This window comes from Saccharothrix lopnurensis (assembly GCF_042658445.1).
GTDB classification, from domain to species: Bacteria; Actinomycetota; Actinomycetes; order Mycobacteriales; family Pseudonocardiaceae; genus Actinosynnema; species Actinosynnema lopnurensis.
In genome coordinates this window covers 21,552-105,163 of sequence record NZ_JBHSQO010000025.1, presented here as the reverse complement: position 1 = coordinate 105,163, position 83,612 = coordinate 21,552, and the positions used below count along the sequence as shown (strand labels likewise).

At 73.9% G+C, this 83,612-nt stretch carries 79 protein-coding genes and 1 pseudogene; 25 read left to right on the top strand and 55 right to left on the bottom strand.

What is annotated here, in order from left to right; genetic code table 11:
* A partial coding sequence (locus ACFP3R_RS23240) for an ATP-dependent helicase (RefSeq protein ID WP_380638486.1) occupies positions 1–2,825 on the bottom strand: 2,825 nt, incomplete at its 3' end.
* An 87-nt stretch (positions 2,826–2,912) separates the two neighbouring features.
* Positions 2,913–6,077, bottom strand: coding sequence for an ATP-dependent helicase (locus ACFP3R_RS23235; protein WP_380638485.1), 3,165 nt, complete (start codon positions 6,075–6,077; stop codon positions 2,913–2,915).
* A gap of 66 nt (positions 6,078–6,143) precedes the next feature.
* On the opposite strand from ACFP3R_RS23235, the gene ACFP3R_RS23230 reads away from it, so the two are divergent.
* On the top strand, positions 6,144–6,470 hold the full coding sequence (locus ACFP3R_RS23230) for an MGMT family protein (RefSeq protein ID WP_380638484.1): 327 nt from the start codon (positions 6,144–6,146) through the stop codon (positions 6,468–6,470).
* Here the strand turns inward: ACFP3R_RS23230 and ACFP3R_RS23225 are convergent.
* The 13 genes from ACFP3R_RS23225 to ACFP3R_RS23165 form a co-directional block, all read right to left on the bottom strand.
* Positions 6,433–6,861, bottom strand: coding sequence for a tetratricopeptide repeat protein (locus ACFP3R_RS23225; protein WP_380638483.1), 429 nt, complete (start codon positions 6,859–6,861; stop codon positions 6,433–6,435). The genes ACFP3R_RS23230 and ACFP3R_RS23225 overlap by 38 nt on opposite strands.
* Positions 6,858–7,817, bottom strand: coding sequence for a pirin family protein (locus ACFP3R_RS23220; RefSeq protein ID WP_380638482.1), 960 nt, complete (start codon positions 7,815–7,817; stop codon positions 6,858–6,860). Before ACFP3R_RS23220 ends, ACFP3R_RS23225 begins: the two co-directional genes overlap by 4 nt.
* A gap of 280 nt (positions 7,818–8,097) precedes the next feature.
* Entirely contained in the window at positions 8,098–8,763 is a 666-nt protein-coding gene (locus ACFP3R_RS23215; protein WP_380638481.1) for a sirohydrochlorin chelatase, read from the bottom strand.
* Complete coding sequence (locus tag ACFP3R_RS23210) at positions 8,760–9,875, bottom strand: uroporphyrinogen-III synthase (RefSeq protein ID WP_380638480.1); 1,116 nt, start codon at positions 9,873–9,875, stop codon at positions 8,760–8,762. Before ACFP3R_RS23210 ends, ACFP3R_RS23215 begins: the two co-directional genes overlap by 4 nt.
* The gene (nirD, locus tag ACFP3R_RS23205; protein ID WP_380638479.1) at positions 9,872–10,234 is read right to left on the bottom strand and encodes a nitrite reductase small subunit NirD; all 363 of its coding nucleotides are present in this window, start codon (positions 10,232–10,234) and stop codon (positions 9,872–9,874) included. Before nirD ends, ACFP3R_RS23210 begins: the two co-directional genes overlap by 4 nt.
* Positions 10,231–12,756: a nitrite reductase large subunit NirB gene (gene nirB / locus ACFP3R_RS23200; protein WP_380638478.1), complete on the bottom strand. Its 2,526-nt coding sequence runs from the start codon at positions 12,754–12,756 to the stop codon at positions 10,231–10,233. The genes nirD and nirB overlap by 4 nt, the downstream gene beginning before the upstream one ends.
* Before the next feature lie 114 nt (positions 12,757–12,870).
* Positions 12,871–14,232 carry an MFS transporter gene (locus tag ACFP3R_RS23195; RefSeq protein WP_380638477.1) on the bottom strand — a complete coding sequence of 454 codons (1,362 nt, stop codon included), beginning with the start codon at positions 14,230–14,232 and terminating at the stop codon, positions 12,871–12,873.
* A 100-nt stretch (positions 14,233–14,332) separates the two neighbouring features.
* The gene (locus ACFP3R_RS23190; RefSeq protein WP_380638476.1) at positions 14,333–15,787 is read right to left on the bottom strand and encodes an FAD-dependent oxidoreductase; all 1,455 of its coding nucleotides are present in this window, start codon (positions 15,785–15,787) and stop codon (positions 14,333–14,335) included.
* Entirely contained in the window at positions 15,784–17,757 is a 1,974-nt protein-coding gene (locus tag ACFP3R_RS23185) for a molybdopterin oxidoreductase family protein (RefSeq protein ID WP_380638491.1), read from the bottom strand. Before ACFP3R_RS23185 ends, ACFP3R_RS23190 begins: the two co-directional genes overlap by 4 nt.
* A gap of 203 nt (positions 17,758–17,960) precedes the next feature.
* Positions 17,961–18,758, bottom strand: coding sequence for a TIGR02569 family protein (locus ACFP3R_RS23180; RefSeq protein WP_380638475.1), 798 nt, complete (start codon positions 18,756–18,758; stop codon positions 17,961–17,963).
* Positions 18,759–19,012: 254 nt separating this feature from the next.
* Complete coding sequence (gene moeZ, locus ACFP3R_RS23175) at positions 19,013–20,185, bottom strand: adenylyltransferase/sulfurtransferase MoeZ (RefSeq protein ID WP_380638474.1); 1,173 nt, start codon at positions 20,183–20,185, stop codon at positions 19,013–19,015.
* A 188-nt stretch (positions 20,186–20,373) separates the two neighbouring features.
* Complete coding sequence (locus ACFP3R_RS23170; RefSeq protein ID WP_380638473.1) at positions 20,374–21,402, bottom strand: DUF3152 domain-containing protein; 1,029 nt, start codon at positions 21,400–21,402, stop codon at positions 20,374–20,376.
* A gap of 69 nt (positions 21,403–21,471) precedes the next feature.
* Complete coding sequence (locus tag ACFP3R_RS23165; protein ID WP_380638472.1) at positions 21,472–22,515, bottom strand: alpha/beta fold hydrolase; 1,044 nt, start codon at positions 22,513–22,515, stop codon at positions 21,472–21,474.
* Between the two features lie 136 nt (positions 22,516–22,651).
* Here ACFP3R_RS23165 and ACFP3R_RS23160 point away from each other — a divergent pair, with 136 nt between their 5' ends.
* Positions 22,652–23,359, top strand: a complete 708-nt coding sequence (locus ACFP3R_RS23160; RefSeq protein WP_380638471.1) for a TetR/AcrR family transcriptional regulator — start codon at positions 22,652–22,654, stop codon at positions 23,357–23,359.
* A gap of 147 nt (positions 23,360–23,506) precedes the next feature.
* Here ACFP3R_RS23160 and ACFP3R_RS23155 read toward each other — a convergent pair whose 3' ends face one another.
* Both ACFP3R_RS23155 and ACFP3R_RS23150 read right to left on the bottom strand, forming a co-directional pair.
* Positions 23,507–24,415 carry an alpha/beta fold hydrolase gene (locus ACFP3R_RS23155; protein ID WP_380638470.1) on the bottom strand — a complete coding sequence of 303 codons (909 nt, stop codon included), beginning with the start codon at positions 24,413–24,415 and terminating at the stop codon, positions 23,507–23,509.
* Positions 24,412–25,311, bottom strand: coding sequence for an AurF N-oxygenase family protein (locus ACFP3R_RS23150; RefSeq protein ID WP_380638469.1), 900 nt, complete (start codon positions 25,309–25,311; stop codon positions 24,412–24,414). Before ACFP3R_RS23150 ends, ACFP3R_RS23155 begins: the two co-directional genes overlap by 4 nt.
* A 64-nt stretch (positions 25,312–25,375) precedes the next feature.
* On the opposite strand from ACFP3R_RS23150, the gene ACFP3R_RS23145 reads away from it, so the two are divergent.
* Both ACFP3R_RS23145 and ACFP3R_RS23140 read left to right on the top strand, forming a co-directional pair.
* Positions 25,376–26,110 (top strand): TetR/AcrR family transcriptional regulator, encoded by a 735-nt coding sequence (locus ACFP3R_RS23145; protein WP_380638468.1) that lies wholly within the window; start codon positions 25,376–25,378, stop codon positions 26,108–26,110.
* Positions 26,110–26,466, top strand: coding sequence for a DUF4873 domain-containing protein (locus tag ACFP3R_RS23140; RefSeq protein ID WP_380638467.1), 357 nt, complete (start codon positions 26,110–26,112; stop codon positions 26,464–26,466). Before ACFP3R_RS23145 ends, ACFP3R_RS23140 begins: the two co-directional genes overlap by 1 nt.
* 72 nt (positions 26,467–26,538) lie before the next feature.
* On the opposite strand, the gene ACFP3R_RS23135 is transcribed toward ACFP3R_RS23140, so the two are convergent.
* Both ACFP3R_RS23135 and ACFP3R_RS23130 read right to left on the bottom strand, forming a co-directional pair.
* Positions 26,539–26,766, bottom strand: a complete 228-nt coding sequence (locus tag ACFP3R_RS23135; protein ID WP_380638466.1) for a DUF3107 domain-containing protein — start codon at positions 26,764–26,766, stop codon at positions 26,539–26,541.
* 41 nt (positions 26,767–26,807) lie between these two features.
* Entirely contained in the window at positions 26,808–27,485 is a 678-nt protein-coding gene (locus tag ACFP3R_RS23130) for a ferritin-like fold-containing protein (RefSeq protein WP_380638465.1), read from the bottom strand.
* A 300-nt stretch (positions 27,486–27,785) separates the two neighbouring features.
* Between ACFP3R_RS23130 and ACFP3R_RS23125 the strand changes: the two genes are divergently transcribed.
* From ACFP3R_RS23125 to ACFP3R_RS23115, 3 genes are all read left to right on the top strand, one after another.
* Positions 27,786–29,492 carry a DEAD/DEAH box helicase gene (locus ACFP3R_RS23125; RefSeq protein ID WP_380638464.1) on the top strand — a complete coding sequence of 569 codons (1,707 nt, stop codon included), beginning with the start codon at positions 27,786–27,788 and terminating at the stop codon, positions 29,490–29,492.
* Positions 29,493–30,011: 519 nt separating this feature from the next.
* Entirely contained in the window at positions 30,012–31,325 is a 1,314-nt protein-coding gene (locus ACFP3R_RS23120; RefSeq protein ID WP_380638463.1) for an Rv3212 family protein, read from the top strand.
* Positions 31,326–31,534: 209 nt separating this feature from the next.
* A complete protein-coding gene (locus tag ACFP3R_RS23115; protein ID WP_380638462.1) occupies positions 31,535–32,407 on the top strand; it encodes an alpha/beta fold hydrolase in 873 nt (290 codons plus the stop codon).
* A gap of 3 nt (positions 32,408–32,410) precedes the next feature.
* Here ACFP3R_RS23115 and ACFP3R_RS23110 read toward each other — a convergent pair whose 3' ends face one another.
* From ACFP3R_RS23110 to ACFP3R_RS23090, 5 genes are all read right to left on the bottom strand, one after another.
* Positions 32,411–32,713 (bottom strand): hypothetical protein, encoded by a 303-nt coding sequence (locus tag ACFP3R_RS23110; RefSeq protein WP_380638461.1) that lies wholly within the window; start codon positions 32,711–32,713, stop codon positions 32,411–32,413.
* Positions 32,714–32,723: 10 nt separating this feature from the next.
* Positions 32,724–33,563 carry a RecB family exonuclease gene (locus ACFP3R_RS23105; RefSeq protein WP_380638460.1) on the bottom strand — a complete coding sequence of 280 codons (840 nt, stop codon included), beginning with the start codon at positions 33,561–33,563 and terminating at the stop codon, positions 32,724–32,726.
* Positions 33,564–33,846: 283 nt separating this feature from the next.
* Positions 33,847–34,704, bottom strand: a complete 858-nt coding sequence (locus ACFP3R_RS23100) for a PHP domain-containing protein (protein WP_380638459.1) — start codon at positions 34,702–34,704, stop codon at positions 33,847–33,849.
* Between the two features lie 31 nt (positions 34,705–34,735).
* Positions 34,736–35,296: a PH domain-containing protein gene (locus tag ACFP3R_RS23095; protein WP_380638458.1), complete on the bottom strand. Its 561-nt coding sequence runs from the start codon at positions 35,294–35,296 to the stop codon at positions 34,736–34,738.
* A gap of 42 nt (positions 35,297–35,338) precedes the next feature.
* Entirely contained in the window at positions 35,339–35,497 is a 159-nt protein-coding gene (locus ACFP3R_RS23090) for a hypothetical protein (RefSeq protein ID WP_170185132.1), read from the bottom strand.
* Between the two features lie 142 nt (positions 35,498–35,639).
* On the opposite strand from ACFP3R_RS23090, the gene ACFP3R_RS23085 reads away from it, so the two are divergent.
* Entirely contained in the window at positions 35,640–36,053 is a 414-nt protein-coding gene (locus tag ACFP3R_RS23085) for an NUDIX hydrolase (RefSeq protein WP_380638457.1), read from the top strand.
* Between the two features lie 14 nt (positions 36,054–36,067).
* Here the strand turns inward: ACFP3R_RS23085 and ACFP3R_RS23080 are convergent, their stop codons facing one another.
* Entirely contained in the window at positions 36,068–37,153 is a 1,086-nt protein-coding gene (locus ACFP3R_RS23080) for a DUF2332 domain-containing protein (RefSeq protein WP_380638456.1), read from the bottom strand.
* A gap of 66 nt (positions 37,154–37,219) precedes the next feature.
* Entirely contained in the window at positions 37,220–37,726 is a 507-nt protein-coding gene (locus ACFP3R_RS23075) for a MaoC family dehydratase (protein WP_380638455.1), read from the bottom strand.
* 298 nt (positions 37,727–38,024) lie between these two features.
* On the opposite strand from ACFP3R_RS23075, the gene corA reads away from it, so the two are divergent.
* Positions 38,025–39,107, top strand: coding sequence for a magnesium/cobalt transporter CorA (gene corA / locus ACFP3R_RS23070; RefSeq protein WP_380638454.1), 1,083 nt, complete (start codon positions 38,025–38,027; stop codon positions 39,105–39,107).
* A gap of 193 nt (positions 39,108–39,300) precedes the next feature.
* Here corA and ACFP3R_RS23065 read toward each other — a convergent pair whose 3' ends face one another.
* Positions 39,301–40,395, bottom strand: a complete 1,095-nt coding sequence (locus ACFP3R_RS23065) for a DUF2332 domain-containing protein (RefSeq protein WP_380638453.1) — start codon at positions 40,393–40,395, stop codon at positions 39,301–39,303.
* 98 nt (positions 40,396–40,493) lie between these two features.
* Between ACFP3R_RS23065 and ACFP3R_RS23060 the strand changes: the two genes are divergently transcribed.
* Positions 40,494–41,174, top strand: a complete 681-nt coding sequence (locus ACFP3R_RS23060) for a metallophosphoesterase family protein (protein ID WP_380638452.1) — start codon at positions 40,494–40,496, stop codon at positions 41,172–41,174.
* The gene (locus ACFP3R_RS23055; protein ID WP_380638451.1) at positions 41,164–42,003 is read left to right on the top strand and encodes a chromosome partitioning protein ParB; all 840 of its coding nucleotides are present in this window, start codon (positions 41,164–41,166) and stop codon (positions 42,001–42,003) included. Before ACFP3R_RS23060 ends, ACFP3R_RS23055 begins: the two co-directional genes overlap by 11 nt.
* Positions 42,004–42,063: 60 nt before the next feature.
* Here ACFP3R_RS23055 and ACFP3R_RS23050 read toward each other — a convergent pair whose 3' ends face one another.
* The 8 genes from ACFP3R_RS23050 to ACFP3R_RS23015 form a co-directional block, all read right to left on the bottom strand.
* Positions 42,064–43,035 (bottom strand): hypothetical protein, encoded by a 972-nt coding sequence (locus ACFP3R_RS23050; RefSeq protein ID WP_380638450.1) that lies wholly within the window; start codon positions 43,033–43,035, stop codon positions 42,064–42,066.
* A gap of 180 nt (positions 43,036–43,215) precedes the next feature.
* Positions 43,216–44,103 (bottom strand): SDR family NAD(P)-dependent oxidoreductase, encoded by an 888-nt coding sequence (locus ACFP3R_RS23045; protein WP_380638449.1) that lies wholly within the window; start codon positions 44,101–44,103, stop codon positions 43,216–43,218.
* A gap of 251 nt (positions 44,104–44,354) precedes the next feature.
* Positions 44,355–45,536 (bottom strand): ABC transporter ATP-binding protein, encoded by a 1,182-nt coding sequence (locus tag ACFP3R_RS23040; protein WP_380638448.1) that lies wholly within the window; start codon positions 45,534–45,536, stop codon positions 44,355–44,357.
* 4 nt (positions 45,537–45,540) lie between these two features.
* Positions 45,541–46,386: a carbohydrate ABC transporter permease gene (locus ACFP3R_RS23035; protein WP_380638447.1), complete on the bottom strand. Its 846-nt coding sequence runs from the start codon at positions 46,384–46,386 to the stop codon at positions 45,541–45,543.
* Complete coding sequence (locus ACFP3R_RS23030) at positions 46,386–47,291, bottom strand: carbohydrate ABC transporter permease (protein ID WP_380638490.1); 906 nt, start codon at positions 47,289–47,291, stop codon at positions 46,386–46,388. Before ACFP3R_RS23030 ends, ACFP3R_RS23035 begins: the two co-directional genes overlap by 1 nt.
* Before the next feature lie 47 nt (positions 47,292–47,338).
* The gene (locus tag ACFP3R_RS23025; protein ID WP_380638446.1) at positions 47,339–48,592 is read right to left on the bottom strand and encodes an ABC transporter substrate-binding protein; all 1,254 of its coding nucleotides are present in this window, start codon (positions 48,590–48,592) and stop codon (positions 47,339–47,341) included.
* Between the two features lie 192 nt (positions 48,593–48,784).
* The gene (locus ACFP3R_RS23020) at positions 48,785–49,276 is read right to left on the bottom strand and encodes a YflT domain-containing protein (protein ID WP_380638489.1); all 492 of its coding nucleotides are present in this window, start codon (positions 49,274–49,276) and stop codon (positions 48,785–48,787) included.
* Between the two features lie 424 nt (positions 49,277–49,700).
* The gene (locus ACFP3R_RS23015) at positions 49,701–50,897 is read right to left on the bottom strand and encodes an acyl-CoA dehydrogenase family protein (RefSeq protein ID WP_380638445.1); all 1,197 of its coding nucleotides are present in this window, start codon (positions 50,895–50,897) and stop codon (positions 49,701–49,703) included.
* A gap of 142 nt (positions 50,898–51,039) precedes the next feature.
* On the opposite strand from ACFP3R_RS23015, the gene ACFP3R_RS23010 reads away from it, so the two are divergent.
* A complete protein-coding gene (locus ACFP3R_RS23010) occupies positions 51,040–51,471 on the top strand; it encodes a DUF4190 domain-containing protein (RefSeq protein ID WP_380638444.1) in 432 nt (143 codons plus the stop codon).
* On the opposite strand, the gene ACFP3R_RS23005 is transcribed toward ACFP3R_RS23010, so the two are convergent.
* From ACFP3R_RS23005 to ACFP3R_RS22990, 4 genes are read right to left on the bottom strand one after another with little or no spacing between them, the layout of a single operon-like run.
* Positions 51,468–51,668, bottom strand: coding sequence for a hypothetical protein (locus ACFP3R_RS23005; protein ID WP_380638443.1), 201 nt, complete (start codon positions 51,666–51,668; stop codon positions 51,468–51,470). The genes ACFP3R_RS23010 and ACFP3R_RS23005 overlap by 4 nt on opposite strands.
* Positions 51,669–51,727: 59 nt before the next feature.
* Positions 51,728–52,390 carry a DUF4276 family protein gene (locus tag ACFP3R_RS23000; protein WP_380638442.1) on the bottom strand — a complete coding sequence of 221 codons (663 nt, stop codon included), beginning with the start codon at positions 52,388–52,390 and terminating at the stop codon, positions 51,728–51,730.
* Positions 52,387–53,469, bottom strand: a complete 1,083-nt coding sequence (locus tag ACFP3R_RS22995; protein WP_380638441.1) for an AAA family ATPase — start codon at positions 53,467–53,469, stop codon at positions 52,387–52,389. The genes ACFP3R_RS23000 and ACFP3R_RS22995 overlap by 4 nt, the downstream gene beginning before the upstream one ends.
* 43 nt (positions 53,470–53,512) lie before the next feature.
* A complete protein-coding gene (locus tag ACFP3R_RS22990) occupies positions 53,513–54,472 on the bottom strand; it encodes an HpcH/HpaI aldolase/citrate lyase family protein (protein ID WP_380638440.1) in 960 nt (319 codons plus the stop codon).
* Positions 54,473–54,588: 116 nt separating this feature from the next.
* On the opposite strand from ACFP3R_RS22990, the gene ACFP3R_RS22985 reads away from it, so the two are divergent.
* The 4 genes from ACFP3R_RS22985 (at position 54,589) to ACFP3R_RS22970 (ending at position 57,599) form a co-directional block, all read left to right on the top strand.
* Positions 54,589–54,924, top strand: a complete 336-nt coding sequence (locus ACFP3R_RS22985; RefSeq protein WP_380638439.1) for a hypothetical protein — start codon at positions 54,589–54,591, stop codon at positions 54,922–54,924.
* Positions 54,921–55,763: an aminoglycoside phosphotransferase family protein gene (locus tag ACFP3R_RS22980; protein WP_380638438.1), complete on the top strand. Its 843-nt coding sequence runs from the start codon at positions 54,921–54,923 to the stop codon at positions 55,761–55,763. The genes ACFP3R_RS22985 and ACFP3R_RS22980 overlap by 4 nt, the downstream gene beginning before the upstream one ends.
* A gap of 98 nt (positions 55,764–55,861) precedes the next feature.
* Entirely contained in the window at positions 55,862–57,115 is a 1,254-nt protein-coding gene (locus tag ACFP3R_RS22975) for a magnesium transporter MgtE N-terminal domain-containing protein (RefSeq protein ID WP_380638437.1), read from the top strand.
* Positions 57,108–57,599, top strand: coding sequence for a DUF1003 domain-containing protein (locus tag ACFP3R_RS22970; protein ID WP_380638436.1), 492 nt, complete (start codon positions 57,108–57,110; stop codon positions 57,597–57,599). Before ACFP3R_RS22975 ends, ACFP3R_RS22970 begins: the two co-directional genes overlap by 8 nt.
* Before the next feature lie 4 nt (positions 57,600–57,603).
* Here ACFP3R_RS22970 and ACFP3R_RS22965 read toward each other — a convergent pair whose 3' ends face one another.
* Positions 57,604–58,038 carry a MarR family winged helix-turn-helix transcriptional regulator gene (locus ACFP3R_RS22965; protein WP_380638435.1) on the bottom strand — a complete coding sequence of 145 codons (435 nt, stop codon included), beginning with the start codon at positions 58,036–58,038 and terminating at the stop codon, positions 57,604–57,606.
* Between the two features lie 121 nt (positions 58,039–58,159).
* On the opposite strand from ACFP3R_RS22965, the gene ACFP3R_RS22960 reads away from it, so the two are divergent.
* Together ACFP3R_RS22960 and ACFP3R_RS22955 are read left to right on the top strand one after the other, a co-directional pair.
* Entirely contained in the window at positions 58,160–59,329 is a 1,170-nt protein-coding gene (locus tag ACFP3R_RS22960) for an Mrp/NBP35 family ATP-binding protein (protein WP_380638488.1), read from the top strand.
* 409 nt (positions 59,330–59,738) lie between these two features.
* Complete coding sequence (locus ACFP3R_RS22955) at positions 59,739–63,290, top strand: CARDB domain-containing protein (RefSeq protein WP_380638434.1); 3,552 nt, start codon at positions 59,739–59,741, stop codon at positions 63,288–63,290.
* Between the two features lie 314 nt (positions 63,291–63,604).
* Here ACFP3R_RS22955 and ACFP3R_RS22950 read toward each other — a convergent pair whose 3' ends face one another.
* From ACFP3R_RS22950 to sigE, 4 genes are all read right to left on the bottom strand, one after another.
* A complete protein-coding gene (locus tag ACFP3R_RS22950) occupies positions 63,605–63,985 on the bottom strand; it encodes a sec-independent translocase (protein WP_380638433.1) in 381 nt (126 codons plus the stop codon).
* A 47-nt stretch (positions 63,986–64,032) separates the two neighbouring features.
* The gene (locus ACFP3R_RS22945; protein WP_380638432.1) at positions 64,033–65,565 is read right to left on the bottom strand and encodes a S1C family serine protease; all 1,533 of its coding nucleotides are present in this window, start codon (positions 65,563–65,565) and stop codon (positions 64,033–64,035) included.
* A gap of 69 nt (positions 65,566–65,634) precedes the next feature.
* A complete protein-coding gene (locus ACFP3R_RS22940) occupies positions 65,635–66,228 on the bottom strand; it encodes an anti-sigma factor family protein (RefSeq protein ID WP_380638431.1) in 594 nt (197 codons plus the stop codon).
* On the bottom strand, positions 66,225–66,800 hold the full coding sequence (gene sigE / locus ACFP3R_RS22935) for an RNA polymerase sigma factor SigE (protein ID WP_380638430.1): 576 nt from the start codon (positions 66,798–66,800) through the stop codon (positions 66,225–66,227). Before sigE ends, ACFP3R_RS22940 begins: the two co-directional genes overlap by 4 nt.
* Before the next feature lie 207 nt (positions 66,801–67,007).
* On the opposite strand from sigE, the gene ACFP3R_RS22930 reads away from it, so the two are divergent.
* A complete protein-coding gene (locus tag ACFP3R_RS22930) occupies positions 67,008–67,634 on the top strand; it encodes an O-methyltransferase (protein WP_380638429.1) in 627 nt (208 codons plus the stop codon).
* A gap of 324 nt (positions 67,635–67,958) precedes the next feature.
* Here the strand turns inward: ACFP3R_RS22930 and ACFP3R_RS22925 are convergent, their stop codons facing one another.
* Entirely contained in the window at positions 67,959–68,921 is a 963-nt protein-coding gene (locus ACFP3R_RS22925) for a helix-turn-helix domain-containing protein (RefSeq protein WP_380638428.1), read from the bottom strand.
* Positions 68,922–68,973: 52 nt separating this feature from the next.
* Between ACFP3R_RS22925 and ACFP3R_RS22920 the strand changes: the two genes are divergently transcribed.
* Complete coding sequence (locus ACFP3R_RS22920) at positions 68,974–69,357, top strand: cupin domain-containing protein (protein ID WP_380638427.1); 384 nt, start codon at positions 68,974–68,976, stop codon at positions 69,355–69,357.
* Between the two features lie 130 nt (positions 69,358–69,487).
* On the opposite strand, the gene glgC is transcribed toward ACFP3R_RS22920, so the two are convergent.
* Positions 69,488–70,702 carry a glucose-1-phosphate adenylyltransferase gene (glgC, locus tag ACFP3R_RS22915; protein ID WP_380638426.1) on the bottom strand — a complete coding sequence of 405 codons (1,215 nt, stop codon included), beginning with the start codon at positions 70,700–70,702 and terminating at the stop codon, positions 69,488–69,490.
* Positions 70,703–70,803: 101 nt separating this feature from the next.
* On the opposite strand from glgC, the gene glgA reads away from it, so the two are divergent.
* Together glgA and ACFP3R_RS22905 are read left to right on the top strand one after the other, a co-directional pair.
* Positions 70,804–71,967, top strand: a complete 1,164-nt coding sequence (gene glgA, locus ACFP3R_RS22910; RefSeq protein WP_380638425.1) for a glycogen synthase — start codon at positions 70,804–70,806, stop codon at positions 71,965–71,967.
* Between the two features lie 101 nt (positions 71,968–72,068).
* The gene (locus ACFP3R_RS22905; RefSeq protein WP_380638424.1) at positions 72,069–73,427 is read left to right on the top strand and encodes a hypothetical protein; all 1,359 of its coding nucleotides are present in this window, start codon (positions 72,069–72,071) and stop codon (positions 73,425–73,427) included.
* Positions 73,428–73,755: 328 nt separating this feature from the next.
* Here the strand turns inward: ACFP3R_RS22905 and ACFP3R_RS22900 are convergent, their stop codons facing one another.
* Both ACFP3R_RS22900 and ACFP3R_RS22895 read right to left on the bottom strand, forming a co-directional pair.
* Positions 73,756–75,237: a leucyl aminopeptidase family protein gene (locus ACFP3R_RS22900; RefSeq protein ID WP_380638423.1), complete on the bottom strand. Its 1,482-nt coding sequence runs from the start codon at positions 75,235–75,237 to the stop codon at positions 73,756–73,758.
* 127 nt (positions 75,238–75,364) lie between these two features.
* On the bottom strand, positions 75,365–75,532 hold the full coding sequence (locus tag ACFP3R_RS22895; RefSeq protein WP_012783412.1) for a DUF3117 domain-containing protein: 168 nt from the start codon (positions 75,530–75,532) through the stop codon (positions 75,365–75,367).
* 262 nt (positions 75,533–75,794) lie between these two features.
* Here ACFP3R_RS22895 and ACFP3R_RS22890 point away from each other — a divergent pair, with 262 nt between their 5' ends.
* Both ACFP3R_RS22890 and ACFP3R_RS22885 read left to right on the top strand, forming a co-directional pair.
* On the top strand, positions 75,795–76,574 hold the full coding sequence (locus ACFP3R_RS22890) for a PaaX family transcriptional regulator (RefSeq protein ID WP_380638422.1): 780 nt from the start codon (positions 75,795–75,797) through the stop codon (positions 76,572–76,574).
* Positions 76,575–76,594: 20 nt separating this feature from the next.
* A complete protein-coding gene (locus ACFP3R_RS22885; RefSeq protein ID WP_380638421.1) occupies positions 76,595–77,374 on the top strand; it encodes an enoyl-CoA hydratase-related protein in 780 nt (259 codons plus the stop codon).
* Here ACFP3R_RS22885 and ACFP3R_RS22880 read toward each other — a convergent pair.
* The 7 genes and pseudogenes from ACFP3R_RS22880 to folP all read right to left on the bottom strand — a co-directional run bounded on the left by ACFP3R_RS22880 (position 77,371) and on the right by folP (position 81,890).
* Positions 77,371–78,018, bottom strand: a complete 648-nt coding sequence (locus tag ACFP3R_RS22880; RefSeq protein ID WP_380638420.1) for a DNA-3-methyladenine glycosylase I — start codon at positions 78,016–78,018, stop codon at positions 77,371–77,373. The two genes, ACFP3R_RS22885 and ACFP3R_RS22880, sit on opposite strands and share 4 nt — an antisense overlap.
* Complete coding sequence (locus ACFP3R_RS22875) at positions 78,011–78,424, bottom strand: SRPBCC family protein (protein WP_380638419.1); 414 nt, start codon at positions 78,422–78,424, stop codon at positions 78,011–78,013. The genes ACFP3R_RS22880 and ACFP3R_RS22875 overlap by 8 nt, the downstream gene beginning before the upstream one ends.
* A 180-nt stretch (positions 78,425–78,604) precedes the next feature.
* Positions 78,605–78,883: pseudogene (locus tag ACFP3R_RS22870) on the bottom strand (DivIVA domain-containing protein); the annotation flags it as partial.
* Positions 78,884–78,910: 27 nt separating this feature from the next.
* Positions 78,911–79,588 carry a permease prefix domain 1-containing protein gene (locus ACFP3R_RS22865; protein WP_380638418.1) on the bottom strand — a complete coding sequence of 226 codons (678 nt, stop codon included), beginning with the start codon at positions 79,586–79,588 and terminating at the stop codon, positions 78,911–78,913.
* On the bottom strand, positions 79,570–79,908 hold the full coding sequence (locus ACFP3R_RS22860; protein ID WP_380638417.1) for a PadR family transcriptional regulator: 339 nt from the start codon (positions 79,906–79,908) through the stop codon (positions 79,570–79,572). Before ACFP3R_RS22860 ends, ACFP3R_RS22865 begins: the two co-directional genes overlap by 19 nt.
* A 219-nt stretch (positions 79,909–80,127) precedes the next feature.
* Positions 80,128–81,027, bottom strand: coding sequence for a glucosyl-3-phosphoglycerate synthase (locus tag ACFP3R_RS22855; protein ID WP_380638416.1), 900 nt, complete (start codon positions 81,025–81,027; stop codon positions 80,128–80,130).
* Positions 81,027–81,890: a dihydropteroate synthase gene (folP, locus tag ACFP3R_RS22850; RefSeq protein WP_380638415.1), complete on the bottom strand. Its 864-nt coding sequence runs from the start codon at positions 81,888–81,890 to the stop codon at positions 81,027–81,029. Before folP ends, ACFP3R_RS22855 begins: the two co-directional genes overlap by 1 nt.
* A 127-nt stretch (positions 81,891–82,017) precedes the next feature.
* Here folP and ACFP3R_RS22845 point away from each other — a divergent pair, with 127 nt between their 5' ends.
* Entirely contained in the window at positions 82,018–83,508 is a 1,491-nt protein-coding gene (locus ACFP3R_RS22845) for a CocE/NonD family hydrolase (protein WP_380638414.1), read from the top strand.
* Positions 83,509–83,612 lie beyond the last annotated feature (104 nt).

Sequence of the window (83,612 nt, the reverse complement as noted above, 5' to 3'; positions counted from 1 at the left end):
GGTCCGGGGTCGGCCGCCGGTCCGGGGTCGGCCGCCGGTCCGGGGTCGGGCGGCGGCTCGAAGTCGGGCGGCTCGGGGGGCAGTTCGTCGAACGGGACCGGGAGCGGCTCGCCGAAAGAGGCCGGCCCGTCGGGCGCCGGCGGTTCGTCGGGGGAGGACGGCTCGTCGAACGGGGCCGGTTCCTCGGGCAGCACCACGTCCACGGTGTGGCCGGACACGGCCACCGCGCGGGCCTCGGCGGGCACCGGGGCGGGCTCGGGCTCGGCGAGCAGGCGCTCCAGCGCCGACAGCACCAGCTCCGACCCCTCCACCACCGCCGCGCGGCGCCGGCCCAGCGGGTCGGCCGGCCACTGGGCCGACTTCGTCTGCGAGGCCAGCGGGTTGGGTGCGTCCTCCTCCGGCGGCGGCGCCCAGACCGCGATGTCCGCCGGCGGGTGCTCCGCCGCCAGCACCGCCGCGCGGATCTGGGTCAGGAACGTCGAGGGCCCCTTGGGCCGGTCCCCGGTCTCGGCCCACCAGTGCCCGGACACCAGCAGGCTGTGCTCGGCCCTGGTCAGCGCCACGTACAGCAGCCGGCGCTCCTCGACCAGCCGCCGGGTGTCGAAGTCGGCCTCGTGCCCGACGAGCGCGTCCTCCACCTCCTTGCGGTCCTGGTCGGGTGAGAGCCACAGCGTGGGCAGGTCCTCCGCGTCGCCGCGCAGGTCCGCCGGCAGCTCCGGCACCGTGCGCAGCCAGGACGAGGACTTCTTGCGCCCCGGGAACACGTCCTTCACCACGTGCGGCACGGCCACGATGTGCCACTCCAGGCCCTTGGCCGAGTGCATGGTCAGCACCTGCACCCGGTTCTCGGCCACCTCCACCTCGCCCGGTTCCAGGCCGTCCTCGGCCTGCTCGGCGGTGTGCAGGTAGTCGACCAGCGTGGGCAGCGTCGCGGACGGGCTGGCGGCGGCGAAGTCGTTGACCACGTCGGCGAACGCGTCCAGGTGCGCCCGGCCGACGCCGCCGGGGCGGGACAGGGCCTCGATGTCCAGCAGCAGCGTGCGCTCCACGTCCGCGACCAGCTCCGGCAGCGGCTGGTCCAGGCGCCGGCGCAGCGCCGACAGCTCGGCGCCCAGCCGGCGGATACGGCGGTAGCCCTCGGCCGAGTACGCGGTCGGGTCGCCCGGGTCGTCCAGGGCGTCGGCCAGGCCCGCCTGCTCGGCGTGCTCGCCGGGCAGGGCGTCGGCCAGCACGGACAGCGGGTCGTCCACGACGGCCTGCCGCGTGGGCGCGCCCGCCAGCTCGCGGGCCCGCGCCCACAGCGCCGCCAGGTCGCGCGCCGCGACCCGCCACCGGGAGCCGGTGAGCAGGCGGGCGGCCGCGGTGCCGGCCAGGGGGTCCACCAGCACCCGCAGGGCGCTGAGCAGGTCGCGGATCTCGGGCTCGTCGAGCAGCCCGCCCAGGCCGACGACCTCCACCGGCAGGCCGCGGTCCCGCAGCGCCGCCGCGATGGCCGCCATGTCGGAGCGCCGCCGGACCAGCACGGCCGCGGTCGGCGGCTCGTCGCTGGTGTCCAGGTGCGCCTCCCACTGCGCGGCCACGGTCTCGGCCAGCCAGTCCAGCTCGCGGCGCACGTCGTCGAACAGGGCCACGCGCACGTCGCCGGGCCCCGCCCCGTCGCGGGCGCGCAGCTCCTCCACGTCCAGGCCCATCTCGCGCAGCGGCGCGGACACGGCATTGGCCAGGGTCAGCACCTCGGGCGGGTTGCGGAAGCTGGTGAGCAGCCCGTACTTGCGGGCGGGCGGGAAGTCGTGCACGAACCGGGGCAGGTTGGCCGCGGACGCGCCGCGCCAGCCGTAGATGGCCTGCGCCGGGTCGCCCACCGCGGTGACCGGCATGGGCTCGCCCCGGCCGAACAGGGACCGCAGCAGCACGCGCTGGGCGTGGCCGGTGTCCTGGTACTCGTCGAGCAGGACCGCGCCGTACCGCTCGCGCTCGCCGCGCGCCACCTCGGGGTGCTCCTGGGCGAGCCGGGCGGCCAGCGACATCTGGTCGGCGAAGTCCATCGCCGCCTCGCGCCGCTTGCGCGCCTGGTACGCCTCCAGCAGCGGCAGCAGGCCCGCGCGCAGCCGCTGGGCGTCGACCACGGCCTGCAACGACTGCGGCAGCGCGGCGCCCTGCCGCGTGGTCCTGGGCGCCGATTCGATCGCCCGCACCAGCCGCTCCGCGTGCCGGTTCAGCAGGTCCGGCTCGACCAGGTGCTCCCCCAGCTCGCCGGCCAGCGCGATCAGGTAGTTGGTGACGGTGGCCGGGACCTTGTCGGTGTCGATGTCCTCCCCCCACGTCGACACCACGCGGTGCGCGAGCTGCCACGCCGCGGTCTCGGTGAGCAGCCGCACGCCCGGTTCGACGGGCAGCCGCAGGCCGTGCTCGCCGACGAGCCGGCCCGCGTAGGCGTGGTAGGTGAGGATGACGGGTTCGGTGGTCAGCACGGCGGCGCGGCGTTCGCCGCTCGGGTCGAGCCGGTCCAGCAGCGGCGACCCGGCCAGGCGCCGCAGCCGCGACCGCACCCGCTCGGACAGCTGGCGGGCGGCCTTGCGGGTGAAGGTCAGGCCCAGGACGCGCTCGGGCGTGACGAAGCCGTTGGCGACCAGGTAGACGACGCGCGCGGCCATGGTCTCGGTCTTGCCCGCGCCCGCGCCGGCCACGACCAGGCCGGGCGCTCCCGGCGCGGAGACCACGGCGGCCTGCTCGGGCGTCGGGCGGGGCAGCCCGAGGGCTTCGGCGACCTCGAACGGGCCGGCGAGCTCCCCCGGCTCACCCGCTCGTTCGACCCCACCCGGCACGACCACAAGGGGGCATTCTTCGACATCACGCCCCGCTACCTACGGCGACCCGCAGTACGACGGACTATTGCCTGCTCACAGCCGTCCTCATTGGCTGACCTGCCGCCCCGAGGAGTGGATCGGGCACGAGGTGCGGGCCGGGCACCGGTCGCAGTCCGCGTTCTCCGCCGCGCGGTAGGAGGGGCCGACGCTGGACCCGGCGGCCACCTGCACGGCCTCCAGCCACACCCGCACGCCCTGCTCGTCCAGCGGCGCCTGCTCCAGCTCGGCCGCGCCGGTCTTCTTGTTCTCCTTGGCCACGTAGAGCAACCGCGCGCCGCCCGGGTCGGTGCCGAGGCCGAGGTGGGTGAACCCGCCCAGGGCGGTCGCCAGCTGGTACACGGCCAGCTGGGGGTGCTCCTGGGCCTCCTTCCTGGTCACCGGGTTCTTGCCGGTCTTCACGTCGATCACCACCGGCCGCCCCTCCCGGTCGGTCTCCAGCCGGTCGACGCGGCCGCGCACCCGCAGCCGCGGGCCGCCGTCCTCGCGGGGCACCTCGACGGAGATCTCCTCCTCCACCGAGACCTGGGTGAGCTGGGAGCGGCTGGAGGCGAGCCAGTCGAGGAACGTGTCGAGCATCCGCTCCACGCGCATCCGCTCGCGCCGGGAGAACCAGGGCGCGCCCGCGTCCACCGCCGCCCACGCCTCGTCCAGCTTGACCCGCAGCTCCTTCTCGTCCGCGCCGGCCGCGGCGGCCTGCGCCAGGGCGTGCACGAGGGTGCCGGTGACGGACGCCAGCTCGGCCGGGTCCTGGCCGCCGTGCCGCTCGACCACCCACCGCAGCGGGCACCTGGTCAGCACCTCCACCGTGGACGGCGACACGCTGACCGTGTGCTCCTCGGTCCACAGCGGGTCGTCCGTGGTCACGTCCGCCAGGCCGTACCAGGCGTCCGGGTGCGCGCCCGGCACGCCCGCCGCGGCCAGCCGCGCCAGCTGGTCGGCCGCCCGCCGCCGGCGCTCGTCGGGCTCGTCGTCGTCGCACACCACGCGCCGCAGCTCGCCGACCAGCTCGGCCAGCACCAGGCCGCGCTGCGGGGTGAACACCGCCCGCTCGGGCGCGCCGGTGGACAGCTCCTCGATCTCGTCGAGGAACCGCGACGGCTGGAGGTCCTCCCCGCGCACCGCGCTGACCAGCAGCGACCGCCGGGCGCGGCTGGCGGCGACGAGCAGCAGTCGCCGTTCCTCGGCCAGGATGGGGGCGATCGACGAGACGGTGTCGGCCTGCACGCCCGCCACCACGTCGAGCATCCGCTCCACGCCCAGCAGCGACCCGCGCAGCCGCAGGTCCGGCCAGCTCCCCTCCTGCACGCCCGGCACCGCCACGACCGTCCACTCGCGACCGGCGGCGGCGTGCGCGGTGAGCACCGACACCGCCTCGCCGACGGGCGCGGCCGGGGCCAGGGTGTCGCCCACGATCTGCTGCATCGCCAGGTAGTCGACGAACCCGTCGGCGCCGGCGCCGGGCAGCCGGTCCACGTACCTGGCGGCCGCCTCGAACAGGCCCACGACCGCGTCCAGGTCCCGGTCGGCCTGCCTGCCGCCGAGGCCGCCGCGCGCGGACTGCGCCACCCACCGCTGCTCCAGCCCGGTGCCCTGCCACAGCTCCCACAGCACCTGCTCGACGGTCAGGCCGTCCGCGATGGCCTTGCGGACCCGGCGCAGCAGGCCGGCGACGCGCCGCGCGGGCAGCGCCTCGGCGTCCTCCAGCGCGGCCAGCCGGTCGGCCTGCTCGACCACCTCCACCAGCAGCTCGCCGCTGGCCCGGTCGCCGCCCGCGGCCAGTTCCAGCCGTCGCAGGCCGCGCCGCAGCCGGCGCAGCGCCAGCGGGTCCGCGCCGCCGAGGGGCGAGGACAGCAGCATCGCCGCGGTGTCCTCGTCGAGCGACCCGGGCACGGCCGCGCAGCGCAGCAGCGCCAGGAACGGCAGCACGGCGGGCTGCTGGGCCAGCGGCAGCTCGTCGTGCGGCACGGCCACCGGCACGCCCGCGGCCAGCAGGGCGCGTTGCAGCACCGGCAGCACCCGCGTGGCGGACCGCGCCACCACCGCCATCCCGGACCACGGCACGCCATCCACCAGGTGCGCGCGGCGCAGCTGGTCGGCCACCCAGCTCGCCTCCTGCGCGGCGGAGGCGAACAGCCGCACCTGCACGTGACCCCCGCCGTCGACCGGCTCCACCTCGCGGGCGGGCGAGGCGCCCGGCAGCCGGGACGCGAGCCGGCCCACCGCGGCGCGGATCTCCGGTGCCATCCGGTGACCCCGCCGCAGCACCACCGCGGGACCGGGCGCCCGACCGAGCAGGGTCGGGTCCGCGCCGCGGAAGGAGAACACCGCCTGGTCGGGGTCGCCGGCCAGGACGAACTCGTGCGCGGTGTCGCCCAGCACGCGGAGGAACTCCAGCTGGAGCGGGTCGAGGTGCTGCGCGTCGTCGACGAGCAGGTGCCGGACGCGCCGCCGTTCCGCCTCCAGGACCAAGGGCTCGGTCTCGAACGCCAGCAGCGCGCTGCCGACCAGTTCGGCCGCGTCGTAGGACGGCGCGTGCCCCTGCCCGCTGCTGGCCAGCAGGTTGACCTGTTCGTACTGGGTGCCGAACAGGCCGGCGGCGATCCACTCCTCGCGGGCGTGCTTGCGGCCCAGCTCGGTCAGGTCCTCGGGGGCGAGGCCGCGCTCGGCGGCGCGCAGCAGCAGGTCGCGCAGCTCCTGGGCGAAGCCGGGCAGGGTCAGCGCGGGCCGCAGCCGGGCGGGCCACCTCGGCGCGCCCATGTCGACGTCGCCGGCGAGCAGCTCGCGCAGCACCGCGTCGTGCTCGGGGGCGGACAGCAGCCGGGGCGCGGGCTCGCCGTTGAGCACCGCCTGGGCGCGCAGCACCGCGAACGCGTACGAGTGCACGGTGCGCACCAGCGGTTCCTGGGTGGTGGGCAGCACGCCGTCGGTCGCGGGCCCGGCCAGCAGGCGGGTGATGTGGGCGCGCATCGCCTCGGCCGCCCGCCGGTTGGCCACCAGCACCAGCACCTGCTCGGGGTCCGCGCCGCCGCGCCGCACCCGGTCGGCGACGACCTCGGCCAGCAGCGTCGTCTTGCCCGTGCCGGGGCCGCCGAGGACCCGCAGCCGCCCGCCGGGGTGCGCGAACACCTGCCGCGCGGGCGCGTCCCAGTCGCGGCGGGGTTCCTCCCGCCGCTCCGGTCGCACCAGCAACGGCGCCCTGTTGACCACCACGGCAGGAGATGGAACCACGTCGCACCGACAGACCCGCGGGCGGCAGGCCGTGGAATGCTGATCGGCGTGGACGAACAGTTGCACGAGTCGGTGCGGGAGGTCGTGCGCTCCATCCCCGCCGGGCGGGTCGCCACCTACGGTGACGTGGCCGACCTGGCGCGCGCGCCGTCGCCGAGGCTGGTCGGGCAGGTCCTCAACGGCGACGGCCACGACCTGCCGTGGCACCGGGTGCTGCGCGCCAACGGCACCTGCGCGCCCCACATCGCCGAGGAGCAGCTGCAACGGCTGCGCGAGGAGGGCGTGGTCGACCGGGAGGGCAAGGTCGACCTGCGCAGGTACCGGTGGGAGGAGGCCGTCACGGAGCCCGAGGAGGAGCCTCCGGGGCTGTGGTGACGTCCGGGGCGACGTCCGGGGTGGTGGTGGTCGGGGTGACGCGCGCCCGGACGCGCGCCACCTCCCGCTCGACCTCCGGGTCGCCGGTCAGCGCGGCCGCCAGCTTGAGCTGGGGCAGCGCCTCGGCGTGCCGGCCCAGGCGGCTGAGCGTGCGGCCCAGCAGCAGGCGGGCGTAGCCGTCGGCCGGGTCCAGCCCGACCAGCTCGGTGAGCACGCGCTCGGCCCGGCCCAGCGAGGCGGACCGGAAGTGCGCCAGCGCCAGCTCGGTGAGCACGGTGCGGTCGCGCGGGGCCTGCTCGGCGGCCTCGGCGAGGTAGCGGGCGGCGCCGCTGGGGTCGCCCGCGGCCAGGAAACCGCGGCCCCGGCGCAGCAGTTCGACGACGTCGGTCATGACAGCTCCTCGTCCGCCGCGGTGACGTGGGGGACCTGGGTCCGCCCGAGTCGCCCGGCCTGGTGGTCCTCGATGGCCTGGATGATCTCCGCGCGCGTGTTCATCACGAACGGGCCGTAGCGCGCGACGGGCTCGTTCAGGGGCAGGCCGCCCAGCACCAGCACGTCCCACGGGGTGGCGGCGTGCGCGGTCAGGGCGCCACCCCGGCCCAGGACGGCGAGGTGGCCCTCGTCGAGCGGGCGGCGCTCGGGGCCGACCGTGCCGCGGCCGGCGAGGACGTAGACCATCGCGGTGAAGTCCTCGGGCCACGGCAGGTCGAGGCGGGCGCCGGGGCTGAGCGTGGCGTGCAGGTAGGTGATCGGGGTGCGGGTCGCGCCGGGGCCGCGGAAGCCCGCCACGTCACCGGCGACGAGGCGGACCAGCGCGCCGCCGTCGCCGCTGGACAGCAGCGTGGTGTCGCGGGCGGCGATGTCCTGGTAGCGGGGCGGGGTCCACTTCTCGGCGCGCGGCAGGTTGACCCACAGCTGGACGCCGTGGAACAGGCCGCCCCGGGCGACGACGTCCTGCGGCGGCAGCTCGGAGTGCAGGACGCCGCTGCCCGCGGTCATCCACTGGGTGCCGCCGTCGGTGATCAGGCCGCCGCCGCCCGCGGAGTCCCGGTGCTCCAGCGCGCCGTCGATCATGTAGGTGACGGTCTCGAAGCCGCGGTGCGGGTGCCAGGGCGCGCCCTTGGCCTCGCCGGGGCCGTACTCGACCGCGCCCATGTGGTCCAGGAGCAGGAACGGGTCGGCGTTGGCGAGACCGACGCCCGGGAAGGGGCGGCGGACCCGGAAGCCCTCGCCCTCCAGGAACTCCTGAGCCCGGACGACCTCGCGCACCGGCCGCCACGCGGTGGCGGTCTGCGGCAGGTCGGGGAGGCGGGGGAGGGTGAGGGTGTCGGCGGTGACGGCGGGCACGGCTGCCTCCTTCGGCCGGCCGCCCCGGTTCGGGCGGCACACCCGCGTCAACCTGGTTGAAACCTCAACTATTCCGCGCGAATGTTGAACTCGGGGGTCCTGAACGTGGGACACGGTGGTCGCGAACGTACGACTCGCGCGTTCCGGACGTACGACACGCCGGTCGCGAACGTACGACACGCGCGAGTCGTACGTTCAGGGCTCGCGAGTCGTACGTTCAGGACCACCGTGTCCCACGTTCGCGACCACCGAGTTCTGCGTTCGGGACACCGGGAGGGGGTCAGGCCGCGGGGCGGGAGTGGTGGGACTGGTGGTAGCGCAGGAGGACGGCTTCCGTTACGCGGGGGTGGGCGCCCAGGGGGGCCGTGACCACCGGGGCGCCCGAGGTGGTGGCGGTGCGGTGGAAGAGGCCCGGGGCCAGGAGCCAGGAGGCTACGGCCACGCGGCCCGGGGTGCGGGCCACCACGTCGGCGATGCGCGGGGTGGCGGTGGCGGCGTAGCCGATGGCCACCGGGCCCACGTGGTGGGAGAGGGCGGTCGCGGTGGCGCGCACGTCGGCCAGGGCGCGGGGGTCGGAGGAGCCGGCGGCGGCCAGGACGACCGGGTCGCCCGGGTGGTGGCCGGCCTCCGCCAGGCGGGACAGCAGGGCCGGGAGGAGGGCCGGGCCCAGGTGGTCGGTGATGGTGGCGGCGGGGTGGCCGGAGGCCGCCACCTGGGCGGGGATGTCCACCCGGACGTGGTAGCCGGCGGCCAGGAAGGCGGGGACGACCACGGCCGGGCCGGGGGTGGCGGCGAGGACGGTGGTGACGTCGGGTCGGCGGACGTCGGCGTAGGCGACGCGGACCGGCACGCCGCCCAGGCGGGCGCGGACCCCCGCGGCGATCTCCTCGACGACCTCGGCGCCGGCCGGGTCGCGGGTGCCGTGGGCGACCAGGACGAGGGTCATACGGCCACCCCGGCGGGGTCCACGGCCAGGCGGTAGCCGCGCTTGACCACGGTGGTCACCATGCGCGGTTCGCCCAGGGCCGTGCGCAGCCGGCCGATGGCGGTCTCCACGGCGTGCTCCTCGCCGCCGCCGGGCAGGGCGGCCAGCAGGTCGCGGCGCGGGACCACCCGGCCGCGGGCGGCGGCCAGCGCGCGCAGCACGGCCATCGGGGCGGGCGGCACGGGGCGCAGCTCGCCGTCGACCACCACGGCCTGGCCGCGCAGCTCCACGTCGCGGGTGGCGATGCGCAGGCGGGTGGCCCGCGCGGGCAGCTCCAGGGTCAGCTCGCGGGCCAGCGCGCCGATGCGGGCGCGGGCGGGCTGCACGACCGGCACCCCGGCCCGCACCAGCGGGGCGGCGGTGATCGAGCCCACCCCGACCACCAGGACGTCCCGCCGGAGCGCCGCCAGCAGCTCGGGGCGCCGGCCCAGCTGCTCGGCGGTGCGCAGCACGGACGCGGCGGCGGGCGCGCTGGTGAAGGTCAGGGCGTCCACCTGGCGCACCAGCACGGCCTCCAGCAGCCGCTCCAGCGGCGCCGGGTCCTGCGGCCCGGTCCACCGGTAGACGGGCACCGAGACCACGTGCGCGCCCGCGTCCCGCAGGGCCGTGGTGAACTCCGGCAGCGGTTCGCCGTGCAGCTGCACCGCGATGCGCTTGCCCGCCACCCCGGCGCGCAGCAGGTGGTCCAGCAGCTCGGCGTTGCTCTCGCCCTCCGGCGACCACTCCTCGACCAGGCCGGCGGCGCGGACGGCGCCCCGGGCCTTGGGGCCGCGGGCCAGCACCGTCGCGCCGGACAGCCTGGTCAGCAGCCGCGCGGCCAGGCCCCAGCCCTCGGCGGCCTCGACCCAGCCGCGGAAGCCGATGCCGGTGGTCGCCACGGCGACGTCCACCGGCTCCTCCACCACGGTCCGGGTCGCGGCCAGCAGCTCCGCGTCGTCGGGCAGCGGCACGATGCGGATCGCGGGGCCGTGCAGCACGGTGGCGCCCTTGCGCTCCAGCAGCGCGCCCAGCTCGTCGGCCCGCCGGGCGGCGGTCACGCCGATCGTGTACCCGGCCAGCGGGGCGGCGGTCACGCCGAACCGGCCCGGACGACGTCGCCCACCGGGGCCCCGTCGGCCGGCCCGACCAGCACCACGCCGTCGACGACCTCCACCGGGTGCGCGGGCACGACCGCGGCCGGGTCGTCCAGGCACGCGCCGGTGGACAGCTCGAACGCCTGCTTGTAGACCGGCGACACCACCACCGGCACGCCGCCCCGGTCGCCGACGAGGCCGCGCGACAGCACGGCCGCGCCGCTGAACGGGTCGATGTTGCCGAGCGCGTGCACCGTCCCGGCGGAGGTCAGGAACACGGCCACCTGCGTCCCGTCCGGGAGCAGGGCGGCGACGCCGCGGTCGGGCAGCAGGGCGCTCAACGCGCAGACGGGTGTCATCGGGAAACCTCCACCGGGTCGTTCTCCCCGCCCGGGGTCGGAACCCCCAGCAGGACCGGAACCTTCTGGCCGCGCTCCTCGCGGAAGGAGATGGTCGGGTCGGGCGTGCCCGGCGCGTTGACGAACGAGGTGAACCGGGCCAGCTTTTCGGGGTCCTCCAGCACGCCGCGCCACTCGTCGGCGTAGCTGGCCACGTGCCCGGCCATGGCGGCCTCCAGGTCGGCGCAGATGCCGAGGCTGTCGTCCACGACCACCGCGCGCAGGTGGTCCAGGCCGCCCTCCAGGCCCTCGATCCACGCGGAGGTGCGCTGGAGCCGGTCGGCGGTGCGGATGTAGAACACCAGGAACCGGTCGATCAGCCGGACCAGGGTCGCGGTGTCCAGGTCGGGCGCGAGCAGGTCGGCGTGGCGCGGGGTGAAGCCGCCGTTGCCGCCGACGTAGAGGTTCCAGCCGTTCTCGGTGGCGATGACGCCGAAGTCCTTGCCGCGCGCCTCGGCGCACTCGCGCGCGCAGCCGGACACGGCGGACTTGAGCTTGTGCGGCGAGCGCAGGCCGCGGTAGCGCAGCTCCAGCGCGATGGCCAGGCCCACCGAGTCCTGCACGCCGTAGCGGCACCACGTGGTGCCCACGCAGGACTTCACCGTGCGCAGCGCCTTGCCGTAGGCGTGGCCGGACTCGAACCCGGCGTCCACCAGGCGCCGCCAGATCCGCGGCAGCTGGTCCACGGTCGCGCCGAACAGGTCGATGCGCTGCCCGCCGGTGATCTTGGTGTAGAGGCCGAAGTCGCGCGCCACCTCGCCGATGACGATCAGCTTCTCCGGGGTGATCTCGCCGCCGGGGATGCGCGGCACCACCGAGTAGGTGCCGTTGCGCTGGATGTTGGCCAGGAAGTGGTCGTTGGTGTCCTGGAGCGCGGCCTGCTCGCCGCCCAGCACGTGGCCGCAGTCCAGCGACGCCAGGATCGAGGCGACGGTGGGTTTGCACAGGTCGCAGCCCCGGCCGCGGCCGAAGCGGTCGATCAGCTCGGAGAACGTGGTGATCCCGGTGGACCGGACGACCTCGAACAGCTCGGCGCGCGACTGGTCGAAGTGCTCGCACAGCGCCTTGGACTGCTCCACGCCGCACTCGGACAGCAGCTTCCTCAGCATCGGCACGCACGAGCCGCAGCCGGTGCCCGCCCTGGTGCACGCCTTGATGCCGGGCACGTCCACCGCGTCGCCGGAGGTCACCGCGTCCACGACGTGCTGCTTGGTGACCGCGTGGCACGAGCAGACCTGCGCGTCGTTCGGCAGGGTGAGCTCCACGCCGCCCGCCGGGCCGATCAGCGACACCGGGTCGCCGGGCACCGGGCGGCCCACCAGCGGCCGCAGCACCGGGTACCGGGAGGCGTCGCCGACGAGGACGCCGCCGAGCAGCGTCCGCGCGTCGTCGGAGACCACGACCTTGGCGTAGGTGCCCGCGACCGCGTCGTTGACCACGACCTCCAGCGCGCCCTCCTGCCGGGCGTGCGCGTCGCCGAACGAGGCCACGTCCACGCCGAGGAGCTTGAGCTTGGTGGACGTGTCGGCGCCGGGGAACGCGGCACCGCCGCCGAGCAGCCGGTCCGCGACCACCTCCGCCATGGAGTACCCCGGCGCGACCAGGCCGTAGACGACGCCGTCGAGGTTGGCGCACTCGCCGACGGCGTAGACGTCCTCGGCGGAGGTGCGGCACGCCTCGTCGACCAGGACGCCGCCGCGCTCGCCGACGGCCAGGCCCGCCGCGCGGGCCAGCTCGTCGCGGGGCCGGATGCCCGCGGAGAACACCACGACGTCGAGGTCCAGCTCGGTGCCGTTGGACAGCCTGGCGATGAGCCGGCCCCGGTCGCGCTCGATGGCGGAGGCGGAGGTGCCGGTGTGCACGGTCAGGTCGAGCTTCTCCACCAGCCGCTTGAGCAGGCCCGCGCCGCCCTCGTCGACCTGGAGCGGCATCAGGCGGGGGCCCAGCTCCACCACGTGCGGCGAGATGCCCAGGCCGCGCAGCGCGTTGGCCGCCTCCAGGCCGAGCAGCCCGCCGCCGAGCACCATGCCCGCGCGCCGCCCGGCGCGGTGGGACCGCACCGCGCCCTCCACGGTGGCGCGGATGGCGTCGAGGTCCTCGATGGTGCGGTAGACGTGGCAGCCGGGCAGGTCGCGGCCCGGCACCGGCGGCACGAACGGGACCGAGCCGGTGGCCAGCACCAGCGCGTCGTAGCCCAGCACCCGCCCGGAGGCGGTGCGGACCTCCCGGGCGGCCGGGTCGAGGTGCGCGACCGGGTCGCCGAGGTTCAGCTCGACCAGGTCGTCGTCGTGCGGCGCCAGCGCGAGGGAGGACGCGTCCCGGGTGTCGACGTAGGAGGACAGGGCGACCCGGTCGTAGGCGGGGCGGTTCTCCTCGGCGAAGACGACGACCCGCCACTGGTCGGTCGCGTCCTTCTCCCGCAGCGCCTGGACGAGGCGGTGCCCGACCATGCCGTGACCGACCACCACGAGCGTTCGAGTCATGGACCAATCCCTCCTCCTGCCCGGCCATGCTCACCGGGCGCCGTGTCGCGCCGAGGTCGTGAATGTTGCGCAGGCGTTAAAGCAACCTCACGTCGCACGTCAACGCGGTGTGCGTCAGACGCCGGCGTGGGCCAGGCTCGGCACCCGGACGAAGACCCGCCGCCGCAGGTAGAACCACCACGTCGTGGTCACGCACAGCGCGTAGAACGCGAGGAACGCGGTGAGGGCGGGCGCGAGCGTCCCGCCGCCCTCCAGCGAGAACTTGAACACCAGGTTGACCAGCACGCCGCCGAACGCGCCGACCGCGCCCGCGATGCCGACCACCGCGGCGGCCTGCCGCCTGGCCGGGGCGAGGTCCGCGACCTGGGTGGCGAAGATCGCCGGGATCATCCGGTAGGTGGACCCATTGCCCATGCCGGCCAGCACGAACAGCCAGGTGAACGAGCCGAAGAACAGCGGGAAGCTGCCGAGCTCGGTGCTGGCCAGCACGCCGACCGTGCCGATCCCGAGGCCGACGAAGGTCAGCAGGGTGATCCGCGCGCCGCCGAACCTGTCCGCGAGCCAGCCGCCGAAGGGCCTGCTCACCGAGCCGATCAGGGCGCCCAGGAACGCCAGGGCGACGAACTCCCGGTGGTCGGCGAAGCTCAGCCTGATCAGCGACGGGAACGCGAACGAGAAGCCGATGAACGAGCCGAACGTGCCGATGTAGAGGAACGACATCACCCAGGTGTGCTTGTTGGACATCGCCGCGCGGTAGGAGGTGCCGTCCGGTTTGGCCTGCACCAGGCTGTCCATGAGGAACCACGCGCAGGCGGTGGCGACCACGATGAACGGCATCCAGAACGCGGCCGCGTAGGCGAGGTTCACGCCCGCGCCGAGGGTGATGACCATCGGCACCACCAGCTGCACCACGGCCACGCCGAGGTTGCCGCCCGCCGCGTTCAGGCCCAGCGCCAGGCCCTTGCGGCCCTCCGGGTAGAAGAACGAGATGTTCGCCATGGAGGAGGAGAAGTTGCCGCCGCCGAAGCCCATGGCGGCCGCGGTGAGCAGGAAGAACCAGTAGGGCGTGCCCGGGTTGACCACCGCGGTGATCAGCATGGCGCAGGGCACCAGCAGCAGGCCCGCGCTGATCGTGGTCCACGCCCGCCCGCCGAAGCGGGGCACCGCGAACGTGTAGGGCACCCGCAGCACCGCGCCGACCAGGTTGGGCACGATCAGCAGCCAGAACTGCTGGCCGACCGAGAAGTCGAACCCGACCTGCCCGAGGCTCACCACCACGATGCTCATCAGGCTCCACACCGTGAAGCCCAGGTTCTCCGCCAGGATCGACAGCACCAGGTTCTTGCGCGCCACGCGCTTCCCGGTGCGCTCCCAGAACGCCGGGTCCTCCGGCTCCCAGTGCTCGATCCACCGCCCGCCGCGTTCGCCCCGCGGCGCCACCCCGGTCTCCACCACCGTCTCCACCACCGTGCTCAAAGAACCCTCCCGGACACCGGCCTGCACTGGCTGGAACAGTAGGAACGGCCTGTTACCCCCGCGTTGGACGAGGTGTCGCGGCCGACAACTCCCCCGCACATCACGCGGGCTGCGGCTGTGAGGCCGCGAGCCAGTCGACGATGCCGCACACCGCGTCCCTGCAGCCGCCGCAGCCGGTGCCCGCCCGGGTGACCTCGGCCAGCGCCGACACGGTGGTGGCGCCGGCGCGCCAGGCGCCGACCAGCTGGCCCTTGCTGACCGTGTTGCAGCGGCAGACCAGGGCGGAGGCGGGCAGGTCGGCGGGGCTGGCCTCGCCGCCGCCCGCGGTGGGCAGCGCGCGGCCCAGCAGCAGGGCCAGGCGGTCGGTGGGCGCGGCCAGGCCGCGGTCGTAGAGCTGGGTGATGGCCGCCGCCGCGTCGGGCGCGCCGAGCACGATCGCGCCGGCCACCCGGTCGTCGCGCAGCACCAGCTTGGCGTAGCGGCCGCGCGCCGGGTCCTGGAAGCACAGCACCTCGGCGTCCGGGCAGTCCACGTCGACGTGGACGTCGCCCAGCGCGGCCAGGTCGACATCGCGCGCCTTGAGCCTGGTCACCACGGTGGTGCCCGCGTAGCGGGCGGCCGGGGCGGCGCCGGTGAGGCGGTCGGCGAGCACGGCGGCCTGCTCCCACGCGGGCTGGACCAGGCCGGACACCGTGCCGACGTGCTGGGCGCAGTCGCCGATGGCGTGCACGCGCGGGTCGCTGGTGCGCAGCGCGTCGTCGACCAGGACGCCCCGGTCGACCTCCAGGCCCGCCTGCTCGGCCAGCGCCGTCTCGGCCCGCACGCCCGCGGACACCACGACCAGGTCGGCGGGCACCGAGGTGCCGTCGACGAGCTCCAGGCCCTCCCCCGGCACGTACCGGCCGGCCAGCGCGCCGAGGCGGAACTCGATGCCCAGCCCCTCCAGGGTCCGGGCGAGCACGCGGCCCGCGCCGGGGTCGAGCTGGCGCTCCATGAGGTGCCCGACCGGGTGCACCACGGTGACCAGGCAGCCCCGGCCGGCCAGACCGCGGGCGGCCTCCAGGCCGAGCAGCCCGCCGCCGATGACCGCGACCGGCGTGCCCGGCGACGCCTTCTCCACGATCAGCGCGCAGTCGTCCAGCGACCGGAACGCCACCACGCCCGGCGCCATCGCCCCGTCGCCGTCGCCGTCGAGCAGCCCCTCGGTCGGCGGCACCCAGGACCGCGCGCCGGTGGCCAGCACCAGCGCGTCGTAGGGCACCTCCCCGTCGCCCACGTGCACCACCCGCCGGGTGCGGTCGACCTTGCTGACGGGCTCCCCGAGCCGCAGGTCCACGCGCCGGCGGGCGGCCCAGTCGGCGTCGTGCAGCCGCACCGCGTCCGCCGTCAGCGACCCGGCCACCACGCTGGACAGCAGCACCCGGTTGTAGGCGGGGTGGTCCTCGTCGCCCAGCACGGTCACCGCGACCCGGTCGGCGCCGGGGTCGCGACGGCGGATCTCGTCGGCCAGCCGGGCGCCGGCCATGCCGTAGCCCACGACGACAACGTTCCTCATACCGTCTCCAATCGGACCGCGCACACCTTGAACTCGGGCATCCGGCTGGTCGGGTCCAGCACCGGGTTGGTCAGCAGGTTGGCCCGGCCGTCGCCGGCGTAGTGGAAGGGCAGGAAGACCACGTCGATCAGCAGGGACGGCACGCAGCGCACCCGCGCCAGGGTGCGGCCGCGCCGCGACACCACGGCCGCCCGGTCGCCGTCGCGCAGGCCCGCGCGGGCCGCGGTGTCCGGGTGGACCTCCACGTAGGTCTCGGGCTCGGCGGCGTTCAGCTCGGCCACCAGCCGGGTCTGCGCGCCGGACTGGTAGTGCTGGAGCACCCGGCCGGTGGTGGCCTGGAGCGGGTAGTCGGCGTCGGGCGGCTCGGCGGGGCCGCGGTGCTCGACCGCGGTGAACCGGGCCCGGCCGTCGGGGTGGGCGAAGCGGTCCAGGAACACCCGCGGGGTGCCGCGGTCGACCACGGGCCAGTGCAGCGCCTCGCCGGCGCGCAGGCGGTCGTAGGTGACGCCGGAGTAGTCGGCCGCGCCGCCCGCGGAGGCCCGGCGCAGCTCCTCGAACACCACCTCGGGCTCGGTGGGGAACCGCTCGGCGGGCTGCCCGAGCCGGGTGGCCAGGCCCCGCAGCACGTCGAGGTCGCTCCGCACCCCCTCGGGCACGGGCACCGCCTGCTGCCGCAGCAGGACCCGGCCCTCCAGGTTGGTCATGGTGCCGCTCTCCTCGGCCCACTGGGTGACCGGCAGCACGACGTCGGCGACCGCGGCCGTCTCCGACAGCACCAGGTCGCACACGACCAGCAGGTCCAGCGCGGCCAGCCGGTCGGTCACGTGCCCGGCGCGCGGGGCGGAGACGACCACGTTGCTGCCGAACACCAGCAGCGCCTTGGGCCCGCCGGGCTGCCCGAGCGCGTCGAGCAGCTCGTAGGCGGACCGGCCGGGACCGGGCAGCTCGTCCACGCCCCAGACGCCCATGACGTGCTCGCGGGCCGCCGGGTCGTCGATCCTGCGGTAGCCGGGCAGCTGGTCGGCCTTCTGGCCGTGCTCCCGACCGCCCTGGCCGTTGCCCTGGCCGGTCAGGCAGCCGTAGCCGGAGCCGCGCCGGCCGGGCAGGCCCAGCGCCAGCGCCAGGTTGATCCACGCCGACACGGTGTCCGCGCCGGTGGCGTGCTGCTCGGCGCCGCGGCCGGTGAGCACGTAGGCGTTGCCCGCCTCGGCGAGCATCCGCACCGCGGCCCGCTGGTCGGCCACCGGCACGCCGGTGACCCGCTCCACCCGTTCGGGCCACCAGGTGGCGGCGATCCGCCAGGCGTCGTCGAAGCCGGTGGTGCGCTCGGCCAGGTAGTCGCGGTCCAGCCGGCCGTCCGCGACCGCGGTGTGCAGCAGGCCCAGCGCCAGCGCCAGGTCGGTGCCGGGGGCGGGCTGGAGGTGGAGGGTGGCCAGCTCGGCGGTCGCCGTGCGGCGCGGGTCGACCACGATCAGCTCGGCGCCCCGCAGGTGCTGCACGAACGGCGGCATGGTCTCGGCCGGGTTGCCGCCGATCAGCAGCACGGCGTCCGCGCGGTCGAGGTCGGTGACCGGGAACGGCATCCCGCGGTCCAGGCCGAACGCCCGCAGTCCCGCGGCGGCGGCGCTGGACATGCAGAACCGGCCGTTGTAGTCGATCTGGGAGGTGCCCAGGGCGACCCGGGCGAACTTGCCCAGCAGGTAGGACTTCTCGTTGGTGAGCCCGCCGCCGCCGAACACGCCGACCGCGTCGGGCCCGTGGGCCGCCCGCAGCGCGGCCAGCTTGTCCGCGACCAGGTCGAGGGCGTCGTCCCAGGTCGCGGGCTGGAGCACGCCGTCGCGGCGGACCAGCGGCGTGGTGAGCCGGGCGGGCGAGGTCAGCAGCGCGGCGGAGGTCCAGCCCTTCTGGCACAGGCCGCCGCGGTTGGTCGGGAACTCCCGCGGCGTCACCCGGCCGTCGGTGATGGTCATCGCGCACTGGAGGGCGCAGTACGGGCAGTGGGTGTCGGTGCCTGCCCCGGCCGCTCGCGCGCGGGGTGCGTCGAGCACGGGCGGGCCTGCGGCGGTGGAGTCGGTCACCCGCCCGACGGTAGGAACGGGCTGTTAACGCCAGAACGCGCGGTGTTTCGTCCACGCGAACTTGCCTGCTCAGCGCGCGCGGGGCGCGGGTGAGGTCAGAGCAGTTCGGCCACCCGCGCGGCGGCGCGCTCCAGCCCGACCAGCGACCGGGGGCCCGAGCGCGGGTGCAGGGCGTGCACCGCGAGGCGGAACAGCACGGCGCGCAGCAGCACCTGGGGCCACTCCTCCAGGTGGGCCCACCGGCCCAGGATGCCGGGGTCCGCGCCGCCCCACGCGAGCGCGTCGACCGCGACGACCGCCGCCCCGTAGGGCGCGGGCCGCCAGTAGGCGCTGAAGTCGATGATGGCGGGCGGCGCGTCGCCCGCGAACAGCACGGTGCCGAACAGGTCGCCGTGCACGACCTGCGGCCGCAGCGCGATCGGCTTGCGCCCGGCCGCGTGCTGCTCGAACAGCCGGCCGCCCAGCTCCGGGTCGAGTTCGACGGGCTGCTCGTCCCAGGCGTGGCGGTCGGCGGCGGCGAACAGGTCGGCGCGGGCGTCGAGGAACCGCGGCTTGGACAGCCCGGCGGTGGCCTGGTGGAGCTTGACGGCGACCTCGACGACCTCGTCGTGCCGGGGCTCGGCGCGGCCGGACAGGTACCTGGTGGCCGCCCAGCCGCCGACCACGTAGCGACCGTCGGTGGAGCGCAGCGGCCTGGCCACGCGCAGGTTGTCGATGTCGAGCGCGTCGAGGGTCTTGGCGACCCAGGTGGCCTCGGCGGGCTTGCCCGCGGGCCGGACGGCGGCGTCGCCGCACTTCCACACGGGGCCGCCGTCGATCAGCTCCGGTTCGGCGTCCCGCGCGCCGAACGCGGCGCGCACGTGCGACGGTGGCGGCTCCGGAGACGGGTTCACGGCCGGCACGCTACCTGCACCGGCCGTCTCGGTGGTGGACCTCGCGACGGCAACCTGTGGTGTCCACGCGTTCGGCGTAACCGCAATAATGCGGTTTCAGCAGCGGGGTAGGCGCTGTGACCAGAACCACCCGCGCCGCGTCCGCTCCCGGGTGTGTCGCGCCTGGCCGGGGGTACCCGTCCGGGTCGCGCGGGCGGTGGGACCGGGACGGTGGGCGGGGCCGTCGCGACGACGACCCCGCCCCGTCCGTTCGCTCAGTAGGTCGGCAGGCTCGGGTCGACCTGGCGGGCCCACGCGATCACGCCGCCGCCGACGTGCACGGCGTCCTTGAACCCGGCCCGGTGCAGCACCGCCAGCGCCTCCGCCGACCGCGCGCCCGTCTTGCAGTTGAGCACCAGCTGCTTGTCCTGCGGCAGCTCCGCGAACGCCTCGCCCGACAGGATCCGGTCCTTCGGGATCAGCACCGAGCCCGGGATCTTCACGATCTGGTACTCGTGCGGCTCGCGGACGTCGACGAGCAGGAAGTTCTCGCCCGCCTCCTGCTTCTGCTTCAGCTCCAGCGGGGTGATGGTGCTGCCCGCCGCCGCCTGCTGGGCCTCGTCCGAGACCACGCCGCAGAACGCGTCGTAGTCGATCAGCTCGGTGACCTTCACGCTCTCCGGGTCCTTGCGGATCTTGATGGTCCGGTAGGACATCTCCAGCGCGTCGTAGATCATGAGCCGGCCCAGCAGCGGGTCGCCGATGCCGGTCAGCAGCTTGATCGCCTCGGTGACCATGACCGAGCCGATCGACGCGCACAGCACGCCCAGCACCCCGCCCTCGGCGCACGACGGCACCATGCCGGGCGGCGGCGGCTCGGGGTAGAGGTCGCGGTAGTTCAGGCCCTGCCCGTCCGGCGCGTCCTCCCAGAACACGCTGACCTGGCCCTCGAACCGGAAGATCGAGCCCCACACGTACGGCTTGCCCAGCAGCACGGCGGCGTCGTTGACCAGGTACCGGGTGGCGAAGTTGTCCGTGCCGTCCAGGATCAGGTCGTAGTCCCGGAAGATGTCGAGCGCGTTCTCCGAGCTCAGGTGGGTCTGGTGCAGCACCACCTTCACGAACGGGTTGATCTCGGCGACCGAGTCCCGCGCCGACTCCGCCTTCGGCCTGCCGACGTCCGACTGGCCGTGGATGACCTGGCGCTGGAGGTTCGACTCGTCGACCACGTCGAAGTCGACCACGCCGAGCGTGCCGACGCCCGCCGCGGCCAGGTACAGCAGGGCCGGGCTGCCCAGTCCGCCCGCGCCGACCACCAGGACCTTCGCGTTCTTCAGCCGCTTCTGACCGTCGACCCCGACGTCGGGGATGATCAGGTGGCGGCTGTACCGCGCGACTTCCTCCTTGGTCAGCTCCGCTGCGGGCTCCACGAGCGGCGGAAGCGCCATCTGAGTCCTCCTCGACGAAACATGTCCTCTACCGACGGACAACACCAGCCTGCCCCGGCGTCTTCCCGCCCGGGAAGTCGTCCCACGCCTCGGGACGTCCCGGAGGGGTCCCGGGAAGGGTCCCCGGAGGGATTTCCCAGGGGGATTTCCCAGGGGGATCTCTCGGAGGGATCTCCCGGAGAGGTCCCTCAGGGGGACACCGGGAACGGGTTGGGCGTGCACACCTTGCCGTCGGCGGGCACGGCGCCGGAATCGCCGCCGGGCACCGAGTTGAGCTGCGCGACGTAGTCGTTGGCCACGCCGAACGACTGCTGCATCATCACCGGCGCCGCCTTGCCGCTCTCCGCGCAGCCGACGTGCTGGTTGTCCAGCACGTGCCCGACCTCGTGGTTGATCGCGTAGGTGCGGTAGGCCGTGATGTCGTTGCCGTAGACCTTGCCGCCGCGCACCCAGCGGGCCACGTTGATGATCACCCGACCGGTGGGCTCGTGCCAGCACGAGGACTCGAACTGGATCGAGTAGCCGCAGATGGCGTGCGTGGTGTTGGTGGTGGTGAGGCTGATGGTGAAGTCGACGTCGCCGCCCTCCACCCGCTGCATCGACGCCTGGCCGGTGCCCACCCAGCTGCGCGGGTCGGCCAGGAAGGAGTCGACGGTGCGCGCGAACGCCTCGCGGTCGCCGCCGAAGTCCACGGGTTCCACACCGTCCTCGATGGCGATGTCGTACCGGTAGAGCCGGCCCTCGCCGACCTTGTCGGTCTGGCCGGGGACGACCTGCCAGGTGCCCGCGCCCTGCTCGGAGTACCTCGGGCCCTCGGGCAGCACGGCGGTCGGGAAGTTCTTCAGGTCGATGTCCGCGGGCGGCTTCTCGCTGGCCGCGGGCCCGGCAGAGGTGGTGAGCACGGCCTGGTCGCCGGGCGGCGACCCGGCCTCGGCGTCCTGCCCGGTGCCCCCCGGCGTGGCGGTGTCCAGCACCACCAGCGCGGTCAGCACCAGCAGCACGGGCACCGCGTAGATCCGCCAGCCGTAGTTCGCGACCAGGCCCTTGACCCCGCGCCGGCGCCGGCGCGGCGCGCGGCCCGCGGGCTCCCACGAGGCGGCCAGGGGGTCGGCCCCGGTGCGCCGCGCGCCCCGGCGGTAGCGGTCCTCGGACAGCGACGGCCGGTCACCCGGGGAGGAACCCCCGGGAGACGCCGTGCCCTGCGTCGTCCGGTTCACGCCCACCAGGGTGCCACAACCGCGGTGATCGCCCCGACCCCGGTGACCTGGGTGCTGAACCGATCCACCTCACCATTCGCCCCGGTCGGCCGCCTCCCACATGCCGAGCACGGCGCGGGCCGCGGAGACCGGGCGCTCCATCTGCGCCACGTGCCCGGTGCGCGGCAGCACCAGCAGCCGCCCGCGCGGCAGCATCCGGGTGACCCTCGGCGCCTTGCGCACGCTGACCAGCCGGTCCTCCGCACCCCAGATGACCAGCACCGGGGCGGTGACCTTCGGCGGCAGCAGCCACAGGGACCTCGACCGGGGCACCAGCCAGGTCCGGATCAGCTCGATCGTGCTGCGGTTGAGCGCGTTGCCCGCCCACGCCTGCGCGGACCGCTCGACGTACTCGTCCTCGCTCTGCCGGATGCGGTTGTCCGGCACCAGCGAGGGGTCGGCGAAGCACAGGCGCAGCATCTGGTGGGTCCGCTCGCGCGGCGTCAGCGCGGCCAGCTGCTCGCGCACGCGGGCGCCCACGACCGGCAGGAACGCCAGCGGCAACCGGGGGTCGGACACCCGGCGCAGGCTCAGCCGCAGGTCCGGCACGGCGGGCGAGACCAGGGTCAGCGTCCGCACCAGGTCGGGGCGGGTGGCGGCGGCCATGAGGGTGATCGCGCCGCCCATGGAGTTGCCGAACAGGTCCACCGGGCCCGCGCCGAGCGAGTCGAGGTAGCCGATGACCACCTCCGCGTGGGTGAGCATCCGGAAGTCGTAGCCGTGGATCGGCTCGGAGCGGCCGAACCCGGGCAGGTCCAGGGCGTGGCCCTCGGCGTAGCCGGACAGCTGGGCGGCCAGGTCGGTCCAGTTGGTCGACGAGCCGCCCAGGCCGTGCACGTAGACGGCCGTCCGGGTGCCCTCGCCCGAGCCGCTCCCCGCCGGGCTGCCCCCTGTCGGGCTGCCTCCTCCTGGGATGCCTCCTCTCGGGGTGCGCCGGACGTGCACCCGGTGCCCGGCGACCTCGACGTAGTCACCCGGCCACGGTTCGATCGTTGTGTCCAGCGGTGGGAGCGGCGCGGCGGACAGGGGCACGTGGGTGATGGCGGCTCGGCCCGCCCCGAGGGTCTCGGTCACGTTTGCAGGATGCCTGCCGGGGCGTCCCGCGAAACGAGGAGCTTTCCCGGGTCGCTCCTACCAGCGAGTAAGGTTGCCGACGAGCCGGCGGGGCAACCCTTCCCGGTTCCGCGATGATCGGTTGGCTGGAGGCACCATGACGGAGACGGCCCAGACTGCGGTCGGGCACCACGGCGGCGCCGCGGGGCGGGGCGTTCGGCTGCCCCGCACCGCCCGGCGCGCCCAACTGCTGGCCGCGGCGCAGGACGTGTTCGTGACCAACGGCTACCACGCCGCCGCGATGGACGAGATCGCCGAGCGCGCGGGCGTCAGCAAGCCCGTCCTCTACCAGCACTTCCCCGGGAAGCTGGAGCTCTACATGGCGCTCCTGGAGTCCCACGTGGACGAGCTGGTGAACCGGGTGCGCGACGCGCTGGAGTCCACCACGGACAACAAGCAGCGGGTCAAGGCGACGGTCGGCGCGTTCTACGACTTCGTGGACGGCGAGGGCCAGGCGTTCCGGATGGTGTTCGAGTCCGACCTGCGGGGCGAGCCGGCCGTGGCGCAGGCCGTGGAGCGGGCGACGACGGACAGCGTGGACGCGATCACCGAGACCATCACCGCCGACACCGGCCTGGACGAGCACCGGGCGCGGCTGCTGGCCGTGGGCCTGGTGGGGTTGTCGCAGGTGACGGCGCGGGCCTGGCTGGCGGACGACCGGCAGGTGGCCAAGGAGGACGCGGTGGCGCTGATCTCCAACCTGGCGTGGCGGGGCATCGGCGGCGGCTTCCCGCTCCAGCACCTCGACGGCCAGACCCTCGACGGCCAGCAGTGGGACGCCCAGGAGCTCGACGCCCAGCGCTGACACCGGTGGGTGGGCCGCCTCCCCGACGGGGCGGCCCACCCACCGGTCGGGGCCCTGACCCTCCGGTCGGGGCCGACGACTTGCCGGTCACGGCGCCGACCGGCTGGTCAGGGCCCTGACCAGTCGTTCAGGGCCCTGATCCTCCGGTCACGGCGCCGACCCGCCGGGAGCGGGGCGGCGCAGCAGCGCGGTGATGCGCGCGGTGACCTCCTCCGCCCTCTCCAGGGGCAGCATGTGCCCGGCGCCGGGGTGCACGACCAGCTCGGCCCCCGGCAGCTCGTCGGCGATGACGCGCGCGTGCCCGAGCGGCGTGAGGCGGTCGGCGGTGCCGGCCAGCACCACCGCGGGCACCCGGGCCAGCCCGGCCAGCGCCCGGCGCCGGTCGTGCTCGTCGAGCGAGTCGCGGAACGCCACCATGGCCACCGGGTGGCAGCACCCGACCATCTGCGCCGTCATCGCCACGTGCCGCCACGACGGCCGCTCGCCGAACAGCAGCCAGCGCAGGCCCGGCCGCACCGCGCCGGTGCGCGTGAGCAGCCTCGGCCGCCGGGACCGGGCGATCCGCCGGTTCACCGCCTTCTCGCCCGCCGTGAACAGCCGCCCGAGCGCGCCCGGCAGCCCGAGCGTCGTGCCCGCGAGTTCACCCGAAGAGGTGGCGACCAGCACCACGCCCGCGAGCCGGTCGACCAGAGCGGGGTGCTGCTCGGCCAGCGCCATGATCGTCATGCCGCCCATCGAGTGGCCGACCAGCAGGACCCGCCCGGTCGGCACGAGCGCCCCGACCAGCTCGGCCAGGTCGTCGGCGCACCGGGCGATGGTGGCCGTGCCCTCCGGCGCGGGCGCCGACCGGCCGTGACCGCGCAGGTCGTAGCGCAGCACGCGGCCGGGCAGCCCACGCGCCACCTCGTCCCACGAGGTGTGGTCCAGCGTCCAGCCGTGCACCAGGACGGTCGTGGTCGTGGCGTCGCGCGGGCCGGTGTCGACCACGTGCAGCTCCGCGCCGTCCGAGGTGGTGAACCGGGGGGTGTGCCCCACCGCCGCGCCCACCGCGCTCACCCGAGCAGGAAGGACCGGCGCCACGCGCGCGTCCCCGGCTTGCCGACGAGGCCGACCTCGTCCAGGAACCCCATGATCCGCTCGCCCGACCAGCGGATCGTCTCCCGCCAGTGCGGGTTGCCCAGCGCGGCCCGGTGCGCCTCGTCCCGGTCGAGCCCGACCGCGGCGTAGACCTCGGGGTTGATCAGCGACCGGATGACGAACATGGACGTGGTCGCGAGCAGCCACCGCTGGTAGGGCAGCTCCTTGCGGGTGATCGTGGCCATGCCGCGCACGACCTCCTCGCGCGCGAACCGCACGTGGCGGGCCTCCTCCAGCACGTGGATGCGGTTGACCATGCGCACCAGCGGCTGCACCGACCCGTCGGCCATCGCCTCGCGCTGGAGCCGGTCCAGGACCTCCTCGGCGACCAGGATCGAGCCGTACAGCGCGGGCCCGTAGCCGATCACCGGCAGCACCTTGCCCAGTCGGCGGGTGTGCGGGCGGGGGCCGTAGGCCGGGCAGCCGATGCGCTCGACCAGGCGCGCGAACATGGTGGAGTGCCGGCACTCGTCGGCGATCTCGGTCAGCGCGTACTGCGCGTGCCGGGTCGTCGGGTCCGCGCCGTAGACCTCCTTGAGCAGCATCTGCATCAGCAGGATCTCGAACCACAGGCCCACGGACGCGATGCTGGCGACCTCGTGCCGGGACAGGTCGACGCGCTGCTCCGGGCTCATCCGGTCCCACAGCGCGGTGCCGTAGAGGGAGCACCGGTGCTCGGGGGTGTACCGGAGGCCCTCGACCAGCGGCGCGGACCAGTCGATGTCGACCTCGGGGTCGTAGGACCGGTCGGCCGAGGAGTTGAGCAGCCGTTCGGCGGTCTTCTCGCGGTCCGCCACCTTGACGGTCCTCGTCATGGACCCCTCCCCGATCGAGTACGTGTTACTTGAGGTAACGGTTACTTCTGGTAGCGTGCGTCACATGGCTCGAACTGTCAAGGGCGGGACGGACGCTCGGCGCGAGCGGTGGAAGGGTCACCGCGAGGCGAGGCGCGCCGAGTTCGTCGAGGCGACCATCCGCGCGGTCGCCGGGCACGGCCCGGACGTGGGCATGGACGAGATCGCCGCCGAGGCCGGGGTGAGCAAACCGGTGCTCTACCGGCACTTCGCCGACAAGTCCGACCTGTACCTGGCGGTGGGGCAGCGGGCCACGGAGATGCTGATGGACCGGCTCGGCCCGGCCATCGGCCACGAGGGGCCCATCCGCGTCCGGATCGCGCGGATCGTCGACGCCTACCTGTCGGTGATCGAGGAGCACCCCAACCTGTACCGGTTCGTGGTGCGCGCCTCGTTCGCGGACCGGCCGGTCGAGCAGGACGTGGTCGGCGAGGACAAGACCATGATCGCCAACGCGCTGGCGCGGCTGCTCGGCGACTACCTGCGGGCGTTCGGCATGGACTCCGGCGGCGCCGAGCCGTGGGCGCACGCGCTGGTCGGCATGGTGCAGAACGCGGGCGACTGGTGGCTGGACCGGCAGTCGATGACCCGGGCGAGCCTGAGCGACTACCTGACCACGATCATCTGGCACGCCATCGACGGGCTGCTGCGCTCCGCCGGCGTCGAGATCGACCCGGACGCGCCGCTGACCACGGAGTTCTCCCCCGAGGAGGCGCTGTCCGAACCCCGGCTGCGGCTGGTCGACGGCAGGGAGGCGTGATGGCGGGGGAACACGGTCCGGAGGGGCACCCGGAGGACGGGCACCCGGAAGACGGGCACCAGGAGGACGGGCACCCGGAGGACGGCTACACCGGCGAGGCCGTGCTGGTGTTCGACGGGCGGGAGGTGCCGGTGGGCGTCGAGCTGCGCGGCTTCTTCCAGCCCATCGACGGCCGCTACCACTGGTACGGCCGGGTCGCGGCGGACGAGCGGGTCACCGAGCTGGTCGAGGGCGGCGCGCGGACCGCGCTGCTGCGCACCCCCGGCGGCGCGGCGACCGGGTCCCTGACCGACCCCGACCCGTGGGGGCGCTACCGCGTCGCGGGGACCTCCACCCCGCCCTTCCCGGTCGGCTGACCGGGGTCCGAACACGCGGAAAGGGCACCCGTTCGGGTGCCCTTCCGGTCGTCCACGGCCGTGCCGAGCGGCTCAGCCGGCGATGAAGCCGACCCTGCGGGCGTCGCTCGGGCCGATCTCCACGTACGCGATGCGCGCCGCGGGCACCACGAAGCGGGCGCCCTTCTGGTCGACCAGCACGAGCTGCCCGGACCCCGCCTTCAGCGCGTCCGCGACCTGCGCCTCGACCTCATCGGGGGTGAGCCCGCTGGACACCACGAGCTCCCGCGGGCTGTCCGCGATGCCGACCCTGACCTCCACGCTGACCTCCGTGCGCGCGACGATGGCTGTCGAGGGCAACACTAGCCGAGGCCGAGCACGGTCATGCGGCGCGTGTGGCTCTGCTGGAGCCGGCGGAACAGCGTGGCGATGCCCGCCAGGTCCCCCGAACCGCGGATGATCAGCTCCGCCAGCCCGTCCCGCTCCGCCACCACGTACTGGGCCTGCGTCAACGCCTCGCCGAGCAGCCGGCGGCCCCACAGGGTCAGCCGGTCGCGGAGCTTCGGGTCCGCCTCGCAGGCCGCCAGGACTTCGCGCTCGGCGAACGCCGAGTGACCCGTGTCGGCCAGCACCGACAGCACCAGCTCCCGGGTCGGCTCGTCCAGCCACTCGGCCACCTCGCGGTAGAAGTCGGCCGCCAGCGCGTCGCCCACGTACGCCTTGACCAGCGACTCCAGCCACGACCGGGGCGCGGTGGAGGCGTGGAAGGCGTCGAAGCCCGCCGCGAACGGCCGCATCGCCTCCTCCAGCGACCGGCCCCGCTCCGCCAGGTAGCGGTCCAGCAGCGCGTAGTGGCCGATCTCGGCCGCGGCCATCCGCGACAGCGCCGCGCGCCCGGCCAGCGTCGGCGCGGTGCGGGCGTCCTCCGCCATCCGGTCGAACGCCGACAGCTCGCCGTACGCGATCGCCCCGAGCAGGTCCACGACCCCCTCGGCGAACTGGTCGGACACCGCCGCCCGCCCCGCCTCCGCTTCGCTCATGCCGGGGAGCCTAGCCGGGCACGCCGCACCCACGACGTCGTCGTTGTGCCCCTATCGTCCAGGTCGGCGGGTATTGTGGTGCTCCGACGCCCGGTGCGGCGCGGCCCAGTGGGGGCTCGCAGCGGTACCGACGGCTGAACTGCGGCGGCACCGTGCCGTCAGGAGAGGGTGCGCGCACAAACCTCGCCGGCCCCTCCCGCGACCTCGCCCGGCCCTCGGCGGCCCGGCGGCGGTGACGCGGTCGAGCGGCCCGTACAGGCCGTGCGCGCTGGTACGAGAGAGGCGATCACCCTGACTGCGATGAACGAAGACACCCCCATCGATCCCGTGACCCTGGAGCACAGCGAGGCCGGTGTCCCCGCGGACGACACCTCGCACCCGCTGGCGGCCAACGCGCCGGTGCGGACCGACTCCCCCACCTTCACCGAGATGGGCGTGCGCGAGGAGATCGTGCGCGCGCTCGCCGAGGCGGGCATCGAGCGCGCGTTCGCCATCCAGGAGCTGACCCTGCCGCTCGCGCTCGCGGGCGACGACGTCATCGGCCAGGCCCGCACCGGCACCGGCAAGACGCTGGGCTTCGGCATCCCGCTGCTCCAGCGCATCACCACCCCCGGCGACGGCACGCCGCAGGCGCTGGTCGTGGTGCCCACCCGCGAGCTGTGCCTCCAGGTCACCCACGACCTGACCGACGCGGCCAGGCACCTGGACGTGCGCGTGCTCGCCATCTACGGCGGGCGGCCCTACGAGCCGCAGATCGCGGCGCTGCGCAAGGGCGTGGACGTCGTCGTCGGCACCCCGGGCCGGCTGCTCGACCTCGCCGAGCAGCGGCACCTCGTGCTCGGCAAGGTGCGCGGGCTCGTGCTCGACGAGGCCGACGAGATGCTGGACCTGGGCTTCCTGCCCGACATCGAGCGAATCCTGCGCATGGTGCCCGACGAGCGGCAGACCATGCTGTTCTCGGCGACCATGCCGGGGCCGATCATCACGCTCGCCCGGACGTTCCTCAACCAGCCCACGCACGTGCGGGCCGAGGAGAACGACGCGGGCGCCATCCACGAGCGCACCGAGCAGTTCGTCTACCGGGCGCACGCCCTGGACAAGACCGAGCTGCTGGCCCGGATGCTCCAGGCCCGCGACCGCGGCCTGTCCATGATCTTCACCCGCACCAAGCGCACCGCGCAGAAGGTGGCGGACGACCTGGTCGAGCGCGGCTTCGCGGCCGCCGCCGTGCACGGTGACCTCGGGCAGGGCGCGCGCGAGCAGGCGCTGCGGGCGTTCCGGTCGGGCAAGATCGACGTGCTGGTCGCCACCGACGTCGCGGCGCGCGGCATCGACGTGGAGGGCGTCACCCACGTCATCAACTACCAGTGCCCGGAGGACGAGAAGACCTACGTGCACCGCATCGGCCGCACGGGTCGGGCGGGGCGCACGGGCGTCGCGGTCACGCTGGTGGACTGGGACGAGGAGCCGCGCTGGAAGTCGATCAGCGACGCACTCGGCCTGGGCAAGCCGGAGGCGGTGGAGACGTACTCGACGTCGGACCACCTGTTCACCGACCTGAACATCCCGTCCGGTTCCTCCGGTCGGCTGCCGCTGGGCCTGCGCACGCGGGCCGGGCTGGACGCGGAGCCCGAGGAGAACCTGAAGACCGGCGGCAAGAAGACGCGGTCCAAGTCGCGTCGCCGGGGTCGTGGCGAGGCGGCGGACGAGACCGCCCCGAAGTCGTCGCCCTCGGCCCCGTCGTCGTCCTCGTCGGCCCCGGCGTCGGCCCCGTCGTCCTCGCCCTCGTCCTCGGGTGACGAGGAGGGGACCAAGCGCCCGCGCAAGCGCCGCCGCAGCCGCGCCGGCGTGTCCGTCGAGGGCGAGGGGACCCCGAGCGAGGTGCCCGCGGGCGCGCCCGGCGACGCCGAGGCCCAGTCCTCGTCGGCGGACGGCCCGTCCCGCCCGCGTCGGCGCAGGCGTCGGCGCACCGGTGGTGGCGAGGCGGAGACCCCGTCGGCGGAGTAGGCTCACGCCTGCTCGACGAGACGTTTCTGCTGGTGAGCGGGTTTGTGTGTCACTCGATTGAGTGATCATGGGCCGAAAATGTACGGAAACGGTGTTACCGACACTCGGTTAAAAGGGTGAGGAACGCCGGCCACCACGGGACCGCGACTCGCACAGGGGTCGCGGTCCACACCTGAGACCGCGGCTCCCACAGGCCGCGGTCCGCCACACGGGGCAGCCGGAGCACCAGGAGCACCCGGGACCACCCGCCGCCTCGCGCGACGGGGTGGACGGGCCCGCCCGTGCGCCACGCAGGTGAGGGGTGGGCCACCGCCTGTGCACACGGGTGAGGGGTAGGCCGGCGCCCGTGCGGCACACAGGTGCGGGGTAGGCCACCACCCGCCGCCGCCAGGTGAGAGGTAGGCCACCGCCCGCCGCCGCAGGGGTTGTGGTCTCACATGGGCCGCGGTTCACACCGACCTCTTCCCCGTGGTGGCAGCATGTCGCCAGACAGATCGCCGATCAACGGGGAGCCGGGCAGTGGGTCAGCCGGAGCAGGCGGAGGCGAACGGGCAGGGCGTCCTGGCAGAGGACGTCCTGGAAGATCCCGCCGACCTCCACGACGACGCGGACGAGCCGCTACCCGCCCGCTCGTGGCGCACCAGGGGTGACTTCATCGGGGTCGCGCTGGTGACGGTGGCGGTGCTGGTGGCGACGCTGGTGGTGTGGCTGACCAGCGACGCCCGCAACACCACGAGCCAGACCGGCCCGTCGCAGATCACCCCCCTCCAACCGGTGACCGTGCTGCCGCCCGCGCTCGCGGAGGTGTGGCGCGCGCCCAGCGGCGCGACCCCGGTGCCGGTGAACCTGGACTCGGTCGTGGTCACCGGCGACGGCGGCGAGGTCGTCGGCCGGAACGCGCTGACCGGCGACGTGCGCTGGCGCTACAGCCGCGACTGGCCGCTGTGCACCGTGTCGACCGCGTGGGGCCGGGTGTTCGCCGTGCACCGCAAGGAGACCAACTGCTCGGAGGTCACCACCCTCGACACCGCCTCCGGCACCCGCGGCCCGCAGCGCAACGGTGACGCCGAGCTCGGCACCCGCCTGCTGAACGAGGGCTCCCACGTGCTCACCACCGGGGAGAAGTTCGTCGAGGTCTACCGCCGCGACGACCTGGTGCGGTCGCTGGAGTACGGCACCCTGCGCGCCATCGTGAACCCGGGCAAGCAGCCGCGCCCCAACTGCACGTACGGCTCGTTCGCGGTGGCGCCCGGCAAGGTCGCGGTGCTGGAGCGCTGCCCCGAGCAGGACCCCGGCGACCGGATCACGATCCTCAAGCCGAACCCCGAGAAGTCCGACGAACCGCAGGTCATCAGCAGCATGGCGCTCGCCGACAAGGGCACCCGGGTGATCGCGCTGACGGCGACGCGGGTCGCGGTGGCCACGCCAGGCAAGTTGACGGTCTTCGACGCCGACAACGGCAGCCTGGTGGCCGAGTACCCCGTCCAGGTGACCGCGGAGGAGCTGGCCGGCGACCCGCCCGGTCGGGTGGCGTCGACCTTCACCAGCACGGCGAACACCTACTGGTTCACCGGGTCGCGGACGATCGCGCTGTCGCTCAACGACCTCAACCCGCTGTGGACGGTGGACGGCACCCTCGGCACCGGCACCACGATGGCCGGTCACCTGCTCGTGCCGGTCGCCGACGGGTTGGACGTGATCGACCAGGTCAGCGGCCAGGAGGTGACCTCGGTGCCGGTCGACCGGGAGGGGTACACCGGGCACGTGGAGATGGCCACCGAGGGGCCGGTCGTGCTGGAGCAGCGCGGAAGCACGCTGGTCGCGCTCCGGTAGCGACACGCCGGTCGCGCTCCGGTGGGTGGAGGAGGCCGGGGGAGGCGGGGCAGTCGGCGCCGGTAGCGGGAGCAGGTGTCGGGAGCAGGTGTCGGTGGCGGGAGACGGCCGCGCTGTCGCCCGCGTCACGTCGAACCACCCGGTCGGCCCCGCAGCCGGTGCGGAGGACCGCCACGCGTCCGCGCCCCGGGTGCGGCAGACTGCCAGACGTGCACTCGCAGTTCAGCCCGCACCGCGCGGCGCGCGTCGACCTGCCCGGCAGGCACGGCCCGATCGCCGCCCTGCGCTCCCCCGCCGCCGGGCGCGACCTGGGCGCCACGGCGCTGCTGGTCCCCGGCTACACGGGGTCCAAAGAGGACTTCGCGCCCCTGCTCGACCCGATCTCCGACGCGGGCATCGAGGTCGTCGCCATCGACCTGCCCGGCCAGTACGAGTCGACCGGACCGGTCGCGGAGGCGGAGTACCGGCCCTCGGCGCTGGGCGCGGGGCTGTCCGAACTGGTGGCGAAGCTCGCCGCGGAGGGCAGGCGCGTGCTGCTGCTGGGTCACTCGTTCGGGGGACTGGTGGCGCGGGGCGCGGTGTTGGCGGGCGCTCCGGTGTCCGGGTTGACGCTGCTCGCGTCGGGTCCGTCCGAGCTGCCGCCGGGGGCTCGGCGCGCCGCGCTGGACCAGGGTGAGGTGGTGCTGCGCGAACGGGGTGTGGAGGCGGCGCAGCAGGTCAACGAGTCCCGCCAGGCGCTGAACCCGAGCTGGCGGGTGGTGCCGCAGGAGCTGAAGGACTTCTACCGGACGCGGTTCGTCCGTTCGTCGCCGGCGGGGCTGGTGGGCATGGGCGAGGCGCTGCGCACCGAGCCGGACCTGGTCGCGAAGCTGGCCCGCACCCTGCGCACGACGGGCACCCCGTGCCTGGTGGTGTGCGGCGAGCTGGACGACGCGTGGTCGGCGGCCGCGCAGCGCGACATGGCCGAGCGGCTCGACGCGGACTTCGCCGGGCTGCCCGGGGTGGTGCACTCGCCGAACACGGAGGCGCCGGACGCGCTGCTGGGCACGGTGCTGCCGACGTGGCGGGCGTGGCTCAGCTGAGGCTCACGCCCACCAGTAGAACCACATCGTCAGGGCGGTGAGCACGACCACGACCAGGCCGCACGCCGTCACGGCGCGGCCCTGCCGGCGGTCCGCGAAGACCTGCGCCACCGCCGCCGCGACGGCTGCCCCGACGTGGCCGGCGACCACGTCGAGCCCGGGTCCGGGCAGGTCGTGGGCGCCCGCGTAGACCTGCACGCCGATCAGGGCCAGCGCCAGCAGCACCAGTCCGACGGCGAACGCTCCGCTGACCCCGCGCCACAGCCTGGCCACGCGCGGTTCGGGTCTGCTGTCGACCATCGTCACGTGGTCAACTCTACGGCGCGAGCAGCTCCCACGGTTCGAGCGCCGGCGACGCGCGCTGTCCCTCGGGGCAGGAGCGCCGGAAGTCGCACCACGTGCACTGCCGGCCGGTGCGGGGCGGGAACAGCACGTCCCGGTCGCCGCCCGCGGCGAGGGTGTCGGAGGCGAGGCTGAGCTCGTCGGCGGCCTCCTCGGCCCGGGTCACGTGCCGGCCCAGGCTCTCCTCGGTGTGCTCCCACACGGCGACGGACCTGGTGGGCAGGTGGTGCAGCTCGACCCGGTGGCACGGCCTGCGCAGGGTGCGCCGCGCGGCCAGCGCGTACAGGGCGAGCGCCTGGGAGCCGCGCGCGTCGTCCACGGTCAGGGCATGGCGCCCGGTCTTGTAGTCCACGATCACCAGCTCGCCGTCGCGCAGGTCGATGCGGTCGACCCGCCCCTCGGCGACGATCCGGGTCGTGGGGGTGGACACCCAGCGCTCGATGCCGACCGGTTCGATCGAGGTGTCGGTGCCCTCGACGTAGTCGCGCACCCAGCCGACCGCGCGGTCCCGGTAGCCGGCGGCCTGCTCGGCGTCGCGGAAGCCGTCGTCCTTCCACTGGCGGTGCAGCAGGGCCACGGCCTGCTCGGGGGTGCGGCGGTCGGCGGGCAGGTCGAACAGGGCCTTGAGGGCGTTGTGCACGACGGCGCCGAGCGTGTTGTGCGCCCACGCGCCGCCGCGCGGGGGTGTCGGCCGGTCCAGGTAGGCCATGCGGAAGCGACGCGGGCAGTCGGCCCACGTGGACAGCTTCGCCGGCGTCACCTTCACCAGCTTCTTCGGGGCGGACCCGAAGTCGAACCCCAACTGCTCAGGCACGGGCCAAAGCTACAGTGTTGGATTGCGCCGCCTCCGGCGTCGCGGCGAGACCGCCTGGAAGTCGGCGGCTCGCGACTGATCCCGCGACGATCGAAGGGCGTGATCGCCGCGGGATGAGCCGCGAACCACCGACGCGGTCTCGCGGTGGTGGTCCCGTTCGGGGAGGTTGCGCGAACGGCGGGTGGCCGGGTGAGCCCACCGCCGCCGCCGGTCTGCCCGTCGAGGTCGTTCAGCCCGTCGAGGTCGTTCAGCCCGTTGGGGGCGGTCTGTCCGTTGGGGGCGGTCAGCCCGTCAGGACCTTGCAGCCCGTGGCTCGGTCGGCCAGGGCGTCGAGCACGTCCGGCGACGTGGTCTCGGCGCCCAGCTCCACCGTCTTGTTCGTGCCGTGGTAGTCGCTGGACCCGGTGGTCAGCAGGCCCAGGTCGCCGGCCAGGCCGCGCAGCCGCGCCCGCGTGGCCCGGTCGTGGTCGGGGTGGTCCACCTCGACGCCGGCCAGCCCCAGGTCGGTCAGGTCGGCCACCACCTGGTCGCTCACGATCGGCCCGCGCGAGGTGGCGAACGGGTGCGCGAGCACCGTCACCCCGCCCGCCTCGGTGATCATCCGGATGGCCCGCTCGACGGGCGTGTCCGTGCGCGACACGTAGTACCGCCCGCCGGTCAGGTACTTGGCGAACGCCTCGTCCACGGTGGTGACCACGCCGGCCCGGATGAGCGCCATGGCCAGGTGCGGCCGGCCCGCGGGGGCGTCGGCGGGCATGGCCGCCATCAGCTCGTCCGGGTCGATGGGGAAGCCGTCGGCCACCATGTGCTCGGCCATCCGCCGCAGCCGCTGCCGCCGTTCGAGGCGCAGCCTGAGCTGCTCCTCGACCAGGGCGGGCGAGGTGTGGTCGTACAGGTAGGCCAGCAGGTGCACGGTGATCCTGCGGCCGAGGCCGTCGTCGGAGGCGCAGGACAGCTCCGCGCCCCGCACCAGCTTCAGGCCGGGTGGCAGGGCGTTGGCCGCCTCGGTCCAGCCGGCGGCGGTGTCGTGGTCGGTCAGCGCGACGGCGCCGAGGCCCGCGGCCGCCGCGGCGGCCACGAGCGCGGCCGGCGTGTCGGTGCCGTCGGACTCGGTCGAGTGGGTGTGCAGGTCGATGCGCACCCACCCAGTCTGACCTACGCCGCCGCGCGGCCTACGGCACCATCTTCTTGCCGCGTGCCGCCCGCTGCGCCTTGATCATGGAGAAGCGCTCCGCCTGCGCCTTCTTGTCGCCGAAGGTCAGCTCGGAGATCGCGTCGTAGACCTCCTCGGGGTTCGGCAGGTACTCGATCCGGTTGAGGGCCTGGATCTGACCCGCCGACTCCACGACCAGGGTGCCGAAGCCGAACATGCGCCCGAGGAACGTGCGCTCGTAGGTGAGGTCGGTCACCTTGCTGATCGGCATCATGGCCACCTTGGTCTCGAAGACCCCCGAGGAGATCATGAACCTCTTGTCGGTGACGACGATCCGCTCCACCCACCACTCCATGACGAAGTAGGCCAGCCTGAGCAGCACGAACAGGGACGCGTACCAGAGGATGTTCTGGATGATGCCGGCGTTCCCGGGCAGCAGGTAGGAGATCATCATGGCGCCGGCGAGCAGCGCCCCGGCCTCCACCAGATCCCAGAGCAGACTGCTCCAGTGCCTGCGTACCCGGATGACCCGCCGCTCGGTCGGCAGCAGGTACTCGTCGGGGTCCCGTGGTGCGAACATGCCTAGACCTCTCGCCGAGGGGGAGGGAGGAGCCGGCGCGACTCAGAACAATTGTTTCACGAAGGTGATGAGCGCCTCAGCCGCTTCCCGGAGGGTCCCGAGGATGTTCTGCACCAGCTGAGCCGCCTGCTGCGGCTCCGCGATGAGGAAGAACAGGACCAAGCCGACCCCGGCGAAAGTGAGAATCTTCTTCAGATTCACGGTGATCAACCCCGTTCGCTACCGCACCCGTTTGGCGCCAGTGAAAACCGTTGTACCGCACTCTGCGGCAAGTCGGGAGATTTGTACCGCACTCGGGGCAGCCTCCAGCACCGCCAACCCGGTGCGACTACGCTTAGTGATCGTGACGGCCAAAAGTGCCCCTCGGACCCGCTGCGTTGGCGCGATAGTGCATGACACGAATGGGCGAGTGCTGCTCGTGCGTCGCCGCAATCCCCCAGGTGAGGGACTGTGGTCACTTCCGGGAGGACGCGTCGAACCGGGTGAGACCGACGAGACCGCACTTGTGCGGGAAGTGCGGGAAGAAACGGGACTCTCCGTGACCGTCGGGGCGTGGGTCGGCACGGTTGACCGAGTGGCGCCACGGGGGGTCTACGAGATCCACGACTACGCCTGCCAGGTGCGATCGGGGACGCTCCGGGCGGGTGACGACGCCTCCGACGCCCGGTGGGCCGACTCTGCGATCTTGGCCACACTCCCACTCACCGAGATGCTCCACGACACCCTCGCGGCGTGGGGGCAGCTCCCCCGCCGCTGATCGACTTCGCCCGATCAGGGGAGCCAGATCAGCCGCTGGCCGTGGAGGGCGGTGCGCGCCAGCGCGCGGGCCGAGCGCGGCGCGCCGTCCGCGAAGTGGACGAGCCCGAGCACGCCGAACACCGGTCCGGCCGGGTCCGGCCGCAGGTCGTCGCGCCCCGGCAGGACGTGCGCGAGCCCCGCCGCGTAGCTCTCGTGGCTGATCCACCACACCGGCCGGCCCAACCCGGCCAGCGCGGCGACGAACTCCTCCCCCGCCAGGTACGGCAGGGTGTTGCTGGTCATCACCACCAGCGGGAGGGCTTCGGGAACCCGCGCGGCCGCACCGGGCAGGTCGGCCACCGCGTCACCCGTCACGAACTCCGGCGGCGACCTGCGCTGCGCGGTCGCGGCCACGCCGAACAGCCGCACCCGCTCCGGCTGGTCGGCCCACACGCACGCCTCCAACCAGGCGTACGTGTCCTCGTCGGTCAGGTCCGCGGGCGCCCGGTCCAGGCCGACCCGCGCGGCCACCTTGACCGACTTGGGGATCTTCGGCAGCTCCGCCCCCGGCGCCAGCTCCAGCGCGCAGTGCAGCCCGACCGGCGCCTTCGCCGGCCCCGCCGCCAGCTGCCCGGCCTGCTGGGTCTGGTAGCGGTAGGCGTACCGGTCGAGGTTGAGCAGCAGCCCGGCCGAGCAGCCGACCTCCAGCAGCCCCACCGGTCCCTTGACCTGGGCCAGCGCCGGGTAGAGCAGGGCGGCGCGGCGCACCTCGTTGGTCTGCGTGGTGCGCCGCGAGACCAGCTCCCGCACCCGGTCGGCGCGCTCCAGCACGAACTCCCGGAACAGCGGCCAGGTGCCCTCGTCCGGGCCGCAGGAGCCGCCCAGCGAGGGGTAGTACTCGGTCAGCCGGTGGAACGGCTCGGCCTGGAGCAGCCGGTGGGCCGCCGCCAGCAGCAGCGTCGGGTGCGCGAACCGCTCGGGCGCGGCGGTCAGCAGGCCGGCGACCTCGTCGTCCTCGGCCGCGCGGGCGGCCAGGTGCTCGTAGAGCGGGGAGACGCCGTGCGCCTCCCGCCGGGCGAACCGGCTCAACGCCCCGCGCACGAGCTCCAGAGAGGTCACATCGCTCCTTTTGTCCGGGTCAACCGACGCCTACCCGCCCAGCCCGGCCCGCTCAGCCCGGCCCGCTCAGCCCGCCGCGGGTTCCGGCCTGCCCGGCTGCTCGCCGCCGCGCGCCTCGCCGTAGGAGCGCTTCGGCACCATCACCTTGCGGCGGAACACGCAGACGACCGTGCCGTCCTGCTTGTACCCGCGCGTCTCGACGTGCACCACGCCCCGGTCGTCCTTCGACTTCGACGGGGTCTTGTCCAGCACCTCGGTCTCACCGTAGATGGTGTCGCCGTGGAAGGTCGGCTTGACGTGCTTGAGCGACTCGACCTCCAGGTTGGCGATGGCCTTGCCCGAGACGTCCGGCACCGACATGCCCAGCAGCAGCGAGTAGACGTAGTTGCCCACCACGACGTTCCGGCCGAAGTCGGTGGTCTCCGCCGCGTAGTGCGCGTCCAGGTGCAGCGGGTGGTGGTTCATGGTCAGCAGGCAGAACAGGTGGTCGTCGTACTCCGTGACCGTCTTGCCCGGCCAGTGCTTGTAGACCGCGCCGACCTCGAACTCCTCGTAGTAACGCCCGAACTGCACTACCGCCTCCGTTGGCCGTCGTGGTGGGCCGGGTGGGGTGGTCGAGCACCACATCCGACCGGGACGACAGTGTGAGCACCGGGGGAGTACCCTCGGCAACCGGTCTGTGAGCGACTCCACCGCCGCGACCGCCGACCCGAGGAGGTGAGGACCAGCGATGAGCAACGACCCCCATCCTGCGAGTACCTCGCGCGTCCTCATCGGGGAGCCGGCTTCCCACAGCTAGGCCCAGCGGTACCGGTCGGGGACGTGCCGTCGTCGTTCGTCGATGTCGACGCCTGCTTCCCGGAGGTTCCTCGTGCCCAGCCTGCCCTCGCTCGGCGGCCTGAGAGGCCGCATGCCCGACCGCGACCGCCCGGCCGTCCCAGTCCCGGTGCCCCTGTCCTCCTACGTCGTGGACTGCGGCGTGTACGTCGACGGCGCCCGCCTGCCCGGCCGCTGGACGCACGCCGCCGCGGTGGAGGAGGTGCGCGGTCGGGGCGAGGGTTTCGTCTGGATCGGCCTGCACGAGCCGGCCGCCGAGCAGATCGAGGGCGTCGCGGACACCTTCGGCCTGCACGAGCTGGCCGTCGAGGACGCCGTGCACGCCCACCAGCGGCCGAAGCTGGAGCGCTACGACGACACGCTGTTCATGGTGCTCAAGACGGTCCGCTACGTCCAGAACGCCTCCCCCGACGAGGCCAACGAGATCGTCGAGAGCGGCGAGATCATGGTGTTCCTGGGGCGCGACTTCGTGGTGACGGTCCGGCACGGCAACCACTCCGGCCTGGCCGTGGTGCGCCGCGAACTGGAGGCCGAGCCCGAGCGGCTCCGGGTCGGCCCGGCCGCGGTGCTGTACTCGATCGCCGACCACGTGGTCGACAACTACCTGGACGTGACCGACCACATCGAGGACGACATCGACTCGATGGAGGCGCTGGTCTTCCAGCCGCGCAGCCGGGTCAGCGCCGACCAGATCTACCTGATGAAGCGCGAGGTGCTGGAGCTGCGCCGCGCGGTGATGCCGCTGGCCGTGCCGCTGCGCCGGCTCGCCGAGGGCTACACGCCGCTGATCCCCGAGCAGGTGCGCTCCTACTTCCGCGACGTCGACGACCACCTCACCCAGGTGTCCGAGCGCGTGTCGAACTTCGACGAGCTGCTGACCACGCTGGTCAACGCGGTGCTGGCGAAGATCACGCTCCAGCAGAACCTGGACATGCGCAAGCTCGCCTCGTGGGTGGCGATCATCTCCGTGCCGACCATGGTGGTCGGCGTGTACGGCATGAACTTCGAGCACATGCCGGAGCTCCAGTGGAAGTACGGCTACCCCGTGGTGATCGCGGTGATCCTGGTGGTCTGCCTGACGCTGTACCGAATATTCCGTCGCAACGAGTGGCTGTGACCCCCACCCCTCCTCCGCGACAGGAACCCCCGCCGTGACCAGGATGCTCACCAACCTCCGCTTCTGGGTGCTCACCTTCCTGCTGGGCTGGCTCACCACGGTGACCGTGCTCATCGCCACCGGCGGCTGACGGCCGGGGGCGCGGGAGGACCCGCGCGGCCCCGGGGGTCCGGGGTGGACCTCCCGGGCGCGCCTAGTCCCAGGGCTGGGTGTCCCAGGTGAAGGGGATGCCGTGCCCCGCGCCCCAGCCCAGCCGCAGCGACACGCCCGCCGGCCACAGCTTGAGCAGCAGCCGGAACCGGTACGGGTCCGGCCCGTGGGTGCGGCCGGGCTCGTAGACCAGCAGCGCCAGCGGCGCCGGTGGCGTGGCCCGCGCCGCCGCCTCGGCCAGCACCGAGCGGCCCATCGCCCGGTCGGCGGGCGAGGTGTACTGCCACACCACCGAGTGCCACACGACGGTCAGCACGTCCCGCTCCGGGCGGGCCAACTGCTCGGCCAGCCACTCCGGGCCGGGGGCGCGCCGCACCGGCACCGGGTCGAGCTGGGCCAGGTCCAGCGCGGCCCGCAGCCGCTCGAAGCGCGCCACCTGGTCGGCCCACACGAACGACTGGAGGTGCAGCCGGCCGTCCTCGGTGGTGACGTCCACCGGGTCGGGGTCGCAGCCGGCGCGCCGCACCAGGCGCAGGTTCTGCGTCACGTCCACGGGCGGGCGGCCCGTCCAGCGCGGGTCGAGGGTGAACGGGCTGCCCGGGTCGCCCAGCCGGACCCCGTCGACCCGGTAGGCGATGCGGTGCGGCCGCAGGTTCAGCCCGCCGGACGCGCCGACCTCCAGCAGCCGGACCGGGAAGCAGGCCCGGCGGCCCGCCGCGTCGGCGGCCAGGTGGGCGGCGGTCTGGAGGCCGCCGAACAGGGGCGCGCTGCGGCCCGGCTCGTTGGTCTGCACGGCCGTCGTGGAGACCAGGGCGCGCAGCTCGTCGGCGTGCTCGTGCAGCACGGGCAGCGCGTCGTCCCACAGCGTGGCCAGGTCGGGCTCGCCGCCCGCGGTCGGGTAGTGCGCGGCCAGCGCCGGGGCCCGGCCCTCCAGCACCAGCCGGTGGAGCGCGCCCGCGAACCGCAGGCCCGGGACGGTGCCCTGCCGGTCGCACTCGGCGCCCGCCATGACGCGCGCGACCACCCCGCCGCGCGCCAGGTCCTCGGCGGCCGCGGTCAGCAGGGCCAGGGTCAGGGGGCTGCGGCCGGCGCAGCCGCGGGCGGCGTCGAGGAACAGCTCGGCGAGCACCCCTGTCACGCTAGCCCGGTTCCCCTTGTGCGGCGGGGGGAGCACGTCCCTTTTCACCCTTTTACCGACGAGGTGTCACCCGGCGCCGTCGCGCCTAGGCTCGACGGGTGCCGAAGGTGCTCGCGGTGGCGGACGAGGTGGTCGAGCGGCTGTGGACCGACCGGGTGCGGGAGCTGGGCGTGGACCTGGTCGTCGCGGCCGGCGACCTGCCGTTCGACTACCTGGAGTTCCTGTCGGGCGCGCTCGACCGGCCGTGCGTGTTCGTGCCGGGCAACCACGACGTCGACCTGGGCGGCTACACGAACGTGCGCGGGCTGTGGACCAGGGCGGGCCTGCCCGCGCGGTGGCCCGGCCCGGCGGGCGGGGTGAACGCCGACGGGAGGGTGGTGGACGTGGCGGGGCTGCGGATCGCCGGGCTCGGCGGCTCGATCCGGTACCGGGACGGGCCCAACCAGTGGACCGAGCGGCAGCAGGCGCGGCGGCTGCGGCGGGTGCTGCGGCTGGCCCGGTGGCGGCGGCTGCGCGACGGGCGCGGCGTGGACGTGCTGCTGACCCACTCCCCTCCCCTGGGCTGCGGTGACGAGGACGACCCGCCGCACCGCGGGTTCGCGTGCCTGCACGAGGGGGTGCGGGTGCTGCGGCCGCCGCTGCTGCTGCACGGGCACGTCCACCCGCACGGCACGCCCCGGCCCGACCGGGAGCTGGGCGGGACGCGGGTGGTGAACGTGGTCGGGTACCGGGTGCTGGATTTCGACCTCGGCGGAGAGGAGGCGGGCCGTGCCCCGTGACACCGGGTTCCCGCGGGCCGACGCGGAGAACGACTTCCTGCGCGCCCGCCGCGCGCAGGTGCTGTCGCGGCTGGCCGCGCGGCTGCGGCGGGAACCGGACGACGTCAACATCATGCTGCCGTTCCACGAGGTCGTGGCGGCGCTGGGGCAGGTGGGCGAGAAGCGGCTGGGGCTGCGCACCGTCCGCCTGGACTCGATCGTGGGCAGCGTGGACCGGACCCGCGACTTCGACCGCCGGTTCCGGCCCACCTCGGCGCGGGTGCGGGAGCGGTGGCAGCGGCTGGCGCTGGCGCGGCGGCGCGGCGAGCCGGTTCCCCCGATCGAGGTCTACCGGGTGGGTGACCTGCACTTCGTGCGGGACGGGCACCACCGGGTGTCGGTCGCCCACGCGCTGGGGCTGGAGGTGATCGACGCCCACGTGACCGAGGTGGTGACGCGGGTGGCCGCGCACGGCATCCGGCACCGGGGCGACCTGATCGTCAAGGACTACCGGCGGCTGTTCCTGGAGCGGGTGCCGCTGGGCGGCCGGGCGCGGGTGGCCGTGGTGCTGTCGGACCCGTGGGACTACGCGGTGCTGGGCGAGCACGTGGAGGCGTGGGGGTTCCGGCTGATGCAGGACGAGGGCGCGTTCCTGGACCGGGTCCGCGTCGCCGAGCGCTGGTTCGAGGAGGAGTACGCGCCGGTGGTGGAGCTGCTCCGGCAGGCGGACCTGGTGGGCGACCGCACCGAGACCGAGGCGTACCTGTGGGTCGCGGCCGAGCGGTACCGGCTGATCCGCACGCACCGCTGGGACCCGGAGGTGATCGCGGCGCTGCGGTCGGAGCGGTGAGGCCGCGGGACGGTGAGGCGGCAGGACGGTGAGCGGTGGGACGGGAACGGCGCCGGGTCGCTAGCCCCGGCTGTCCGCCCTGGGCAGCGGGCGCGCCTGGTCCATCACCCGGTCGGTGTAGCTGTCGAGCAGGCGGGTGGCGATCTGCTGGCCGTAGCCGAGCAGGACCGCCCACACCAGCAGCGCCGCCTGGGAGGCCACGCCGATCAGGCCGGTGGTCACGCCCGCGCCGAGCGCCAGGATGCCGACCACGGCCAGCGCCGCGCCCAGCAGCACCTTGATCAGGGCCTGGTAGCCGACCATCACGTAGGGCGAGAGGCTGGGCCGGCGGCGCAGCAGCAGCACCACCGCGGACAGCACCGCCCCGAACGCGCCGAGCACCTGGATCAGCCACACGTCCGAGGCCGCCTCGCCCCGGCCCGACGGGCACACCGTGGGCAGCTTCTCCGAGCTGACGCACATCGGGATCATGCCGGGGTCGACGATGCCCAGCACGCCGAGCAGGGTGTTGACCGCGAGCAGCACCACGGACGCGGCGATCAGCTTGTTGCGCAGCGCCCGCGACCCGGCGTGGGCGAAGTCGGAGGCGTCGAACGCGGCCCGCAGCGCGTCGACCACGATCTCCCGCTCCACGGCCAGGGTGAACTCGCCGGGCCTCAGCTCCTCCAGGGCGCGGCGGCGGGGGTCCTCCTCGGGGAGGTTCTCCGAGACGCGGGCCTTGAGGCCGGGCAGGCGGCCGAGGAACCCGCGGCCCGCCGCCACGGCCGCGATCTCGGCCTCGTGCAGGGAGCGCCAGGCGCGCTCGATGTGCCAGCCGGACCACCACGAGGCCACCGACTGCCGGCGCGACTCCTCGCGGGTGATCATGTCGTCGACGACGGCGGCCTCCCGCTCGGCCACCTCGCGCCACCGCTGCCCCTCCTGGTCGAGCGGGTCGGGCGGGCCGAGGGCGGCGAGGTCGGCGCGGACGCGGTCCAGCCGCGACCCCACCACCAGCCGCCAGTCCGTGACCCTGGGTTCCCTCGTGCCCACGTCACCCATGGGACAGCGGAACGCCCCGGTTCCGCGATCAGCCATCGGGGTGATCGCGGAACCGGGGACGCCCGCCAGGGGGTCGGGGCCCGCGGGCCGGGCCGTGCGGATCAAGCCGTGCGGATCAAGCCGTGCGGATCAAGCTGTGCGGATCAGGCCGTGCGGATCAGGCCGTGCGGATCAGGCCGTGCGGCCGGGCTCCACCAGCTCCCGCAGGCGCGGCGGCATCCGCTTCTCCAGGCCGAACGGCTCCAGGTGGGCCTGGAGCACGTCGTCGAACGCGCGCTTCACCGAGGTCGTGTCCCAGGCGTCGCTCTCGAAGATCGGCTGCTTGAAGTGGGGCTGGCCGACGAGGTGGAGCTGGCGGCCGTTGCAGCGGACGACCTGCCCGGTGATGCCGTCCGCCGCGTCGCTGAGCAGGAACAGCACGAGCGGGGCGACCTTGCCGGGGGTGCGGTCGGCCGGGATGGCGCGCAGGGAGCGCTCGGACTTCCACACCATCCGGGTGTGGGCGACCGGGCACACGGCGTTGACCCGGATGTTCTCCGACTCCAGGTCCAGCGCCCAGGACAGGCTCAGCGAGGCGACCGCGCCCTTCGACGCGGAGTAGGCGGCCAGTTTCCGCTGCCCGAAGAACGCGCCGGAGGAAATGTTGACGATGGCGCCGCCACCCTGTTCGCGCATCGCCCGCATCGCGGCCATACCGGTGAATATGACCCCGAGGACATTCACCTCGACGAGCCGGCGGATCGAATCCGGGTCGTCCTCCCACGGCGAGGTCTCGTAGTTCAGCCCCGCGTTGTTCACCAGTCCGTCCACGCGCCCGAACTCGGCCTGGCACAACCCCACGATCTTCTCGGCCTCGTCCGGGTCGGACACGTCGTGGCCGCTCGCCGCGGCCCGCGCGCCGTGCTGCCGGATCCGCGCCGCGACCTCCTCCGCCAGGTCGGCGTCGACGTCGTTGACCACGACCGACGCGCCTGCCTGCGCCGCGTGCATCGCGTACGCCTCGCCGAGGCCACGTCCCGCTCCGGTGATCACCACTGCTTTGCCGTCAAGAATCCCCATCTCGCGCTCTTCTCCCTGCTCGACGGACTCCCCTGCCCCGACACCATTCGGCCGAGGTCGTCCCCGCCTTCGACCAGCGTTGGGGAGGGCCGGCGGGAACAGCGCCCCCGAAGCGGCGAGATGCGCTTTTGATGCGCTGAATGGCCCATGGAGTTCGTCCCGGCCGATGGTCCCGACCGATCAGTGACCGCGCGTGACGCCCACGGAAAAGGGCCGCCCCCATCGGGGCGGCCCCTGCCGGGAATGCGCGTTCAGCCCGCGTAGGTGAGGTTCTTGCCGTTGTTCGGGTCGAAGAGCTGCACCTTGTCGGCGTCGAACCAGATCTCGGCCTGCTCACCCACCGTGACCGAGGAGGCGGCGGACAACCGGGCCACCATCGACACGCCACCGCCGGGCACGTCGGCCGTGCCCGCGTCGGCGGCCAGCTCCGCCAGCTCGTCCGACGTCGCCTGGTCACCCGTCAGGTTGAAGTAGGCGAACTTGTCCGAGCCCATCGACTCCACCACGTCGACACCGCTGGTGAAGACCGCCCCGGACGAGCGAACGTGGTCCTCCACCAACCGGGCGTCCTCGAAGTGCTCGGGCCGCAGGCCCATGATCACCTCGCGGGGCGCGTCCCGGTCCTCCAGCAGCGTGCGCACCCGGTCGGTGAGCGGCACGTCGCCCAGCGCCGACCGGAGCGTGCCGTGCTCCAGCGACGCCGGCACGAAGTTCATCGCGGGCGAGCCGATGAACCCCGCCACGAACAGGTTGGCCGGCTGCTCGTAGAGGAACTGCGGCGCCCCCACCTGCTGCACCAGGCCGCCGCGCATCACCACGACGCGGTCGCCGAGGGTCATCGCCTCGGTCTGGTCGTGGGTGACGTACACCGTGGTGGTGCCCAGCTGCCGCTGGAGCCGCGACACCGAGGTGCGCATCTGCACGCGCAGCTTGGCGTCCAGGTTGGACAGCGGCTCGTCCATCAGGAACGCCTTGGGGCTGCGCACGATCGCGCGCCCCATGGCCACCCGCTGCCGCTGGCCGCCGGAGAGGTTCGACGGCTTGCGGTCCAGGTGGTCGGTGAGGTCGAGGACCTCCGCCGCCTCCCTGACCTTCTTCTCCACGGTGGCGTCGTCGACCTTCGCCAGCCGCAGCGGGAAGGCCATGTTCTCCTTCACCGTCATGTGCGGGTACAGCGCGTAGGACTGGAACACCATCGCGATGTCGCGGTCCTTGGGCGCCCGCTCGTTGACCCGCTCGCCGCCGATGCGCAGCTCGCCGGAGGTGATGTCCTCCAGGCCCGCGATCATGTTGAGGGTCGTGGACTTCCCGCAGCCCGACGGGCCCACCAGGATGACGAACTCGCCGTCGGCGATCTCCAGGTCCACGTCCCGCACGGCCACCGCGCCGTCGGGGTACTGCTTGGTCACCTTGTCCAGGACGATCTCGGCCATTGGCTCACCCCTTGACGGCGCCGGAGGTCAACCCGGCGACGATCCGACGCTGGAAGAACAACACGAACAGGATGATCGGGATGGTGATCACCACCGCCGCGGCGGCGATCGACCCGGTCGGGTCCTCGAACTGCGAGCTGCCGGTGAAGAACGACAGCGCCACCGGCACCGTGCGCGACGCCTCCGTGGAGGTCAGCGAGATCGCGAACAGGAAGTCGTTCCAGCAGAAGATGAACACCAGGATGGCCGTGGTGAACACGCCGGGCGCGGCCAGCGGGGCGATGACCCGGCGGAACGCCTGGCCCGGCGTCGCGCCGTCCATCTTCGCCGCCTTCTCCAGCTCCCACGGGATCTCCCGGAAGAACGCCGACAGCGTGTAGATCGCCAGCGGCAGCGCGAAGGTGATGTAGGGCAGGATCAGGCCGGGCCAGGTGTCGAACAGGCCCAGCGACCGCTCGATCTCGAACAGCGGCGAGACCAGCGAGATCTGCGGGAACATCGCCACCAGCAGCGACACGCCCACCAGCACCCGCTTGCCCGGGAAGTCCAGGCGCGCGATCGCGTAGGCGGCCATCGTGCCGAACACCACCGCGATCGCCGTGGCGATCAGCGCGATGCCGATGGAGTTCACCAGCGCCCGGACGAACTCCGTGGTGGAGAAGATCGAGCTGTAGTTCTCCAGCGTCCACTCGCGCGGGATGAAGTTGCCGTCGCCCAGGGTCTCCTTGGTCTTGAACGACAGCGACGCGATCCACAGCACCGGGATGAGCGCGTACGCCACCACCAGCACGTTGAGGACCGTCCAGCGCGCCTTGCGCGCCGTCGTCTCGGCTCCGCCGATGCCCGCCATCAGCGCCTCCCCCCGCTGTCGCTGCCGGGGGCAGCGGTGCCGAACAGCTTCACGAAGACGAACGCGATGATCGCCACCGCGATGAAGATGAGCACCGACATGGTGGAGCCGATGCCCAGGTTCAAGCCCTTGATCAGGTTGTTGTAGGTCAGCATCGACACCGAGGAGGTGCCCTGCGAGCCCGCGGTGAGCACGAACAGGTTGTCGAAGATGCGGAACGCGTCGAGCGTGCGGAACAGCAGCGCCACCAAAATGGCGGGCTTCATCACCGGCACGATGACCTTGGTGAACCGCTGCCACGCGCTCGCGCCGTCCATCGCGGCGGCCTTGAGCAGGTCGTCGGGCACCAGCGCCAGGCCCGCCATGAGCAGCAGGGCCATGAACGGCGTGGTCTTCCAGATCTCGGCCAGGGTCACCACCATGATGGCCGGGACCTTCTCGGTGAGCACGGGGTCGCCGCCCGCCAGCTCGGCCAGGTAGCCGGTGCCCGGTGTCCAGGCGTAGCGCCAGGAGAACGCGGCCACCACCGTGACGATGCCGTACGGGATGAGCGAGGCGGTGCGCACGATGCCGCGGCCGACGAGCGTGCGGTGCATGATCAGCGCGAGCGCCATGCCCAGCACCAGCTCGACCGCGACGGACACCACGGTGATCACCACGGTGATCCACATGGCGTTCCACCAGTAGGGGTTCGACAGCACCGTGGCGTAGTTCTCCAGGCCGATGAACTCGGTGCGGTCGGGGAACTTCAGGTCGTAGCGCTGGAGCGAGAGCCAGACGGAGTAGACGATCGGCCAGCCCGCGACCGCGGCCATGACCAGGATCGCCGGCGCGCACAGCAGCAGGCCCAGCCTGCGCTCGGCCTTCTTGCCCTCGCTCAGCGCGGCCCGCGCCTTCGGCGACAGCGCGGCCGTCTTGTCGTCGTGGCCGGGTTCGGCCTGGACGGCGTTGCTCACGGCAGCACCCCCTTGGAGTCGAGCGCGTCCTGCAGCTCGCCGCGCAGGCGGTCCGCGGTGGCCCGGGGGTCGATGCTCGCGGGCGGCGAGAGGATCGTGGAGATCACCGTGGAGACGTTCTGGTACGCCGGGGTGATGGGTCGCGCGCCCGCGCTCTTGAGCGTCTCCAGGATGGCCTCCTTCATCGGGTAGGGCTCGGCCATCTCCGGGTCCTCGTAGACCGACTCGATGGTGGGCGGCACGCCGTCGTTGATGGCCGCGAACTTCTGGTTCTCGGCGTTGCGCAGGCACAGCACCGCGTCGAAGGACTCGTCCGGGTGCTGCGAGAACGTGCTGACCGCGTAGTTGAGCCCGCCGACGGTCACCTTGGACTCGCCGCCCTCGACCGCCGGGAACGGCGCCCACCTGAGGTTCTTGGCGAACTCCGGGTTGGCCTGCGCGGCGGCGTAGACGTAGGGCCAGTTCAGCATGAACGCGGCCTTGCCGCCCTCCATCGCCAGGCGCGCCTGGTCCTCGGCGGCGTTGGAGAACGACGGGTCCACGACCGGGGAGGTGGCGAAGGTCTTGAGCACCTCCAGCGCCTTGACCGCGCCGTCGTCCATGACGACCTTGGTGCCGGTCTCGTCCACGATGCGCCCGCCGGCGGAGTTGACCAGGGTGTTGTAGAGGACGACCAGGCCCTCGTACTGCTTGCCGGTCGCCTCGACCAGGCCGGGCTTGCCCTGTCGGATCAGCTCGGTGCCCTGGTCGATCATCTCGTCCCAGGTCTCCGGCGGGGTCTGCACCAGGTCGCCCCGGTACCAGAGGAGCTGGACGTTGGTGTTGTCCGGCGCCCCGTACAGCTTGTCCTCGTAGCGCGCCGTCTCCAGCGGGGTCTCCAGCGTGCCGCCCTCGACCTCGGCCTTGGGCTGCCCGGTGAACTCCCGGATCCAGCCCGCCTCGGCCAGCTCGGCCGTCCACGTGACGTCCAGGCTCAGGACGTCCATGCCGGTGTCCCCGGCGGCGAGCCGGCGGGCCATCTGCTCGCGCTGGCCGTCGGCCTCGCGCGGCAGCTTGTGGTACACGATCTCGTAGCCGTCGGCCGCCGCGTTGCAGTTGTCGACGATCTTCTGGAAGTTCTCCTGCGGGTACTTGTAGACGTTGATGGTGATCCCGCCGTCACCCGAACCACACCCCGCCAGCACGGACGTCGCGACCAGCGCGGCGGATCCGGCGGCGGCCAACCGATGACGTTTCCACGTGCCCCTCATCGGCCCTGCCTCCTTCCCGACAACGGAGGAGCCAGACCGCAGTGCCCGGCACCTCGTCGTGCCCCCGACCGGTCGGCCGGGGGGCCTGACCGGTGGGACGAACCTAGGCCCGGTGATCAGGTGCCGCAACCACCGGAGTCCGAACGGCCCCCACCAGGGGGCCTCCGGCGGCAGACCGGGATCGCCCCGGGCTCAGTCCTTGCCCGGGTCGGACGGGCGCAGGGCGAGGCGCGCGAGCAGGTCGCGGCCGCGCTCGGCGGAGCGGGGTTGGCAGAGCACGTCGTAGCGGCCCGCGACCAGCTGGCTCGCGCTCTGGAAGTCGCGCTTGCCCCTGGCGGAGCCGTAGCCGACGGCGGCGAAGATCAGGCCGAAGCCGATGCCGACCACCAGGCCCGCGACGATCGGGCCGAGGCTCGCGCCGGGGGTGGTGTTGAACAGGCTCAGCAGGACGCCGACGAACAGGCCGAACCAGGCGCCCGACGCCGCGCCGGTGCCCAGCACCCGGCCCCACGTCAGGCGACCGGTCACCCGTTCGACGAGCATCAGGTCGACGCCCACGATCGTGACCTCCTGCACGGGGAAGTCGTCGTCGGCCAGGAAGTCGACCGCGCGCTGCGCCTCCTCGTAGGTGCTGTAGGACCCGATGGGCCACCCCGTGGGCGGGGTGGGCAGGCGCGGGGGCATACCGGGTCGGTTCTGGCCGGAGAAGGAACTCGTCACGGGGACCACCTCTTCGCGGTGCTGATCACCCCATCCTGCCAACACCGGGTGAAGGGCGCGAAACGGGTGAGCCGGAAACTGACGCGAACGTGATGCGGTCGTACCCCCTCGGGCACCCTGCCCCCGCCCCGCCCACCCGCCCCGAAGATCACTTCGGACCGTCGAAGCCGCGCGAGTCGAACACCCGGGACCCCCGTGTCGAACACCCAGGCCGCGCGAGTCGAACACCCGGACCCACCGTGTCGAACACCCGGGACCCCCGAGTTCCACGTTCGCGTCCCGAGGGCGGGCCGCCCGGGTGACCCGAATGTGGAACTCACCCGTTCTGGGTGTTCGACACGGTGGTCCTGAACGTTCGACACGGTGGTCCCGAGCGTTCGACTCGCGGTCAGGCGCGGGAGCGGTAGTCGCGCAGGAGGCCCCGGCTGATGATGGTCTTCTGGATCTCGCTGGTGCCCTCGCCGATCAGCAGGAAGGGCGCCTCGCGCATCAGGCGCTCGATCTCGTACTCCTTGGAGTAGCCGTAGCCGCCGTGGATGCGGAACGCCTCCTGCGTCACCTCGACGCAGTACTCCGAGGCGATGAGCTTGGCCATGCCCGCCTCGACGTCGTTGCGCGCGCCCGAGTCCTTCAGGCGCGCCGCGTTGACCATCATCAGGTGGGCGGCCTCCACCTTGGTCGCCATCTCGGCCAGCTTGAACGCGATGGCCTGGTGCTCGGCGATGGGCTTGCCGAAGGTCCGGCGCTGCTGCGCGTACTCGATGGCCAGCTCGAAGGACCGCAGCGCGATGCCGCACGCCCGTGCCGCCACGTTGACCCGGCCCACCTCGACACCGTCCATCATGTGCCCGAACCCGTGACCGGTCTCGCCGCCCAGCACCTGTCCGACCGGGACGCGGAAGCCGGCGAAGACCATCTCGGTCGTGTCGACGCCCTTGTAGCCCATCTTGTCGATCTTGCCGGGGATGGTCAGGCCCGGCGCGACCTCGCCGTAGCCCTCGGGCTTGTCCACCAGGATCGCGGTCAGGTTCCGGTGCGGCTTGTCCGAGCCCTCGTCGGTGCGCACCAGCACGGCGGTCAGGTTGGACGTGCCGCCGTTGGTCAGCCACATCTTCTGGCCGTCGACGACGAGGTCGTCACCGTCGCGGACGGCCCTCGTGCGGATCGCGGCCACGTCGGAGCCCAGCTCCGGTTCGGACATCGAGAACGAGCCGCGCACCTCGCCGGTCGCCATCCGCGGCAGGTACGCCCGCTTCTGCTCGGGCGTGCCGTGCTGCTTGAGCATGTGCGCGACGATGAAGTGCGTGTTGATCACCCCGGAGACCGACATCCAGCCGCGCGCGATCTGCTCGACCACCAGGGCGTAGGTGAGCAGCGACTCGCCGAGCCCGCCGAACTCCTCGGGGATGGTGAGCCCGAACAGGCCCATCTCCTTCATGCCCTCGACGATGTCGGCGGGGTAGGTGTCGTCGTGCTCCAGCGCCCGGGCGTGCGGGATGATCTCCTTGTCCACGAAGGTGCGGACCGTCGACAGGATCTCCTCCTGGACGTCGGTCAGTCCTGCGGTCCGGGCCAGGCGCGCCATCGCGGTTCCCTTCGTCGCTCCCGTGGGTTACCGGCGAGTATGGCCGGGTGGGCGGTCGGGCGCGCCCCGGAAGTGCTCCGCGCCACCCGCTGAACCGAAACAGCGGTTAACCTGTGCCTCGCCGTCCCACCAGGGGGTTCGAATGTCCCAGCCGCCGCCCTACCAGCACCCCGAGCAGCAGCAGCAGCCGGGTCAGCAGCCGTACCCCGGGTACCCGGCGTACGAGCAGGCGGGGTACGAGCAGGCGGGGTACCCACAGCCCGACCACGGGCAGGCGGGGTACGGGCAGGCGGGCTACGGGCAGCACCCCGGGTACGGGCAGCACCTCCAGCCGCGCGGCACCAACGGGATGGCGATCGCCGCGCTGATCTGCCTGTTCCTGTTCGCCCCGGCGTCCATCCCGCTCGGCGTCGTCGCGCGCAAGCAGATCCGGCGGACCGGCGAGGAGGGGTGGGGCATGGCCACCGCGAGCATGGTCATCGGCATCGTGCTGACCGCGCTCGGCGTGCTGGCGTTCGTCCTGCTGATCGTGATGTCGGTGCTGCTGGTCAACGAGCTGCCGCAGCCGCGCTAGGCGCCGATCTCCAGCGCCCCGCCGCAGTGGCGGCACTCGTCGAAGAACACGTGGACGTCCCGGGAGCACCGCGGGCAGGTCCGGAAGCTGCGCTCCAGCAGGTCGTCGGCGGGTCGGCGCCGGAACAACCGCCTGCGCCGGGCTCGATGTCGTGACACGCCCACCACCATGCCCACGGCCCGGGGCTTGATCGCCAATCGGGGACGGGATCTGTGGGGAGGCTCACCGGCGGGGTCACCGGACCGTGAGCACCCCGTCACCGCTCGAAGGTGCGGAGCCAGGCATCGAGGTGCGGGCACACGGCCCGCAGCCGCGCGATCCCCAGCTCCTCGACGGCCGCGGGCCCGTCGGAGGTCTTGAGGTACGTCGGGCAGTACGCGAGCAGCCGCTTGGAGGGAGCGGTGGCCGGTCCGTCGTTGACGAGTTCGGGACCGCCCGCGGCCGCCACATCGGCGCGCAGGCGGTCGGCGACTTCCGGTCCGTGGAGCAGCGCAAGCTCCTCGGCGGCGGCGAACACCCACGCTTCGAGCTCGTGCAGCACCAGGTGCGGCCGGAACCGGCGGTCACCGACCGCGTCGGCCAGGCAGCGCTCGACGTGCTCGACCTGACGGTAGGCGTCACCCGGCGGCCGGTCGACCATGCCGGGGCAGGTGTCGGGGAAGGCGTAGTAGTCGAAGAGGGTGGTCAGGACGTCGAGGCTGCTGTCGTTCAGCAGCAGCCGGACATCCCGTTCCACCTGCGCCCAACTCGTGATCCCGCCCCTGTGCGACGGTCCTCCGGCCGGCCGCTTGGTCTTCACCAGGGACAGGCTGGTGTGCCAACCGAGCCCTTCGAGGTGGGGACGGATGACGAGGGCGGCCACCGCTTCCTCGGTCTGCCCCTCGACCAGGAGGTGCACCCGCCGGAACCCGTTCCTCACGCGCTCCCGCCCGGCCGACCCCCGATGACGTTCTTCTCCCACAGCTCGCCGAGCGAGTACTCCTCCAGCCACCGGGCCAACCGCTTCCGGTCCGGCCGGGAGAAGGTCGAAGCGCCGTCGACCCGCTCCACGACGATCAGGTCGTCGATGTCGAACTGGTTCATCAGGGTCACCGACTGGGTGGCGATGAGCACCTGGCTGCGCGTCGACGCCTGGCGCAGCAGTCCCGCCAGCTGGACCACGGCGTAGGGGTGGAGCCCGAGTTCGGGTTCGTCCAGCACCACGAGGGCGGGGAGCCGCGGGTGCAGCAGGAGGGTCGCCAGGCACACGAACCGCAGGGTGCCGTCGGACATCTGGTCCGCGGAGAAGACGGCGTCCGAGTCTTTCGGACGCCACCGCAGCCGCAGCCGGTCCCCCTTCTCCGGGCTCAGCACGAAGTCGCGGAAGAACGGGGCGACCTGCCGGATCACACCGGTGATCCGGCGGTAGGCCGCCTGGTCGGCCCGGTCGTCGCTCTCGGCGAGCACGCGGAGCACGGCGGCGAGGTTGCCCGCGTCGCTGCGGAGCAGCAGGTTGTCCGCGGTGGGCACCATCTGCTTGACCGGAGCGTTCCTGCTGGTGTCGTGGAAGTGGTAGACCCGACAACCCCGGAGCAGCCGGGCCGCGTAGGCGGTGGTCTCGAACTCGGGGACCTGGTGGAGGCGCGTTTCGCGGTGCCCCCGACCGAGCCCGACGGTGAGTTCCCGGGCCTGGACGCTCTCCCGCTCGAAGATCAACTCATCGTTGCTCGCCGGTACGAGCACCGCTTCGTAGAGGTTCTCCGCGCCGTCCAGGCGGACGCGGACGGCCCGCGTGCCCGCACCGCTGGTGAGCAGCGCCGAAGCACCGCCGTTCAGACCCACGAAGTAACCCAGGTCCGACTCGACCAGGCGCCCCAGGAGCTCGAAGACCCGGATGAAGTTGCTCTTGCCCGCGCCGTTCGCACCGATCAGCACGTTCAACCGGCCGAGGGAGACCGCCGCCCCGCGGATCGAGGCGTAGCCCTCGACCTCGATCGACTTCAGCTCCCGGTCGGCCACGCGATCACTCTACGGCCACGGGCCGACCGGGGCTCCGGGGAACTCAGCCCTCCGGCGGCGTCCACACGTCCGTGCGCGACATGCCCGCCGCGCGCCCCTTCGACGAGATCACCAGCGCCATCTTCCGCGACGCCTCGTCGATCATCTCGTCCCCGAGCATCACGGCCCCGCGCTTCCCGCCCGCCTCCGAGGTGTAGTGCCCGTAGGCGTCGAGGATGTTCTCGGCGTGGTCGTAGTCCTCCTGCCGGGGGCTGAACACCTCGTTGGCCGCGTCGATCTGGCCGGGGTGCAGCACCCACTTGCCGTCGAAGCCCAGCGCCGCCGAGCGGCCCGCCACGCGCCGGAAGCCGTCGACGTCGCGGATCTGGAGGTACGGGCCGTCGACGGCCTGCTTGTCGTGCGCCCGCGCGGCCATCAGGATCGACATCAGGATGTGGTGGTAGGCGTCGCCCACGTCGTAGCCGGGCGGCTGCTCGCCGACGACCAGGGACTTCATGTTGATCGACGCCATGAAGTCGGCCGGCCCGAAGATGATCGTCTCCACCCGCGGCGAGGCGGTGGCGATCGCGTTGACGTTGACCAGGCCCAGCGCGTTCTCGATCTGCGCCTCGATGCCGATGCGGCCGACCTCGTAGCCCATGGTCTTCTCGATCTGCGTCAGCAGCAGGTCGAGCGCGTGCACCTGCTCCGGCGTCTGCACCTTCGGCAGCATCACGCAGTCGAGGTTCGCGCCGGCGCCCTCGACGACCTCGGTCACGTCGCGGTAGGTCCACTCGGTGGTCCAGTCGTTGACCCGGACGACCCGCGCGCGCGAACCCCAGCCGCCCTCGTTGAGCGAGGCGACGATGGTCTTGCGCGCGCCCGGCTTGGCCAGCGGCGCGCACGCGTCCTCCAGGTCGAGGAACACCTGGTCGGCGGGCAGCGTGCGGGCCTTGTCGATCATCTTCTGGCTCGACCCGGGCACGGCCAGGCACGAACGGCGGGGGCGCTGCTGGTCGACCACGGTGGGGTACCTCCTCGTACCGGCCGGTAACTCCTGTCCCGGCGAAGGGTGGCACGCACGCGGTGCGCCCGCTATTCCGTGAGTCCCGATTCACAGGTCCGTGGCAGGCTGAACCGGTGGAGATCGCACAGGTGCTGGACAACGCGCTGCGCAAGGCGGCCGCGGTGTGGGTCCGCCCCGACGGCCACGCGCCGCGGCTGGTGTGGGCGCTGTGGCGCGACGGCGCGGTGCTGGTGGCCGTCGGCGGCGCCGAGCAGACCGTGCCGGGCCTGGCCGACGGCGTGGCCTGCGCGGTCACCGTCCGCTCGCCGAGCACCCGCTCGCACCTGGTGGAGGTGGCCGCCACCGCCCGCCTGGTCGTCCCGGACGACGACACCGCCGCCGCCCTGCGCGCCGCCCGCCTCAACGCCCGGCCCGCGTGGACCGCGGTCTACCGCCTGGAGCTCGCGTGATCACCGTCCCGGACGACTTCGCCACCACCCTCGGCGAGGGGGCCCTGGCGTGGCGGGGAACGCTGCCCGACCTGGCCTCGGAGTTCTGCGACCGCTGGGGGCTGACCCCGGACGGCGGCCTGCTCAACGGCTTCGTCGGGGTCGTGCTGCCGGTCCGCCGCGCCGACGGCGAACCCGCCGCGCTCAAGCTGACCTGGCTGGACGAGGAGACCCGGCAGGAGCCGCTGGCGCTGCGGGCGTGGGACGGCGACGGGGTGGTGCGGCTGCTCGACCACGACGACGAGCGCGGCGCCCTGCTGCTGGAGCGCCTCGACCACACCCGGGACCTGGAGCGCGAGCCGCTGGCGGACGCGCTGGCCGTCACCGGCGGCCTGCTGCGCCGGCTGCGCCTGCCGGCCGGCCCGGAGTTCCGCCGCCACTCCCCCTCCGACCTGGTCGCGGAGAACGCCGCGCTGGGCGGACCGGTGCCGGCGGCGTTCGCGGCGCGGGCCACCGAGCTGGGCCGGGAGCTGGCCGCCACGGCCGGCGACACCCTGGTCAACGAGGACCTGCACTTCCAGAACGTGCTGCGCGGCGAGCGCGAGCCGTGGCTGATGATCGACCCCAAGCCGCTGGCCGGCGACCGCGAGTTCGGCGTGATCCCGTTGCTGTGGAACAGGTTCGGCGAGGACGACGTGCGGGAGCGGTTCGCCGCGCTGTGCGACCTGGGCGAGCTGGACGCCGAGCGGGCCCGCGCGTGGACCTTCTACCGGGCGGTGGACAACTGGCTGTGGAGCGCCGAGTTCCACCGGGACGACCCGGCCCTCTGCTCCGAGCACATCGCCCGCGCCCTCGCGTAGGTCCACAGTGGAACGCCCGGGTGTACTCCCGGTGGAACGCGCGGCCGAACGCGCGGTGAACGCGGCGCCGCGCCCGCGCGCCGACTAGCCTGACCACCGTGGTCGCCGTGAACCGCGTCTTCGCCGCCCAGCTCGCCGGTCTGCCCGTGTTCGGCCCCGACGGGGAGTCCATCGGCAAGGTCCGCGACCTGGTCGTCGGCCTGCGCGTGGACCGCCAGCCGCCGCGCGTGCTGGGCCTGGTGCTGGAGCTGGCGACCCGGCGGCGGATCTTCGTGCCGATGCTGCGGGTGACCTCGATCGAGCCGAACGCGGTGACGCTCGCCACCGGCTCGGTCAACCTGCGCCAGTTCCACCAGCGCACCAACGAGGTGCTGGTGGTCGGCGAGCTGCTCGACGCCCGGGTGGCGCTCGCCTCGGGCGCGACCGCGGTGCTGGTCGACGCGGCCATGGAGCCCTCCCGCACCCGCGACTGGCGGATGACGCGGGTGGCGGTGCGCGAGCGGACGGGCCGGCTGGCCCGGCGCGGCCCGGTGCAGGTGCTGCGCTGGGAGGAGCTGACCGGGCTGTCGGTGACCGAGCTGGCCGGTCAGCCGCAGGGCGCCGCGCACCTGGTGGCGGTGTTCGAGGCGATGCGCGCGGCCGACGTGGCGCTGGCGCTGCACTCGCTGCCGGCCAAGCGCCGCTACGAGGTGGCCGAGGCCCTGGACGACGAGCGGCTGGCCGACGTCATGGAGGAGATGGCCGAGGAGGACCAGAAGGACCTGCTCGCGCACCTGGACGACGAGCGCGCCGCGGACGTGCTGGAGGCGATGAACCCCGACGACGCGGCGGACCTGCTGGCCGAGCTGCCCGAGCGGGAGAAGGACCGGCTGCTGGAGCTGATGGAGCCCGCCGAGTCGGCCCCGGTGCGGCGGCTGCTGGAGTACAGCTACGACACCGCGGGCGGCCTGATGACGCCGGAGCCGGTGGTGCTCGCGCCGGACGCGACGGTGGCCGAGGCGCTGGCGCACGTGCGCAACCCTGACCTGACGCCCGCGCTGGCCAGCATGGTGTTCGTCTGCCGGCCGCCGACGGCCACGCCGACCGGCCGCTACCTGGGCTGCGTGCACATCCAGCGGCTGCTGCGGGAGCCGCCGTCCGACCTGGTGGCGGGCGTGCTGGACACCGACCTGACGACCCTGTCGCCCGCGGCGTCGCTGGGCGACGTGACCCGGTACTTCGCCACCTACAACCTGGTGTGCGGGCCGGTGGTGGACGAGACAGACCACCTGCTGGGCGCGGTGACCGTGGACGACGTGCTGGACCACCTGCTGCCGGACAACTGGCGGGAAACGGGGTTGACCCATGCCTGAGCCGCAGCCGCGCAGGCGGCTGGACCAGCCGCGCACGCCGGGCCGCCTGCGGGTGTCGCTCGACCGGGAGGCGTTCGGGCGCCTGGCCGAGCGGCTGGCCCGGTTCCTGGGCACCGGGACGTTCCTGTTCTGGCAGACGCTGATGGTGGTGCTGTGGATCTCGCTGAACCTGGCGGCGGTGTCGCTGCGCTGGGACCCGTACCCGTTCATCCTGCTCAACCTGGCGTTCTCCACGCAGGCCGCCTACGCCGCGCCGCTGATCCTGCTGGCCCAGAACCGGCAGGACGACCGGGACCGGGTGGCGCTGGAGGAGGACCGGGCACGGGCGGCGCAGACCAAGGCCGACACCGAGTACCTGGCGCGGGAGCTGGCCGCGCTGCGGCTGGCCGTCGGCGAGGTGGTGACCCGCGACTACCTGCGCGGCGAGCTGGAGCGGGTGTTCCGGGAGCGCCGCAGGCAGGTCCGGGACGACGTGCCGTCCTGACCCGTCAGGGCTCGCCGGCGAGGCGGTCGCAGGTGCGGCCGAACGCCTCCAGCTCGGCCGCGCCGAACTCCTCGGCGAAGTGGCGCACCACGCCCGCGAGGTGGGTGCCCGAGGCGATCCGCAACCGCTCCAGGCCCTGCGGGGTGAGCACCGCGACCACGCCGCGGCCGTCGCCGTCGGCGCGTTCCCGCAGCACCAGGTTCGCGCGCTCCAGGCGGTCGACCAGCCTGGTCACGCCGGAGCGGGACAGCAGCACCGCCTCGGCCAGCTCGGTCATCCGCAGGCGGTGCTGCGGCGTCTCGGCCAGCTGGACGAGGACGTCGTAGGCCGCGAGCGACAGGCGTTGCTCGGCGATCAGTTCGGCTTCCAGGACCCGAGTGAGCCGAGCATGGGCCCGGAGGAACGATCGCCACACCCCCAGCTCGGTTCGGGTGGGCAACCGGGCACTTCCGGTTTCCGGCACGAACAACAATGTTACGGAAAGCACGCAACCCGCTTCGCGCTGCCCCCGGGGCCGGGGTGACCAGCCGGTAGCTTTGGTGGTGCACGGCCGCCGTAGCATGGCGGTCCCACCACCTCCGGCAAAGGCGCGCGCAGTGACTCTTCCTACCGTTGACGACGTGCAGAAGGCGTTGGCCGGGGTCCAGGACCCGGAGATCCGGCGTCCGATCACCGAGCTGGGCATGGTGAAGGACGTCGTGGTCGGCGCCGACGGCGTCGTGGACGTGGCGATCTACCTGACCGTGTCCGGCTGCCCGCTGCGCGAGAAGATCACCGCCGACGTGACGGCGGCGGTGTCCGCGCTGGCCGGCGTGACCGGGGTGCGGGTGGAGCTGGACGTGATGAACGACGCGCAGCGCACCGAGCTGCGCAGGTCGCTGCGCGGCGGCGTCGAGGAGCCGGTGATCCCGTTCGCCCAGCCCGGGTCGCTGACCAGGGTGTACTGCGTGGCCTCGGGCAAGGGCGGCGTGGGCAAGTCGTCGGTGACGGTGAACCTGGCCGTGGCGATGGCCGCGCGGGGCCTGTCGGTGGGCGTCGTGGACGCCGACATCTACGGCCACTCGATCCCGAGGATGCTCGGCACCGCCGACCGGCCGACCCAGGTCGAGAAGATGATCATGCCGCCGCAGGCGCACGGCGTGAAGCTGATCTCGATCGGCATGTTCACCCCCGGCAACACCCCGGTGGTGTGGCGCGGCCCGATGCTGCACCGGGCGCTCCAGCAGTTCCTGGCCGACGTGTTCTGGGGCGACCTGGACGTGCTGCTGATGGACCTGCCGCCGGGCACCGGCGACGTGGCGATCTCGGTGGCGCAGCTGGTGCCCAACGCGGAGATCCTGGTCGTGACCACGCCCCAGCAGGCGGCGGCGGAGGTGGCCGAGCGGGCCGGGTCCATCGCGCTCCAGACCCGGCAGCGGGTGGCGGGCGTGATCGAGAACATGTCGTGGCTGGAGCTGCCCGACGGCACCCGGATGGACGTGTTCGGCTCGGGCGGCGGGCAGGCGGTGGCCGACTCGCTGACCCAGGCGGTGGGCGCGGAGGTGCCGCTGCTGGGCCAGGTGCCGCTGGACCCGCGGCTGCGGGAGCAGGGCGACGCGGGCACGCCGATCGTGCTGGCGCACCCGGACTCGGCGGCGGGGCGGGTGCTGTCGTCGGTGGCGGGCGCGCTGTCGACGCGGTCGCGCGGGCTGGCCGGCCGACTGCTGAACGTCTCGCCCGCCGGGCGGTAGCCGCACCGACCCCCCGAGAAGGCCCCCGGGACGCCCCGGGGGCCTTCTTCGTGCGCGGCGACCGTTGACGAACCGGAACTCATCTGCAACCTTTGAGCGCAACACTGCAAGAACTCGACAAAGACAACTCAAAAACTTCGCTACTACCTGCAACCCGCTAGCAGGTAACCGCCGCGCCTGCTGCGTCACCGCCCCCGTTGTCCCCGACGAAGAGGACACCATGAAACGAACGCAGCACCGCCGGCGGCTGATCGGCGGCCTCCTCGCGGTCGGCCTGCTGGCCCTCGGCCTCCCCGCCCCCGCCGCGTCCGGCGACCCCGTGAGCCCCGCGGGAGTGAACCCCGCAGGAGTGAACCCCTCAGGAGTGAACCCCTCAGGAGTGAACCCCTCGGGAGTGAACCCGACCGCGGTGAACCTGGCGGCAGGCAAGGCCGTCTCCGCGAGCGCCTCCCAGCCCGGCTACCCCGCCTCCCAGGGCAACGACGGCAACCCGCAGACCTACTGGGAGAGCGCCAACAACGCGTTCCCGCAGTGGCTCCAGGTCGACCTGGGCGCCGCCACGAGCGTGAACCGCGTCGTGCTGAAACTCCCCTCCGGCTGGGGCTCCCGCACCCAGACCGCGGCCGTCCGGGGCAGCGCCGACGGCACGACGTTCACCGATCTCGCCCCCGCCGCCGGCCGCGCGTTCGACCCGGGCTCGGGCAACGCCGCCACCATCGACTTCACCGCCGCCTCGACCCGCCACGTGCGGGTGCACGTCACCGGCAACACCGCCTGGCCCGCCGCGCAGGTGGCCGAGGTCGAGGTCTACGGCCCGGAGACCGGCGACACCCGGCCCCCGACCGCGCCCGGGAACCTGACCTACACCCAGAGCGGCGAGCAGATCCGGCTGAGCTGGTCCGCCGCCACCGACGACGTGGGCGTCACCGGCTACACCGTCCACCGCGACGGCTCCCCGATCGCGACGGTCGCGGGCACCACCCACACCGACACCCGGCCGACCACGGCCACCGTCTCCTACACCGTGCGGGCCCGCGACGCGGCGGGCAACGAGTCGCCCGACAGCAACCGGGTGACCCGCGTCGGCCAGGGCGGCGGCGGGCAGGACCTGGCGCGCGGCAAGCCGGTCGAGGCGTCCTCCTCCGTGCACACGTTCGTCGCGGCCAACGCCACCGACGGCAACCTCGCCACCTACTGGGAGTCCAACGGGCACCCGTCGACGCTGACCGTGAGGCTCGGCGCCAACGCCGACGTCACCTCGGTGGTCGTCAAGCTCAACCCGGACCAGTCGTGGGGCAACCGCACCCAGGCGATCGAGGTCCAGGGCCGCGAGCAGTCCGCCACCGGGTTCACCACCCTGCGGGCCCGCGCCGACTACGCCTTCGGCCCGTCGACCAACCAGAACTCGGTGACCATCCCGGTCACCGGCCGCGTCGCGGACCTGCGGCTGGCCATCGCCGGCAACACCGGCGCGCCCGGCGGGCAGGTCGCCGAGCTCCAGGTCGTCGGCACGTCCGCGCCCAACCCCGACCTGGTGGTGACCGGGCTGACCTGGGCGCCCGCGAACCCGGTGGAGACCGACGCGGTGCGGCTGTCGGCGGTCGTGCGCAACGCCGGCACCGCCGCCGCGCCCGCCACGACGGTCAACGTCAGCCTGGCCGGCGCCGTGGTGGGCACCGCGGCGGTGCCCGCGCTGGCGGCGGGCGCGTCGGCGACCGCCGTCGTGGACGCGGGCCGGCGCCCGCAGGGCAGCTACCGCGCGTCCGCCGCGGTCGACCCGACCAACGCGGTGGTGGAGCAGAACGACGACAACAACGCCTTCACCGCGGCCTCGCCGCTGGTCGTCGGCCAGGCGCCGGGCCCCGACCTGCGGGTCACCGGCATCACCTGGACCCCGCAGAACCCGGCCCCCGGGCAGGCGGTGTCCTTCACCGCCGCGGTCGGGAACCGGGGCACGTCCGCGTCCGGCGCGACCACCGTCACCCGGCTGACCGTCGGCGGGGCGACCCTCAACGCGACCACCCCGTCGATCGCGGCCGGCGCGACCGCGACGGTGGCGTTCGGCGGCACCTGGACCGCCGCGAACGGCGGCGCGACCATCACCGCGACGGCCGACGCGACCGGCGTGGTCGCCGAGACCGACGAGAACAACAACTCGCTCGGCCGGTCCATCGTGGTCGGGCGCGGCGCGGCCGTGCCGTACGTCGAGCACGAGGCCGAGCACGCCCGCTACCAGGGCACCCTGCTCACGGCCGACCCGCGGCGCACGTTCGGGCACACGAACTTCGCCACCGAGTCGTCCGGCCGCCAGTCGGTGCGGCTGTCGGCCACCGGCCACTTCGTCGAGTTCACCTCCACCGCCTCGGCCAACTCGATCGTGGTGCGCAACTCGGTGCCCGACGCGCCCGGTGGCGGTGGCGCGGACGCGAGCATCAGCCTGTACGCGGACGACGTGTTCGTGCGCAAGTTGACGCTGACGTCGAAGCACAGCTGGCTGTACGGCAACACCGACAGCCCCGAGGGCCTGACCAACACGCCGCAGGCCGACGCGCGGCGGCTGTTCGACGAGTCGCACGCGCTGCTGTCGCGCACCTACCCGTCGGGCACCCGGTTCAAGCTCCAGCGCGACGCCTCCGACACGGCCGCGTTCCACGTCATCGACCTGATCGACCTGGAGCAGGTCGCGCCGCCGTCGACGCAGCCCGCCGGCTGCACGTCGATCACCGAGTACGGCGCGGTGCCCGACGACGGCCGCGACGACACCGACGCCCTCCAGCGGGCCGTGACCGACGACCAGAACGGCGTCATCGGGTGCGTGTGGATCCCCGCCGGCCAGTGGCGGCAGGAGCGGAAGATCCTCACCGACGACCCGCTCAACCGCGGCCAGCACAACCAGGTGGGGATCAAGGACGTCACCGTCCGCGGCGCGGGCATGTGGCACTCGCAGCTGTACTCGACCACCGAGCCGCACCTCGCGCCGGGCATGATCAACCACCCGCACGAGGGCAACTTCGGCTTCGACATCGACGCCAACACCCAGATCTCCGACATCGCGATCTTCGGCTCGGGCCGCATCCGCGGCGGCGAGGGCGGCGCGGAGGGCGGCGTCGGCCTCAACGGCCGCTTCGGCCCCGGCACGAAGATCACGAACGTGTGGATCGAGCACGCCAACGTCGGCGCGTGGGTGGGGCGCGACTACAGCAACATCCCGGAGCTGTGGGGTCCGGGCGACGGGCTGGAGTTCAGCGGGATGAGGATCCGCAACACCTACGCCGACGGGATCAACTTCACCAACGGCACCCGCAACTCCAGGGTGTTCAACTCCTCGTTCCGGAACACCGGCGACGACGCCCTGGCGGTCTGGGCCAACCAGTACGTCAAGAACACCGCCGTGGACGTCGCGCACAGCAACGCGTTCGTGAACAACACGATCCAACTGCCGTGGCGGGCGAACGGCATCGCCATCTACGGCGGCTACGGCAACCGGGCCGAGAACAACCTCGTCTACGACACGATGAACTACCCGGGCATCATGCTGGCCACCGACCACGACCCGCTGCCGTTCTCCGGGCAGACCCTGCTGGCGAACAACGCCCTGCACCGCACCGGCGGCGCGTTCTGGGGCGAGCAGCAGGAGTTCGGGGCCATCACGCTGTTCGCGCAGGGCCGCGACATCCCCGGCGTGGTGATCCGGGACACCGAGATCCACGACTCGACCTACGACGGGATCCAGTTCAAGTCCGGCGGCGGTTCGGTGTCGGGGGTGGTGATCAGCAACGTGCGGATCGACCGGTCCAACCACGGGGCGGGAATCCTGGCGCACGGGGGCGCGCGGGGCAGCGCGACCCTGACCAACGTGACCATCACGAACTCGGCCACCGGTGACGTGGTGGTCGAGCCGGGGTCGCAGTTCACGATCACCCGGACGGCCTCGGCCCACCGGGGGTTCGCGGTGGGGTGACCGGCCCGCGGGCGTCGGAGCAGGGGCTCGCGGTGAGCTGACCGGCCGCGTGCGTCGAAGCAGGGGTCCTCGCCAAGGGGACCCCTGCTTTGATCTTACTCCCGGGGTCCGACAAAAACGGGGGCTCGATGTCGTCGCCGCTGGTCAGGGCCGCTGGTTGGGGCTGCCGGTTGGGGCTGCTGCTCGGGACCGCTGGTCAAGGTCGGTGCCCGGGATTCCGGTCGAAGCCGGTGGTTCGAGGTCGCCGGCCCGGGTCGACGGCCACCGGCTCGGTCACCGGTCCACGGCCACCGGCCCACGGCCACCGGCTCGGCTCAGGTCGCGTCCGGGTCGTACGGCGGCCGCTCGCCGCGCTCCAGCGGCCGCTCGGCCGGGACCTGGGGCTGCGGTCGGGGCGTCGTCGGGTAGCCGTTCGGCTTCTCGCTCGGCTCGTCGTCCCACAGGTGCTTGGTGATCGCCCGCTTCGGGTCGAAGTTCCGCAGCTCCCGCAGGTCCTCCAACGGCTTGCGCAGCTGCTCGAACTCCGGCCCCATCTCCTGCTTGAGCTGGTCGCGCGCGCCGGTCGCGTACTCGCGCACCTGGCGGATCGTCCGACCCACCCAGGCCGCCGCCGACGGCAGCCGCTCCGGGCCCAGGATGAACAGGCCCGCGACGACGATGACCAGGACCTCGACCCATCCGATGCTGTCGAACACGCGCGTGCCCCACCTTCCGCCCCCGGTCTCGACGACCAGCCTAACCGTCAGTCGGAGCGCAGGGTCACCTGCACGGTCAGCTCCCGACCCTGCCTGACCAGCACGACCGGCACCGTCTCCCCGATCTCGCGCTCCCGCACCGCGACGGTCAGCTCGGCGGCGTTGCGCACCAGCCGGTCCCCGACGCGGATGATCACGTCCTCCTCCTGGATGCCGGCGGCCGAGGCGGCGCCGCCCTCCAGGACGTTCTGCACCTGCGCGCCCTCCGCGGTCTCCGCGGACGCCGAGCGGGCGTTGAGGTTCAGGTCCGCGTGCTTGACCTCGCCGTCGCGGATCAGCGCCTGCGAGATGCGGCGCGCGTAGTTGCCGGTGATGGCGAACCCGAGGCCGACGGAGCCGCCGGTCTCGGTGCGGATGGACGAGTTGATGCCGACCAGCGCGCCGGACGAGTCGACCAGCGCGCCGCCGGAGTTGCCGGGGTTGATGGCCGCGTCGGTCTGGATCGCGTCGTAGGTGACCTGGGGGCCGCCGTTCTCGCCCGCCGCGGTCACCGGGCGGTGCAGGGCGCTGACGATGCCCTCGGTGACCGTGTTCGACAGCGACAGCGGGGAGCCGATGGCCAGCACCGTGTCGCCCACGGCCAGCTCGTCGGAGTCGCCGAACCGCAGCACGGTCGGGTTCTCCACCTCGACCTTGATCACCGCGAGGTCGGTCTTGGAGTCGCGGCCCACGACCTGCGCCACGGCCCGCTTGCCGTCGGTGAACACCACGGTCAGCTTCGCCGACGTGTCCTGCACGGCCGGCGCGACCACGTGGTCGTTGGTGAGCACGTAGCCCGCGCCGTCGATGACCACGCCCGAGCCGACGCCCGCCACGTTGGCGCCCTTGAACTCGATCGACACCACGCTGGGCGTGACCCGGCCCGCGATGTCGGCGACCGAGCCGACCGGGCGCTCCTTGGCGGGCTTGACCTCGGCCAGCGTCACGCCACCGTCGGTGAGCGGGTTGCCCACGCGGCCCAGCAGCCAGCCGACCACGCCGCCGCCCGCGCCGACCAGCAGCGCCGCCGCCAGCAGCAGCACCAGGGCCGTGGGCTTCACGCGCCGCCCGAACAGCAGCTCCGGCACGCTCAGCTGCGCCCCGGTCCTGGTGTCGGGCTTCGCCGCGGGCGCGGACCCCTCGGTCACCGCGGGCGGTCCGATCACGGCCGAGGCGCCCGGGTCGCGCCACGCGTCGCCCGCGGGCCTGCCCTCCCAGAAGACCGGCTCCACCTCGGGTTCGCCGTGGAGGTCCAGCGGCGGGCGCTGGAGGCGCGTGCCCGCGTCGTCCCGCGGCCGGCCGAACGCCGTGGCCAGCGCCTCCGGCGGTGGCGGCGCGAGCCGCACCGGGCCGCTGCCGTTGGTGTAGGGGGCCGGGCGGTCGGCGGCGAACGCGCCGGGCACGTCCCGCGGCCGACCGAACGCGGCGGCCTGACCGGGGTCGACGGCCGGGCGGGCCAGGGGGCGGGGCGCGAGCCTGCGGTGCGCCCCGTCGTCGACGCCCGACCTGGGGGTCCCGTTGCCCTGCTCTGGCTCGCTCATCGCTCCCCGCACGTCGTCACGCAAAACCTGTCGCGGGGCAATCGTGCCCGCCGAGCGGTGAAGTCGCCGTCAGCGACCCAGGTCCGCGACCGGGCGCAGCACGTCCACGCGCTCGGCCGAGGAGGGCGACGGCGCGACCGCGGGCAGGGGCGGCGGGGTGGTGCCCTGCGCGGGCGAGGGCGAGGGGTCGTCGCCGGGGACGACGAGGGCGAGCGCGCCGAGCATCAGCCCGGAGACGACGACGCCGGCGCCGTGCCGGGCCCGCCTGCCGCCGAGGCGGCTACCGCCGCCGGTGCCGAAAGGGCGGCTCTGGCCCAGGACGGGTCCCGTGCCGAAGGTCACCCGGTCGGGCCGCTGCACGGTGACCAGCTGGCCGTCCTCGGTGACCGCGAGGTTGTCGGGCGCGCTGGGCAGTTCGACCTGCTCCGGGATCGCGCCCAGCCTGGCCAGCAGGCCGGCGGGCGCGCACGGGGTCGGCGCGGCCCGCACCGCGGAGCTCGCCTGCTGCTGCGAGTACGCCTCGGCCGCGCAGAACGGGCAGCGCGCCAGGTGGGCGGCCGCCCGACCGCGGGCCGAGGCGGACAGCTCACCGTCGACGAAGGCGACCACCGCGTCGGGCAGCAGGTGCTGCTCGGGCAGTTGCCAACCTCGCAGGTCGGTCATGCAGAGTCCTCCCGAACAAGACCCCGACGGCGTTCCATCTCCAACCGCAGGGCCTGGCGGCCCCGGTGGATCCTGCTCCTCACCGTACCCAGTTTGATGCCCAGGGTGGCGCCGATCTCCTCGTAGGAGAGCCCCTCCACGTCGCACAGCACCACGGCGGCGCGGAACTCGGGCGGCAGCTCGTCCAGCGCGGCCTGGAGCTCCGGGTCCAGGTGGGTCTCGTCGTAGACCTCCTCCGGGCTCGGGTCGTCGCCCCGGATGCGGTCGTGCTCCTCGGGCAGGGCCTCCATGCGCACGCGCGAGCGGCGGCGGGCCATGTCGAGGAAGAGGTTCGTGGTGATGCGGTGCAGCCAGCCCTCGAACGTGCCGGGTTTGTACGACGCGAGCGAGCGGAAGACCCGGATGAAGGTCTCCTGGGTGAGGTCCTCGGCGTCGTGCTGGTTGCCGGTGAGGCGGTAGGCCAACCGGTAGACCCGGTCGGCGTGCTCGCGCACGACCTGGTCCCACGAGGGCACGGTCCACTCCGCGTCCTCGATGGGCGCGGTCGGTGTGGCGGTCGACTGCTTCGGCATCGGGGGGTTGAGCACCTCCAGTGGGCTGGATGCCCTGCTGCACGGGTCAACGCTCGGCGTGCCTCGCGTGTTCCCGTTGGTCCTGCGCTGCGACCAGCCTGACCGGTCCCCTTATAACGATGGTGAGAGGCGGCTGAGAGCAGGCTGAGAATCACGGCTCGGCGGAGCCGGCCCCGGACGGCCGCCGTCGGCGTTAGCCTTCCTGCTGTGGATGCGCCTACGCGCGAGTACGTGGAGCACTACCTGCCCGAGGACCCGGTGCTGGCGGCGGCCCGGGGTCGCGGCGCCGAGCTGGGCTGCGTGCCGATCGGGGCCGGTGGCGGGGCGGCGCTGCGGTTCCTGGCGGCCGCGCTGCGGGCCAAGGCCGTGGTCGAGGTCGGCACCGGAGCGGGCGTGGGCGCCCTCTACCTGCTCGGCGGGATGCCGGTGGCGGGGGTGCTGACCTCGATCGACGTGCGGGCGGAGCACCAGCGGGCGGCGCGGGTGGCGTTCGCGGAGGCCGGGGTCGCGGTGTCGCGGACGCGGCTGATCACCGGGCGGGCGCTGGAGGTGCTGCCCCGGTTGGCGGACGGCGCGTACGACCTGGTGTTCGTGGACGCGGCGAAGGCGGAGTACCCCGGTTACCTGCGGGAGGGGGTGCGGCTGCTGCGGCCGGGCGGGGTGATCGCGTTCGACAACGTGCTGTGGCACGGGCGGGTGGTCGACCCGTCGCACCGGGACGCCGACACGGTGGCGATGCGGGAGGTGGCGAAGGCCGTGCGCGACGACGAGCGCCTGGTGCCGGTGATCCTGCCGCTGGGCGACGGGCTGCTGGTGGCGGCGAAGGCGGGGTGAGCGGGGGTGCCGGAACCGCTCTAGTGTGTGGCGTATGGGGGCGTTTTGCCTGGTCACACGATTGGGTGAACATCGGCCGAAGATGTACGAAAACGGTGTTCCCGATCATCGGTTGAAATGAATGAGGAGCCCGACCACCACCCCTGCCCCCTACCACCCCGGCACGCCCCGCCCACTCCGCCTACTCCGCGCCTACTCCGCCCCGCCTGACCCACCCCACCTACCTCGCCCGCCTGCCCACCCCGCCCCGCCTGCCCTGCCCAGCTCCGCCCCGCCTGCCGTGCGCCGACCCGCTCACGGCCCTCCTGCCCGGCCCCACCCCGCTCACGGCCCGAACCGGCGACGGTAGGCGCTGGGGGCGAGCCCGGTGCGGCGGTGGAACTGGACCCGCAGGTTGGCCGCCGACCCCAGCCCGCTGCGGCGGGCGACCACGTCGAGCCGGGACTCGCCGCGCTCGATGAGGCTGCGCGCCAGGTCCACGCGCTCCGCCGTGAGCCAGGCCAGCGGGGTGGTGCCCAGCTCGGCCCGGAACCGCCGGTGCAGCGTGGCCTGGCTGACCGCGGCCCGGGTGGCCAGCGAGGCGACGGTCAGCGGCTCGTGCAGGTTGGCGCGGGCCCAGGTGAGGACCGGCCCGAGCGACTCGTCCGGGACCTCGGGCACCGGGCGGGTGACGAACTGGCGCTGGCCGCCGTCGCGGTGGGCGGCGAACACCAGGCGGCGGGAGACCGTGTTGACCACCTCGGTGCCGTGGTCCTCGCGGATCAGGTGCAGGCCCAGGTCGAGGGCGGCGGCGCTGCCGGCGGCGGTGTGGATCGGGCCGTCCTGGACGTACAGGACGTCGGGGACCAGCGTGACCCGCGGGAACAGGTCGCGGAACAGGTCGGCCCACCGCCAGTGCGTGGTGGCCCGGCGGCCGTCCAGCAGGCCCGCGTGCGCCAGGGTGAACGCGCCCGTGCAGAAGCTGACCAGGCGCGCGCCGCGGTCGTGGGCGCGGGTGACGGCGTCGAGCAGGGGTTGCGGCGGGCGGACCCAGCTGTCCGGGCGGTTCGACACGATCAGGGTGTCCGCGCGGTCGGCTTCGCTCAGGTCAGGGACACCCGTGAGGGTGAAAAAGCCGTGGTTCATGCGGACCGGGCCGAGGGCGCACAGCGTGAACGAGTACCACGGCCGGTCCTCGCCCAGCTCCGGGCGCGTCAGGCCGAACAGCTCGGTGCCGACGCCCATCTCGAACGGGTTCGAGCCGGAGTCGACGATCATCACCACGTGGTGCGAGGATCCTGGCGGCATGTGCGGTTCCTAGCACTTCCACGTCCGGGTGGGAACAGCCCACGATCAGGCGATGGAGCCGATCAACCTGGGGAACGCGCTGGCCAGCTTCGACGCGCTGTGGAGCCCGCGCATCGTCACGACCGTGAACGACTACGACATCCGCGTGGCCAAGGTCCGGGGTGAGCACCTGTGGCACGCGCACGATCACACGGACGAGTTCTTCTTGGTGCTGGAGGGTGAACTGGAGATCGCGCTGGAGGAGCGCACCGTCCGGCTGGGGCAGGGGGACGTGTTCGTGGTGCCCAGGGGCGCGCGGCACAAGCCGTCGTCGAGGGGTGGGGCGCGGATCATGGTGGTCGAGCCCAGCGGGACGTCGAGCGTCGGGGACCGGCACGAGGAGGTTCCCGAGCACGTCGACGCGACCACCGGTCACGCCCTGGGCGAGGACGTCTGACGGGTCGCGCGCCGACCCGGCCGCGCACCGGGCAGGCGGGAGGCGGGAGGCGGGAGGCGGGGAGCGCAGGCGGGGACGGGGACGGGGGGCGCTGGGCCCGGCACCCACGGCCAGGCCCCGCCGCCCCGCGTCACTCGGCCGTGATGCCCTTGCCGAGCACGGTCACCCCACCGGCCGACACCGTGTACCGCTGCCGGTCCATCGCGGGGTCGACGCCGATCAGCGCGCCGTCCGGCACCACGACGTTCTTGTCCAGGATCGCCCGCCGCACCACGGCGCCGCGCCCGATCCGCACGCCGGGCAGCAGCACGCTGCCCTGCACCACCGACCCGGTCTCGACCACCACGTCCGACGACACCACCGACCCGTGCACGGTGCCGGAGATGATCGACCCCGGCCCCACCATCGAGTCCTCCGCGCTGCCGCCCGCGATGAACTTCGCCGGCGGCAGCGGCGGGGTCGCGGTGCGGATCGGCCACGCCTGGTTGTAGAGGTTGAACACCGGTCGCACCGACACCAGGTCCATGTGGGCCTCGTAGTAGGCGTCGATGGTGCCGACGTCGCGCCAGTACCCGCGGTCGCGGTCGGTCTCCCCGGGCACGCCGTTGTCGCCGAAGTCGTAGACGTGGGCCCGTCCCTGGTCGACGAGCATCGGGATGATGTCGCCGCCCATGTCGTGGTCGGAGTCGGGGTTGGCCGCGTCCGTGCGCAGCGCCTCGATCAGCGCCTCGGTCCGGAAGACGTAGTTGCCCATCGAGGCGAACGTGACCTCCGGGTCGCCGGGCACGTGCGGCGGGTCGGAGGGCTTCTCCAGGAACCGGGTGATCACCCCGAACTCGTCGGAGTCGATGCACCCGAACGCCTTGGCCTCGGCCCGCGGCACCCGGATGCCCGCCACGGTGACGCCCGCGCCGGTCTCGACGTGCTGCTCGACCATCTGGCCGGGGTCCATCCGGTAGACGTGGTCGGCGCCGAAGACCACCACGTGCTCCGGCTTCTCGTCGTTGACGAGGTTCAGCGACTGGAAGATGGCGTCGGCGCTGCCGGTGTACCAGCGGGGGCCGAGCCGCTGCTGTGCCGGGACCGGCGTGACGTACTGCCCGAGCACATTGGACAGCCGCCAGGTGGTGGAGATGTGCCGGTCCAGGGAATGGGATTTGTACTGGGTGAGCACGCAGAGCTTGACGAAACCCGCGTTCACCAGGTTGGACAGGACGAAGTCCACCAGCCGGTAGTTCCCGCCGAAGGGCACCGCCGGTTTTGCCCGGTCGGCGGTCAACGGCCACAACCGTTTGCCCTCGCCCCCGGCGAGGACAATTCCCAGAACGTGCGGTTGCCCTTTCACAGCAACGACCCTAACCGGGTGAGCACCACCTCACCAACGGCGAACTAACGCAGCCGCCGCCGTTCACCCGGCTGCCGGGGCCGCGGGGTTACGGTGAGCCGGTGCGAATTGGACTGCTGACACGTGAGTACCCGCCGGAGGTCTACGGCGGCGCCGGGGTGCACGTCGGTTTCCTGGTGCCGAGGTTGCGCGAGCTGATCGAGGTCGACGTGCACGCCTTCGGTGGTCCGCGCGCGGACGCCCGGGCGCACGTCCCGGCACCCGGGTTGGAGGGGGCGAACGCCGCGCTGGCCACGCTGTCGGTGGACCTGGAGATGGCGGCGGCGCTGGGTGGCGTGCAGCTCGCGCACTCCCACACCTGGTACGCCAACATGGCCGGTCACCTGGCGAAACTGCTCCACGGCACCCCCCACGTGGTGACCGCGCACTCGCTGGAGCCGCGCCGGCCGTGGAAGGCGGAGCAGCTGGGTGGCGGGTACCGGGTGTCGTCGTGGGTGGAGCGCACCGCGTACGAGGCGGCGGACGCGGTGATCGCGGTGAGCGAGGGGATGCGGGCCGACGTGCTGGACTGCTACCCGGCGCTGGACCCGGCGCGCGTGCACGTGGTGCGCAACGGCATCGACGCGGTGGCCTACCGGCCGGTGCCGGAGACCGACGCGCTGGAGCGGCACGGCATCGACCCGGGGCGACCGATCGTGACTTTCGTGGGGCGGATCACTCGGCAGAAGGGTGTCGGGCACCTGGTCGCCGCCGCGCACCGGTTCGCCCCCGACGCGCAGGTGGTGCTGTGCGCGGGCGCGCCGGACACGCCGGAGATCGCCGAGGAGACGCAGCGGGCGGTGGCGCGGCTGGCGGCGGCGCGGCCGGGGGTGTTCTGGATCCAGCAGATGCTGCCGGCGGAGGAGGTCCGGCAGGTGCTGAGCCACTCGACGGTGTTCGTGTGCCCGTCGGTGTACGAGCCGCTGGGGATCGTGAACCTGGAGGCGATGGCGTGCGGGACGGCGGTGGTGGCGTCCGACGTGGGCGGCATCCCGGAGGTCGTGGAGCACGGGGAGACCGGGCTGCTGGTGCACTACGACGAGGACGACGTGGAGACGTACCGGGCGGGGTTGGCGGACGCGGTGAACGAGGTGCTGGGCGACCCGGTCCGGGCGGCGGCGTTCGGCGCGGCCGGGCGGGAGCGGGCGGTGCGCGACTTCTCGTGGGCGTCGGTCGCGGAGCGGACGGTGGAGGTGTACCGGGCCGCCCTGAACGGCGTCAGCTGATCTTCACACCCCGGTGTGATATTCGTCACTGCCGTTCGAGTGCAACCCGGAGGGGTGGCGATCGCCTTTACCAGTAGGGGGTCGACTACTGGGGGTTGTGGATGCGGTGGGGTGTCCTCCTGCTGGCACTGGTGACCGCGGGGTGCGCGACGCCCGCGTTCAGCGCGGAACAGGTGCGGTTGACCCTGGACGGGCAACCGGTCCTGGACGCGCCGGCGTTGCAGGCGCGGGCCGAGGCGGAGCTGAGCTACACGCTGTCCTTCGGGTACGTGGCGCGCACCGGCGGGGCGGCCGTGAGCTGCTGGTTCGCCCGGACCGGGAAGCTGTTCGACGTGGACAGCCGGCTGTGGTGCGGCCCGGTGCAGGTGCCCGGCACCGCGGCCACCACCGACTGGGTGCCGGTGCCGCTGAAGGAGGTCGAGCGGACCGGGTCCGGGGTGCGGCTGGAGGTGCAGCCGCCGCAGGTGCCCGCGCCCGGCGCGCGGAGCACGCCGGTGGGGAAGCTGGTGCGCACCGACGGGCGGGAGGCGGCCGCCGACCAGGGCGTCGGTGAGGCGGGGCCGGACTTCCTGGCCGTGCTGCCGGACGAGGGGCAGCAGGTGGAGGCGGCGTCCGCGTTCGTCCGGGACGACCAGCTGGAGGTGCGGGTCACCGGGTACGCGAAGCCCGTGTCGTGGTCGACGGACGCCGGTGAGCTGCGGGCGGAGCACGGCGTCGAGCTGCGGGTGCTGCGGTTGGCCGTGACGCGGCACGGCGAGGTCGACTCGGCGTTCCGGCAGACCCCGTGGCGCGGCTGGCTGCCGCAGCCGCCGGAGCTGTCGCTGGACGTGCCGGGCCGGCGGCACCGGCTGCCCGCCGACCGGTTGCCGGAGCAGGGGTCGGTGCTGGTGGTCTACACGGTGCCCGCCGCCGGGGGTGGCGGGGCCGAGGCGCTGGTGCTGAACACCGTGGGCGCGAAGTCGCTGGAGCAGCGGGTCGAGGTGCCGTCCGGGCAGGTGGCCGGGGCGGTCGCGGGGGTGCTGCGGCGGGCACCCGGGCCGGAGTCGACGTCCGTGTCGACGCCCGCGACGGTCGGGACCGCGACCGGGTCGGTCGAGGTCGTGCGGGCGCGGCTGGGGCGGCAGCGGCCGGTGGCGTTCAGCGACCAGTACGAGCTGGCCACGGCGGGGCCCGGGACGGCGCTGCTGGAGCTGCGGTTGCAGGGGCACGGGCTGCCGACGGTGGTGGGGGCCTGGGAGACCGCGCGGCTGCTGGTGGCGGAGTTGCCGGACGGGAGCCGGGCGCGGTTCGTGGGGGCCCGGCACGGTGGGGACACGATGCCGGTCGCGGTGGTGTTCGAGGTGCCGGAGGACGTGCGGTCGGTGCGGTTCTCCGTGATGGCGGGGACGGTGACGTTGCCCCAGCTGGGGACGGTGTCCGTGGGTGGTGGGGAGCCCGGGGTGGTGGCGCTGGACTTCTGAGCCTCGCCGGGGTCGGGCTGCGGCGGGGCTCGGGCGTGGGTGGGGCTGCGCGGGCTCGGGCCGGCGGCGGTCGGGCTACGTCTCGGGCTGGCCGCGGGTCGGCTCAGGGGGCCGGCGGCGGTCGCGGGCTGCGAGGGCTGGGGCCGGCGGCAGGTCGGCTCAGGGCGCTCGGCTGCGGTCGGCACGGCGGGGGCAGCAAGGCAGGCGGGATCGGCGGGTCCCGTGGGGGACGGCGGTGGACGTCGGCGGGGGTGTGGCGGGGGTCGCGGTTCCTCATGCTCTAACCGAGTGCCGGACCCCCCGTTTTCGTACATCCTCCCGCCGATGATCACCCCATCGTGTCGCCGTCCGCACCGACGCCCGCCGCGACGTCCGCACCGACCCAGCTCTCGGCCAGCCCGATCAGCGTCCGGGCCGCGAAACCGGTCGCACCCGGCACGACCTCGTCGTACGCCTTGTCCGCCCGCGCCGGCCCCGCGATGTCCAGGTGGGCCCACGGCACCTCCCCGGTGAACTCGCGCAGGAACAGCGCCGCCGTGATGCCGCCCGGCCCGGGAGGGCACTGGCGGACGTCCGCGATGTCGCTGCGCACGTCCTCCGCCGCGTCCTCCAGCAGCGGCATGCGCCACCACCGCTCCCCCGCCGCCTCGCCGGCCCCGAGCAGCCGGGCCGCCAGGTCGTCGTCGGTGGCGAACAGGCCCCCGGTGCGCACGCCGAGGGTGACCTTCATCGCCCCGGTCAGGGTGGCGACGTCCACCAGGTGGTCCGGGGCCAGCGTGCGCACGGCGTAGGCCAGCGCGTCGGCCAGTACGAGCCTGCCCTCCGCGTCGGTGTTGGTGACCTCCGTGGTGGTCCCGCCGTAGTGCCTGATCACGTCCCCGGGCCGGTAGGCGGAGCCCGACACGTGGTTCTCGGCGGCCGGCACCAGGCCGGTGACGCGCAGCGGCAGGCGGAGGCGGGCGATGCCGACGAGGGCGGCGATGACGGCGGCCCCGCCGGACATGTCCGTGCGCATCAGGTGCATCCCCTGGGCGGGCTTGATGGAGATGCCGCCGGTGTCGAAGGTGATGCCCTTGCCGACCAGGACCAGGTGGGGGCCGCCGGAACCACCGCCGGAACCACCGCCGGACCAGGTGAGTTCGACGAGCCTGGGCGGCCTGGCGGAGCCGCCGCCGACGGCGAGGACGCCGCCGAAGCCCCGATCTGCCAGCCACCGCTCGTCGCGGACCCGCACGTCCAGGCCGGGGACGTCGCGGGCGGCGCGCACGGCGGCGGCGGCGAGCCAGGCCGGGTCCTTGACGTTGGACGGGGTGTTGGCGAGGTCGCGGGCCAGCGTGGTGGCCGCGGCGAGGGTGGCGGCCCGGTCCACGGCGGCCGCGGCCGCGGTGACGAGGCGCAGGGACTTCACCCGCTTGGGCGCCTCCGTCCCGGTGATCCGGTAGCGGTAGCCGCCGAGGGCGGCGCCCAGGGCGAACGCCTCGACGGCGGCGGGGTCGAGGTCGGTGGGCAGCCGGACGTCGAGGGAGGTGGGGCCGCCCTGCTCGGCGTCGCCGTGCAGGGCCCTGATCAGGGACGCGCCCGCGGTGCGCCAGTCGCCGGGCGCGCCGTCGCCCGCGCCGACGTACCAGGTGCCGTCGTGCCTGGTGGTGGCGCCGGCCTTGCCGGTGACGCCGGTGGGGACGTCCCCGCCGCCGCCCGGACCGAGGCGCACGGGGTCGCCGGGGAACGCGACGAGCACCGCGGGCACACCCCGGCGGAGGGTGGTGGCCGCCTCGACGGCGACCGGCGGGGTGGGCAGGGGTGCGCGCACGGGTGCTCCTCGGCTGGGGCGGTGTTCACGGGGAAAGGCGCTGGTCACGGCGTGGTGCGCCGACGTAGCGATGCCCCGGTTCCACAGTGGAAACCGGGGCTGCTCGACGCTGTCTCGCTCCGGCTGGTCAGCCAGCGGCTGCCTTGAGGGCGTCGCCCAGGGCGTTGGCCTCGTCCGCCGACATCTCGACGACGAGGCGCCCACCACCCTCGAGCGGAACGCGCATCACGATGCCGCGCCCCTCCTTGGTGACCTCGAGGGGACCGTCGCCGGTCCGGGGCTTCATGGCCGCCATCGCGTGCTCCCTCCGTCAACATCTTCCCCGTCCGACCAGGGCCGGATACCGCCCCCATTCTCCCCTATGCGGACTCACCTGCGAAACCGAACCGATCTTTCCGACCGCCGTGGACTCCGCAGGCGATCTTGACCAACGCCCTGTTCACGGCCAGGATCGCCGTGCCGCAACGACTTCCGCGCGCGCCGGCAACCGTCACCCTCCCGTGACCGATCACCGCCCTGTGGCGTGTCGTGGGCCCGCCCTGACACACTCGGCTCTCGTGCGAGCCCGTTCCGCGCTCTTCGACGTCTACGGCGGCCACCTCCGCGAGCGGGGTGGCGCGGCGACGATCGCCGCGCTGGTCCGGTTGCTGGAGCCGCTGGAGTTCGCCGCGCCCGCGGTGCGCACGGCGGTGTCGCGGACGGTCCGGCAGGGCTGGCTGGCGCCGGTGCGGCTGCCGGCCGGTCCCGGCTACGCGATGACGCCCCGCGCGGAGCGGCGGCTGGACGAGGCCGCGGCCCGCATCTACCGCACCCGGCCGTCCACGTGGGACGGTCGCTGGCACGTGGTGGTGCTGGAGGAGGTGCCGGCGCGGGAGGCGCGGGAGCGGCTGGCGTCCTCGCTCCAGCTGCTGGGCTACGGCGCGCTGGGGCCCGTGACCTGGATCTCGCCGCGCCCGTCGGCGGAGCTGGCGGACGTGCTGGCGGCCGAGGGGGTGCGGGGCGGCACGTTCCTCGGCGAGCACGAGGGGGACGCGGCGGAGCTGGCGGCCCGCGCCTGGGACCTGGCGGACCTGGGGCGCGACTACGCGCGGTTCACCGCCGAGTGGGGGCCGGTCATGTCCGCTGTGGACGGTACGTCGCCCGCGGGGGCGTTCGCGGCGTCGCAGCGGCTGCTGCACGCGTGGCGCAAGTTCCTGTTCCGCGACCCGGGGCTGCCGCGCGAGCTGCTGCCCGCGCGGTGGCCGGGCGCGGGCGCCGCCGAGTTCTTCGACCGGCACACCGCGCGGCTGGCGCCCGCGGTGGCCGGGTTCGTCGACGACTGCCTGGGTACGAACTGAGCGCAACCGGAGGTCCTGCCGTGTCCGAACTCCTCGTCGACGACGCCGACGGCGTGCGCACCCTGACGCTGAACCGCCCGGATTCGTTCAACTCGTTCACCGTGGCGCTCAAGGAGCGGCTGCTGGAGGTGCTGCTGGAGACGTCCGCGGACGAGGCGGTGCGGGCGGTGGTGATCACCGGCGCGGGGCGGGCGTTCTGCGCGGGCCAGGACCTCAAGGAGCACATCGCGCTGCTGGAGGCGGGTGACCCGGCGCCGCTGCACACGGTCGAGCGGCACTACAACCCGGTGGTGAGGGCGATCGTGGGGATGCCCAAGCCGGTGATCGCGGCGGTGAACGGCACGGCGGCGGGCGCGGGCGCGTCGCTGGCGTTCGCGAGCGACCTGCGGATCGCGGCGGCGGGCGCGCGGTTCCTGATGGCGTTCGCGAACGTGGGCCTGACGGCGGACTCGGGCGCGTCGTGGACGCTGCCGCGGCTGATCGGGCACGGCCGGGCGATGGAGATGATGCTGCTGGCCGAGCCGGTGGGCGCGGAGGAGGCGCTGCGGATCGGCATGGTCAACCGGGTGGTGCCCGACGGCGAGGCGCTGCCCGCCGCGCGGGAGCTGGCGCGGCGGTTCGCCGACGGGCCCACCACCGCCTACGCCAAGATCAAGGAGGCGATGGCGTTCACGGGTGAGCTCGCGCTCGCGCTGGAGGTGGAGGCCCGCACGCAGGCCGAGGCGGGCGCGACCGCGGACCACCGGGAGGCGGTGGCCGCGTTCGTGGCGAAGCGGCCGCCGCGGTTCACCGGCCGCTAGGGCCGCCGGCCGTTGGAGCCGCCGGTCGACAGGTCGTCGGTCGACAGCTCATCGGTCGCCGGGCCGTCGGCGTCGACGGCGCGGAAGCAGGCCGCGATGTGGTCGTCGACCATGCCCGTGGCCTGCATCAACGCGTAGCAGGTGGTGGGGCCGAGGAACGCGAAGCCGCGGCGTTTGAGCTCCTTGGCCATGGCCTTGGACTCGGCGGTGGTGGCGGGCACGTCGGCGGCGGTGGCGGGCCGCGTGTGGTGCTCGGGCCGGAACGACCAGAGCAGCTCGTCCAGCGGCACGTCGAGCCGGCCGACGGCGCGGGCGTTGTTGATCGTGGCGAGGATCTTGGCCCGGTTGCGCACGATGCCCGCGTCGGCCATCAGGCGTTCGACGTCGGTGTCGTCGAACGCGGCCACGGCGACGGGGTCGAACCCGGCGAAGGCGCGGCGGAAGTTCTCGCGCTTGCGCAGGATGGTGATCCAGGACAGGCCGGACTGGAACGACTCCAGCGCCATGCGCTCGAACAGGGCGGTCTCGCCGCGCAGCTCCACGCCCCACTCGGTGTCGTGGTAGTCGACGTAGTCGGGGGTGCTGCGGCCCCACGGGCAGCGCACCGGGTCGGCGGCCGGCGCGCGGCCGTTCCGGTCAGCCACGCGGGTACTCCCGGGCGAACCGGGCGAACCGGATCAGGGACAGCTTCACGCCCGGCGCGAACGCCAGGGTGAGGGGCAGGGCCACGTCCTCGGCCCAGACCAGTTCGCTGCGCGCGCCGAGCGGGCGGACCAGGAACTCGCCGGTGCCGCGGACCAGGCGGCCGGTGTGGTCGACGGCGCAGCGCAGCGGCGGTTCCCACGCGGTGACGCGCATGGTGTCGGTGAAGCCGAGGGGGCCGAGGCCGGTGAACGCGGACAGCTCGCTGCCCACGCCCGCGCCGTCGCCGGCGGTGACGCGGACCCGGGTGCCGAGCATCCACTCGCCCTGCCGGTCCCAGTCGGTCAGCGCGGCCCAGGTGCGGGTGGCGGGCGCGTCGACGTGGACGCGCAGTTCCAGGCGGGTCACGCGGGGGTCGCCTCCGGTCGGGTGGGGCGGGGTTCACGCCGGGTCATGCTCGGCCTCCCGGGCGGGCCGGCCGTTGGGGGACGCCTGGTCCGCCGGCAGGTCGGCGGGTGAGGCGGGCACGTCGGCGGGCGAGGCGGCGGACGGGCCGGCGGGCGGCGAGCCGACCGGCCCGTCCCCGCCCTCCAGTTCGGCGACCCGCGCCCGCAGCCGCTCGACCTCGCCGGCCAGGCGTTCCACCGCCCAGTCCACCTCGGTCATCTTGTAACCGCGCAGGACCTGCTGGAACCGCAGCCCCCGCACGTCCTCGGGGGTCACGTCGTCGGCGGGCAGGCGGGTCGGCGACGCGCCCGGCGGCAGCGGCGCCAGTTCCTCGCCCCGCCCGAACACCAGCGCGGCCAGCAGGAAGACCACGGCCGCGACGAGCGCCATGACGACGATGTAGATGAGCGCTGAGGTCACGTGACGATCGTGGCACACGCCCGCCGCTCACAGCGACGAGAACACCACGCACCGCCGCGCCAGCACGGCCAGCCGCAGCATCACGGCCAGCGAGAACAGGGTGGCCGGCAGCACCGGCGGCGACACGACCAGCCGGGCCGCGTCCAGGTAGGCGGTGGCGGCCAGGACGGCGAGGTTGCCGCCCAGCGCGACGCCGACCGCGCCGACCGCCACCGCGCCCGCGAGCCTGGCCAGGGTCAGGGTGCTCAGCGTGGTGCGCGCGAGCCGCCGACCGACCAGCAGGGCGAGCACGGCCACGCCCGCGACCAGCCACGACGCGGTGTCGTTGAACCGGGCGACCAGCAGGTACCAGGCGGGTGGCGGGGTGTCGAAGTCCTGCCAGGCGCCGATCCAGAAGGCCCGGTTCAGCTCCCAGAGGAGGTGGGTCGGCGGCAGGACCAGCACCAGCGTGCGCAGCGTGCGCGTGCCGTGGGCGAGGCCGAGCAGGCCCTGGTAGTCGCGGGCCACGGCGGCGACCGGCCCGAACTCGGCGACCGCCCGCCGCTGGGCGGCCTCGTCCGCCAGGCCCCGGTCGCGGTGGGCGGAGGCGGCGTCGTCGAGGCTGTCGCGGGCCTCGGCGAGCAGGTCGTCCTTGACGTGGTCGGGGCCGCGCAGCCGCCGGTCCAGGGCGGTGACGTAGTCGTCGATCACGCCTGCGCCGGCCACGGCCCGCCCCCCAGCACGCCCTCGATCGCGGTGGTGAACTCGCGCCACGCGGTGCGCTCGGCGACCAGCGCCCGGCGGCCGGCGGCGGTGAGCCGGTAGGTGCGGCGCTGCCGCCCGCCGACGGTGCTCCACTCGCTGCTGACCAGGCCGGCGGACTCCAGCCGGCGCAGCGCGGGGTAGACGGTGCCGGTGGGCAGGTCGAGCGCGCCGCCGCTGCGCCGCTGGAGCGCCTCGATGATCGCGTAGCCGTGCAGCCGCCCGTCGTCGAGCGTGGCCAGGAGCAGCGCGTCGAGGTGGCCGCGCAGCGCGTCGGACTTCATGCGTAGTGAGTCTACCGATCGAAGCCTGGGTCCGCCTCGGGGAATCCCCGATCCCACGTAGGCTCGCCACGGACAACCTGCCTGCTCGTGGACGCCCTCGGACCGTCGACGCCGCGCGGCGGTGGGCCGGGGCGCGCGGGTCCGGGCGGCGGGTCCGGGCGGCGACGGCCGCGTCACCCGGGACGGCACCCACGCCGGGCCGGTCGCGACGCCCGGCCGCTACCGGGACCGCTGGAGCACCGAGCGCATGGCGGGCCGGTCCTCCGCCGGCACCCGCACCGACGAGGGCAGCCACTCCCCGTCGAACGGCAGGAACTGGGTCAGCTCCTCGGAGGTGACCGGCACGCCGCAGCGGCGCAGCGCGGTGCCCGTGACCTGGGCCGCCATCGCGCCCAGCTGCCGCAGGTCCCGGTTGCGGTGCTCCCGCGCCCCCAGGTTGACCTGCGCGATCCCGGCCAGGCCGTAGCGGGCGTGGGCGTCGAGCAGCAGCCCGATCTCCACGCCGTAGCCGGGGGCGAACGGCACCGACTCCAGGAACGCGCGGGTGCCCGCGTACTCGCCGCCCAGCGGCTGCACCACCCCGGCCAGCTCCGGGCGCAGCGCGTTGAGCAGGGGGCGGGCGGCCAGCTCGGTCACCCGCCCGCCGCCGTCGCCCGACCCGCCCAGGGGCCGCCGGTAGAAGCCCTTGACCAGGTGCACGTCCCGGGTCAGCAGCGGCCCCAGCAGGGCGGGCACGAACCCCGGGTCCGGGTCCACCAGGTCCGAGTCCAGGAACACCACCAGGTCGCCGGAGGTGGCCGCGAGCGAGCGCCACAGCACCTCGCCCTTGCCCGGCCGCGGCGGCAGCTCGGGCAGCACGTCGCGGCGGCGCACCACCCGCGCCCCCGCCGCCGCGGCCCGCGCCGCCGTGCCGTCGGTCGACCCGGAGTCCACCACGACCAGCTCGTCCACCAGGGAGCCCACCAGCGGCCGCACCGAGGCGACCACGCCGCCCACGGTGGCCTCCTCGTCCAGCGCGGGCAGCACCACGCTCACCGCGCGGCCGCCCTTGAGGGCCACCAGCTCCGGGACCGCCCACGGCGGGCGCTGCCAGGTGTTGGCCGCGAACCAGTCGGGCATCAGGCCAGCGCCCGCAGGACCCGCGCGGGCGGGCGCGTGCCCGCGATGCTCGCCACCATCTCCAGCACCCGCCGCGTCTGCCGGACCTGGTGGGCCCGGAACACCTTCGCGCCCGTCCACGCCGCCACCGAGGTCGCCGCGAGCGTGCCCTCCACCCGGTCGCCCACCTCCGCGCCCAGCGTCTCGCCCACGAAGTCCTTGTTGGACAGCGCCATCAGCACCGGCCACCCGGTGCCCACCAGCTCGTCCAGCCGGCGCAGCAGCTCCAGGCCGTGCCAGGTGTTCTTGCCGAAGTCGTGCGTCGGGTCGATCAGCACGCCCGCCGCCGGCACGCCCAGCGCCACCACCCGCTCCGCGCGCTCCACCAGCTCGCCCGCCACGGCCGCCACCACGTCCCGGTAGCGCACCCGGTGCGGGTCGGTGCGCGGCGCCAGGCCGCCGGTGTGGGAGCAGACGATGCCGACGCCGAACTCGGCGGCCACCTCCGCCAGCCGCGGGTCCGCGCCCGCCCACGTGTCGTTGAGCAGGTCGGCGCCCGCCGCGCACACCGCGCGGCCCACCTCGTGCCGCCACGTGTCGACGCTGATCACCAGGTCCGGGTGCCGCTCGCGGACCGCCGCGACGAACGGCACCACCCGCCGCGCCTCCTCGGCCGCGTCCACCACCTCGCCCTTGGCGCCGGCCCGCACCCCGCCGATGTCGACGATGTCCGCGCCCTCGGCGACCGCCCGGTCCACCGCGGCCATGGCGGCGGTGTCGGTGAACGTCGACCCCCCGTCGTAGAAGGAGTCGCGCGTCCGGTTGACGATCGCCATCACCAGCGCGCGGTCGTGCGCGACCTCCCGGGCACCGAACCGCAGCATGACCGCATCGTGCCACGCCCCGTCCCCGCGTGATCCGCGCCACACCTCCACCCTACCGACGAGTACCCATGGGGTTTACTCACCGGTAACACCCTGCGTGATCCCGGTCACGGTCAAGGAGGACCTCGTGCGCCGATCACTCCCCCTGCTGCTCGCCGCCCTGCTCGCGCTGCTCCTGGCGCCGCCCGCGCAGGCCGCGCCCGGCTTCCGGACCTCCTACGAGACGATCCCCGGCGCGGGCGGCACCCCGCTCCGGGCGGTCGTGGTCGAGCCCACCGGGCGCGGCGGCGGGCCGTTCCCGCTGATCGTGCTGCCGTCGAGCTGGGGCCTGCCCAACCTGGAGTACGTGGGCGCGGCCGCGAAGCTCGCCCACGAGTCCGGCTACGTGGTCATCAGCTACACCAGCCGGGGCTTCCACGACTCCGGCGGCGAGATCGACGTCGCCGGCCCGGACACCGTCGCCGACGTCAGCCGGGTCATCGACTGGGGCGTGGCCGAGGCGGCGGGCGACCCGGCGCGGGTCGGCGTCGGCGGCATCTCCTACGGCGCGGGCCAGGCGCTGCTCGCCGCCGCGGCCGACCCCCGGGTCAAGGCGGTGACCGCGCTGAGCACGTGGACCGACCTGGCCCGCTCCCTGTACCCGAACGAGACCGTCAGCGCGCAGGGCGTGGAGCTGCTGCTCGCCGCCGGCCGGCTCACCGGGCGGCCCGGCCCGGTGCTGCGCGAGGCCGAGACCGCCTACCGGCAGGGCCGCTTCGCCGACGTGCTGCCGATCTCCCCGCCCCGCTCGCCCGCCACGCGCGTGTCGTCGATCAAGGCCGCGGTCCTGATCGGCAACGCCTGGAACGACGGGCTGTTCCCGCCCGGCCAGGTCACCGACTTCTTCACCGCGCTGACCGGGCCCAAGCGGCTCATGCTGTCCCCCGGCGACCACGCCACCGCCGAGCTGTTCGGCGCGGCCGGCCTGCCCAACGAGATCTGGGAGTCGGTCGGCCGCTGGTTCGACCACCACCTCAAGGGCGTGGCCAACGGCGTCGACCGCGAGCAGCCCGTCCAGCTCAAGCCCGCCAACGGCGGCGCCTGGCGCGGCCACCCGACGTGGGCGGCGGCCACCGCGCGCACCGAGGTGGCGCCGCTGGCCGCGGACCGCATCGGCGCGGTCCGGCCGACGCTGGCCGAGAGCGGTACCGTCCTGCTCTCCGGCGCGCTCCAGGGCTTCTTCAGGATCCCGGTCGGCGTGTCCACCCCGCTGGTCGACCGCGGCGCGGCGGCCGTGTGGCGGACCCCGGTGAGGTGGCAGCCGGTCACCGTCAGCGGCACCCCCCGCGCCCGGCTCACCGTGACCCCCGGCGCGCCCGCCACCACCCTGTACGCCTACCTGTACGAGGTGAACCCGCTGGGCCTGGGCGCGCTGGTCACGCACAAGCCCGTCACGCTGGCCGGCACCGGGACCCGGGTGGTCGACCTCGCCCTGGAGCCGGTGGTGTGGCAGGTCGGCGCGGGCAACCGGCTCGTGCTGGTCGTCGACGCCGTGGACGCCCGGTACGGCGGGACCAGCACCCCCGGCGCGTCGGTGGCCTTCGGCGCGGACTCCTCGCTCTCGGTGCCGCTCGGCTGAGGCCCGCGGGCGGGGGCTCCCGGGCTGGGTCCTCTGGCTGGGGTCCTCTGGCTGGGGTCCTCTGGCTGGGGTCCTCTGGCTGGGGTCCTCTGGCTGGGGTCCTC

Bases quoted from the DNA above. Each gene is read 5' to 3' on its own strand.
- ACFP3R_RS23015 (WP_380638445.1), bottom strand. From the start codon at position 50,897: ATGGCGCGCCTGGCCCGGACCGCAGGACTGACCGACGTCCAGGAGGAG.
- ACFP3R_RS22940 (WP_380638431.1), bottom strand. From the start codon at position 66,228: ATGACCGACCTGCGAGGTTGGCAACTGCCCGAGCAGCACCTGCTGCCC.
- nirB (WP_380638478.1), bottom strand. From the start codon at position 12,756: ATGACTCGAACGCTCGTGGTGGTCGGTCACGGCATGGTCGGGCACCGC.
- ACFP3R_RS23145 (WP_380638468.1), top strand. From the start codon at position 25,376: ATGGCTCGAACTGTCAAGGGCGGGACGGACGCTCGGCGCGAGCGGTGG.
- ACFP3R_RS22860 (WP_380638417.1), bottom strand. From the start codon at position 79,908: ATGAAGTCCGACGCGCTGCGCGGCCACCTCGACGCGCTGCTCCTGGCC.
- nirD (WP_380638479.1), bottom strand. From the start codon at position 10,234: ATGACACCCGTCTGCGCGTTGAGCGCCCTGCTGCCCGACCGCGGCGTC.
- ACFP3R_RS23125 (WP_380638464.1), top strand. From the start codon at position 27,786: ATGAACGAAGACACCCCCATCGATCCCGTGACCCTGGAGCACAGCGAG.
- ACFP3R_RS23140 (WP_380638467.1), top strand. From the start codon at position 26,110: ATGGCGGGGGAACACGGTCCGGAGGGGCACCCGGAGGACGGGCACCCG.
- ACFP3R_RS23045 (WP_380638449.1), bottom strand. From the start codon at position 44,103: ATGGGGATTCTTGACGGCAAAGCAGTGGTGATCACCGGAGCGGGACGT.
- ACFP3R_RS23190 (WP_380638476.1), bottom strand. From the start codon at position 15,787: ATGAGGAACGTTGTCGTCGTGGGCTACGGCATGGCCGGCGCCCGGCTG.
- ACFP3R_RS23010 (WP_380638444.1), top strand. From the start codon at position 51,040: ATGTCCCAGCCGCCGCCCTACCAGCACCCCGAGCAGCAGCAGCAGCCG.
- ACFP3R_RS23035 (WP_380638447.1), bottom strand. From the start codon at position 46,386: ATGGCGGGCATCGGCGGAGCCGAGACGACGGCGCGCAAGGCGCGCTGG.
- ACFP3R_RS23185 (WP_380638491.1), bottom strand. From the start codon at position 17,757: ATGACCATCACCGACGGCCGGGTGACGCCGCGGGAGTTCCCGACCAAC.
- moeZ (WP_380638474.1), bottom strand. From the start codon at position 20,185: ATGGCGCTTCCGCCGCTCGTGGAGCCCGCAGCGGAGCTGACCAAGGAG.
- ACFP3R_RS22905 (WP_380638424.1), top strand. From the start codon at position 72,069: ATGCGGTGGGGTGTCCTCCTGCTGGCACTGGTGACCGCGGGGTGCGCG.
- ACFP3R_RS22895 (WP_012783412.1), bottom strand. From the start codon at position 75,532: ATGGCGGCCATGAAGCCCCGGACCGGCGACGGTCCCCTCGAGGTCACC.
- folP (WP_380638415.1), bottom strand. From the start codon at position 81,890: ATGCTGCGGTTCGGTGCCCGGGAGGTCGCGCACGACCGCGCGCTGGTG.
- ACFP3R_RS23225 (WP_380638483.1), bottom strand. From the start codon at position 6,861: ATGACCGACGTCGTCGAACTGCTGCGCCGGGGCCGCGGTTTCCTGGCC.
- ACFP3R_RS22925 (WP_380638428.1), bottom strand. From the start codon at position 68,921: ATGCCGCCAGGATCCTCGCACCACGTGGTGATGATCGTCGACTCCGGC.
- ACFP3R_RS22945 (WP_380638432.1), bottom strand. From the start codon at position 65,565: ATGAGCGAGCCAGAGCAGGGCAACGGGACCCCCAGGTCGGGCGTCGAC.
- ACFP3R_RS23025 (WP_380638446.1), bottom strand. From the start codon at position 48,592: ATGAGGGGCACGTGGAAACGTCATCGGTTGGCCGCCGCCGGATCCGCC.
- ACFP3R_RS23150 (WP_380638469.1), bottom strand. From the start codon at position 25,311: ATGACGAGGACCGTCAAGGTGGCGGACCGCGAGAAGACCGCCGAACGG.
- sigE (WP_380638430.1), bottom strand. From the start codon at position 66,800: ATGCCGAAGCAGTCGACCGCCACACCGACCGCGCCCATCGAGGACGCG.
- ACFP3R_RS23215 (WP_380638481.1), bottom strand. From the start codon at position 8,763: ATGACCCTCGTCCTGGTCGCCCACGGCACCCGCGACCCGGCCGGCGCC.
- ACFP3R_RS22960 (WP_380638488.1), top strand. From the start codon at position 58,160: ATGGCGGTCCCACCACCTCCGGCAAAGGCGCGCGCAGTGACTCTTCCT.
- ACFP3R_RS23040 (WP_380638448.1), bottom strand. From the start codon at position 45,536: ATGGCCGAGATCGTCCTGGACAAGGTGACCAAGCAGTACCCCGACGGC.
- ACFP3R_RS23130 (WP_380638465.1), bottom strand. From the start codon at position 27,485: ATGAGCGAAGCGGAGGCGGGGCGGGCGGCGGTGTCCGACCAGTTCGCC.
- ACFP3R_RS23095 (WP_380638458.1), bottom strand. From the start codon at position 35,296: ATGTTCGCACCACGGGACCCCGACGAGTACCTGCTGCCGACCGAGCGG.
- ACFP3R_RS23160 (WP_380638471.1), top strand. From the start codon at position 22,652: ATGACGGAGACGGCCCAGACTGCGGTCGGGCACCACGGCGGCGCCGCG.
- ACFP3R_RS22970 (WP_380638436.1), top strand. From the start codon at position 57,108: ATGCCTGAGCCGCAGCCGCGCAGGCGGCTGGACCAGCCGCGCACGCCG.
- ACFP3R_RS23020 (WP_380638489.1), bottom strand. From the start codon at position 49,276: ATGCCCCCGCGCCTGCCCACCCCGCCCACGGGGTGGCCCATCGGGTCC.
- ACFP3R_RS22855 (WP_380638416.1), bottom strand. From the start codon at position 81,027: ATGCCCGACTGGTTCGCGGCCAACACCTGGCAGCGCCCGCCGTGGGCG.
- ACFP3R_RS22920 (WP_380638427.1), top strand. From the start codon at position 68,974: ATGGAGCCGATCAACCTGGGGAACGCGCTGGCCAGCTTCGACGCGCTG.